The sequence below is a fragment of the Psychromonas sp. Urea-02u-13 genome (assembly GCF_002835995.1).
Lineage (GTDB): Bacteria > Pseudomonadota > Gammaproteobacteria > Enterobacterales > Psychromonadaceae > Psychromonas.
In genome coordinates, this window is record NZ_PJBZ01000041.1 from 1 (window position 1) to 115,343 (window position 115,343).

Genomic DNA, 115,343 nt, shown 5'->3' on the forward strand with positions numbered 1-115,343 from the left:
TCAGGTATTGCTAAAACAAACTTTAAATCAAAGGGAATACAACGGAAGTATTGAAACGTGCATTGTGTAATGACAGACGCTTTGGATTGTGATTTTTGAATTAGTGCTGAGAAATTAAGAGTAGAAAATACAAACATCAAAACCAGTGAAGTGCGAGTCAAAAAGGTTCGGGTGTCCAATCTTTTCTTTAAGGCGGTGAAAGATGCGAAAGCAACTGGACTTAGCCAAAGTAAAGCTTCTAAAGCAACTGGTTTATCAGTAGCAACGGTTAAACGTTATTGGAATAAAGAAATCGCATAGACAAAAAATAACTCGTAACAATTGCTCAAAGTAATTTAGGAATCTACAAAACCATGAGCAGGTTAGTTGAGCACTTTACTTGAAAAATAAAAGGTTTAGGTGCCCCAAAACCTTTTTGTTATTTAATCCTAAAATTACTTACTTGGTGATTACTTATATTGTTAATAATTTTCTATGCTTTTTAAGCATTAGTTCATTATCAGTAAACTTATTTTTATTCAGAGAGTTATATACCATTTCTAATTTTTGTTTTTCTATCTGGATTAAAATTGTCCACTCAGAATCTTCAGAAGATAATTCCATTATGCAACCTAACAAGTAATATGCATTTTTTAGAAAGACAAAATACTCAGAACTGTTACTAACTGTTTCTTCAGAGGCTTTATCTTGTTTGTAGTATTTTGGATGTTTTAGTAAAAGCGTTAAATATTCTTGGTAAAGACTTTCTACTTCACCTAGTCCATTATTATCAGCTTTTTTTTTATTATTTTTGTAATATTTTGACGCTGATGACGAATCAATAATCTTAAGTAGTTCCTGGCTCCAGCCTTGTTGCTTATAGCTACTGTAACTTCCAATTTGCCACATATGAATTCGTATTTGCCTACTAATTGCTTTTGACCAATCTTTATCTCCATCATTTATCATAATTACTTCTTCGAAATAAAAAAGCATATTAGAAATAAACCAACGATAGTGGCTATGCATTGCAGAGTCTGACTTTATTAACTCAGGATCTGGATGTGCAAAATGAGGATATTCAAGAGTTAGTTTTAAATATTGACTGTATGCAGTATGAGAAAAAGACCTGACATTATCCTTTTTAACTTCTCTTAGTTGATTGTTTGCAACATTTAACTGTTCCTTTGCCGATCTCAATTGTGATAAACCAAAAACCACTATGAATACAGTTAAAATAGCTATATTTATAGTTGCTAACCCAGAAAGGTCTGCCCAAACTTTGTCTCCTCCTGCTATTTTGTAACAAAAGTAACCGTTAATAACGAGCCATACGAAGCTAACAATATATTTAAGCATTTTTGTCAATCTCATTGTCCAGCTCCCACATTTCTTTAGTCGGTATTTGTACGGAAATCCAGTCTGTTAAAGTAGGTATTCCAACTTGGGGGTTCTTTTCCCAATTTTCCTTCCAATGCCTAATTCTGTCCTTGCAACTTTCGGTAATATGCTTGTGTTGTTCAATCATATGGATGAATTTTTTTATAGCCTCTTGAGTCTTTTTATTTTCAGGGTTTATGATTTCATTTGGCTTAAGTACAGCTTCTAATTTTTCGAAGGCTTCTAAAGTACCCTTGTAAGCCGTAGCTAACAAAATATTCTTACTGTATTTATCATCTTTGATGAGTTGAAAATCTTCTGTTCCCATTTTAGGGATTTCAATAATAGGTACATGTGCTACTAATTTCATCGGTACTGGTAATGATTGCGGTCTAGGTTTACCTAAACTCATCATTAATGGATCGATATCGACTACAAGCAATGCTTGCTCTTTATCTAATGTATCTTTTTTATTGCCGTAATATATACCTTTTGACCAACCACTATATGGTGTAATAAATGTTTGCTCATCTTTCTCAAGCCAGCTATCTAAACCTATGAAGCAACTACCTCCAGTAGAATGTCGGCCATAAACTGAATTACAAAATATAGTACTACAACCATTTGCTAACATAGCACTTTGACCAAAAATCCAATAATCTGCTTTACGTGAAGTCATAGCAGGAATAGCAATAATACTTCTTCTATAAGGCTGAAAGCCACGTCCAGTATCTTTATTAATACCAGATAAATTACCAGAAAGAGTTTCAATATCTTTCTGAACTTCAGCAAATGATTCTTGTGGATTATTTGAATTTAGAACACCAAACTTATTACATAAGTTCTTGAACTCAGAGGCAAGGTTCATATAGTTTATAGGATTAGTAAGTAAAAAAAGTTCTGCACAAATTAATTCTTGAAGATAATGTAGAGGTCTAACATGAGGTATTTTAAATAATTCTTCTATATCGTCGATACTAAAAGATGGTTTGATACCACTAATTAACTCTCTTATTTTATTTATTTCAGTTGAGAAAATTGTTTCTTTTTTTAACTGATCTAATTCATTTTCTAATTTAGACTCTAAACTTTCTATGGACCTTAATGCTTCTTTTTCAAAATTATTTATCGTGAACAATGGATTAATTGGGTACTGGTGTGGATATATTAATTCGTCAGCGGCGGCTGATGCATATTTTTTGGCTCTATTTAAACAGATAACGCCTTCATTGTATGGGATTAAAAGACTCATTATCGCCTGATACGGTTTAACCGATTCCGCATAATTTGAATTCGTAAGTTCTATTAATTTTTCATTTGAATAACCATTAGGTAAGCGATAAGTCCCCGCTAAGATGGATATATCTTTCTTTATTAATTGCTTTTTTAACCACTCTATCGTATCAGGCTGAACTGAATATTCAGGTAAAATCAATAAATCCACACCTAGTTTTTCACAGCTACTAATAGCTTTAGTTAAAACTGCTTGTCGCCTCATCTCTTCGTATTTATAGTTATCAACATCTGCAATTTGTGTCTTTGATGTTGGTAAGTCATAACCCTGTCCGAACTGACCTTTCAGTTCTAACTGAAGTAATGCTATTCGTACATGAGATGGGGATTTATTTACCTTTCTAGAACTCCATGCTTTAGTATTCATATTCTTTTGTATTTCTTCTAATTTCCTCCATATTTTTTCATCGAATGGTTTGTTCGAAAACTTTTTATTATTATTTTCAGAGTACTCCGAGGTAGTATCAATGACAACTTCCTCTGCAAAGCTATCACCAGCTTCTTCAGGTGCAGTGGAAACTTCCTCTGCAGAGCTATCACTAGCTTCTTCAGGTGCAGTGGAAACTTCCTCTGCAGAGCTAGCACCAGCTTCTTCAGGAACAATGACAACTTCCTCTGCAGAGCTATCACCAGCTTCTTCAGGAGCAATGACAACTTCCTCTGCAGAGCTATCACCAGCTTCTTCAGGAGCAATGACAACTTTCTCAGCAGAGCTATCACCAGCTTCTTCAGGAGCAATGACAACTTCCTCTGCAGAGCTATCACCAGCTTCTTCAGGAGCAATGACAACTTCCTCTGCGGAGCTATCACCAGCTTCTTCAGGAGCAATGACAACTTCCTCTGCAGAGCTATCACCAGCTTCTTCAGGAGCAATGACAACTTTCTCGGCAGAGCTATCACTAACTTGTATTAAAATTTGTCCGTAAAGGTTGCCACAACTAGAAATATATATAGGTTTATTATCGTGGTGAGTTTCTGTCCATGAACTCACTAATTCATTTTCTATATTGTTGTAATATGGTTTATTGTCATTTGCTGTCGATGCCGCAATATCAACCTGCCACTTTCTTATAAACCAATCATTTTGAAAATTACATTTTGAAGCCTCATAGCTAAATCGTTTATTTTTGGCTACTGTAATAATATTCTGAGAAACATAATCGAATGCATCATTGGAGGAAATATAATCTAGGATATTTAGTTGAGATATAATAGTTTCAATATTAATCGTAGGAAGTGTGTGCTCTATAGGCCAAACTTCATTCTCATCTGTTTCATATTTAAAAGAAAGCAAGTTAAGAAGCGCAGGCTCATCAAATAATTCTTTAAGGTACTCTGTTGGAGTGGAAACATTTTTGCCAGAAGAAATCAGTATATTCTTCTTAACTAAAGCTAAAATATACCAACCGAGGGGCGTGATTTCATTAAACGAATTTTGAGTAGCTTTATCCTTAAGTAGGCTTAAGTAATACTCACCTAAATCTTTAACACTATTTTCTTCGGTTTTTTGTCTAAGTATTAACGTTTCGACTTCAATAGTTAGCTCTGCTTCAAGCGGTAACTCAGATAGTTGTTCTATGATATCTATATTTTTATATTCATTTAATGTTCCTGAATTTAACGCTTCAGACTCAAAAACGATAGCTTTTAACCATGCTTCTATCAGGTTAAATTGGCAACCTAGTAAAACAATCGATTTAATTCTTTTTACATTTTTATCTTCCAAATTTATACTTGTGCTTGAAAAGGTACTTAAAAACACTTGGTACAAAGATAGCCAAAAATGACAGCTACTCCGTAAAGTTTTACCACCTGCATTTATATCTTCGGTATTAACTTTATTTAAATGAGAAAACCATTCTAACGGTATACGATTCAAGGTCGCCTTAATAGCATTCCCATACAGCTGAAATAAACCACCACCAATCGTAGAAGAAACTTTATTGTCTAAACGTAAACGCATTAATTGCGTCTCCATCTCAGAAATAAAAGCATATGAATATTCGTCTAATTTATTATTGCCCTCCGGAAATTTTTCTAATAAATTTAACGTTCTTTCTATTGTTAACGGTAACTGTTTTGTAAAATTCGAAAAAACAGGTTTTGAAAAATAAATAGAGCCATTTAGTTTATTAAGCGAATTTTTAAGCAATCTTGTTTGTGGTGTTTCAAATACATTATCAGCGTCTTCATTTACACTGGCATATTGATCTAATTCTCTTGTGAATCCCAAAATGTCAGTTAGAGCGGTACCTGCTTGCCAGTATTGACTATTATGATTTGGAATCTGTAATGGCCTTAATCCCATTCCACCATTACGGATAAAAGCTTGTGGGTATGAATGATTCATATTCGATGGCGAGATAATACAAACTGGATTATCTACAAAGTCTCCAACTTTAGAGGGTAACACCTTCATCGCTAAGTTGGACCAAGTCGGAACTCTAGACCCTCCTTCATTACATTGTAAAATTGATCTATAGGTATTTGCGGTCCATTTTAAAATATTCGTATCGATAATTTCTAGCATGTTGGGAGGTGACGATAGAATATTTTTAGCTGAATTCAATGATGAAGCATTGGCAGTCTGAATTAAAACCTGACCTTGATTTTCTGGTGACTTTTCCTTCCAATCAGTTCGAGTAGAGCTTAAATCTGAAGATACAAATATATCTGAATAACCTATTTCACCATCGGTACTTAACCGTATTAACCCTGAAATATCAGAACTTTGCTCTCTATCTACCGAACACCCATAAATTGTATTTTCATCAATTGTTGGCAACGGAGTTATTAATTTATAATCACAACTGCCAATGCTCGCATTAATTAACCCATTCCACCTTTTTGACAATACATCTATTAATTGAGAGTCAGATGTTAAATTACATATAAAATGTAATGCCCTGATTGCAAGATTATTATCTGGATCTTGCATGGCCTTCGTGTGTGAATCATCTAAAAAAAGATTAAAAAGTTTAATTGATTCTGAAAGATCATTTTCTACCAATGCTAATGCTTCTATCTCTCCTGATATTTGCTTTAATACATCATGTTTTATCGAAATATCAGAAGGCAAAGTACTAAACTTTAAATATATCGACTGTAGCAATATGCACAATGATCTTAATATATATTCCCTTGGCATTTCTAATTTTTGAATGTTTGTATTTTGCTCACAAATCAATTCTGTAATATGGGTTCTAATTAAACTTAACTTTAAATCATCATTATTTAACTGCGAATTCATATCAGAGATTGAGCGTTCAATTTTTTCACTTGATGATGTAGTAAAATTATATTGCCTTGCATGCCATAATAAATTTGTCCGTTTTTGCCAATAAGTTCTTGTTAACTCGATTTTACTCGATCCCCAACCACCACTGTTTATTAATCCTTGGTCAGACAATATGCCTATAAGATTGTGATCCTTAATTAGATTAATAATTTTTACTCTTACATCTAATTTAATTCTTAATTGATTTTCATCTAAATTGGCATCAGTCCAAGAATTTCGTTCTATAACCTGGTCTAAACCGTCTAAGGCAAGTAAAAGAGGATCTTCCCAAGGACATTCTATTGGGTTTAATTTTTGGTTTAAGTGAGATGTAACTTCATCCCACAAATTTTTATAATCAACAATTAACGTTGAAATTTCTATATTTGTACTTTTACTTTCTATAATTACCGCAAACCAAATCCATTTAGTTAATTTTTTGATATCAGAAAATCGTAATTGCTTTCCATGCGCTGCCAAATTTATTTTTAATTTTATCGTAGCAATATCATCGGTATACAGTTGCTTATTATTAAGTAAACCTAAGGCTTCGTACCTTTCAATTTTTTCTATAAATTCAATGTCTTCAATTTCTACTAATTCTATATTGCCATCGGGACCAGATGAAGCTAATGCTTTTCCTTGTGTCAAATATAATTCAAACTCTTCAGCAGACATAGGCATTGGCTGTTCTTTTGCTATCAACTCTAGCTCTAAATTATTAACAGCATCTTCAACTACTACTCTAAGTTGTGCCAACAATGTAGTATCTTCAGCCAGTAAAACCATATCATCAACATAACGTGCGTACCAGACAGGGCAATAGCCAGCAGAATCGTTGTGCTTTTCTAAAAATTCCCGCGCGACATGATCAACTTTGAAAAGGACTAAATTAGCTAGAAATGACGAAAGATCAGGCCCTTGTGGGATACCTTGAAAATAATCAGATTGTTGGACTTTACCCGTTTTAGGATCATATTTTTCGTAACCAAAACTCTGCTCTAATAACCAATTAATAATCTCAACTTTTTTATCCTCTGCTTTCACTTTAAATAAAGTCATAAAACTATCGTCTGTCACTTCATCAAAATTGGCAGGCAAACAGTCCCTTAATGCATTTTGCACAACATGTCGTTTCAATCTGTCGTAATAACGTTTTAAATCCAACCTCACCATATTAACTTGAGGCATTTTGCTTGCCGCATTGTTTATAGATTTAGTAAACTCTTTCCAGCAGTCGAAATATGGTCTAAACATTCCTGACGTTTGCGGTACATCACGGCCTTCGACTATTTCCATATCAATTTGATACGCAAAACTTAGTGTTGTCTCATAAGGTATATTTCCGCCTTCTCCAGTGGTTATGGTTATTTTACTTTTACTGTAATAGCGTGTTGCAGGTATATTTAAACTGAAATTATCTATATTGTCGTGTCGCTCAGTTAGCAACTCACTTAATATATATTGGTGAGACGTTAAATCCTCCAAACAATGCTGAGACATCTCTCGAAATTCCTCACCACCAATATCCCTTGAAACTCGAATTGTATTTAAAGGTTCAATTGGTTTTAAATCACCTTTAAATACATAAAATCGATCGATTAAAATCATTTCAAGGGCAGAGAAGCACATTTCAACACGTCGCCATTCGGCATCATTAGCAGGGAATGTTCCGGTACGTGCCATAGAAGATTTTGCAATTGAAAATGCTAATTGTAATCGTTGGCTTTGTTGATAAATAAAACTTTCATCAGAATATACATTTGGAGTGCTGTGAATATGACTAGCGCTCTGTAAAAATTTAAACCATTCACTTTGATCATATTCTTTTGCATAATTATCTAGAGAAAATTCGGCTTGTGTATGAGCAAATAACTTATTCCACTCTTTTGAAGCTCTTATTTTCAAAGAGTATGGAAGGTCTTTGTAATAATCGTTATTTTGAACTTCTTCTGTAGAAATACTTAGTTGGTTGGCAAGAAATAACGCAGGTAAAGGGTATTCTATCTTATCTATTTTTTCTTCAGCTTCTTTGCAAGTTAAGACTCCCTTCAAATATAAATCAGGATCAACTTTTTTACTATCTATTGAGTGAATAACCCTCATTTCGAAGTCACCCGGATTACTAATTTTGTAAAGTTTTTTGATGGCACTAGCTGTTGCTCTAACACCTGCACTATCATTATCGAAAAATAGATTAACCTCTAGCAATTTACCGGTACGGCTCAGTTGTAACGCTAAATCATAAATAGATTTACATTGATTTTCTGATAAGTTTGCACCAAGTATAGAAACGGCAGGTAAGCCCCATCTTTCAAGCCTAATAGCGTCAAATAACCCTTCACAGACATAGAGTTTTACTAGCTTCTCCTTGTCTTGGCGTATGTTTTTAAATGCAAATTCCGAACGATATAATAGGCTGGATTTGTTTAAATTTTTAGTAAATAGGTATTTTGGACCAAGATCTATATCTGTAAGCCTACCAGCAAAGCCTTTAAGCACGCCTTCACTGGTTCGAATAGGAAACAATAAGCGGTTATTTCTAAAGTGATCATAATACAAATTATCTAATAGCAAATTCTTTGTTTTATTTACTTCATTTATTATTTTAGAGCGTTTAATCAATCCTGCACTTTCGTATAAATCAAATACAGAAAGTTTATGGGTATCTACAGGATATTCTAAAGAGTTAAGGTGAGTAACAAGTGAATGTTGCCCAGCAATACATAAGTCTGCTTTCTTAACAAAATCTAGGTCATATTCTCTTTCTGATAAATATCGGTTAAATTGACTTTCATTTTGGGTACTCTTAAAGAATTCTAAAGCATATTCATAAGCATTCTTTGTGATTTTATCATATACCGTTATCGCCTTATTTTTACTTCTAGAACTACTTCGGGTAACTGTTACATTATACTCATTAGCAAGCCATTTATGTGCTTCGCTAAAGGTTATACCTTTATTTTCTTTGACAAGAGCAAAGATATCTCCATGGGCTCCACATGAAAAACAATGGTATTTAGAAACTCCGTCCGGATTGTTGTCGTATAGCTCCATTGAAGGCTTTGTATCTGGATGAAATTGACAAATAGCTTTGATGCTATTCCCACTTCCTTTAGTTTCAATGCCTAATTTTTCACATAAACTATCTAATGAGACTGTAGTTAAAAGGGTGTTGGTAGCGTCTTTAAAATTCATTTTTTATCTTCTTATTATGGTGAAGCTATACTGGGATATATATTTACTTTTATAGACAATATTGTTTATTTCATTCGGAATGAATCCACCACAATTCCATCAACAGTGGAAGTCCCAAAACTCATACAGTATATTCTTTTAAATCATTATATTTAAAGGAAATATCATATAAAGGAATTATCATACTCTACTTAGAGCCTGCAATAAATGTTCTTCCGCACCTTCAGTAAATGGCATGCCACTTGAAGTAAATATCGACATTTACAATGTAAAAGTAAATTTGAATCGGAGTACCCTTTCGCAAATAAAGATGACTGGCGATGTTGAAAGAAAACGAGTCAACAGTAAACCGTATTCTGATATTTTTTATGCTGATAGGCATATTACTCTTTATGCCACTTGCTCTACTGTTCGATTATAAGAATCACTTAAAATTGAAGCGAGAACTTAAGCAACAGGGTATTGAATATAAAATAAGGTATTTAAATGGTGAGTTTTATTCATGAAAGAATAAACCAACTGAATAGAGATCTCATTTTTTAAATTACTTTGTTGTTCAACAAAATGCAAAACCAATGGTTTTACACCTAATATAGCCTGAAATTAATGATTGTATCGGGCGGTGACTTTTTTTCAAAGTGGTACCAAAAGTGGTACCAAAAGTGGTACCAAAAGTGGTACCAAAAGTGGTACCAAAAGTGGTACCAGAACAAAACAAGAATAAAAATACCTCTAACTATCAACGACTTAAGAATAATTCAGTCATTCCCCCATCTCCACCACCTAAAAAAAGATCGTGACACTCATAAACTTAAATTGTTAGTTACTTGATTTAATTGCATTTAAAATAGCTATTCACTATTTTCACAGCGAATCTAAGTGGTGGCACAAACTCCCGTTTAAGTTTTCCTTGGCCAGTTAAGCACTTCAGCAACACCTGACATGGAGCGAATTATGCAACAGCATAGTGCAATGAGCGCGTTAAGCTCTGCGTACGCTTTGTCAGGTGTAAGATCAGAAGTGCTTAATTGGACAAGATGAGAAAACTTACGGGCAGTTTTCTTTTGGTTCTGTTTTCTTTGTCTGTATGAAAGAAGCTTACTACTTCACACTGCGAAACTGCGTTTCGGTTGTTCATTCGCTACTCGCCTACAGGCGAAACCTCTGATCATTAAGATTAAATTCTGCATCGATGAGCGCAAGCGACCTATAAACTAAAAAACTGCGAGATGTTAGTCAAAAAGGCTCGAGTGTCCTGCCTTTTTCAATATGAGATACTTGAGCCAAATTTACGCGTTGATTCCTTTAACGCTGGGGAAGATCGGGGACACCCATAAACTTAAATTTTTAGTTGCTTGATTTCATTGGCATTAAATAGCAAGATCGGGGACCCTCATAAACTTAAATTGTTAGTTACTTGATTTTATTGGCATTAAAAATAGCTATTCACTAGTTAGTCAAAAAGGTTTGGGTGTCCTCTCTTTTCTATGTCTCTTTTCTTTAGATTTATATTCGGATATATATGCAATATAATTTCATGTTACTAATGTATTTTATTTCATCCATATCCTTTGCTTCTCACGAAACTACAGATTGATTCAACAAAGCGTAAGTTGCCTAAAAAGCATTAAGCATTTTTTTCATCTATCGTAGCCATTTTGCAGGTTGTGGTTTAAGTTTCAATAGTTCTTTCAACTTAGGGTCAAGCGCATTGTAATGCGCTACCGTGATAGGGTAACGATCAATTAAAACTCCTTTATGCTTCACATGTTCACTAACATCATCACCATGTAAAATAGGATCATATTGATCGTAATGTTTATCAATATCTAAATACCCGTCACCTAAACATAACAGGCAATCACTAAGCCATTCATCACAAACAACACCACCGCAACCATGACAAGCAACACGAACCATTGATGATCTTTCAAAGTGAAATATAGGCATGTATTCAACCTTCTTACCAGTGGTAGCCAATACAGACCAATTACCATTTAAAATTTGTTCTTCTGAATACGCTTCCCAACATTGATCTTTATAACCTTTCAGGTCTTTATTAGGCTCTTCTATACCTTGTAGAACATCATTTAACGTTAATGCTTTGCCGCTACCATTACATAGAAAACAAAGCCCATTGTTAACGTGCTTATACTGCTTAAATGATTTACGACCACCATTACACCTACCACAAACACCACTATTTTTAAACTGCATCTTAAACACCACTCAATTTTTTATAGTTTTCTGTAAGCAGGTAGCATCTGTTTACTCACTTTATTTAAACTCATTTTTGGTGTGTTTTCTGGTAAACCCCAGTTGCACGAAATCTGTCTAGGGTGTTCTTTAATAGGTTTAGTTTGTTCAACTTCCTGAACTTTAACCACTCTATAACCTGCCCTCTGACAACCCAAAAAATACCATTTTCAATATGCCTATACTTTTGAATCTACTTTTTGTTTCTTATCAGCAGGTTTCTCGCCAGAGGTAGAACTATCAGAACGATATAAAGTCCAATAGTTAAACTTAATATTTCCAGACCAACACATAACAACCTCACAAAAACAATAAAATACCACGAACTTTATAATATCAAACTAAAATTGTATATATAAATGCCTGATAAAATACGAATGAAATCGAATGAAAATTCAATGACGACAACGAACAATAAACTGATTATCAAACAATGCAGACGACGGTTCGACTCCCCAATAGGAATATAGAACCCACATTTTGTACCACAGATTTTAGAATAAAATTTCGAGAGCCATATATTACAGATAGTTACGCTAGGTTGGTGGAGACGGTGAGAATCCCCCCATCTCCACCACCTATGAGGTTCTAAAGTATTAAGAACCGACTAAAGCCTGTCATATCAGCTACCACTGATGTTACAGGCTTTTTTTATACCTATAGTTTTTGTTCTAAATGCCATTTTGCTACACAACCTGCTACACGAGGTGTTACACAAATGGCCATCTCCACCAATCTAGCTCTACGCAATAATACTTACTATTTCCGCAAACGAATTCCCTCTGACCTAATTAATCTACTAAAAAAGAAAGAGTTCACTGTATCTTTAAAAACAAGTAAACTATCTACTGCGCTTGTAATGACAGATAAACTACTGACTAAAGTAGAGAATCAATTCAAAAGATTAAGGTCACATAAAATGAGTAAAGGCGGTGTTTACGTTTATGAAGGCACTGCAGTGCTTAATGAGGATAATGGGAAGACTGTGTCAATTCCTTCAATTCGCCAATCAGTAACAGCTTCTGACGGTACTAAAACAGAGTTCGTTATTGACCACAATGGAGATGTTGAGGCTGAACGAGAATCAATGTTGCAACTAATTCGTGCAAATATGAGTAAACCCCCTGCCCCAGTAATTAAACATACCTTAAAACACGTAGTTGATGAATACATTAAATCCAAGCAAGCAAGTGGCTCTCTTAATGAAAAAAGCCTTGAGTCATACATCAATAGTTTGAAACTGCTTATTGAATACTTTAGTGCTGATTTTGACCCAAGTGAAATAAAGCTTATTAAAGCAGAAGACTTCAGAAACATTCTAATGAAGTTACCGCCTAACCGTAATAAAGCAAAGGCACTAAAAGGCTTATCATTACAAGAGATGTCCGAATTAGGATTAGAACCACAATCAGCAACAACTGTTAAAGGTTGCGTTGAACGTTGTAGTACTTTTTTTGATTGGGCTGTAAAAGCTGACTTCGTGGATAAAAACTACTTCCACAAGATGAATATTCCGATGAAAAAGAAAAAAGAATCAGCAAGTCGAGAACGTTGGATCGATAAAGACCTCAAAACACTATTCAGCACTGATATATACACTAAACACGAAATGGAGCACAGCTATTACTACTGGTTACCATTGCTTGGTTTATACACTGGCGCACGAATTAATGAACTAGCTCAACTGCAAACTAGTGACGTTAAGAAAATTGATGATATTTTATGTATTTTTATATCTGCTGATGGTGATGGCCAAAAACTTAAAAATGCTAACTCAGAGCGTATTATTCCAGTACATCAGCACTTAATTGACCTTGGTTTTATTGATTATGTACAAAACCGTAGTAAGGAAATCCGTTTATTCGCAGGTTTACTTAACAATAAAGGTGAAGTACCTCGTGATGGTTTTAGCACTAAAGTTAGTAAATGGTTCAACAAATACATTAAGCGCTTCGGCATTAACAATGTTGTATTTCATAGTTTTAGACACACTGTTGCTGATGAATTTAAACAAAAACAAGTGCCTGAAACACAAGCAATGGGAATACTTGGTCATAAATCTCAATCAATTACTTATGCGAGATACGGTAAGGATTTGAATGTAAAAATTCAGAAAGAGACTATTGATTACTTGGACTTTATTGCAGTGTTGGAAAATGTTAAGAAGTGGGAATAAAGTGACAATGCATTATCGAGTATGTGAAATAAACTCCACATAAAAACCTTATTTTAATCAAGGGCTTGATTTTAAAACTAGCGCCCCCAACTCTTAATGTCTGATGTTTTAAGGAGTAATATATGACGATTCACAGTGACTTTAAATCTTTTTTAATAAACCTCCAAATAAAAGAGGCAGGCCAAATTAGCAGTCGATATGGCAGTATTACACGTCGATTAAACATGCATTTTCGTGATACTGAAAGCCGAACATCACATAGCTTACAAGTAGGTTCTTATGGTCGATATACTGGAATAGATGGAATATCTGATTTAGACATGCTTTATATAATGCCCTCTACTTCTTGGGATTTATATAAGAATGACCAATCCGGATTACTTGATGCTTGCAAAGAGCAAATTAGAAAGACTTACCCTTCTACCGAAATCAAGAAGGATCGTAATGTCGTTGTTGTACGTTTCGCTAAATTCCTAATTGAAGTCGTCCCAGTCTTTGAGCAAGTAGGAAAAAAGTATAAGTATCCTGATACGTACAAAGATGGTTCTTGGAAGATATGCGATCCTAATGCAGAAATGAAAGCATTTAAAGATAAAAACTCTGAAAGAAACAATAACTTAAGAGCCCTTGCTAGAATGGTTCGTGCATGGCGCAATAGAAACAATATAGAGATGAGTGGATTTTTAATTGATACTCTGTGTTATCGATTCATCACTGATAATGAAGGTTTTGATAAATCTAGCTACGGAAAATACGATATTTTGGTAAGAGACTTCTTTGAGTTTTTATCAAATGAACCTGTTCAGAGTTTTTACTTTGCTCCAGGTAGCAACTCAAAAGTTAAGGTTAAAAAGAATTTTCAAAGTAATGCAGAAACGGCAAAGGAAGCTTGTGATAACGCTATATCAACACGCCAAGAACAAAAAGAGAGTATGTGTACACTGCATTATAGAAGTGTGTTCGGAAACAAGTTCCCGAACGCCATAACAGTTACTAAAACAACTACAGAAGAATTTATTCAAGATAAGTACACTTTGAATTTAAAACATCGCATTTCATTAGATTGTGAAATAAAAAATGATAGCATGACAAGATTTTTATCTCGTCTTTTAAACGCTAAACAAAAAATATCACAAGAAAGACAATTGAAGTTTATAGCCAACAACATAGATATTATCGGAGAGTTTAAAGTTGAATGGAAAATCCTTAATCAAGGTAAATTTGCAGAAGATAATCATAAAACTCGAGGAGAAATATTGGATGATGATGGATCTAAAACCAGAAATGAAAGATCAAAATTTAATGGTGAACACTTAGTTGAGTGCTACGCGATACAAAATGATGTAGTTGTTGCTAGAGAAATAATAGAAGTACCTATCGCTTAATACGGACGATTGACATGACAGAACAAACACTTAAAAAACAAATAGCCAGAGAATATTACAATGTAATCTATGGGGCCAAATTACAGCTTTCTTCTTTAGATATTTGTGAAAAGCTACCAAGTGTTATTAGCTTTTTATCATTATCAGTAGGAATCCTTACGCTATCTTTTGAAGTATTTAATAACAAAGCACTTGCTTCATTTATATTAATAGCAGGTGTTATTGGATTAATGCTTAGACCAAGAGAATCACAAAAACCTTTATACCAAACTGCAGGTAGTGAGCTAACTGACATTAGTAAAAAGCTTGAGTTACTTCATTCGCGTGTAGATGAATCAGATCCAGAGTCAGAATCGAATGGGAGAGCTGAATTGGAAAGACTTCAACTCGAGCATAGTCAAGTACACCTCCCTCCTCCTATTTTATTATCTTCATGGTATGCGCATTACAAAGTATTCTCAGAACAAAATAACAAATGGTTTTGTAATGAACTAAATTTGATATGGAAAGATAAGGTTCCACTTACATTTAGGGCATCTATTTTATTATCCTTGATAATGGTACTTCTATATATCAACCCATACTGCATTATTAGTAGTACTTGGGATTGCATAAATGCACCTTGCTCAGAGACTTGTTGGAGCAAGAGTATTTGTGAAAATGATAAAGTTAACTTACCTGAAATCCAATAAGTTACTACTAAACGAGTTCCTTAACTCAAACGATAATAAGTAATCCATAAATTGTAAAATAAGCAAAACCGAGCACACTATGATAGCTGAATTTTGTTCCGCCTGAGTTATTATCTATTGGGATTTATGTACACCCAGAGCAACTTAAAAGTTATCAATCACTATCTTGATATGAACTGTATTTACTAAGTAAAGGTTATCTTTGCTTAGTTTCTACAACCCTTTGATTTTTTCAATAGACCGTTCTTTTTAAAAACAACTACCTTTAGCAATCTGAAGCTGTTGGATAGCTATCCCACTAGTCCCGCCCTATCTTTGTAGAATCACTTGTTCCAATGACGTTTAACAGTGAAATCCTAATACATTATGCAATTACTGTTTTAGTTGTTTGTCGATAGCATAACTTCACTGCATTTGTTGAACCTAAATAGTCCGTATACACATAAGGAGCAACCCAATGACTATTTCAGAAGTAATTAATATTTTAGAACTAAATCACGATACGCAAGACGTGGCATCACTATTCAATCGTGACTGCAAAATCGACGGCTATACGCGAGAAGATGTTGAGCAGTATGATAGTTTCTTAGAAGATTTCAGCTAGAGATAATAGAATATAGAAAAGGCCACTCAATTGAGTGGCCTTTTTGCTTACATTGCCTTTTTCACAGTTTGAACTGTACTAGCATTGCAACCGAGTTTCGTTGCTGTCTTACGGATGCTTAAGCCTTTATCTAACTCTACTTTAATTAGTGAGTGTAATTCACTGTTAGCTTTACGGCCTTTATAAACTCCTTTAGCCTTGGCTTTAGCGATTCCCTCAGCTTGACGTTCTTTTATCATACTACGCTCGAATTGAGCTACAGCACCGAGCATTGTGAGCATCAGTTCATTCATTGCAGTGTTGTTCTCACTACTAAACTCTAAGCTTTCTTTGTGGAATTTTACCGATATGTCATTTGCAATCCATTCTTTAACAAGTCCCTGTAAATCCATCAAGTCACGTGCGAGCCGATCAATTGAATGAACATGTACTGTATCGCCTTTACGTAAGTAACGACGCATCTCTTCAAGTTTAGGTCTGTTAGTTGTTCCTGCACTGCACTTATCTGTAAATGTCTCGTTAAATTCAATTCCAGTATCAGCTAATTGTCTATCTGTGTTCTGCTCAGTTGATGAAACTCGAATATAAGCTACTTGTGACATTATTAATTCCTGTATGCATTAAAGCGTATGGTTTTGCCTCTAGAGATTCGAATTATACGTATGGATTTTTTAAAAGTAAACCCTAAAACACACACTAATCTGTATGCCTTCACTGTACGACTATAGGTATACCCAAACCAATACAAACTGTGGAAATCCAAATTTTATGGAAACCTTGTGATTCTTTGTTAAAGCTTATGCTGATTTAGCAGTAGTAAAACAGTAATGAACTTACATTGTCGCTCACGCTAAAAGAACAGGTGTTTACTTTCACTAAAATCCACCAGCTACCCACTTTTTATCAAATCAATAAACCGAGCAATATAGTTACTCAGTTTATTGGTTCAGGACAAAATATATGAGTGAGTATTCAAGAAGCAACATAGTGCAGTGTGCAAATGAGCCATTTTGTTGTTGAATGCAGTGTTATTAATTTCAATTATTTTCACAAGTACCCTTGTATATCAAAATATCACGGTCATATTAAGGAACATACAATAGGTTATAAAAAAAGATGTTCTTTAATGACGAATTACGAAAGTTAGTAGTGTCTAATATTGATGATAAAACGTGGACTCAAAGCATAATGCTATCAGGAGAGCCTGGCAATGGAAAAACCCTGTTCGCAGAGGTGCTTAAAGAGCACCTCAATGTCCAAGACTGCAATTACCATCGCTATGCTAGCGGGTACGTGCTTCGCAATTTCTGACAAATACGATATTTGTGTTATTTACGATTTATATATCCAAGGGAAGATTAAAGAGAGAAAGATTAGATAATATTAAATACAGGCTTGAAAACCGAAAAAAAGCCAGTATCTATTAAGTACACAAGTGGTTATAAAAAAAGATTCACCCCATTAACTATAACCCGCTCAATAAACGAGCACACTTGGAGGCATAATTATGTCTGAATATGCAAAAATGATTAGCGTTGGTTCTTTGAATGTTGAGATTCAACTGAAAGAATTTTCTTAAGTGCCCTTGCATATCAAAATATCCCTCTCATTTACTATATATCACCAAGTGGTTATAAAAAAAGATTCACCCCATTAACTATAACCCGCTCAATAAACGAGCACACTTGGAGGCATAATTATGTCTGAATATGCAAAAATGATTAGCGTTGGTTCTTTGAATGTTAAGATTCAACTGAAAGAATTTTCTGAAACAAGCACACAGCTACAACAAGTATGTTGCACCTACAAAACTGACGATTGGCCTTTTGGCACTATGGGAAGTGTTGATGCTGTAGCTGATAAAGAAGTTGATATATTTCTATCTACACTTGATGTTAAAAACTTTGAATTAGTTTTTTCATTCCGCTTGGATAATATCAGATGCTTAGTGTACTCAAACGCAGACAGATATGAATCTGACTGGTCTGTTATGGGTGTCATGGGTCATGGTGCTATGCGTTCACGTAACATCAAACAATCCCTACTAGAAAAAGATTGGCTAACATCGCGTGTGGTTGATTTGATGGCGTGGTGGAATGGTGCTGAAATGTGTGCCGATGCACAACTGCTAGCAGAAACTGGATACACTATTGATCGTGTACTTGAAGAATTTGGTGGTGAAGTTCACACAGTCGAAGCGTGTACTGAGTGCGGAAAGTATATTATCCCTGATTCTTTTGGTGATGTAGATAAATGCGTATGTGTGGAGGCGAAATAATGCAGGGATCAATTGAAATTAAAGACCAGTACGGATCAGTGTTTATATACTTGCACAGCTCAGAACGCGATTTAGATGTAAGACTTAAAGACCCAATTAAGTTTGCTTTAAGTACGCGCAGAGCAAGGGATCACGCATATTTTGCTCGCATTATATTAAGTCGCTTAATGAATCAAGATAATGCCCTGTTAGATGATAACGGATACGGCTTAAGCGGAAGTTCGATGGCTAATGATGTGTTCACTATTGATTGCGATGCAGGGACAATATTCAGCTACGATGATGTGTATGATGTTGATTGTTCACTAGTGGATTTTCTAAAGCTTAAGCCGAAGTTTTAAGGAAATTACGGTACTTTAAGCAATTTAGGGTACTTACACTGCGTGCGCAGAAATGGCTGATTTTCAGCCATTTCTGCGCGTTTTTAGCTAAAATAAGCACTGAATCCTGCCAAAAATGAACTACGATTTTCTATTTTCAGGTGAATTCAGTTTTATTTTAAATCTCCTAATACGTCACTAATTTGATTGCTCTTTTGCTCACCAAAACGCGTAAGTTTGTACGCACCCCTTACTAATATATAGTAACGACCTCGTACAAACTTACGCGTTTTGGTGCGTCTCAAGCACAACAGGCTTAGTGGTTAGCAAATACGATCCACTAATAAAATGTTATAATATAAAGTAACGCAATATATTGTTTTACAACTAAATAAGGATGGAAGTTATTAAAATATAGGAACTCAGATATGAACCAGAAAGTAGTAATCAAAAAAGGCCGTAAGCCTCTTCACACAGACAAAATCCCACAAGTAATTGAACTCTTCAAGCAAGGCAAACCAATGCGCCACATTGCCAAAATTGTAGGCATATCAGCACCAACTGTTAGACGTTTACTTGATAACGCAGGCATTACAGAACCAAGTAAGGGCAAGTAATGAACTTAGATTTTAGCAAGCCGTTATATGACGCTCTTATCAATGAAGCAAACAAGCAAGATAAGCCTCTCAAACGCTTAATCACGGATGAATTAAGCAAATTAGTTAACTTAAAAACAGCAAGCACATCAGTCAAGGATGACACTTATGGAAACAACAAAAAACGGTAATGTATACATCTTAGACGCTATAGCAGGTCTAGGAAAAACAACAGCAGTAATCGCAAAAACAATTGAGCAAGCATACTCAGGCAAGCGAGTGTTAATAGTCCAAGAGACAATGGATTTGCTTAAACAGACAGAGAAAGATTTAAAAGCAAAAGCGCGTGATACAGGCTCATCAGGCATCTATATCAATTCTTATCACTCAGGTAATACAGATGCACCAATCAGCGATAAAGTTATTGCTAAAGTGAATAATGGAGAATACAAAAAACAAGTAATCCTAATTACTAAAGAGACATTCTTTGAATCTATGTCAAACGGCTTGAATGGAAGTGATTGTGTTTTGTATTTTGATGAATACTTTTCACCTTTCAATATGACTTCTTTAAGCGTTGAATGGGAATCTAAGAAAGCATTTGAGCACTTATATACAACCAAAGATACTGGTAAATATAAACGTATTAAAGCATCAGCCGAACTTCATAATCTACGTAAAACAAACCCAAATGATTATGCTTATAAAGCTTTTAAGAGCGCAGGAGTAATTAGGGCACTGAGCTCTGATTATATGGAATGCTATTTGCGTGATGGAAAGAAAACTAGTTCGCTATATACGCTTATTACACCTGATATTTTTAAGTCATTTATTGAAGTTACACTTATTGGCGCTAAGTATGAATATCACGAACTAAGCTACTTTTGGAAAGATGCGAACATACAGCTATCACCTCTAATGAAGCAACTCAGAGCAATAACACCTAAATTTAATTTAGCGATTGGATACTTCACTAATCAAAAGTATTCACTAAGTATGAAAACTAGCTCGTTTCAGCAATGCGTTGGTTCTGCTTTGAATTCATACTTTGCTAATGACAATTACATCCTGACTGAAACTAAATCCAATAGAAAATACGACTTGTTATGCGTAGACAAATATTCAGCAAATCCATTTAATAACAATAAAATTACAAAAGGAGCTATTGATATTGGCTGTAAAGTCGCAGGGATGAATTCATATAGCTCTTGCTCTAATGCTGTTTACTTGAACTCAATGACGATGCCTGATGAGTGGTATAAAGCATCAAAAGAAATAATGAACTTTGGCGCACAGGAATTATATGAATTAGAACTTCATGGACATATTTCTTATTATGCTTATCAATACATTTACAGAACGAGTATTAGAAATCCAGAGTATTCAGGAGCAGTTAACGCTGTTGTAGGATCTAGTAAGATTGCTGATGTGTTAATGAACATGATTGACTCAGATAACATTATTATTCAAGAAGTTCCGAATACTTTACCTAAAGAAATTAAAGAGCTAGAGCCATCATTCGCGGCAATGCGCCTTATTGATGAATCAGCCAAGGAAAGTAAAGTATTAGCTAAAAAAGCAATTAAGGACGAGTGTAAGGCACTTGCTAAAATAGCTAGAAATGAAATAAAGAAAGAAGACGGTCGTTTGAGATATAAGAAATCAGCAGGAAGTATTACTAATAGCGAGTTGATTGGCTTAGCTCAGCTAAACGCATACAAAGCAGATATTAAGGACGCGTTAAAAGCAAGTGACAAGCAATACCTAGTAGAAATCACTACTAAAATCCCTAACAAAAATAAAGACATACCCTATATAAAGCGTATAGACAAAAACTTGTTAGGAACAGGACTGGTTGATTCAACTGAAAGTGTTGCGTTACCGCCTGAAGTTACTCAAACAACTAAGTTAACAGAGAACGAACTTAAAATTAAAGTAATAATTCAATCAATGGATACTAGAAAATGATAAATAAAAAGTTGAATAAAATACAGACAAAACCATTACAGCTGAGGTAGTTTAAAACGCCTCAACTGATCATATAAATTGATTTTATAAGGGATAACTACTGGTAAAAACGAGAATTTACACTTCCAAGTTTTATTTTAACTTAATAAAACCCAGCTCATATAATAGAACAAGCGAATCACCATAAGATGTTAGTTCTACATTGTATTCTTGCTCAATCTCATTGAGACATGCATGGAATTCAAAAGCGCCTACTAGGGCATATTCCCCTAGCTCCTTAGCATTCACCTTATAACCAGATACGCACTTTTCCTTGTCTATACCAAGAATTACGAAATCATACCCAGATGATACTTTATCAGCTATACCAATATCATAACCTGTTATTGATAAGGCGATTACCACACCTAGTAATATCAAAATTTTTTGCATTTCACTTAACCTTTACTATTTTATCTGTTATTTGGTAACTTACTTAAAACTAAAAAGTATGTTACCAAAATGGAAAATTAGGATTTACACTACGAACTTTATTGAGTTACATAATTAAATCTAAACACTTCAAATTAGCATAACCTAGTGCGTAGTTACTCTCGTCCTTACTTGCTCCATAACCAACCGAATTAGTCTTATGTAGCTTCTTGGCTGTTATAAGCCTCATTACTTCTCTCGTTCTATAAGTTCTTTATATTCCAGTTCGATCTCGGCCTGCAGGATATCTGCTTTAATAGTGTTTAATTTACCACGGTATAACTTTGACCAATCATCCAAGCGAGTAGCCTCTTTGTATGTACATTCAACCTCTTGCGTTAGTTTTAAATCTCCGCATGGTTCCTTACCTTCAGGGTATCGTGTCGCTTTCACTTCATCCATCACCCCATCATATTGATTAACTTTATCCTTGTTAGATAACTCATAACTAACATGTGTCATAATAACGAGACTAGCAACACCAGCTGCATTTTTGATGCTTAGCTTGTGTATCTGCTTTGCTTTCCACAGATCCTCTTGCGTCGCTTGTGGCTCCTGAACCATGCAACCACTTAGTAATACGAATACCGACACAGCTAAAAGTAATTGATTCATTTTAGAGCCTCTAATTAAAGTGCTTAGTTATGGTGTAATTAATTATTGTATTTGTTGCCTTTTGTATTGACATAACAGCTCCCTTGTAAGCAATTACGTTACTTTCACTAAGATCGTATTCAACATCAACACTAAATGCACCTCGAGCCATTCCGTTAGAGTACTCGCGATAAGTAAATCGAATTTTATCACCAACCTTACCTGTATAAATTAGCTCTTGTTTGAAACTGTCAGGACTATAAATTGCTTTATCTGTAACAACAGGTTTGTACGAAGAACATGGACTAATTCCAAATATTCCAACAAAACAAACCTCACCTGTTTTACCATCAATGTAGATAGGGTACATATAAGGAGCGCCAAGCACTGGAGATTTAACTGTTACCCCTCCATCAGTTCTACTGTACATACCGTCTACGCCATTAATACCTGTTAAGAAATACTCACCAGCAACTATGTCAGCGCCATCACTTGTTGAAGTATCTGAATTCAGAGTGAATGATTTCTTAGTTGTAATCCTTCCTGATTCAAGCATCGATTCGCCTAGGCTAACTGAATTTTTAGTATTAACTTTTGGTGTTTTATGTTCAGTTACTTTTGCTGGAATTCTCTGCGTTGAACTACACGCAGTTAATGACATTACTACGATTGCTAGAATTAATTTTTTCATGCTTTTTCCCAAATAAGATTCAATGTACTTTTAAAAGGGATGATATATTAAAATGTGTTCCACATCACGTTATTATTTACTCGATATCTCTTCGAATCTCTTTATTGAATGTTGTCATGAAGGTATATGTAGTTTGCATTATACTTAATACGGACGGCGGTTCGACTCCTCAACCTGTTACACATTTTGTTACACGAAGTGCTACACAAATGCTATCATCTAGGTTCACAGGCATTAAGAAACAAAGGCTTATAGTGATAGAGGTGGAGATGCGCGTTTCCCCCCATCTCCACCACCTAAAAAAAGATCGTGACACTCATAAACTTAAATTGTTAGTCATTTGATTTCATTAGCATTAAAAATAGCTATTCACTATTTTTACAGCGAATCTAAGTGGCTGCATAAACTCCCGTTTAAGTTTTCCTTGGCCAGTTAAGCACTTCAGCAACACCTGACATGGAGCGAATTATGCGACAGCATAGTGCAATGAGCGCATTAAGCTCTGCGTACGCTTTGTCAGGTGTAAGCTCAAAAGTGCTTAATTGGACAAGATTAGAAAACTTACGGGCAGGTTTCTTTTGGTTCCGTTTTCTTTGTCTGTATGAAAGAAGCTTACTACTTCACACTGCGAAACTGCGTTTCGGTTGTTCATTCGCTACTCGCCTACAGGCGAAACCTCTGATAATTAAGGTTAAATTCAGCCTCAATGAGCGCCAGCGAACTAACAACTCCATAGCGACTTCAGCACTGAGATCCCGGCTAAAAGACTACCGGGATGACGGGGCTCTGCACTGAGATCCCGGCTTAAAAGACTACCGAGATAACGGGATTCTATCCAGAAAGGTCGGGGCTACACAAACACGAATTTAACTGATTTCCATCAGTCCCGTATTCCCCTTTCGCCTTAGGTAACAGAACCTAAAAGAGATAAGCGAACTTAACTATTTTAACTTGGAAAAGTAACTAAACAGGATTACCCTCTTTAGGGTAGAAAAACATGCCCTGAGTAATGCCAATCGGAAGATATAACGACCTGATTAATGATCAATTTTACAGGTTAAATGACCTGTAAGTTCGTGAATGGCATTACCCCCTAAAATTAAATATAGGATGCAACAATGCGCATAAGTTCAAATTTTGATGGTGGCAATATTAACGTCATCAACACTGACAATATCAATGATATTCAGTTAGCGATTCGTCCTGATGAAGGCGATGAATTTTTTCAATGGTTTAACTTTAAACTTGATGGCCATGTGGGTAATGTCTATACGCTGAATATCATCAATGCTGGCAGTTCTTCTTATCCTGAAGGGTGGGAAGATTATCAAGCCGTCGCAAGTTACGATCGCCAGCATTGGTTCAGACTACCAACAGAATATAAAGATGGCATCTTAAGCATTAATGTTGCTTTAGAATGCGACCAAATTCAAATTGCCTATTTCGCCCCTTATAGTTATGAGCGCCATCAAGACTTGCTCGCTAGTGTGCAACAACATTCACTAGTCACACTTGAGCACCTCGGCTTAACATTAGATAACCGAGACATTACACTGGTTCAAATTGGCGATGGCGATCCTCAAAAAGAAAATGTTTGGATCACTGCGCGTCAGCATCCAGGTGAAACCATGGCGGAATGGTTAGTTGATGGTTTATTACATAATCTATTAGACAGTGATTGCCCAAGCGCGAAGTCTTTATTAGACAAGGCCAATTTTTATATCGTGCCAAATATGAATCCTGATGGCAGTGTACGTGGTCATCTTCGCACTAATGCGGCCGGTGTAAATTTAAATCGTGAATGGCAAACGCCAACATTAGAGAAAAGCCCAGAAGTGTATTATGTCGTTGAAAAAATGAAACAAACTGGCGTTGATTTTTATTACGATGTGCACGGCGATGAAGCATTACCCTACGTATTTTTCGCCGGTTGTGAAGGTATTCCAAGTTATACCGACGCGCTTGCTGCAAAACAGAAAAAATTCATTGATGCATTAATGTTAGTGAGCCCTGATTTTCAAGATACCTTTGGTTACCCTAAAGATGCACCGAAACAGGCCAACCTTAGCATCGCTAACAATTGGGTGGCTGAAACCTTCCACTGTTTATCCAATACAGTAGAAATGCCTTTTAAAGACAATGCTCAATTACCTGATGCCCACATGGGATGGTCACCTGAACGTTGTATTTATTTTGGTGAAGCCTCGTTAATTGCGATGAATGCGGTGATTGAATTAAAGAACCCATAACCAAGTAGATAGAAAGTAGTGGCTGAAGTGGCTAAGTAACATTAGCCACTTATTTTGATAAAATACAAAGCGTAAATAAAGATGACTAAATGATAATTTCCGAGCACCCTTCCAAACTGAGCTTGCCACAGATTAACCCCGGCGTAGAGACAGTACTCGAATACCTCATTATTAAGTTTCCCTATATTGATGCACAAATTTGGCATCAGCGAATGACAGATGGCAAAGTGCACCGCCACGACGGCACACTGATCACGGCTAATTCTCCTTTTAAAGCACAACAACGGATTTACTATTATCGAGAAGTCGAAAGTGAGCCCATTATCCCCTTTCAAGAAACGATATTATTTCAGGATGAGCATATTCTGGTCGCTTATAAACCGCACTTTTTAGCCGTTGTGCCAGCGGGGATTTATGTCAATGAATGTTTACAAAACCGCTTACGACGTCGAACGGGCATTAACACCTTACAAGCCGTGCACCGTTTGGACAGAGTGACCGCCGGTTTGGTTATTTTTTCTGTTAACCCTGCAACACGTCATTGTTATCATGCGTTATTTGAAACACGAAAAATCCGTAAAACCTACCAAGCGATTGCTAATATTGGTGGCAATGTTGATGACAGTATTAATGACAATGTTAATGATGATAATAGAAGCTTAATAGGTCAGGAATGGCAGGTTAAAAATCGTATCGTACAATCCCAACCTCGGTTTTGCATGCAGATAATCGAGGGCGAGGCCAACAGCCATTCTGTGATTCGCTGTTTACAACAAACGGCTGATAAAGCGTTATTTGAATTAAACCCTATTACGGGTAAAACACATCAATTACGTGTTCATATGCAATCACTGGGTTGGCCAATACTCAATGACAAATACTACCCAATATTGCAGCCCCTCTGTGCTGATAACTATTCTGCCCCTTTACAGTTACTCGCAAAAGAGCTGCAATTTATCGACCCTGTGACTTTGCAAGCAAGGCATTTTAAGTATGACGGTAACTTGCGCTTGCATGAGGCATAACAAACAACACCAGATTGAGTATTGTTTGAATAAGTTCAAAGGTAATCAACCACGAAGGTGCGAAGTAAAAGAAGAAAGAAGGTCTTTTTTTAATACCCTCTGTGTAACGCTGTAGCTTTGTGCTCGTCTTGCTTTGCTTATCGTCACTACTCAGTCTTAAACTAAATGACTTACAAATTTCATTTTAAACACAACGGTAAACGCGTTTAATTTTAGAATACATCCGCTGGTATTTTCATTCAAAAAAGCATCGTTTCCCTCCTCTTAATAGATGCGTTTTATGCATGTAGTTTATGATTATTTTTCACTATCCACATGGCGCATTGAGGTTTACACTCTATGCATATTCAATTTCCCCTTAGCATTCTCGGAGTCAACGTATGTTTAAAGCACTTATTCTTAATCAACAAGACAAAAATACAACGGCAGAAATTCAACAAATCAATGAATCGCAACTTCCAGAAAACGAAGTCCTCATTGATGTAGATTACTCCTCTTTAAATTATAAAGACGGCTTAGCAATCACCGGTAAAGGTCGTATTGTTCGTGAGTTTCCTATGGTCCCAGGGATTGATTTAGCGGGTCGTGTTATTGAATCAAAAGATGCACGTTACCAAGCTGGCGATAATGTTGTATTAACAGGCTGGGGAGTGGGTGAATCTCACTGGGGCGGCATGGCAGAAAAAGCGAGTTTAAAAGCCGATTGGTTAGTGCCTCAACCCGCGGGAATGAGCAGCAAACAAGCAATGATGATTGGTACTGCTGGATTAACTGCGATGTTGTGCGTTCAGGCATTAGTTGATGCAGGCGTAACACCTGAAAGTGGTGAGATTCTAGTGACCGGTGCCAGTGGCGGTGTAGGTTCAACAGCTGTGACGTTATTAGCACAACTCGGTTATCAAGTGGTTGCTGTAACAGGTCGCGTTGATCAAAATAGTGAATTATTAACACAACTGGGTGCGAGCCGCATTATTGCCCGTGAAGAATTACAAGAGCCAGCACGCGCGTTAGAAAAACAGTTATGGGCAGGCGCAATTGATACCGTAGGCAGTAAGATATTAGCCAAAGTCTTAGCGCAAATGGATTATAACGGCGCAGTGGCAGCCTGTGGTTTAGCCGGTGGTTTTGATTTACCAACCACTGTGATGCCGTTTATTTTACGCGGTGTGAAATTATTAGGCATCGATTCTGTTTCATGTGCTTATGATAAACGTGTTCAAGCTTGGAATCGTTTAGTTGAAATTTTACCGGTCTCTTTTTATGATCAAGCTTGCCGTGAAATCACCTTAGAGCAAACACCTGAATATGCAGATGCCATTACTAATGGTCAAGTAACAGGTCGTATCGTTATCAAGCTGTAAAGCTAGAACGCAAGAAGCTAGTAGCTAGTAGCTAGTAGCTCGAAAGAAGCCCTTAAATCCTATAACAATATAAGATTTAAGGCGCCTCAACACACGTGCGTCTTCTCTCTCTTATTTGCGTAACGCTTGCGCTAACCACTCTTTAAATTGTGTTTTAGGCAGTGCGCCATTGAGTGTATCCACCACTTTACCCTGTTTAAATACCATCAATGTTGGAATACTGCGGATATTATACTGCGCGCCTAATTGTTGCTGCGCCTCTGTATCTACTTTCACAAAACGAGCACCATTCTGCTCTGTTGCGACTTCTGAAAATACCGGTGCGAAATTAGTACAAGGACCACACCAGGGCGCCCAAAAATCGATAACTACAGGTTTATCCCCTTTAATTAAGGCACCTAAATTTACAGCAGTACCTTCAATAGGTGCCCCCTGTAATAAATCCATTTTACAGCGTCCGCAATTCGGTGTTGCGTCAATGCGCTCAGTAGGTAAACGGTTCATTGATTGGCAATGTGGGCAACGGGTTGTGATCATAGTCATTATTAATATCTCGTCAGTAATTTTTATTAGGTTGTATTGGTCTGTACCATCGTTTCTGTAGCGTTTCTGTAGCGTCACTTCTGCGCTAGTTTTTTAATGTCGTCTTGATATTGGCATCTAAGCTAACTGCCACTTGCTGATTAATATAAAACGCCAATTGGCGAATGCCCTGCTCACGTTCAATCTCAGTTTGTTCACTAAAATTAAGGCGCATACAACTTCGATATTTACCCGTAGCAGAAAAAATGGGCCCAGCAGCAATGCTCACCGCCCCCGCTTTACATTGCGAGGCGAGTTTTACCGTGTCGTATTGTTTGTTTAATTCGACCCATAATATGTAACCTCCCTGCGGAAAACTAATACGTGTATCCTGCGGGAAATAACGTTTAATACAGGCAATTAAATGATCCCGACCTTGCTTATATAACAAACGCACACGGCGTGTATGTTTATTATAACCACCTGATTTAATGAAATCGGCAATCGCCATTTGAGGCAAAGTAGGACACATTGAACTGCTGACATATTTAATATGCGTTACTTTATCACGATAACGACCCGGCGCAATCCAACCCACACGAATACCCGGCGCCACTGTTTTAGAGAAAGAGCTACACAGTAAGACACGGCCGTCTTCATCAAAAGATTTAATGGTTCTGGGGCGTGGAGATTGATAACTAATGTCGCCGTAGATATCGTCTTCAATAATGCTAATATCGTAGCTTTGTGCCAATTGATAAAGGCGCTTTTTAGCCTCTTCTGGCATGGTATAACCCATCGGATTATTACAGGTTGGGGTCACTAAAATCGCTTTAATCGGCCATTGCTCAAGCGCTAATTCTAAGGCTTCTAAACTCAAACCACTTTCTGCATTAGTGGGTATTTCTATCGCTTTTAAGTTAGCGGCTTTAATGGCCTGCATCGCACCATAAAAACTCGGTGATTCAACTGCGACAATATCACCGGGCTCAGTGACCGCGCGTAAACACACCGACAATGCCTCTTGGCAACCCGAGGTGATCACTAAGTCATCCGGGTGTAATGCACAGCCCGATGTAGCCGCTAATTTAACAATTTGTTCACGCAATGCAAGTACGCCATTGATATCACCATAGGGCAAACTCAACTCAACATGATGACGCATCAATTCAGTCATTTTTTTAAGCAACGGTTTTAAGCTGACTTCGCTCATGTTGGGCATCGCATGTTGCAGCTGTATGGTGTCCACCCCTTGCTTGGTTAATAACACCTCTAGCACTTCTTGCCATTGTGAAACATCAATAGGCCGTTGCGCGGGCCGAGAGGTTTCTGGTTTAGCAGGAATGGGTGTACTGACAGAGACAAAATAACCCGACTTAGGGCGCGCTTCTATGAGGCTCTCCATTTCTAATTGGTGATAAGCCTGTTGGATGGTTGAAATACTCACGCTGTATTGCGCCGTTAATTGACGAATAGAGGGTAATTTATCACCCACCACAAACAAACCAGCATGGATGTTCTCACGCAGATCGTTAGCCACCTTATCGTATAAATTCATGTTTTTATCACCTAAATTAAACTCAACGATTCTACATTACGTAAAAAAGAGATAAATTTACCATACAGATCTCTCTAAATAGCACAATACAGCGCTATTTTTGTGTATCTGTATCTAAACATTAATTAAATTTGAATCTGTATTGAAAAATAGAATTATTTAAAATGATTATTCAATGAGCTATTACAGGGGAGTTACCATGAATAATTTAAACCAGCAGCCAGTATTAAACAGACTCAAAAGACTAAGCAGACAATATCAAACACGTAAGCAACTACGAAACTTACCCAGCTATCTATTAAATGATATTGCGCTAACAACAGAAAGCAGTCGCACAGAGCTAAAGAAAAATCGCCTTGTGGTATTGTTATTCAATGCGTTAAAAGGAGATTAATATGGAAATTTCATTGTTATTGGCTATTTCGTTGTTTGCCTTTGTTATGTCAGTAACACCTGGCCCGAATAATATTATGTTACTGGCGTCCGGTGCACAGTTTGGTTATCAAAAAACCTTACCGCATATCTTTGGCATTATCTTAGGCATCGCCGCGTTACTGGCCTCTGTGCTATTAGGTTTGGGCTTGATGTTTGAGCGCTATCCACAACTTTATGATGTGTTAAAAGTAGTTGGCTCGCTTTATCTATTTTGGCTAGCTTGGAAAATAGCCAGCGCCTCAACCGATGACAATGCACTGGCCAGCAAAGCACAAAACAGTCGCCCGATGACGGTAATAGGCGCTGCACTCTTTCAATTTGTGAATCCTAAAGCCTGGGCAATGGTGATCGGCAGTATCAGCAGTTTTACCTTAGCCGGCGATCGTTATATCGAATCGGGTTTGTGGATCATGCTTTGTTTTGCATTAATGGGTTTTGTCGCGATCAGTTTGTGGGCTTATCTAGGCGTTGCCATTAAACGCCTATTAACCACCCCAAAACGCAGAAAATCCTTTAACTATACGATGGGTGCAATGACAGTCGCGACGCTGTTTTTCATCTTAAACTAAATGCTATTAGCGCTGAACAAACGGGCTTTCTCTTACATGGAAGAAGCCCTTTATTAGAATAAAGGCATCTGCTCTGAGACCAGTGTTTCAAAGTCAGTATCAACCGCTAAAAAAGGCAAAATGGCATCGGCAATCGGTTTTAATTGTTTATCAATATAATGCTGATAGTCGATGCTTGAATCACGGTATTCTACGGGTTCAGGGCCGTTATGGGTCATAAAATAGGCGATGCGTCCTCGGCGTTGATAACGCAGTGGACGCCCTAATTTTCTATTTTGTGCATCAGCAAGGCGTGCGGCACGTACCTGCGGCGGGACATTTTTAACATAAGCATCAAGGGGACGACGTAAGCGTTTATGATAAATAAGTTGTGCATCTAACTGGCCTGCTTTGAGTTTACTCACCGTATCAAGCATAAACTCGGTGACACTTTGTTGTGAGAAGACTTTTTCAAATAACGTTTCCTGAAACTCTCGCGCCAGTTCAGTCCAATCACTGCGCACACTCTCCAAACCTTTGAAGATAATTTCACTGCCCTGCTCTGTGGTTTTTAGGCCCGCATAACGTTTTTTAGAGCCTGAATCAGAGCCACGTAACGTGGGCATAAAAAAGCGACTAAAACAGGTTTCATATTCAATTTCTAACAGTGATGGCAGGTCAAATTCATCGGCGATTTTCTGCTGCCAATGATCGTTAATAGCCTGAGCGAGCATTTTTCCTTTTTCATCTGCCGTTGTTAATGAATCACAGCCTTTTAACCACACAAAGGTTGAGTCCGTATCACCGTAAATAACATCAAACCCTAACCCTTCAATAAAAGCGCCTGTTTCTATCATAATTTGATGTCCGCGCAGGGTAATAGAGCTGGCTAAACGTGTATCATGGAAACGGCAACCTGCAGAGCCTAATACCCCGTACATACTGTTCATGATGATTTTGATGGCGTGTGAAAAGGGTTTGTTATTCACTTTTTTGGCTTGCTCACGGGCAGCCGTTAAGCGGTCTAATATTTTAGGTAAATGGTGTTTTTCTCGGCTAAAACGCGCGCCTCTAAAACCTGCAATGGTTTCTTCTTCTGGCGCTTTCAGGCCTTCAATCATGCCTAAAGGATCGATTTTAAAGGTGCGAATAATTGAGGGGTACAGTGATTTAAAATCAAGCACTAAGACCCAATCATACAAGCCGGGTTTGGAGTCCATCACAAAACCACCGGGCGAATGCTGCGCCTCGATGTCACCGATATTCGGTGCGATATAACCACTGCGGTGTAATAAAGGCAGGTATAAGTTAGTAAAGGCGGCCACCGATGCCCCCCGTCTGTCGAGTGCGAGCCCTGTTAGCTCCGCACGTTGAATGGCATATTCAACTAAATGCGCATGTGCAAAAATTTTATCCACCAGCAGGCAATCTTGAAGATTGTACGCCGCTAATTTGATGGGAGTGTTTTCATATTGATGCTTTATTTCAAGGCCTTTATCAACAAACACGCTGTTCTCTTCGGTGATTAACTTGCCTTCAGAGAATAGCGCTTGGCTGACAAACTCCAAACTAAAGCTTTCAAAGTGCCAACTACTGTTTCTCAGTTGCTCAATGCCATCTAAGACCACACGACCATTTAACATCAGCGTGCCTTGATCGTCGGACTCTTGATGAGAAAACCAGTGTAGCGGGCTATTATCACGGCCAAGACATAACTTAAAATGATGCAATTTAGCGCGTTCGGCTAATAAACGCATATCGAAGTTCACCACCGCCCAACCAATAATGACATCGGGATCGTAGGCTCTAAACCAATTTTGTAGTGCGATTAAGAGGCTTAATTCATCGGCAACCCAAATAATATTGAGCGTTTCGCAAGGTTGCGCTTCACCGATCATAATCACACAGTTTTCACTGGCATCTTCAACACTCAAACCCACACTGTAGAGCGCTTGTTCAGGACTACATTCAATGTCTAGCGAGACCGTGCGTAACTGACCACTATTTTTACCCGCGCTGAGTTTAGGATTTTGACAACCCCAGTGCTCACCCTGTTTATAAATATCGCCACTGACCTTAACGCTTCCATAAATAAAACGTTCCATTAAATAACGATCACTGACCTTAATATCCGCTTCGTAAATCGCTAAAGCATGATCAGAAAGAGGCTGTTGTAACAGTCTTGAATGGGCCGTCGATAAACTATAAATAGCCACGACATTTTGTTGACTGAAGTTACTTAATGCGAGCGGGCGCACTTCTGCAGCACTGAGTGACTTATTTGCCCAAAGCGCTAAAGCACGGGTTAAATCTTCTTGTTTGATTAAAAAAACAGCACGTAATCCAGTCAGGACCACTTGGCAGGCACCCATTTCACTTTTAATCCACAGAGAAAGCTCGATGCCAGTGGCTGTATCACGTTGTTTACGTGATAATATTAGACCTTCAAATTGCGTTAATTTTTCCATAAAGACTCAAATATTAGAGAGAGCTCAAGTTTAACACAGCCCGTGTAAACACAAAGGTGTGAACTAGTCTATATTAGACTAATAGAGCTAACTGTCTCATTAATCTACATTATTTACACTGAGGATCATTATGATCAACTATCAAACACTTCCCGAAATGATCCAACATGTAGTCAATACCTACACAAATTCTAGTGCGCTAAATTATAAATACCACGGTCAATGGAAATCACTTTCAAGTGAGAAATTCTCTGAAACAATTCGTCGATTAGCCCTTGGTTTACGCTCACTCGGTGTTGACGAATATGACGGTTTTGCCATTATTTCACCCCCTTCTCCACAGTGGGTCATGATTGATCTTGCTATCATGTTGAACCGCGCTATTTCGGTGCCAATGTTTGCTAATGTCTCAAGCAAGCACTTTGCATTTCAGAAAAAAGATAGCAATATTAAGTATATTTTCATTAGTGACAGTAACCTGCTTGATGACAATATTTGCGCAGAGTTAAAAAGTTTTCGTAAGGTGATTTCACTCGAAAATAATTACAACGCAAAAAACGGATTAAGCTTCCAAAAATTACTTGAATTAGGTGATGAATTATCTAATCAACAGCCACAACTCTTTGCCTTAATGCGCAACGCGGTTAAACCCGAAGATGTTGCCACTATTATTTATACCAGTGGTTCAACGGGCGAGCCTAAAGGTGTTGAAATCAGCCACCAGAACCTTATTTCACAAATCAAAGCTACTCATGAGCGTTTTCCGCTAGACCCACAAAAAGATAAAATACTCACTTGTTTACCGTTAGCCCACGTTTTTGAACGTATGGTTGGTTATTATTATATTTCCACGGGGACGCCACTCTATTTTGCCGATGATATTAAAAAAGTAGGTGATTTATTACGTGAGATAAAACCCACGGTGATCACCTTAGTGCCTCGTTTGTTAGAAAAAGTGTACGCTAAAATGAACAGCCGTATCGAGGACCAAAGTGGTTTAAAACGTAAACTCATGAGCAGTGCTTTTGAGCGTGCCATTGATAAAATACCCGCTAAAAATAGTTTATCGGATAAGATTTTTGACAAGCTGATTTATAGTAAATTACGTGCCGCATTGGGTGGTAACTTAACAATGCTAATTGTCGGTGGCTCAGCGCTCAGTGAAAGCATGGAACACTTCTTTAAAAACATCGGTTTTAATGTTTACCAAGGTTACGGTTTAACAGAAAGTTCGCCGGTACTTGCGGTGAATTTCCCGGGTAATGTACGTTATCGCACCGTGGGGAAAATATACCCCGGTGTAGAAGTTAAAATTGCCAGTGATAATGAAATATTAGCCAAAGGCCCTAATGTGATGGTCGGTTATCATAATAACGAGCAAGCGACCAATGAGGTTATCGACAGTGACGGCTGGTTACATACCGGCGATTTAGGATCACTCGATGCTGATGGTTACCTGACGATTACCGGGCGTAAAAAAGAGTTGTTTAAAACCTCTAATGGTAAATATGTCAGTCCGGTGCCTATCGAGCAGCGCTTATGTAAATCTCCGTTAATTGATATGGCCGCCATTATTGGTGAGAATCACCGTTTTGTATCGTGCTTGCTGTTTCCTGATTATGAAAACTTAGATGCGATTCGTGAACACCGTGGTTATGGGGACATGAGTAACAGTGACTTTTTAAATTCCAGTGAAGTTAAACATGAGATTAAAGAAGCCGTTCAAGCCGTTAATGATCAACTGAGCGCCTGGGAAAAAATCCAAAAATACAAGTTTGTTAAGCACCCTATTACCATTGAAACAGGCGAGTTAACACCCACAATGAAATTACGTCGCCATGTAATAGAAGCCAAGTTCAAAGATATCATTGATGATTTTTACGCTTAATGATTCATCACTTTCACCTTGTAGGTGATAAACCCGGCGAGTTAATCTCAAAGTAGTTATCTCGCCCTATTATTGAAAAGTACTACCATTTTTACCCTTAGCCGTTCGATTAATGTTGTCACCGTATATTTGTTGTAAATCGGGAGAGAAGCATGAAAGAAAGATTAGCGATTGTAGAAGGAATACGTAGCCCATTTTGCAAAGCAGGTAGCGAGATGGCTTCCATTGCCCCCGATGACTTAGGGGCTGTGATTGTAAAAGAGTTACTGGCCAAAACAGACATCGATGTGCGCTTGATTGATGAACTCATCATGGGTAATGTCGGCCAGCCTTCTAATGCCTGTAATATTGCCCGTGTGGTTGCCTTAAAAGCCGGCTTGCCTGAAGACCTTATCGCGTATACCGTGCATCGCAATTGCGCTTCCGGTATGCAATCTATTACCACGGGGTTTGAGAAATTACTCGCAGGTAGCGGTGAAATTGTTATTGCAGGTGGCACAGAAAGCATGAGCCAATACCCGCTCAAGTTTGGCAGTAAAATGACCAAGCTGTTTGGCGATTTAATGAAAGCCAAAACAACCCCACAAAAACTCTCCACACTTGCCCAATTTAGACCCGCTTACCTCAAACCTATTATCTCGATTGTGGAAGGATTAACCGATCCTATTTGCGGATTAAACATGGGGCAAACAGCAGAAGTATTAGCGCGTGAGTTTAGTATTAGCCGTGCAGAGCAAGATAGCTACGCATTAAATTCACACTTAAAAGCCGCCAGTGCGCAGCAAAGTGGATTTTTTGAAGATGAAATTCATCCTATTTTATTACCCCCTCATTACAATAATGTGCAAACAACCGATAACTCAATACGTCCCGACCAAAGCCTTGAGAAACTGGCCAAACTCAGACCCTTTTTTGACCGTAGCGCGGGCACCATTACAGTGGCAAACGCTTGCCCGATAACCGATGGTGCAGGTGCTGTATTGGTCATGTTAGAAAGCAAGGCCAAAGCGTTAGGTTATAAACCATTAGGTTACCTAAGAGATTACGCCTATGCAGGATTAGGTCCTGATCGCATGGGATTAGGCCCCGTTTATGCCACCAGCAAGTTGCTCGACAAATCAGGTCTGTCGATGAGTGACTTTGACTTAATTGAGCTTAATGAAGCCTTTGCAGCCCAAGTTATTGCAAACGAGCGCGCCTTTGCATCGGATCTGTTTTCACAAACCTACCTTAATAAAGACAAAGCCATTGGCGCAATTGATAGCGACAAACTAAATGTACATGGGGGCGCCATCGCATTAGGTCATCCCGTTGGCGCCACGGGCACTCGATTAGTGATCACTATGCTCAAAGCACTGCGCGCGAAAAAACAAAACTGTGGATTAGTCACGCTGTGTATTGGTGGCGGGCAAGGTGCTGCATTGGCCCTAGAAGTAGAGTAGAAGTAAGTGCACAGGCCGTTGCTATTTAAGCCCATTTCATCGTTGAAAAATACGCATTTAAAAGACTAAACTGCGCTTTTTCGCCTCGAACTGAGCATAAATAGCTTAGCCCTGAACACTTACAATATAAATTATTATGAGAAATGATCAGGAGTAAGCGTCATGAACTTCAAGTTATCTACAAATACTGAAACAGGTGTTGCCACCCTACTGTTTGATTTTGAAAATGAAAAAATCAACAAGCTCGATGGCAAAACGCTCCTTGAACTTAAAGAGCACCTTACTGCACTTGCCTCTGATAAAAGCATGAAACTGTTAGTCTTTGAAAGCGCCAAAAAAGGCATCTTTATCGCTGGCGCCGATATTAATGAAATAAAAGATATCCGTGGCAAAGAGGAAGCTTACGAAAAGGCACGTTTTGGACAGCAGGTATTACACCAAATCGCGTTATTACCTTTCCCAAGTTTAGCGGTCATTAATGGCGCTTGTGTCGGCGGAGGTTGTGAACTCGCCCTTGCCTGTGACTATCGTATTATTAGCGATGATAAAAAATCGGTGATTGGATTACCTGAGGTGAGCTTAGGTATTATTCCTGGGTTTGGTGGCTGTGTACGTTTACCCAAACTGATCGGTTTACAAGCAGCCTTGCAGTTAATTTTAGCGGCCAAAGTGATAGCGGCTAAAAAAGCATTACGTCTAAAACTCGTTGATGCTATTTATAATCACACGCTTGATCGCGCTTTCATCGATGACTTTATTAACAGCCTGTTAACCGAACCGTTATTTGTCAAAAAAATCATTCAGAAACGTAATAAACCCTTCGCGCAAAAATTATTAGAAGATAATGTATTTGGACAAAAACTCATTTTCAAAAAAGCCCATCAAAACCTGCTCGCCAAAACCAAGGGGCACTACCCTGCTCCCTTTAAAGCATTACAAGTCATTGAAAGCATAACCGATATGTCCATAGACGACGCCTTAGAAGAAGAGTTACGAGGATTTTCAGAGGTCGCTATCACCGATATCAGTAAAAACTTGATCCAACTGTTTTTCACCAGTGAAGCCCTGAAAAAAGAGACAGGTATAAACGATAATAGTATTACCCCACAAGTCATGAATAAAACGGCAGTATTAGGCGCAGGCGTGATGGGCGGTGGTATCGCGTGGTTATTTTCTAATAAAGATATTAACGTACGCCTTAAGGATATTGAATGGGGAGCGGTCGCTAAAGGTTATCAAACGGCCAATCTGTATTATCAGCAGATGAAGAAGTTTCGTAAAATCAAACCGAATCAAATTCGCTACAAAATGAACCATATTGCGGGCTGTGTTAATTACAATGGTTTCCAGCAGATTGACCTTGTTGTAGAAGCGGTTGTTGAAAATATTAAAGTAAAAAAAATGGTGTTAGCAGAAGTAGAAGCGCAACTACCAGAGCATGCTATTTTAGCTTCAAACACTTCAAGCCTTTCTATTACGGAGATGGCAGAAGGCTTGAAGCGTCCTGAAAATATGATTGGTATGCATTTCTTTAATCCCGTTAATCGTATGCCCTTAGTTGAAATTATCCCCGGCGAAAAAACCAGCCAACAAACCATTGCTAACACAGTAAAACTCGCTAAACAACTTGGTAAAACCCCGATTGTAGTGGGTAACTGTGCAGGTTTCTTAGTGAACCGCATTCTGATTCCGATGCTTAACGAAGCGGCCCTAATTTTACAAGAAGGCGGTAATGTACTGGCTATTGATAAAAGCATCGAAGCGTTTGGACTGCCAATGGGGCCGTTTGTACTAGCTGATGAAGTGGGTATCGATATTGGTTTTCATGTCGCCACTATTTTAGAAGAAGCCTATGGACCACGCATGAAAGTAGCGGGTATTTTCCACCCTATTTTTAATGAAGAAAAACTATTAGGTAAAAAATCGGGCACCGGTTTTTATCAACATATCAAAAAGTCAGCACCCCGCTATAACAAGAACATCGACACACTTTTAACTTTTTATCGTTCAGAAAATAATATCAGCCCACAGCAGTTTAATCATGAACAGATAGTTGATCGCTGTATTTTAGTGATGGTCAATGAAGCGGTGCGCTGTTTAGAAGAAGGCATTATTACTAATCCTGCTTACTTAGATATGGCAATGTTAATGGGTACGGGTTTCCCTGCCTTTCATGGCGGACTATTAAAATATGCCGATAACCGAGGGTTAAAAAATGTCTGTGACACACTAACAAAATTAAGCGCGCTTTACGGTGAACGTTTTAGCCCTGCGCAGTTGTTAATAGATAAAGCGAACAATCAGCAAACATTTTATGAGGGAGATGCACAATGAATAAACAAACAGATAACGTTAAAGAGCAGCCTGAAGAGCAGTCTGTTATTGATACCTCTAAAATGAATGCGGATAAAGCAGCTGCTATGCAACTTGCAGAAGCGGCCCGTGATAATAACCTACAACAAAATAGTTTTGCCGGTCAGCTATTTATGGGCAATTGCCAAACCGATCTCATTTTTCCTTTTCCAACACAGAGTCCTGAAGAGCAAAAAATAGGTGATGATCTTGTTAAAGAGGTCTGTGAATTTTTGATTAATCACCTTGATGGTGAAGAAGTGGACGCAACACAAATCATTCCCGATGAGGTTATAAAAGGATTGACTGACATGGGCCTGTTTGCCATGAAAGTACCTAAAGAATATAACGGATTAGGACTCTCTCAGGTTAATTATAATCGCATCATGATGGCGGTTTCCGCGCATTGTGGCGCGACTGCGGTTTTATTAAGTGCGCATCAATCGATTGGTGTGCCACAGCCGTTAAAAATGTTTGGTACAAAAGCGCAGAAAGAAAAATACTTACCGCAATTTCGCGAAGGCAAGATATCCGCTTTTGCGTTAACCGAGCCTGAAGTCGGTTCAGACCCTGCCAAAATGGAAACCACCGCAACCTTAACCGAGGATGGAAAACACTATTTAATCAACGGTATCAAACTCTGGTGTACCAATGGATTAATTGCCGATGTATTAGTGGTGATGGCACAAACCGCCCCTAAAATCTTAAAAAGTGGTAAACAAGTCAAACAGATCACCGCCTTTATTGTAGAAAAAGAGATGGGTGGTATGGAGGTATTACATCGCTGTGACTTTATGGGTATTCGTGGCATTCAAAATGGGTTAATGAAATTTACTAATGTAAAAGTGCCCGTTGAAAATATCATTCTCGGTGAAGGGAAAGGCTTGAAATTGGCCCTCGCAACCCTTAATACCGGTCGTTTAACACTGCCAGCGGCCTCTGCCGGCATGGGAAAATACTGTTTAGCGGTTGCCCGCGATTGGGGTAATGAACGTGTGCAATGGGGTATGCCCATTGGTAAACACGAAGCGGGTGCCAAAAAAATCGCCTTTATCGCCTCAAGCACTTTTGCCATGGAAGCCGTTACCTATTTAACCTCACATATGGCGGATGATCCTAAATTGGACCTGCGCATTGAAGCGGCCATGGCAAAACTGTTCTGCTCTGAACTCGCCTGGGAAGTGGTTGATACCACCATGCAATTACGTGGCGGTCGTGGTTACGAAAAAGCCTCTTCATTAAAAGCCCGTGGCGAGAAACCCTACCCGATTGAGCGTCTGATGCGTGATTGCCGCATTAACCGTATTATTGAAGGCACCACGGATATCATGAAGCTATTTTTAGCGCGTGAAGCGATGGATCCCCATTTAAAAGTAGCAGCCGATTTACTTAAGAAAAATGTGCCTGTCGGTCAAAAAATTCAAGCTGGCGTAAAATTAGCAGCCTTTTACAGTAGTTGGTATCCAACACAATGGGTGAATAGCTCATTATGGAGTTCACACCCAGAGCTTGGAAAACTCGCTAAGCATATCTCTTATGTTGAAAGTAGCGCGCATAAATTAGCGCGTACGATTTTCCATTACATCGGTTTATATCAAGATAGATTAGAGCGTAAGCAACATATTTTAGGTTTACTGATGGAGATTGGCACTGAGCTATTTGCCATATCGGCCACCTGCTCCTTTGCAAAATCCAAACTTGATAAACAACCTGACGACTTAACACCTCAGTATCTTGCGGATGTATTTTGCTTAAACAGCAAACGAAAAATAGATAGATTGTTTGACGAATTAACCAATAATGATGATAACAAAGAGAATAAACTCGCCAGAAGTGTCTTAAATGGCGAAATGAAATGGTTAGAAGAAGGCGTGCCTTGGGTTGATTATTAACCGTAGCGAGGGTTGAAATTTAATCACTAATATTAGCCTAACAAGCTGATAACTTGGTTCGATTTCCGCTACTCGAACCAAGTTTCACATCTACTAAATCAACCTATAATGGTTGATTTTTTGTTTCTGGCTCCCATAAAAATTCATTTTGGCCAATTTTTAGTACGCACTGCTTTTCCATTTTTCTCGTTAAGGCAGACAGACACAATACAAATTACCCACTACAGCGTGTAAAACTTGGTTTACCTGCTATACAGTGTAATAATTTATTTACTTGTTATAGCGTGTAAGGTAAATATGAAAATCTCCACAACAAAACAACTTAGTGCATATTTAAAGGATGTTCGTTTAGATAATGAATTATCGCAAACGGATGTCGCTAAAAAAGTTGGAGTACGCCAAGATACTGTTTCAAATTTTGAGTTGAGAGCAGGAACAACCAAGATGGATACTTTTTTTAAACTGCTTTCTGCGCTTGAATTAGATTTTGAAATCACACCTCGTAATAGCAAAACTGGCGATGATGAGTCGGGCTGGAAAGAGGAGTGGTAATGGCTACCTTAGATGTCTACCTCACTCAGTGACATTAAAACGAGTACTGAACAAATAATTATAGATGTTCAAGCTCGCTTACCAGTAAATTTTAGGCAAAAAAAACCACGTTACTTTTTATATCAAGTAACGTGGTTTTTTATTAACTTTTCAGTTATTCATCCAGTAGGATTAAACAGGCATTTTAGCCAATTTAGCGCAGACTAGATCACCAAATTCAGCCGTGCTTACTAAGTTCGCTTCGCCCGCTTTAGAAAGGTCAGATGTTGAATAACCATCTTCAAATACACCTTGCATAGCAGCCCAAAGATTTTTAGCTTCTTTTTCCATACCAAAGCTCATTTCAAGCATTAGCGCAACAGAGCCAATCATTGAGTATGGGTTTGCAATACCTTTACCCGCGATGTCTGGCGCAGAACCATGTGATGGTTCGTAGTAAGATTTTTCAGGACCTTTACAAGCAGAAGGCATAAGGCCTAAAGAACCTAAGATACCGCCGCCTTGGTCGCTTAAGATATCACCAAACATGTTTTCCATAACCATTACATCAAACATCGTTGGTTTTAAACATAGGTAAGTCGCTGCAGCATCAACTAATATATTGATAACTTCAACTTCAGGGAAATTAACTTTCTCTTCTTCTACGATTTCATTCCATAAAACGCTTGATTTTAATACGTTTGATTTATGGATGTTGTGCATTACTTTTTTACGTTTCATTGAAACTTCAAAACCAACACGTACGATTTGACGGATTTGATCTTCATCGTATTCAAGTACTTCACGTACAAAACGACGACCTTGTGCATCAACGCCTGTTTCTTTCTCGCCGAAGTACAAACCACCCACTAATTCACGAATAAGCATAATGTCGATACCTTCACCAACAACAGATGCTTTAAGTGGTGAAAAGTGTGCAAGACCTTTTGGCAGGTAAACAGGACGGAAGTTAGCGTAAGTATTGTAACGACGACGAAGTGGTAATAATGCGCCACGTTCAGGTTGCTCATCAACAGGGATTTTTTTAGAATCTTCGTGGTTAAGGCCAATCGTACCTTTAAGAATTGCATCCGCTTTATCACAAGCAGCTTTAGTTTCATCAGGGAATGCTTTACCCGTTTCAAAGTAAGCAACAGCACCAAACAATACGTCGTTTAGTTCAAAGTTTACATCAGCGTTACGCTGTTCAACTAATTTTAATACTTTTACTGCTTCAACCATTACTTCTGGACCGATACCGTCACCAGCAAGTAATGCGATGTTATATGTTGTCATTTTAATTCCCTGAATGATAAATGTAGATTGTTTGAAATTCTTGCATGCATCATAAGGAAAAGTGCCCCTAGTTTCAAACTTCGCGACACTTTTTTACTCTTTAGGTGATTATTTATGCAGTTTTGTTGAATACTAATAGTGATAAGCAATATCCAAAAGTGACGCATTTTTGTTTCAGCTAAAAAACAACAAGTGCATTATCTCATCCTGTTTAACGCCGATTAATAGCAAGTGCATTAAAGCAGTGATCTTATATTGCATAAGAAAAACGCGTTTTAACCGGCAAGGTTGATCACAGATTAATTAGGTTGCTATAAGTAATAGGTAAAACTCGATGACGGCGATAACAAAAAACACCGACGACAGTGCTTGCCAAAACTTGAGCGGATGCCTTTCCATAAACGACAGCTTGGGCAACGACACAGCGCTATTGCACGTCACTCTATCAAGTTCAGTGATAAATTCACTCATCGAGCTATAACGCTTATCGATATTAGGGTGTGTCGCACTACTCAGCACCACATCTAAATGTTTGGGCAGTCCAATTCTAAAGCGTTGAATATCACGATATAACCAATCTGAATTGGCCACTTTATGTAACGATTGCAGATTATTCTCTTGATAGGGTAAACCGCCAGAAAGTAACTCATAGGTGATCACGGCAATCGAAAAAAGATCCGATAACACACTGGTTTCGCCCTTATAAAGGTACTCGGGTGCAATATAATCCGCAGCCCCTAGTGGCACCTCTTCTACTGTTTTTGATATCTCGTCTAACCCTTTGATTTTAACGGTTCCAAAATCGATAAGAGTAATGTGATTATGCTGAGAGATAAGTATGTTTTCCGGTTTTAAATCTCGATGCACCATCGCTGAACGTTGTAAAACACGCACCGCATTAACCACTTTTTTAACAATAACCACCACCTCTTCAAAGGCAGGTTGCGGGTTTTCATACATCCATTGACGTAATGTGATGCCCTCAATATATTCACAAATATGATAAAGAAAGGGGGATTTTTCAATGCGCGCTTGAATGGCCATAATATTAGGGTGTTTTAATCGTTGCCCTACCCACTGCTCTTTGTAAAATCCATCAAGGTAAGTTTGGTCGTGCGCATAATTCAAAGAGGGCATTTTTAATACCACTTGTTTATGGGTACTTTTTCCCGTGGCTAAATAGACATGGCTACGTGTCCCTTCGTGCAATACTTTATCGACTTTAAAGCCGTCAATTTCATTGCCTTGTTGCATCGCTGGCGGGATCACCAACTTACTTAGGTTTTTAAATACCTCATTAAGACCGGGGTTAGGTAATGGCCCCACTGTCAGCAATAAACAACTCAAATTATCGATGCTACCGTGATTAAGCGCATCATTACAAATGGCTTTAGAGAGCGCTTCTAACGTCTTTGCAGTAACCTCAATATCTTGATGACAACGAAGGTGTTCAATGATCATTTTACTCGTTAGTACATCGTGTAAACCATCGCTGGACAATAAAAAAACATCTCCTTGCTGCAGAGACAGGCTACGATAATCAATATCGATATGCCAATCCATGCCTAGCGCACGTGTTAAAACACGGCTATCACCACCAGCAGAGCGGCAATGGTCTTGCGTGAGTTGCGTTAAACTACCTGCTCGGAAGCGGTAAATACGACTATCTCCTACATGAAAAATATGCGCCGTTGTTGACTTAAAAATAACGCTACTAAAAGTCGTGATCAAACCGTTATGGCGAGCATCTGCTTGACTGTGATGATACAACCAAGCATTTAATGCGTTTAATACCTTGCCGGCCGATTTCTTTACATCCCAGCTTTGCTCCGTACTGTAATAGTCACTGATAAATTGTGTCACACTGGTCTGACTAGCTTGTTGCCCATTATTGCTGCAGCTAACACCATCTGCAAGACAGGCAACAACCCCTTTAAATTGTTTCTCTGAATATGAGCTTGGGTCTTTAACCGCAAAGGCATCTTGGTTAACATCACGTTTCCCTGCTGTTGAATATCCGCCAATACAAATGTCCAGCTTTGTGGTCATTATTTTACTCATATCAAATTTCCCAATTTATACTTGTATTAATGACTGCCAACATCAATTAATGTGACACTACCATCTTCATTTATTTCGGCTATTTTTCCTTTTGGCTCAGTCATAAAGAGCAAGGTTACTAAACCAGCAAATGCGGTAACAGCGATCACATAAAAGAAGGTTTGGTAATCAACAAACGACAAGATAGTCAGGTAGACAACCGCTCCAACATTACCGTAAGCCCCTGTCATGCCCGCGATTTGTCCTGTCATACGACGCTTTATTAACGGTACCGTTGCGAAGACAGCGCCTTCACCGGCTTGTACAAAGAAAGAACATAACATCGCAGCAGCAACGGCTAGCCATAACGTCCATTGCCCTGTGATTTGTGCCATTAATAAATAACCTAAGGCTAAACCTGCAGTCAAAATAATCAAGGTTGATTTACGACCAAAGCGATCGGAAAGCCAACCACCACCAGGACGTGAAACTAAGTTCATAAAGGCGTAAGCAGATGCCACCATACCGGCAACCACCGGCGTTAATTCGAAGGTTTCTAAGAAGAATAATGGCAACATCGAAACAACCGCTAATTCAGATCCAAAGGTCGCAAAATAAAGCACATTTAACACCGCCACTTGTTTGAATTTATAACGATGAATCTCTTCGACAGGTGTCGTAAAAATGTGTTTATTCACTTTCCACACCTGAGTCCATTCATAGACATAAAGTAAAACTAACAGGGTATAGATAACATAACAGGCTCCCGTTGAGAGCATATCGATATTCGTCGGTGATAACTTCCAGGTTAACAGTGCTAATGCCGCATACATGGGTATTTTCATCAACAATAAAAGAAAGAAATCGCCCTTAGAAGTGACTTCCATGGCGGTTAAATTAGCCGGTTTGAAATACGTGGCGCCCTTAGGGGTATCACGAATGTTGTGATAAAAAACAAAGGAAAAAGCTAAGCTTAATAACCCAGTGACCACCATGGCATAACGCCAGCCTTCATCGCCACCAAATAACAACGCCACCGTAGGTAATGTAAACGCGGCAGCCGCACTACCAAAGTTACCCCATCCACCATAAATACCCTCTGCGGTGCCTAGCTCGTTATGCGGGAACCACTCTGAAACAAGGCGAATACCAATCACAAAACCTGCACCAATAAAACCTAATGCAAAACGTGAAATCGCAGCTTCTAAAAACGTCTCAGAAAATGCGAAGGTAAAACAAGGGATAGCACAGAGAAAAAGCAAGGCTGAATAAACGATGCGTGGCCCATATTTATCGGTTAGCGAACCGACAATAACTCGCGCTGGAATCGTGATGGCGACATTAAGAATCAATAACGTTTTAATTTGCTCAGTGGTTAACCCTAGTGTTTCTTTTACCGATTGTAATAAAGGGGCAAAGTTAAACCACACGGCAAAGGTAATAAAAAAGGCCATCCAGCTTAGGTGTAATGTTTTCATCTTTCCTTGAAAAGAAAAAATGTTAAATGAGCTTTTACTCATAGTAAATTCCTGTTTTAAACTTTATTTGGGTAACGGTCCTATTAATGAAATAGAGCCTTAATAATTTAGAGAGCGTTAATAACTTAGAGAGCGTTAAAGGCGCTTATTAACTCGCCTCTTTAAGCTGTACTTGATTACTTTCAATCCGCACATTAAAGGTTTTTAACCTATGCTCTGAAGAATCTAAACACTCTCCCGTACTCAAATTAAAACGCTGCTTATATAAAGGAGAGGCCACATAGGTAATATCTTCTGTTGATCCAATTAAGCCTCGAGACAGTACATTTGCTTCACCGAATGGGTCAAAATTAGCGACGGCATAAACATTATCAGTTTGCTTACACAAAAAAATAGCCACTTGTTGTTTGTTAAAAAGTGCGCAGACCCCCGCATTAGGCGTTAAGTCGCTCAAAGTACAGATATCAGTCCATGTTGTATTATTTAAGTTATTTTCCATCATTTTTCTCCTTTTAGACTAATTCTGTGATGTGAATTTTGTTATCATTTTTAGTGGTAGGGAAACGCTGTTCTCTCTCAACTTTAAATTCAAGACCCGCATCAGCTTCATGACTATTGATGTAATGTTTGAAACGCTTTAGTTTTTCAGGATCTTCAATGGTTGTTTTCCATTCACACTGGTAGTTTTCAATGTTACTTTCCATTTCCGCTTCTAACTCAGCATTAATGTTTAGAGAATCATTGATGATGACATCTCTTAGGTATTCAATCCCACCTTCTAAATTCTCCAACCATACAGAGGTACGTTGTAGACGATCAGCAGTACGAATATAAAACATGTAAATACGGTCTACATAAGTGCGTAATTGTTCATCGGTTAGATCAGATGCAAACAAATCACCATGGCGAGGACGCATACCGCCATTACCACCAAAAAACAGATTCCAACCGTTGTCTGTTGCAATCAAACCAAAGTCTTTGCCTTGCGCTTCAGCACATTCACGCGTACAACCAGACACACCAAACTTAACTTTGTGTGGAGAGCGTAATCCTTTGTAACGATTTTCTAGATCAATCGCAAAACCGATACTATTTTTAACGCCGTAACGGCACCAAGTGCTACCAACACAAGCCTTAACTGTACGTAATGACTTACCGTATGCATGCCCTGTTTCAAAACCGGCATCAACTAACCTCTTCCAAATAGCAGGGAGTTCATTTAACTGCGCACCAAATAGATCGACACGTGCTCCACCGGTAATTTTTGTATAAAGGTCGAACTCTTTAGCAACTTGCCCGATAACGATTAAACCATCTGGTGTAATTTCACCACCCGGAATACGTGGAACAACAGAGTAAGTCCCATCTTTTTGCATATTACCTAGGTAGTTATCATTAGTGTCTTGTAAACCAACATGTTCGTCTTCTAGTACATAATCATTCCAGTAAGAAGCTAATATATTAGCAACGGCAGGTTTACATATTTCACACCCGAGTCCAGAGCCACATTCAGTTAATAATACAGAAAATGTTTTAATTTTTTTAACGCGGATAATATCGGCTAGTTGTTGACGAGAATAAGCAAAATGCTCACAGATATCATTTTTAACTTCAAAACCCAGAGAAGCTAACTCACTATCCAATACTTGTTTTGCTAAAGGAGCACAACCACCACACCCAGTCGCCGCTTTGGTTGAGCTTTTGAGATCTCCCATATTGCAGCAGCCAGCTGCAACCGCTTGTTTAATATCCCCTTTACTGACATCGAAACATGAACAAATAGCAGCAGTATCAGGTAGCGCATCAACACCTAAACCAGTAGATTGCTCATCATCTGAGCTTGGTAAAATAAGTGCACTAGGGTTATCCGGTAACACCATGTCGTTTAACTTTAATTGCAATAACGTGCCGTAAGCATCCACGTCACCCACTAAGACTGCGCCCACCAGCTTCTTGCCATCTTGCGAAACAATCAAACGTTTATAAACTTGCTCAATTTCATCATGATAAGTATATGACTGCGCACCTTCAGTTTTTCCATGTACCTCACCAATACTGGCAACATCAATCCCTAATAACTTCAATTTAGTACTCATATCGGCACCAGTAAACGCAAGATCAGTGTTGCCGTTAATATGTGCAGCCACCACTTTTGCCATCTGATAACTCGGTGCCACTAAACCAAAAATAAAGTTCTCCCATAACGCACATTCACCAATCGCATACACATTGTCAGCACTGGTTTGGCAGTGATTATTGATAACAATGCCACCACGCTCACCAATATCGATACCCGATAAACGGGCTAATTCATCCTGTGGGCGAATGCCGGCGGAAAAGATAATCGTATCCGTTTCTAAAAAACTGCCATCTGCAAAGTTCATACGATAACGACAAAATTCCCCAGCAATAATTTCAGTGGTGGCTTTTCCGGTATGCACTTTTACGCCAATCTCTTCAATTTTACGGCGTAATAATGCACCACCCCCTTCGTCTAACTGCACCGCCATTAAACGTGGTGCAAACTCTACAATATGTGTTTCTAAACCTAAGTTGACTAATGCATTACCCGCCTCAAGGCCGAGTAAACCGCCACCAATAACAACACCCACTTTGCTTGTTTTGCCCGATTCAGTGATCGCTTCTAAATCATCAATAGTACGATAGACATGGCAATGTGCTTGGTCATTACCCGGGATAGGCGGCACAAAAGGAAAGGAGCCCGTGGCTAAGACTAATTTGTCGTAACTTTCGATACGGCCACTTGCTGTGATGATGTGTTTGTTGGCAAAGTCGAGCTCAACCACTTTGTCATTGAGTACAAATTTAATGCCATTTTCGTGGTAATAATTATCATCCGTTAACGATAAATCATCCGCTGTTTTTCCCGAAAAGAAGTAACTTAATTGCACACGATCATAAGCAAGGCGTGATTCCTCTGAAAAGGTGATCACCTCATAATTACTCAGCCCATCGTTACCTTTTTTGTCTTGAATAAGGTTATCAATAAACTTGTGCCCGACCATACCGTTGCCAACCACAACAATGCGTTGTTTGCTCATAATGCTATTTCCTTTCTCAATGATATTACTTACTGTTTAATTTGATTTATTCAGTAGCGATTCATTTAGGGTTATAGCAATGCAGATGCCACTTTCAAAAGGCCTCGTTAAAAAGGATTTATAACCCCATAAAATTCAACAACTTAAATCGCGATAAAATTTAAGTGTCGTTAAATAGCGGGTATTCCACGGGTTGATTTGTTATAAAAATGTAACAATTTAGTGCGTCACGCACCAAAAGAGAGCGCTTTCTTTACTTTTTAACTTACCGCTAATGGGCCATCGACCATAAAGGGATTGCCGAGAAGCAAGCTGTTACCTATTGATTTTGTTGGCAATAGTTAAATTTAATTATTTTATATTAAATTGTTGCCCTAGTTGGTGTGGTCTTTGCTCTATCTGTTTATTAATCAATACAAGCAAATGACCATTAAGAGAGTGCATATGACAATAAAAAAAAGCTTATGGACAAAAACAACCTGTGCATATTGTGGTGTTGGTTGTGGCATTGAAGCCAAAGTAAATAGACAAGGCACACTCGATATACAAGGCGATAAAGGCCATCCTGCCAATTATGGCCAGTTATGCTCTAAAGGTTACGCGCTTGGAGAAACGGTCGGCCATCAAGGACGATTATTAACCCCAAGCATTGATGGTGTTGACAGTGATTGGGCAAGCGCACTTGAATATGTGGCCTCGCAATTTTCTGAAACCATTAAAAAACACGGACCCGATTCAGTTGCGTTTTATGTCTCTGGACAGTTATTGACTGAAGATTATTATGTCGCAAACAAATTAATGAAAGGTTTTATCGGTAGCGCGAATATCGATACAAACTCACGATTATGCATGTCCTCGGCGGTTGCTGGGCATAAACGTGCTTTTGGCAGTGATACGGTGCCAATTTGTTATGAAGATATTGAAATGGCTGATTTGGTGGTCATTACCGGCTCTAATTTGGCCTGGTGTCATCCGGTTTTATTTCAACGTTTAAAAGCGGCTAAAAAGCAACGCCCTGAGTTATTCATTGTGGTCATTGATCCAAGAAAAACCGATACCTGCTCCATTGCAGATTTACATTTAGCCATTCAACCAGACACAGATGTCGCTCTTTTTAATGGCCTATTGCGCTATTTAGCCAAGCATAAAAAAATAGATACGGATTATATAGAAAAATACACAGAAGGGTTTGAGGAAGCGTTAACCAGTGCAATCAACGACAGTACAGATCAACAGCAATTATTAAACACATTAATGATTAACGACGTTGATTTAAATACGTTTTACCAGAAATTTTCTAATACCGATAAAACCCTGAGCATCTACTCACAAGGTGTTAATCAGTCTACACAGGGAACCGATAAAGTAAACAGCATTATCAACTGTCATATCGCCACGGGTCGCATCGGTAAGCCGGGTATGGGCCCCTTTTCAGTGACCGGGCAACCCAATGCGATGGGCGGTCGAGAAGTGGGTGGACTTGCTAATACGCTAGCTGCACATATGGAGTTTGGCGATAACCAGGCTCAGCAACTAATCAGTGATTTTTGGAAAACAGACACCTTAGCAAGCCGCCCTGGTCTTAAAGCCATCGACCTATTTGAGGCGATGGGTGAAGGTAAGATTAAAGCCATATGGATAATGGCGACCAACCCTGTCGTGAGTTTACCCGATAGCACAAGCATTATTGCGGCACTTAAAAAATGTCCCTTAGTGGTTGTTTCAGATTGCATCAAAGACACCGCCACCACACAGTTGGCGAATGTATTATTACCCGCACAAGGTTGGAGTGAAAAGTCAGGCACAGTGACCAATTCAGAACGACGTATATCTCGTCAGCGCAGAATTTTAGCCAGCCCAGGCGAAGCTAAAGCGGATTGGTGGATAATTTGTGAAGTTGCCAAACGAATGGGATTTACACAGGCCTTTAACTATTTTCACGAAGGGGAAATCTTTTCTGAGTATGCAAAAATGACCACACTGGGTAACCAAGATGGATTAACACAATTAGATGCGCAGGGTTACAGTCAGTTAACACCGCAACAATGGCCCGTCACCACGTTACAGACTGCGATTATCCAACAACGCATGTTTACCGATAATCGTTTTTTTAGCGCCAATAACAAAGCACAATTTATTGCTGTTGCTGTACAAAAATCCGTACTGGCGCCTTGTGAAGAGTATCCCTTACAAATGAACAGTGGGCGCATTCGTGATCACTGGCACACTATGACAAGAACAGGCCTTTCAAGTCGATTAAGCGCCCATATTAGTGAGCCTTTTGTCTCCATTAATCATGATGATGCACAGCATAAAAACGTACAAGATGGCGATTTAGCCAGCGTAAGCAGTGCGCAAGGTGCCATTTTAGTACGTGTCTCGATATCAAAAAAGATACCTAAAGGACAAGTGTTTATTCCTATTCATTGGAATCAACAAACAGCCAGTAACGCCAGTGTCTGCACGTTAATTACTAACAGTAATGTCGACCCAATCTCTGGGCAACCGGCGTTTAAGTCCAGCGCCGTTAATATTAAAAAATGGCATTACCAGAGTGAAGCCATTTTTTTAAGTCGTCAGCAACTTGATATCAGTGAATTAGGCTTAAGTCAGTTTGATTACTGGGTTAAACAGAAAGTTGAAAATGGCTATTTGTATCGACTTGCAGACGCGATGTCACCTGAACGCTTGAATGAGCGATTAAAACAATTAATTAACCGATATTCACTGGTGAATCAACAGGCGCATAAAACCCTTGATTATGCTAATCAGCAAAAGACACTGTACCGCTATGCTCGCCTTCATCAGGAGCAAATTTTGGGTGCTTATATTGTGGCGACACAATTACAAAATAATGCCTTTGATTGGATAGAAAACCTGTTTGCACACCCTGTTGATCTGAGCACAGAACGCTCACTGCTATCAGGATGTGCACAAGGTCAATTAGTCTCAGGCAAGATTATTTGTGCGTGTAAACAAGTTGGGCTAAACACCCTTAACAATGCCATTAACAGTGCTATTAACAACTGCATTGCAACACCAGGTAAATCTTCACTTGAACAACTCTGTCAAACCACAGGGGCAGGCACAGGTTGTGGCAGCTGTCTGCCAGAAATCACTGAACTATTAAATGAGCAAACTGTTTAGTTAGCCTTTCGAAGGCTAATTTAGCAATAATGAACAATACCAATTCCATTAATTTATGGATCTAATATTACATAGGAAAAAGGAGCTAGTTCAAGGCGGAAGTTGCCGTAAATGGTTGTTCCCTTTACAAAACTTACAACGCGGAAATAGCTTCTTTTAACCAGTAAGATTGATCAGTTAGTTAGTGGTATTGGTATAATCTATAGGGATATAAAATGAAAGAACAAACCATTAAACAAATCATGACAACAAGCCCAGTCACGGTGCAATACCAAACACCCTTAAAGGAGATTATCAATATACTCGCGAAGGTGAAGCAAGCCCATTTACCGGTGGTTAATGAAGCCAATAAGTTAATTGGTTTAGTCTCACAAATAGACTGCCACAAAGCGTTGTTTAGCAGTGTTTATCATGGTGAGCAAACTGTAAAAGTGAACGACATTATGCTTAGTTTATATACCCATGCTACTTCAAGATGCAAAGTCAGCAAGGGAAATTGTGCTGATATACTAGGCATAAAATTGAAGCCTAGTCATTCTAAGTCGAAATTTTATAACGACGTAGATTGGTACAAGTTACCTTGCCCTACGGGGCGCAAGCTCGAAAACCAGCCCAGCGTTACAACAATCGAAAAGTGAATAACAATTACCTCATGTTGTGCCTTGCTCTGGTTATCGAGCTTGTGCCTGACAAAGCATCTTGAGGTAGCATGGGTATAGATCACCCTCGCGCCCGATGATAATGTGACAGAGGTATTTCTAAAAACTCGCGAGGAAACGGCAAACGTATTTCCTGTATTAGAAAAGGGTATTTTAGTCGGTATGGTTAATCGCGTGGATTTATTATCGCTACTCAATATATTAACCTGCCACAATGCACGCCGGATTAAATAGTGCGACAGTGAAACGGTGTCCATAACGTAATACAAGACAGAAAATGTAAGACAAAAAAATGCACTGCTAATAGCAGTGCATTTTAATTAAGCGCCATGATGTCACTAATACCTTTAGCCTACACCGGGTTATCGATATCAATATAAGTGACATCAAACTCTAATTCGTCGCTTAACCATTGCCCTAATGCTTGTACGCCGTAGCGCTCGGTTGCATGATGCCCAGCTGCAAAATAGTGAATACCCATTTCACGTGCGATATGTGTTGTACGCTCTGATATTTCGCCACTGATAAAGGCATCGATGCCCTGCTCTGCTGCAATAGTAATGTAATCTTGTCCGCCACCGGTGCACCATGCGATGGTTTTTATCTCTTTTTTACCGCCATCAATATGCATTGGCGCGCGATCTAATACTTGCTCAATACGTGTGCTTAGTTCATCTGGCGTGATCGCCTCTTCAAATTTACCCACACGGCCTACGCTGCGTTTATCCCAAGGTTCAAGGGGGCGTCTATCGGTGATTTGTAATAATTTAGCCAGCTGTGCGTTGTTGCCTAATTCAGGGTGAACATCCAGTGGCAAGTGATAAGCATATAAGTTGATACCATTTTCAATCAGCGCTTTAATACGCTTGTATTTCATGCCGATAATTTCTTGCTTTTCGCCTTTCCAGAAAAAACCGTGATGCACTAAAATAGCATCCGCTTGTTGCTCAATCGCGGCATCAATTAACGCTTGGTTAGCGGTTACACCTGTGATTATTTTTTTAACTTCTTCACGCCCTTCAATTTGTAAACCATTAGGGCAGTAATCTTTGAATTGATGAATTTCTAAGAATTGGTCAAGTTTATTGGCAAGTTTTCTGTTTTTCATGGTTAGCTCATAATAAGAAAATGAATAATTATGAGCTATTGTAGCGGAACGCTTTACAGCAGGTAACTATTTGGAATAATAAATGAGAATTGGCTCCCCTCTCCTAAGTTACTTTCGATGTTTAGCTCGCTGTCATAATGACTTAATGCGTGTTTCACAATCGACAACCCTAACCCTGAGCCTCCGGTATCACGTGAACGAGATTCATCAACACGATAAAAACGTTCAGTCAGATGTAAAATGTGCTCTGGTGCAATACCATCACCGTTATCCATCACACAAAAATATGCCCCGGTTTCACAAGCGCGCCAAATCACTTTAATCGCACCATTTTTAGGCGTGTAATTTACTGCGTTATAAACAAGGTTTGCCATCGCACTGCGTAATTGCATCTCGTCGCCAAGCAGTTGTAATTTATCTTCCACTGCAAAGTTGAGTTGTAATTTTTTATCTTTAGACAGCGTGTGTGCTTCATTTTCAATTTGTTTCAACATCGCTGGCACATTAACTTCGTCATCAAAATCGATGCTAGCAGCACCTTCTATTTTTGACAGCGTCATTAATTGCTCGACTAACGAACACATACGCGATGTTTGTTGATCTAATACAGTAATGGCTTTTTCTTGGCGTGATCCGGCTTCACTTTGCATACCGAGTATCTCAATATAGCCTTGTAATACCGTTAATGGCGTACGTAACTCATGGGAAACATTGGCTACAAACTGGCGTCGTTGCTCGTCTAATTGGCGGTAAGTGGTCACATCACGAACAATCAAAATACGCTGATGTTTGGCGTAAGGCATCACGCGGAACTCAAGCATTTTTTCTGCGTTAATGGGTGACGTAAGATCTAACGGTTGGTCATAATCACTGCTTTTAAGATGTTCAACAAAAAGAGGATTACGTATCAGGTTGGTAATATTGTCACCAGAATCTTCTGGCCACTTAAAGCCAAGTTGGAACTGAGCTAAACGGTTGCACCAGATTATCTCGCCACTTTTATGGAACACCACCACGGCATCGGGTAAGGCTTCTGAGCCCTCACGAAATCGGCTGATCACAGAGGCTAAATTATTACGCCTTTTACGATGACGTTGTTGCATATTATGAATACCAATAAAGGCATGTTCCCACTCAGATTTCCCATGGGGTAAAACGGTACTGTGGCTATTCCATAACCAATTATTTAGGATTTTCAGATAATAATAATGCCAAATAATGTGCACAAAAAAAGACACTAATAATAATTCTTGTAAACAATCAAATAGCGCGCCCACAATAATAACCGGCAGGTATACAAATACCAGCCCCCACATCAATGCCTTCCATGAATAGATTTTCAATTTTTAGTCTTCTATGGTTATTGCTTGGTCGAGAAACGGTAACCTGAGCCACGTACTGTTTGCACAAGATAATCATGATCTTTTAATGCTTTGCGTAAACGTCTGATATGCACATCAACCGTGCGATCTTCAACGTAAACGTTAGTACCCCAGACATTATTAAGTAATTGCTCACGGCTATAAACACGTTCAGGATGAGTCATAAAGAAGTGTAATAATTTAAACTCTGTTGGCCCCATGTCTAATGGCGAGTCATCGAGTGTGGCACGATGTGAAATGGGGTCTAACTTCAGTTTTCCAACTTCTAATGTATCATCAAGTGACGTTGGATTAACGCGGCGTAATACCGATTTAAGGCGCGCCATTAACTCTTTAGGTGAAAAAGGTTTAGTCACATAATCATCGGCGCCATTTTCAAGGCCACGGACTTTATCTTCTTCTTCGCCACGAGCCGTCAACATCACCACAGGAATTTGGCGTAACATTTCATCGACTTTAAGATATTTAAGTAGCTTGATACCGCTGCCACCTGGGAACATCCAATCTAATAGAATAAGGTCAGGGTAAGGTTCACCAAGTTGCTCTAATGCGACTTGATAACTATCAGCTTCTATACACTCGTAGCCATGTTGTTCAAGAACAAAACATAACATATCACGGATTGCGACTTCATCTTCGACTACTAATATACGACTTGCCATAGTACTTACCTGTCTATCTAAATTTAAAGTGGCGCTATTATTACCTCGCATTATGACACTTATATGACAAAAGCTCATAAACTGTCATAAATACCAACCACATTTAATTTGTGATCAGCCTTACTTGTTAAAACGAGCACTATCTACGTTATGAATTTTATTCAAAACGTCCTATTCTTCACCACGTTGTGGCCAGCTAAAGCTGTTCAAAATCATTCCATACGATTTTGTGAAAGGAGAATAACTACTTCCTACAACTCATGCCTTGATAGCACTCATTTTTCCTACGCAATACAAGATCACATATTTAATGCACTTGGTATAACAACGAGTAAACATCAACAATTGCTCAGTTCGGCTATCTTAGCGTATCTATTCACGAAAAAGTGCGACTTTACAAAATTAATCGGTGCGCTTTTACATTTTAAACGAGCAATAAAATGTGTTGTTCTGAGCATTTATTAAAAAATGGTAAACTCTTTTTCAAATTTCATTTACACTCTTCCCTCTGATTTTTATTTTAAGGTGTTTCCCATGTTTTTCAAAAACCTACAAGTTTATCGTTTTACCCGTCCACTAGAGCAAGATGAAAAAGCGTTAGAGCGAAACTTAGAAGAGTTTAAATTTAAACCTTGCGGAAGCCAAGATGTCTCAAAATTAGGCTGGATATTCCCAATGGGAAAAATCGGCGCAATGTACACCCATACAGCCAATAAACAAATTCTTATCTGCCTTAAAAAAGAAGAAAAAATGGTACCGGCAGGTGTGATTAAAGATCAGCTAAATGAACGTGTTGAAGCGATTGAAGCTGAGCAAGGTCGCGCATTAAAGAAAAAAGAAAAAGACTCTTTAAAAGAAGAGATCATGATGCAGTTATTGCCACGTGCCTTTAGCCGTACTTCACAAACGTATGCGTGGATAGACCCTGAATCAGATATGCTTTATGTTGATGCTTCAAGCGCGCGTAAAGCCGAAGAGCTAATCTCGTTATTACGTAAAACATTAGGTAGTTTACCGGTTGTGCCAATTCAACTTAAAAACCAAGCTGATGTTGTGATGACTGACTGGTTAGTAGAAGGTAATATTCCAACAAATTTCAAATTAGAAGATGAAGCTGAATTGTGCTCTGCATTAGAAGGCGGCGGTATTATTCGTTGTAAGCAACAAGACCTGCTTTCAGATGAAATAAAAAATCATCTTTCATCGGATAAATTTGTGACTAAACTTGCGCTGAACTGGGCTGATAGCATCTCGTTTATCATTGGTGAAGAGTTTATGCTGAAACGCATTAAATTCTCTGATGTATTACAAGAGCAAAATGAAGACATTGAAAAAGATGACTTTGCAGCCCGTTTCGATGCAGATTTTGCGTTAATGACAGGTGAAATCAAACTGCTTGTTCCAGCTGTGATTGAGGCTTTTGGTGGTCAACAGACACTATAAGCAAACACACACAACGTCGTACAAAATGACGCAAAAGAGGCTTTCACTCAATAGCCTCTCTAAAAAACAAACCTTAGAAAAACCGCTTAAAAAAAGCGGTTTTTCTGTTATTATTCTCGCTTAATTTTCCCATCAATTAAATGAGATTTATTAACATGAGTGTATCAATATTTGGTAGTGCTAAATCCCCCAGTGCAACAAAAGCCCTTTTACTCGGTTCGGGGGAGTTAGGTAAAGAAGTCGCGATTGAACTACAACGCTTTGGCATTGAAGTGGTAGCGGCAGACAGTTATGAAAATGCCCCAGCAATGCAAGTTGCCCATTCATCTCACGTAGTATCAATGCTTGATGGCGATAAGCTAGAGCAGATTATCCGCGCAGAAAAACCTGATTTTATCATTCCTGAAGTCGAAGCGATTGCCACTGATACCCTTGTTAAGCTAGAAAAAGAAGGCTTTAATATTATCCCTTCTGCACGTGCCACTAAGCTCACCATGGACAGAGAAGGCATTCGTCGCCTTGTCGCAGAAACACTTAGCGTTAAAACCTCTCCTTATTTCTTTACTGATATAAAAGAACAATATCTACAAGCCGTCAAAGAAGTCGGTATTCCCTGCGTCGTTAAACCGGTCATGAGTAGCTCAGGTAAAGGACAAACCGTGATTAAATCTGATACAGATTTAGATGCTGCCTGGGACTATTCACAAGAAGGCGGTCGTACTGGCGCCGGTCGCGTTATTGTAGAAGGATTTGTACCCTTTGATTATGAAATCACGCTACTGACGATCAGTGCGATTGATGGCGTACATTTTTGCGCGCCTATTGGTCATCGCCAAGAAAATGGAGATTACCGTGAGTCATGGCAGCCACAAGTAATGTCTGATATTGCACTTCAACAAGCACAAGACATTGCAAAAAAAGTGGTCACTGAATTAGGCGGTTATGGCCTGTTTGGTATGGAGTTCTTTATTAAAGGTGATGAGGTTTACTTTAATGAAGTTTCACCACGTCCACACGACACCGGTTTAGTAACTTTACTTTCCCAGGATGCGTCAGAGTTTGCATTGCACGTTCGTGCCATTTTGGGCTTCCCTATTGGCACTATCACGCAATATGGCCCAACGGCATCGAGTGTTATTTTAGGTAATGGTAAATCAGAAGATATTCAATACAGTAATATCGCCCAAGCATTAGGTCTGGTTAATGGCGCACAAATTCGTCTTTTTGCAAAACCCGATATTAATGGCTCACGCCGCTTAGGTGTTGCGATTGCCCGTGGCGATGATACCAACAGCGCCGTTATTAATGCCAAACTGGTTTCTGATGCCGTCAATATTAAGTATTAGTACTGGATAACAGGCAATAAAATAGATTCGTAATTACTCAGCACCCGGCTAAAACGTGTGCTTTTCATACGAAAATAGACAGTAACTGTTCAGGGCTAAGCTATTTATGCTTAGTTCAAGGCGAAAAAGCGCAGTTTAGTCGTTTAAATACTTCGTACATCCTGTACTACGCCCTTCGGGCCAACCTACGGATGTTCAAATTTATTCCCGATAAATTTGTGAGCATTTTTAAACACGGTTATCGTCAGATAACTGAAACTTTACCTTGAACAGACCTTAAATAGCGACGGCCTGAGTAGTTACATAGATTCAATTGTAAAAAAGGTAACTTCGGTTACCTTTTTTTATGCCTACAAAACCCCTTTATGCTCATAAAAACAGCACCTTCTCTATAAAACTGTAAATAAAGCTTGAAATATAGACAAAATAATGTACTGTTGTTTTATACAGTGTTTATTCATACAGTATTTGTAAGGTGGTTTTATGTTATCTCGCTATCAGCAACAGGCAAACAACAATTCATTCAATGTTAGACATATTGATTCACATATCAGCAAGTCGCAAAACAGATTAACCTTGAGTTATGATCTGAATAACTATCACCCGCTTCTGCAGCACTTACAAACCTCAGAGGATCCAAGGTGGATCCTATTTATTGCGCCACCAGGAAAACCTAACTTTCAGTTTTTACAGCAAGCAGGTATTAATAAAAGCCGTATTATTACGCTTAACCAAAAGCAGCTAAATGATCCGGATCAGCTTTTTAAAGACGCACTCGCGAGTAATAATTACGCGGCCGTTATTCGTTGGGTAGCGAAGTGTAATAAACCACTAATGAATGAGATAAATCAATTAACAGCCGATTCTAATACCCACTGTTTTGTTTATTGCGCACAATAAACGGTATAATAAGTGCTTATTAAATACTTTCTAGGAAGCACCTATGTACCCATACTGCGATAAAACAAAAAATATCATCAATATGATTGGAAGTGGCGATGCAGCTTACGTACCAAAAGCAATCACCTGCGCGATTAAAGCCTTAGATGCGATAGCAGCCAATGAGCAACTAGATAACACCACACGTGAAGATGCCGCCTTTGCAGCGGCTAACTTAGTATTAAGTGATTATAACGACAACGATTAATCGAGACTTATGTTGTTAGAGAAGATCTGTAGAGAAGGTTATTAGAGAAAGCTGTTGTGACGATTGTAGCGAAGGTTGTAAGTGACTATCGTTAGAGACAGCTGTCATCGAAGGTTGTAAGTGACTATCGTTAGAAACGGCTGTTAGTGAAGGAAACAGCAGGCTAAAGGCAGGCAAAAAAAAAGTAAGAAAACACTGTGTGTTTGCTTACTTTTTCTCGTTTCAGGCATAAGCCAAAGTGAAACGAATTAATTAACGGTTTTTAACGCTTGCTCTTGTAACTCTTTTTGAATTGAAGCCAGCTCCATTAACGCATATTTATATTCAATAAACTCATGGATATTAGTGGTTGTGGTGAGTTTAAAGTAATAAATCGCCTTGTCTAAATTACCCGATAGTTTATGAAAATGACCCAGGTAAAAATACGCTTCACAAAGACGCTGCGCGATCTCTTTGTTTGTTTCTACGCCATTACCAATAGTTTCAAAAAAGGCTTTCTCTGAGGTACGTCCCGCAATCACATCAATCAATGACCAGACATAACGATTGTCACTGCCTGTTGATTGCTCTTCTTGTAATGTAATCAGTGCTTTCTCAGGGTCAATCTTACTGTCGATAATGTAACGCCATAATGTACGGTAAGGGTCGCTTTTATCCATTTCGTAAAAAGTATTAATATCACGTGATGCCAGTGGGTAACGCTTCACTTGATAAAGCCCTACTGCACGGTGTAAATAACTGTATTGCATTTTACCATTGAGCTCGATAGCTGCATCAAAGGCATCAAAAGCTTCGTCATATGACTGACCTAATAACAGGTAAATCCCAAGAGAATTGTAAGCATCTGGAAATGCGGGATCAGCATTGATAGATTGTGTGAAATCGTAACGACTGTGAGCACTTAACCCCATGCGGTCATAAATAATGCCACGTTCATAAAAGAGCAATGCTTTCTGTTTTGAATCCCCTTTATGTTCTGCAATAAGCTGATTAAGGCGTAATAATTTAACTTCATCTTGATAATCAATCTGTACTGCTGTTGCAACCGGTAATACGACCATCGGGTTGGTTTTTTCTTTATGGCGGGTATTATTTTGAGGCACTGATTCACAGGCAGTTAAAACAGCAATAAGAGGCAATAAAGTGAGTGCTGATAGTTTCAATTTCATGAATAAAGCCTTATGGATAAGAGTTTTAAGAGTGAACTATAATAATAACAAAGTAAAGGTAGATAATGATTTGAGGACAAAAAGTCGTGAATAGAAGTAGGTTTAATGGTACTTAGACAGGTTTAATGGCGCTTAGAAAGCTTTATTACAGACAAGTCCCCGCTCTGCATAATTTCACATCTTCTTGCAAATACTTTTTAGCGATACTTATTTTTTGTTTTTGCAATTTATCTTCAAGAATAGTTAGGGGCTCTCCTGCTGTTATTGTAAAGGGAGTAACTGCCCAAATAACCGCCATCATATAAATACTATTTTCACCGCGCATTATTTTGTAATAACCCAATTCACCTTGTTTAGTATCACGTCTATATGAACAAGCATATTGCCCATAAAAAACCTTTTCAGGTACCCATGATGGTGAACTTGGTTGGTAAATAATGGCGTTTGCACAAATGCTTTCAATGATGTCTTCAACCGAAACAGCAAAACGCTGTACGCTCATCGATTGTGGCAAATTAGTCAATTTTTGTTTATTAATGTGTGTCAGCTTATCGGCTTCATCCGGTTTGATCGGCTCATATTCAATTTCAAAAAAACGTTCTAATTTGAGATCCTTTGTTTTCTGCCAACCATTCGCCCAACCAGGATACGTCGGTGCAAAAAAACGTTCTTCTTGAACAAGCTCATCGGCAATGGATTCATCGCCTAGTTCTAAGTCAATTAATAAGTTATTACAAGGTGTTGTAGAGTAGTGAATAGTTCCTTCGTCGTCGCACTTATAGACCTCAGCATAAAGAGGCGCAGTGAATATAAATAGAAAAATATAAATGAACGGTTTATAGAACATAAAAATTAAAGGAACCTTTTATTTTATAATAAGTTATTTTAGCTTACTTCTTATTTTGAAAAACGGTGAAAGAAAATAGCCTTATTTATAAATCAAGTTTATGAATGTCATCTTGAGAGAAACGTTTTTGTAAAACTGATTTTTTTTCCATGTACATCTCTCCACCTTTTGCAATACTAAAATGATCTGGATTATCATTATGCAAACTTTGGTATGCCATAATTATCTGTAACGTATCCGCTTTTTGTTTTTCATCAAGTGGGTTACCATCTAGCCATCGACCTGTCTCAACTGATTGTTTTAACTTACTATATAGTGATGGCGATAGCTTTTTAGCATACTCAGTAATATTTGACACTGTAAATTCCCATTAATTACAAAAATTATCTATGCTAAGTATATTGATTTAACGGAATATTTCTACTGATGATTATTAAGACAGCGATGAAACTCTCACTTGTGTGCTCTGCACTGCTATTAACAGCGTGTAAACCTTGGGTGAGTGACAATATTGGTAGTATTTGTAAAGACTCACCTGAGCTTTGCGAAGACCTACACAAAATTGGAGATTGTCGTTTTAAGCGTACTACTGTCATTCGTGCACGCTATTACGACAAAATTGATCCCACTGAAATAAACAAACGAGACTTACTCACAGAGCTCGATGAATATGAATCATGTTTAGAACTCACTTTGTTTATGCAATATACACGTAATAAAAATCGTAAAAAATTACGTTTAGAGAATTACCTTAAAGCGCAGGAACTCATTCAAATAAATCTCAAAGAAAGCAAAGGCACTAAAGATCCCATGCTCGCTTATTATCTTTGGACACATCATCAAGACATGCAGGCTCGGAGAGTATTTTTAACCTTCGCAACCAAAGAGGATATCCGCGATCCTAAAATATTGTTTAAACTCGCAACGATTTATTCCAAAGACAATGCGCAAACATCACTCAATCTATTTTATAAAGCCTTGCGTTATACGACCTCATTAAAGCAAACGTCTCCCGCGACCTTTACCATGATCATGACGATTTTTTACCAGAAAAAATTATTTGAAGAAGCTTATGTCTGGGCGTTAATCGCTAAAAAAGAAGATGAAAATGATGAGTACCCTATTAATTTAGAATTAATATTACAAAAGGGGAAAAGCCACGGTGATAGGTTAATTTTGAATGAAGTACAACTGAGGGAAAGAGCGCAGCAATATTATCTACAGTTAAGTGAGGGTAAGTTTCAAATAGAAGCGCCTATTTTACCCTAGTAAAAAAGGCTATGTCTGAGTAAACTGTTGTAAACCTGCCATACTTTATTTATGTGTTAATTACTATCAAGGTGATACTCATGAATGAACAACAATTTACTCCTTTTTTACAACAGCTTAAGTTGTTAAATCCCAGCCAAAAACAACGTCTTCACCATAATCTAGAAGCTCTCGAAACCTCAGCTGAAGAAGTATTAACAGTCAAAGCGACTTTACGCGAGTGTCCTCATTGCCAATCTGAAAAATTAAAGCCTTGGGGTTCAAGCCATGGTTTGCCTCGTTATCGATGTGTAAAGTGCCTCAAAACGTGCAACCCACTAACAAAATCACCGCTCGCAAGACTACGTAAACGAGATAAATGGTTACTCTATGCTCAGGCTTTAATTGATGGTTTAAGTATTAGAAAGGCCGCTAAATTATGTGGTGTAAATAAGAATACCGCTTTTCAGTGGCGTCATCGATTTCTAGCCTTGGCAAATACTCATCAAGCAATACATGAAGAGGGAATTGTTGAAGCCGATGAAACGTTCTTCCTTGAGTCATTCAAAGGCCAACGAAATTTACCTAGAGAAGCAAGGAAGCGTGGCGGAGTTGGAAAAACGAGAGGAACGAGTGACGATCAAATTCCAGTATTAGTTGTGCGAGATAGACATAAATCTACAGCGACAATTATCTTAGATAGAATTGATGCGATACACATAGAAGCTGCTTTATCACCACTAGTAGAGAGTGATGCCATCCTGTGTACGGATGGTGCAGCCGTTTATTCTGCGTTTTGTAAAAAGACGGGAATAGAACACGAAGTGATCAAGAGTAAAGGTCCAAGAGCTAGGGGAGCTTTCCATATTCAAAACGTTAACGCATTTGATAGTCGGTTAAAAGGATGGATGAAGCGATTTAATGGAGTGGCCACAAAATATCTCGGTAACTATCTTGGCTGGCGTCGAATGTTAGAGCGGTATCAAGGAGGGATAACACCAGATATTTGCTTGTTTGAAGCTGTCGGGCGAACGCCGCAACAGCTAATTCAGACATAGCCATAAAAAGGCTTTATGCATATTGCCATAAAGCCTTTATCGTGTTGTTCTAAATAGGTCAGCTATTTATTAGTTTAAATGACGTGTGCATTTCAATAACATGATTGAATGCGCACCAAGTTGAACATCCTTTTTAATATGCTTTTCTTGAGTAGTTAACGCCCCTGTTGTACAGGCACTATCAACTTTCACTTTCCAAACTAGACCTTTTTCAAGCGCAGGTAATTGACAGGTTATCTGATAACTCGATGCATTTAAGATTAAGTACCAGTGCTCCCCACTTGAAACTGCTTCATGTAATTCAACTGCAATCGCTTGTGAGTTAGTGGCATGCCAATCAACATCTTCCATCAAATAACCATCAGGATGATACCATTTCACTAAATCAGAATTCTCACATCGATCTAAGCAATCATCGCGCAGCGCTAAACTGCCAAACAAACGAGAGTCTTGACGTAATTTAATCATGGCTGAGGTAAACGCTAAAAGCTGTTTATTCACCTCAGTAAGATTCCAGTCAAGCCAAGTCAGTTTGTTATCTTGACAATAAGCGTTGTTATTACCCGATTGGTGATTACCCATCTCATCGCCAGAAAGAAAATGCGGGGTGCCCTGCGACAATAATAACGTAGTGATAATATTACGTTTTTGTTGCTGACGTAATGCGTTAATACGCTTACTCTCGGTTGCACCCTCAACACCATAATTAGCAGAAAGATTATTACCGTGACCATCACGGTTATTTTCTTCATTCGCCAAGTTATGGCGCTCGGCATAAGAAACCAGATCATCTAAGGTAAAACCATCGTGGTAACAAATGTAATTAACACTGGTTGAATTAGCACGGTAACGTTTAGCAAACACGTCTCGAGAACCCAACAAACGGGTTGCTACTTCTGCAACATGGCCTGTGTCTCCACGCCAAAATGAGCGCATGGTATCGCGATAACGATCATTACATTCAAGCCAATCACTAGGGAATCCGCCTAAACGATATCCACCAGGACCAATGTCCCAAGGTTCAGCAATCAAGGTGGCTTGGCTTAAAACAGGATCTTGCAATACCGCTTTAAAGAAAGCACTTTGCTCATTAAAACCTTCGCTTTCACGTGCTAAAGTCACCGCTAAATCAAAACGGAAACCATCGACCTGCATCTCAGTTAACCAATAACGCATGGAGTCTAATGCCAGCTTTAATGTCCAAGGGGCATTTAGATTGACGGTATTACCACAGCCAGAATGGTTACTGTGTTGCTGGTAATTCAACGCGCCATTATCTTGATGTTTTTCAAAAGTATAATAGTTACGGTTATCAAACCCTTTCAGGCTCAATATTGACCCATCTAACCCAGACTCCGCAGTATGGTTATACACCACATCAAGAATCACTTCGATTCCCGCTGCATGTAACTCTTTAACCATGGTTTTAAATTCTTTTACTGCATCAAATTGCGCATAACGGCAATCGGGCGCAAAAAAGTTTATTGGGTTGTAACCCCAATAGTTAGTCAAACCCAGAGTTTTAAGTCTTGGCTCACTCATAAAACTAAAAATAGGCATAATTTGTAAACTAGTAATGCCTAATTTTTTGTAATGCTTAATACTAATGGGATCCGACAAGCCAAGGTAAGTACCACGTTTTGAGACGGCTATTTTGTCATTAAGCTGACTAAAGCCTTTAACATGTACTTCGTAGAGAATACGATCGTTATCCGTTAACAGTGGCTTTTTAGTCGCCCCCCAGTCAAAGCTATCATCGACAACAACAGACTTAACAATATGATGCCCTGCGCTGCTATTCTCAGCATCGCTAAAACTATGTTGAACACGGTTTAGTGCTTTAGCATAGGGATCAATCAATAAGTTGTTTTCATCAAACACATTGCCATTAAGTGCATTTTTTTCACCAAAAACGCGGTAACCATAACGTTGACCGGCTTCGACTTTATTGACAAAAATACTCCATAGATGCCCTTGTTTTACATCAAGTGCATAACGGGCAATCTCATTTTCACATTTATCAAATAAACACAGTTCAACACGGTAAGCGCCTAAACTGTAAACCGAGAAATGACAGCCCGATTTCTGAGGGTCAAGCACAGCACCGAGGGGCAAAAAATGCCCGTTCGATACTGAAAAAGGATGAGCATGTGTATCTAATTCAAGTTGATTATCAGACACTCAACTACCCTTTCTTTTGCAAATAAACAGTAGATAGTGGCGGAAGATCAACAGTGAAAGAGTAATCTTTACCCTGCCACTCTTGCTCCGTTGCTACAAATACCCCCATCGTATCACCCATTGGGAAGTTACTACCCCAATAATAATGACTATCAGTATTCAAAATCACTTCATATTCGCCAAGCTCGCTGACTGGAATACGGTAACCTTCACGCGGAATTGGCGTAAAGTTTGAGATACAAATAATGTGTTTATCTTGGTCTTTATTGTGACGGATAAAAGAGAAAACACTGTTTTCGCCATCACTGTGATCTAACCATTCAAAACCTTCAGTGCTGTAATCAAGTTCGTAAAATGCACCGTTCGCTTTGTAAAGATGGTTAAGATCTTTAATTAGTTGTTGTTGTCCGGCATGTTTATCAAACTCCAGTAAATCCCAATCTAGGCTACAGTCATGGTTCCACTCGCGTGACTGCGCTATTTCAGCTCCCATGAAGTTTAATTTTTTACCCGGATGTGCGTACATAAAACCAGAGTATGCACGTAAATTTGCAGATGCTTGCCACTCATCACCGGGCATTTTATCAATCATGCTCTTCTTACCGTGAACCACTTCATCGTGAGAAATAGGTAATACAAAGTGCTCATTGTAGTGATATACCATCGAAAATGTCATTTCGTGGTGGTGGTGTTTACGGTACATTGGGTCTTGTTGTACGTAACTCAAGGTATCGTGCATCCAACCCATGTTCCATTTGAAACCAAAGCCTAAGCCACCTTCAAAAGTCGGTTTAGAAACGCCAGTAAAAGCCGTTGATTCTTCCGCAATGGTCATCGCATGAGGGTATTGTCCATAAACCTCTTCGTTAAACCATTTTAATAAACTGATTGATTCATAGTTATGGTTACCACCATCAACATTCGGTACCCATTCACCCTCTTCGCGTGAATAATCCCAATAAAGCATCGATGCCACGGCATCAACACGCAAGCCATCAACATGGAATTTATCAAGCCAAATTAGCGCACTCGCGACTAAGAACTGACGTACATTGTCACGACCAAAATCGTAGATGTATGAGTTCCAATCTGGATGCCAACCACGGCGAGGATCTTCATATTCGTATAATGGTGTACCATCAAAACGTGCTAAACCATGCGGGTCAGCCGGGAAATGTGCAGGCACCCAATCAACGATAATACCAATGCCCGCTTGGTGAGCAATATCGATAAAGTATTTAAGGTCGTCAGCATCACCAAAACGGCTTGTTGCTGCAAATAAACCGACCGGCTGATAACCCCAAGAACCATCAAACGGGAACTCTGAAATGGGCATGACTTCAAGATGGGTGTAACCCATTTCAACCAAGTAAGGGATTAAATCCGCCGCTAATTCACGGTAGCTAAGCATACGCTCAACACCTTGATCGTTTTTGCGTTTCCATGAGCCTAAATGCACTTCATAGATACTCATAGCAGTAAAACGTTTATCGCCAGATTGAGAAGCACGCCATTCGCTGTCGTTCCATTGGTACTTATCATGGTCTACAACAATCGATGAATGTGATGGGTATTGCTCAGCTTGGAAACCAACCGGATCCGCTTTATGCGGTAAACGATTACCCAGTCCATCTTTAAGTTCAAATTTATAAGCGCAACCCGCTTCTAAACCCGGTACAAATAAAACCCAATGACCACACCAGCTGCGTTGCATTGGTTGGCGTTGACCATCCCAATGATTAAGCTCAGTGATCAAACTAACACTGGATGCATTCGGTGCGTAAACAATGAAACGTACACCGCTAACATTCAAATCATGACAAGTAACCGTTTTAAGCTGTGCCCCTAATGTTTTATATACATTTTGTGGCGCATCTTTTAACGTTGATAAACCGTCAAAGGCAATATCATGGAACTGGTACGGGTCAATGAATCTATTTTGTGCATCTTGATAATGCGCATTTAATTCATAGGTAAATTTTTCATCTAGTGTCGGCAATGCAAGTTCAAACAAACCCGCATCATCCACTTTAAGTAATTCAGCTTTTGCTTTTTTAGCGCCCAATTCAAATAGTTCTACTTTTTGCGCATCCGGTAACCAAACACGTAAAATGTAGCCACCTGAAGTCGCTGGTAATAATCCTAAACGTTCAAAAGGGTTATCTAACTTAGCTTCTTTTAATAGATTAATCAGCGAACTGTGCTCAACATGTAATGATTCCTGTTTTTTGACCACTTCTGTAGGTGCTTTTTTAGCGCTACCTTTAGTTGCCACTTTTTTAGGCGCCGCTTTCTTCACGGCTGTTTTTTTAACGGGCGCTTTAGTGGGCGCTTTTTTAGTTACTGCTTTAGCTGCTTTTTTACTCATAGTATTGATTGCCTAATAATTATTAATTATTTAACTGCTTCATTACGTGCCGTTGTTAGATTGTCTAACAACGTTTTAATCTGTTCATTATCAAATATTTGTTCAATGTTATGGCTAAGCTTACGTTGCCAATTTCGATATTCATCGCTAGTACCAGGTACGTTCACAGGTACTTCCATCTCTAAGAAATCTTCTAGCTGTAAGCTCAATAACGCAGAAGTGCCCTTTGCAAGATGTGTTTGCAGTGCAAAATTCAGCGTTTGGTCCATACCTGTTTGTGTAGCATCACGGTTATATGCTACAGGAAGGCTATCGTGGCCATGTAAACTATTGAGAATTTGTTGTTTACAATAAACGCGATTTTCCATCAGCACAGCTAATGCTTCAGCATCAGGATATAAACCCAGTTCTTTACCCAGATATAAGTCATCACAATGCCAGTACCCTTTAATGGTTGGCATATCGTGTGTTGATAGTGCTGCCATCGCTTGATTTTTATAATGCGCAGGTGAGATATAACCACCGTCATCCGCTTGCTCAAAAAAGAACACTTTATAAGAATAAACCCCTGCTTCTTCAAGCAATACATCAATGCCTTCTGGCACAGTGCCTAAGTCTTCACCTATTACTAAACACTGGTTACGTTGACTTTCTAACGCTAATAAATTTAGCAAGTCTTGTACTGGATAATAGATATAAGCGCCGGCTTCTGCCGTTGCATTATCTGGCACCCACCAAAGGCGTAACAAGGCCATTACATGGTCAATACGTAATGCACCACAGTGGCTCATGTTCGATTGTAATAACTCAATAAAAGGCTGGTAAGCGCTTTTATAAAGCTGGTCCGGTGACATTGGTGGTAATCCCCAACTTTGACCAAGCGGGCCTAAAATATCAGGTGGCGCGCCAACACTAATCTCTTCACAATAGACTGAGTGGTTTGCCCAAATTTCAGAACTACCTTTACCCACACCTACCGCAAGATCGCGATAAATACCTAATGTCATGCCTAACGACTTAGCTAATTGATCCGCTTCTTCAAGCTGTAATTCAGTCACCCACTGGCAATAACACCAAAACAAGACTTCTTGTTTATTATCTTCAATCCAGGTTTGAGAAGCTTCACTTTGATATGCGTGGAATGCTTCAGGCCATACAGGCCAACCCCATAAGCTTTCATCTTCTGCTAAGAATTTGAATTGTAATGCGTCGTAAGCCGCTTGCTGTAATAAGGCATCACCTTTTAACGCAACGTATTCATTGAATGCGCTAAGGCGTTTTTCAGTGTTTTTATCGCCCTTATTTAAGGTACTGAATAAGGTACGTAATATAGCGAGCTTTAATTCTGTTACGCCTTGGTAATCCACCCATTGCGAGTCACGCAGTGAACTTAATTTGTCGTTAAACTCAGGGCTATTAACCGTGCTTTGTAACGCCTGATCAGACTTAAATTCTGCGACATTGGTTAAATCGGTATAAAGTACATTGAGCCATTTTCTAGAAGATGGGCTGTACGGACTGGCATTATTTGGCTGTGCAGGAAAAAGTGCATGAATCGGGTTTAAACCAATAAAGTCACCGCCATGGTCAGCGGTTTTTTGCAGTAGCACTTTAAGATCACTAAAGTCACCAATACCCCAGTTATTTTCACTTTTAATACAATACAGTTGTACGCTAGATCCCCATATTTTTTTGCCTTCTTGCATCGCTTTAGGCGTGAAACAGGCACTAGGGGTAATAATGAATGACATACTTGTCAGCGCTTCTTCATTACCTTTTTCGAACACTTCAAGTAGATGGTAACCCTGTGGCAGGTCAACTTTTAATGCCACTTGGTAACATTGAAACTCTATTTCCGAGATTTCATTCACCGCAACGAGATCAAAATCCGTCGCAACAATGTTTTGTTTAATTTGTTTTTTGTCTTCAGTGGTGATTTGGTAGATTAATGCATCGGTAACAAAATCAATCGGTAAACAGATGTCAATGATATAACTATCTGCTTGTTGGGCAACGGTCACCGGAGGTAACAAAGATAACCAGTGTAATCTCTCTTGTTCATGATAATGATTTTGTAATTGTGTTTCATCACTCGTATCGTGCCCCATCTTATTAATGAGGTTCTTTATGTTTTCTTCTGAAACAACAGCCGGTTTTCCCCAAGCATCGACGAAATTTGGATCAATTGCTTTTAATTCCATAAACATATCTAAACTAGAACGGATCATATAACACCTTTATATTTATTCTTAATATGCTATTTAAATAGCACAAGATTAACAATTGATTTATTACAGAACATTTATATCATATTTTGATGTCGTGTAAATTAATTATCAATACAAAATGTAATAATGCGTTAAGTTGCTTAAAAATCGAGTTATTTAATGATGTATAACAACAATTCGTAAGACAGACTTGAAGCATCTGGCATTATTGCTTTCATAAAGAGAAACTTCATAATAGAGTAATTAAATATTCGATTTAAGCTCCTGTTATAATTCATTACGTTACCCTTCATTACAAAGGCAAATTTATGATCTCACACCTTTCTTTAACGACTACTAAGTCACTTTCAGCTTCGGTCAGTCTGCAAACAGATGCGAATGGCTTCGAATTTTTAATCATTGAGCATCAAAAATTAAGTGCGGCTTTTGCTTTACATGGCGGTCACCTTGTTCACTTCCAACTTGCCGATCAAGCGCCTATTATTTGGTTAAGTAAAACAGCCATTTTTAATGATAAAAAAGCAATACGTGGTGGCGTCCCTGTTTGTTGGCCATGGTTTGGTGCTGCAGATCCCGCATTAGGTGAAAACTTACCCGCACATGGTTTTGCACGCACTAGTAAGTGGGCCTTAGGGGATATTTCAGAGTCTACAGAGGGTGTTGTAGTAGAATTGAAATTACACAGCAGCGAAGCAACATTAGCGCTGTGGCCTTTCCAATTTGAGTTGACATTAAAAGCGACCTTAAGTGATACATTGAAACTCGAACTCATCACCGAGAACAAAAGTGCAACATCACTAACCTACCGCAGTGCATTACATACCTACCTGAATATTAGCGCGCCGGAAAATGTCAGCGTATCAGGCCTTAATGAGTATTTTTATAATTCATTAAAAGGTAAAGTATTGGAAACGGGCGATACAACACTCTTAATAGACCAAGCTATCGATGCCATTTATAACAAAGCCAATGGTCAAATTTTGCTTGAAGATAGAAAATTGCAACGCACGCTGAGCATAACAAATACAGGTAATGACTCAGAAGTACTTTGGACACCTTGGGTAGAAGGCGCTCAAGCCTTTGCAGATATGCCAGATAATGGATACCAAACCATGTTATGTATTGAGTCAACGATTACCGGTGAGCATGGCCAACAAGTAGCGGCAGGTGAAAAACATACCTTAAGTACATACATAAAATAACCATTTCGTTGTTTTATTACATTCTTCACCTCAAGGGATAACGTCACGTTATCCCTTTTTAGTTAATCAACTTGGTTATTTTATTCAAGATATCGTTGTTATTTTGATCTATTTGCAACGGTTACTAATCACTTACGGCAAGAAATCCTCAAAAAAGTGACAATTAGCAGTAAAAATGGGGTTTTACTTTCTTTTCTGTGAAATTGCACTTAATATGGCTGCGTAATTTAATTACAGGGTCATTCGTTTAATAAAACAACAGAATGACAAAATTTGTTTGTAAATTGGTAATTTTATTAGTTAATTGTAGTTTTCAGAGCAAATTACTTGACCAACATCAAGTCCACGCTCTTTTTCATATCTATAATGAAGACAAGTTTTAAAATCAAACCATCCAAAAGGATCTAAAAATGACAATTAAAATCGGTATCAACGGCTTTGGTCGTATCGGACGTTTCGTATTTCGTGCGGCTTGTGAACGTGCAGACGTAGAAGTTGTTGCAATCAATGACTTAATCGACGTTGAATACATGGCTTACATGCTTAAATATGACTCAACACATGGCCGTTTCAACGGTACTGTTGAAGTTAAAGACGGTAACCTAGTTGTAAACGGTACTACTGTACGTGTTACTGCTGAACGTAACCCTGCTGACCTTAAATGGGATGAAGCTGGCGTTGACGTAGTTGCTGAAGCAACTGGTCTTTTCCTTACTGACGAAACAGCTCGTAAGCACATCACTGCTGGCGCTAAAAAAGTTGTTTTAACTGGTCCTTCTGGTGACGTTCCAATGTTCGTTAACGGCGTAAACTTTAACGAATACGCTGGTCAAGATATCGTTTCTAACGCTTCTTGTACTACTAACTGTCTAGCACCTATTGCTAAAGTTCTTAACGACAAGTGGGGCATTGAATCTGGTCTTATGACTACTGTTCATGCAACTACTGCAACTCAAAAAACTGTTGACGGTCCTTCTGCTAAAGATTGGCGTGGTGGTCGTGGTGCTTCTCAAAACATCATCCCATCTTCAACTGGTGCTGCTAAAGCAGTAGGTAAAGTAATTCCTGCTCTTAACGGTCTTCTAACTGGTATGGCTTTCCGCGTACCAACTGCTAACGTTTCTGTTGTTGACTTAACTGTTAACCTTAAAACTGCTGCTACATACGAAGAAATTTGTGTTGAAATGAAACGTGCTTCTGAAAATGAATACGCTGGCGTTTTAGGTTACACAGACGAAGCTGTTGTATCTCAAGACTTTATCGGTGAAGTTCAAACTTCAGTATTCGATTCTGCAGCTGGCCTTGCGCTAACTGACAAATTCGTTAAAGTTGTATCTTGGTACGACAACGAAATCGGTTACTCAAACAAAGTTCTTGACCTAGTTACTCTTATTTCTAAATAAGTTTAATTAAGACATCTTTGTTAAAGCCTATACTTCGGTATAGGCTTTTTTTTGTCTAAATTTTAAGATAACAAATTCTTCCAATTGAATTCCGTATCTTAGTACGATAACGAAATCGGTTACTCAAACAAAGTTCTTGACCTAGTTTCTCTTATTTCTAAATAAGTTTAATTAAGACATCTTTGTTAAAGCCCGCATTTATGCGGGTTTTTTTTTGTCTAAAATTTGGCTACATTTCGCAAAAACGAAATCTAGCGTTGTAACACAAGCAAACAAAGTTCTTGACCTAGTTTCTCTTATTTCACCTATTCATAAATAAACAAGAGTTTAATTAAGACACCTTTGTTAAAGCCCGCATTTATGCGGGCTTTTTTTTGTCTAAATTTTAAGATAACAAATTCTTCCAATTGAATTCCGTATCTTAGTACGACAACGAAATCTAGCATTGTGATACTAGCAAACAAAGTTCTTGACCTAGTTACTCTTATTTCACCTATTCATAAATAAACAAGAGTTTAATTAAGACACCTTTGTTAAAGCCTGCATTTATGCGGGCTTTTTTGTGCCTGAAATTCGTCAAGCAACGAAACCTAGCGTTGTAACACAGGCAAACAAAGTACTTAACCTAGTTTTTCTTATTTCTAAATAAGTAGTAATTAAGTAAGCTTTTTGTGTCTGAAGTTCGGGATAAAAAATTCGCATAATTAAATCCTGCATTAGCTAGAACAAAGAAATTATGTTCTTAGACAATGAGGCTATATTTACATGCCTGTAACAAATTCCCTTGCTGAGGACTCTGAATGAGCTTGGTATCTATCAACCGCTACCATTTGTGTTTTTTTTATACAAAATCATTGAACAGACTTTGTGAACAAAGTCACAACCTGTTATGGTAGCGCTTTTAGCGATTACCCAATTAGGAATTCAATTTTGAGCCAACTACCTTTCTCTTCACTCCCACTACACAGTGACCTTCTTAGCAATCTTGAATCCCTAGATTATAACGAAATGACTGATATCCAAGCACAAAGCTTACCTGTTATTTTAGATGGTAAAGATATCATCGCTCAAGGTAAAACAGGCTCAGGTAAAACAGCCGCTTTTGGTTTAGGTCTATTAAACAAGTTAGATGTAAAACGTTTTCGCATTCAAACACTTATTTTATGTCCTACACGTGAACTTGCTGACCAAGTCGGTAAAGAAATCCGTCGTCTTGCACGTGGTATTCACAACATTAAAGTATTAACACTTTGCGGTGGCATGCCTTTTGGCCCGCAAATCGGATCACTGGAGCACGGCGCACATATTATCGTTGGCACACCAGGTCGTATTGAAGATCACCTTAGTAAAGGCACGTTAAACTTAGACAACGTCGATACATTAGTGCTTGATGAAGCGGATAGAATGCTTGATATGGGTTTCCAAGATTCGATTGATAACATCATCGAACAAGCGCCAAAAGAACGCCAAACGTTACTTTTCAGTGCAACTTTCCCTGATCAAATTGCAAATATTGCAAAACGTATTTTAAAAGATCCTGTAACAGTAAAAGTTGAATCAACACACGATAACGATGCTATCAGCCAATACTTTTATAAAGTATCAAATCATGAAGATCGTATGTATGCATTACGTTTATTACTTTTACAATACCAGCCAGAATCGGCAGTGGTATTTTGTAATACTAAACGTGAAGTACAAGAAGTGAATGATGAATTAGTTAACCGTGGTTTCAGCGCGATTGCACTACATGGTGACTTAGAGCAAAAAGACCGTGATCAAGCACTGATTCGTTTTTCGAACAAAAGTGCCTCTATTATGGTGGCAACCGATGTTGCTGCACGTGGACTTGATATCGATAACTTAAGTGCTGTATTTAACTTTGATATTGCCCATGATCAAGAAGTACATGTTCACCGCATCGGTCGTACCGGTCGTGCAGGGAAAAAAGGACTGGCCTTCTCTTTCTACAGTAATAAAGACGCAGGTCGTATTATTGCACTAGAAGATTATTTACAACGTAACATCTCTGAAGATGCTTTACCTTCAGAGAGCGTTTTAGACTACACACCAACACAATCGTCAATGATCACAATTCGTATTGAAGGCGGTAAAAAGCAAAAACTTCGTCCAGGCGATATCGTTGGTGCATTAACAGCAGACAACGCGCTGACCTTTGAACAGATTGGTAAAATCCAACTTTCTGCTAATTGGTCTTACATCGCAGTACAACGTGAATGCATTAAAGTTGCCTTCAACAAGTTAAGTGAAGGTAAACTTAAAGGTCGTAAGTTCCGTGTAATGGTTGTACGTGGATAGTCTCAAAAACAAAAAACATCAATAACACATCATCAAGACAATGCGCGAGTTTAATGCTTTAATAAGCTTAAACTCGCGCTTTAACACCACTTCTTTTAATACCCTATATTAAAAGAAACGCCTTAAACCAACCAACATAAGCACTTACAGTAAGCCTAAGTAACATTCAAACAACAATTTGTAACATAGCGTAACAATGCCTTCTTTCCTTGTAAGCAAATGTAACTTCCTCTTTTATGTGATCGTTTCATCATGTTTTTTATCTATTCACCGCTATACTCCCGTTATCAACTAGATAATTTAATAAAACTAAAACCGGAGTGTTGTATGAATATATTTGGAAATTTACAAAAAGTAGGGAAGTCATTAATGCTTCCTGTATCTGTATTACCTATCGCAGGTATTTTACTAGGTGTAGGTGCTGCAAAATTTAGTGTATTACCAGACGTAGTTTCACAACTAATGGAACAAGCCGGTGGTGCTGTTTTTGGTAACATGGCGTTACTATTTGCAATTGGTGTTGCACTTGGTTTTACTAAGAATGATGGTGTAGCAGGTCTTGCTGCTGCTGTTGGTTATTACATCATGATGCAAACGGTTGAAACTTTAGCACCTGGCGCAAACACAGGTGTTCTAGGTGGTATCATCGCCGGTGGTATTGCGGCTGCCATGTTTAACCGCTTCTACAACATCACGTTACCTGAATACTTAGGTTTCTTCGCGGGTAAACGTGCTGTACCAATCATGACAGGCTTAACCGCTATCATTATGGGTGCAATCCTTGCTGTTATCTGGCCTCCAATCGGAACAACTATCGCATCGTTCTCACATTGGGCTGCAAACCAAAACCCAACAGTTGCCTTTGGTATTTACGGTGTCGTTGAGCGTGCATTAATCCCATTTGGTTTACACCATATCTGGAATGTACCTTTCTTCTTTGAAGCGGGTACATGTACGAACCTTGCTGGTGAAGAATTAAACGGTATCTTAACGTGTTACTTATCTGCTGATGATGCATCACGTGCAGCGGGTAATGGTTTTGGTCAACTAGCCGGTGGTTACATGTTCAAAATGTTTGGTCTACCTGCTGCTGCAATCGCAATTGCACATTCAGCTAAACCAGAAAACCGCGCTAAAGTAATGGGTATCATGGCATCAGCTGCGTTAACTTCATTCTTAACGGGTATTACTGAACCAATCGAATTTGCATTCTTATTCGTAGCGCCTGTGTTATACGCAATCCACGCTTTACTTGCTGGTTCTGCATTCGTAGTAACTAACATGTTAGGTATGGTTCACGGTACTTCTTTCTCACATGGTTTAATCGACTTCTTGGTTCTGTCTGCAAACGCTGAAAAAATGGTTTACTTCATCGTTATCGGCCTTATCTACGCAGTTGTTTACTACACGTTATTCCGTGTTGTGATTAAAGCACTAGACCTTAAAACACCAGGTCGTGAAGATGACGAAGCTGAAGAAACAGTGGTACTTAATAACGAAGAAATGTCAGCAGCATTAGTTGCCGCATTTGGTGGTAAAGCTAATATTGAAAACTTAGATGCATGTATCACTCGTCTACGTATCAGCGTTAACGACATCGAAAAAGTAAACCAAGCAGAGCTAAAACGCATTGGTGCAGCAGGTGTTGTAGTATCAGGTAACGGTATCCAAGCAATCTTTGGTACTAAGTCTGATAACTTAAAAACAGATATGGAAGCTTACTTAGCTAAGTAACGCTTAATGTAACAAAGCAGTACAGATTAAACGGCAAGCCCTGCTTGCCAACAATTTCAAAGTAGAAATAGTCATAACCAACTCTCCTTCGGTTAACTATTTCTACTTTTTTTTGCTTTAAATTCCCTGATTAACCATTAATGTAAAAAACTTCATTTACATCACACAACCCACAACGTAGAAATCATTCTTAAACAGCTAAACCCACTCTGCTTGTTAGTCCCATTGGTAGTATTGTCCTCTGTTCGTCTTGCTTATCTTTCATAGACCCATCTTGCATAAATTCATTTCTCCAATAGCACCCTTTCTTCTATTTGAATCTAAGCAATCCGTTTGGTTTATTAATACATTAGCTAAGTGATTGCAATTCAGTAACCTTGTATACAATTAACAGATAAGGGTGATTTACGATTAAAAACAGTCCCAATTAAGCATTCAATTACAAGTGAATGTACTCAGTGGCGTTTATAAGAATATTATGAATAGGTATTGGTGTATGGGGAAACAGCTCACTCAGGTGATAACAGGATGTTGCTATCGATAGATTAACTTAGCGAACCATTCGCACAGGGTTCGTATACTCGACTTACTGATACCGATTGGGAAATATGAGTAAGTCGAGTGCTACAGGTAGGTAGGTAAGTAGGTAGGTAAATTTATTTATTAACCGCTCGAATCGCCAATGACAGTTGTTTAACAACATGCTCTGCAGTGGCTTTATCGTTATGAAAGTAATTACTGATGATTTTACTCATTTCCGTTTGCAAGTAGCTACTTGTTGCCATATTTTGTGAAAATGAAGGCACTAGCTCATTGCTATTAAAATCGGCATAGGATTTTTGTGAACAACTATCAAAACTTTGCATATCCATATTGATACGCACTGGAATAGAGCCTTTTTGAATGCTAAAGGCGCGCTGAAAATCACTAGAAATCAGCGTTTCAACAAATTTTCGCTTATTGTTATCTTGAATTTTGTTGTTATGTTTTTTAAAAAAAACAAAACTATCAATATTATAACTAAACAACCCTTCACTTTGTGGCACATCAACACAAAGGTAATCTTCCATGACCACTTTACCTGATGCCTGCCACATACCTTTTGCCCAATCGCCCATAAATTGCATGGCCGCTTTTTTATCACTGAGCAGTTGGCTTGCGTCTACCCAGTCTTTGCCCTGCATATCTTGACTGGTATAACGATAAAGCTGTTTAAATTGTGTAAATGCAGTGATCATATCTTGTGAAACTAACACCGACTCATCGAATTGCACAAAGGCTTGTTTGTATTTCTCAGCCCCTAATAACGATAATGCCACAGACTCAAATAACAGGCTATCTTCCCACGTGGTGCCGCCGTGCGCGATAGGAATGTACCCCGCTTTTTTGATTGTTTCAGCGACGGTAATAAATTCATTCCACGTTGTGGGCGCGGTTAATTGTAATTCTTCAAATATCGCTTTATTCAGCCATAACCAGTTAACACGGTGAATGTTAAGTGGTAATGCCATGTAATGACCTTCATAACTAATTGTTTCTTTTACAATATTTGGCAGATGCTTATCCCATAACTCTACGGGTAAAATATTATCGACCTCATTTAACATGCCCATTTTTGCCCATTCAGCGATATCAGGACCTTTAATTTGCGCAGCTTCTGGTGAATTGCCTGACAAGGCTCTCATCTGTAAAACGCGCAGCGCGCTTTCGCCCCCCCCACCGACAATAGCAAAGTCTTGCCAATCAACATTCTGTTGTAACAAGGCTTCTTTTAACACCGCTTGTGCTTGAATTTCTCCCGGTGAAGTCCACCAATGTAAGACTTCAAGTGAACTAGCGGCGATGTTAGTAGAAAATAATAAAGGCACTAATAACCACGAGGTAGTGACTATTTTTTTAAACGTTTTAATTTTTGGACTCATTTTTATAACAGGCTTTTATAGATACGAGGCAGGCTAATAATCACTTCTAACCCCCCTTCTTTACGATTGAACAAATATAGATCGCCATTATGTGCATGAATGATATTACGTGCAATACCAAGCCCTAAACCGTGGCCTTCTTTGTCATTGTGCAAACGTTTATAAGGCTGAAATATAGTGTCCATCTCACTTTCTGGAATACCCGGGCCGTCGTCTTGAATGATAATTTGTAACTCTTCAGCGCTGTCCATGACTTCAATATTGACGCGACCACCGTACTTGACCCCATTTAAAATCAAGTTCGATAAACAACGTTTCAATGCCAATGGTTTACCGCGAAAAGCATATAACCTGACGTCACTTATCTTGATTTTATCGGTTTGGTTTTCACTAATTTGCTCAAGCAATTTATTGATATCCACCGCTTGTATGTTTTCATGAATATCCGTTTCTTTGACACTTTGTAACGCGCCTTTAACGAGCATTTCTAAGTCATCAAGGTCTTGGTTAAAACTGTCTGTTTGTTTTTCATCATCCAACAATTCTGCACGTAAACGTAACCGTGTGATCGGGGTTTTTAAATCATGCGAGATTGAACGAAATAGCAACTCTCTATCTTGAATATAACGCTGTAATTTTTGTTGCATGCGATTAAAAGCACGCGTAGCGGCCACAATCTCTAGTGCACCTTCTTCCTGCAATGGCACTTGATCAAGGTCGATACTCATTTCAGACACAGCATTGGCTAAATTTTGTAGCGGTTTTGTTTGCCAATGAAAAAGCAGGTAAATAAACAATAACAGCAAGAAAGTGGTGAAGATAAGTGTCAGTACTTGTTGGGCAGAAATAATGGGATTATCAGAGAGTAAATAAGGAGGCGGTAAAATAGCGGCTAGGTATAACCATTCATTTTGTGCAATCTCAATCTGTAGCACTAATATCGGCGGTTTAGCCGTAGGAATGATCAGAGAATAAGCGCCCCATGAAGGCGGCAGATCCTTTAATAAAATGTCATTCTTTAATACGTGTAAGTCATCGGGTGCAGAGAACTCAATTTCTAAGTGTTGATCCTCAGTCAGTGAGTTAGATAATACCTTCGCGACGGTGTCAATCACTTGATCTTTGAGTTTACTATCTGCAATCGCATTAATATCAATTTTCTCGCTGTTCAGCGAGACAAAAAATCGACTCCCGCCCATACCGCGTAACTGCTCTAAAACAAGGTGACGATATTGCAGGGGTAAGTCTTTAAAAAAGGAGATGGTGCTTAATGCGCCTTCCGCAAGATGCTGTGCATTAAGAATCACTGATTTTTTTTCATTTTCAGTGAATTGATTTACCCAAAAAAAGCTACTTATCGCTTGTGCTGCGACGACGGATAAGATGGTCAGCAACAACATACGCGAAATAAGCGAACGAAAAAGTAGTTTAAAGTAGATCATTAATCTTCCGAGCGAATAGGCGCGATAAATAAATATCCCTTACCACGGACTGTTTTGATAATATTAGGCGCTTTTGCATCGTCCCCTAAATAATTACGTAAACGGCTGAGGTGCACATCAATCCCACGCTCATTAGCAAAGGCATCACGACCATGTAACGATTGGCAAATTTGATCACGCGAAATTGGCTTATCACCACTCTCTAAAAACAACATCAATAATTGAAAATCAGCACCGGTGAGCGGAAATACAGTGTTATTAGTGTCTAATAAAACATGTTGTTGTGTATCGAGTTTCCAATGAGCAAAACACAAATAACGTGATTTTTCCTTTTCTTTTATTTCTTGTTCGTCTTGGGCGACAAACAGTGTGCGTCGTAATAGAGCCTTAATGCGCGCTAGCAGTTCACGTGGGCTAAAAGGCTTAGCAATATAATCGTCAGCGCCTATTTCAAGACCCAACACCCTATCCATCTCATCGGAGTTTGCAGTCAACATAATAATAGGCACATTAGACGTTTGTCTGATGCGTTGGCATAATGTAAAACCATCATCTCCGGGTAACATCACATCTAAAATAATAAGATCTGGCTGATGACAGTCTAATTTTCTATCCATCTCAATACCATCTTCTGCGGTGATCACATCGAAGCTATTTTTAGTCAGGTATTGTGCTAATAATTCTCGAATGTCTTGATCATCATCAACGACTAATACTTGTTTTACATTACTCACAGCTACACCTTTTTATTATTGACTATTTAGGAGAAGAATAGCGAAACTATCGCTATTTGGGTAGAAATAAAAGCCGCAAATATCGACTCGGTAACAAGCGTTTAATTAATCTGCACAATATAAATTAAAGCCTTATATAACAACAGCTTGATAAAAATGTTGAACTTTTGCTAATTTTTACACTTGCCAGCAGTAAAAACGATGCTAAAATGCGCGCGTTTTAGTACTCAATTCAACCCATTTAGCTAACAAAATAGGAGCACAATATGATATTTCAATTAATAAACAAATTCCGTGTTCCTAAACCGTTATGTAGATCAATATTTAGTGCTATTCGCACTGAACCTTGAGCCCACAGCAACTTCCTAGTTAGACCTTTGAGCTTGTAAATCACCCGCTCACTCCACTATTTTAGTTCCATTTTATGGCAGCCCTTTAACTATTTAAGGATTCCGTTATGCAAAACGTTCTTAATCTTGCACCCGACACTGTATTGACTAATTATCAAGAAATTCCAGTGATTACTACACCCTATGATTTAGTACCTGATGAAGTATTACTCAGTCAGGAACATTATGAGTCAGAGGTGCGTTCGTATCCACGACGTATTCCCATCGCAATCAAAACAACGCGTGGCGTGATAGTAGAAGATACTAAAGGGCAAACTTACGTTGATTGTTTAGCTGGCGCCGGTGCTTTACCGCTAGGTTACAACCACAGCGAGATTAATCAGGTGATGATCACTCAACTTAATGAGGGTGTGCCTTACCAAACGTTAGATCTTACTACGCCAACAAAAGATGCCTTTATTAAAGCAGTGATGCAATTCTTACCGGCAAACTTTGCAAAAACAGCACGTATTCAATTTTGTGGCCCTTCGGGCGCAGATGCTGTTGAAGCCTCTATCAAGCTGGCAAAATTAGTGACTAAACGTAATACCATGGCCTCGTTCCACGGTGCTTATCACGGTATGACCAATGGTGCGTTAGCATTAACAGGTAGCTTAAGTGCTAAAGAACGCCGTACAGGTCTGATGTCTGACGTGCATTTCTTCCCTTTCCCTTATAGTTACCGATGCTCATTTGGTCTGGGTGGCGAAGAAGGTGCAGCACAAAGCATTCGTTACATCGAATCGGTATTATGTGATGATGAAAGTGGCATTACTAAACCCGCAGCGATTATTGTTGAACCTATTCAAGGTGAAGGTGGGGTTATTCCTGCACCTGTAAAATGGCTACAAGAATTACGTCGCATCACAACAGAACACGGAATCTTACTGATATTTGATGAAATCCAATGTGGTATTGGCCGTTCTGGTGATAACTTTGGTTTTGAAGCTGCAGGTATTGAACCTGATATTCTTGTGCTTTCAAAAGCCGTGGGTGGCGGTATGCCAATGTCATTGATTCTTTACCATGAGAAATTTGATTGCTGGAATGCGGGCGAGCACACAGGTACTTTCCGCGGTAATCAATTAGCGATGGCAAGTGGCGCAAAAACCTTAGAAATTATCAAACGTGATAATTTAACTGAGAATGCACGTTTACGTGGTGAGCAATTACGTCACGGTTTCGCTGAGTTACAGAAGCAATTCCCTCAGATTGGTGATATCCGTGGCCGTGGTTTGATGAATGCGATTGAAATCATTACACCTGAAGTAACTAATTCATTGGGTCAAGCAGAAGCGGATCCTGAGCTAGCAGCTAAAATTCAGCGTGCCGCATTAGAGCAGGGCTTAATCATCGAAAAAGGTGGCCGTAAAGGTGCGGTACTGCGCTTTTTACCACCACTTATTATCAGTGAAACACAGATTGATTTTGTTATTGCGACGCTTGCAACTGCTTTTACCCACGCGTTGGGTAACTAATCATGAGTCATGCACAATATTTTATGCATTTGGGCTGTAATAATCGTCCTTTTGAATATGCCGCTGATTTGACGCAAAAAAGTATTAACGCGTTATTTCAGCAGGCCACTAAGCCTTATTCGGGTCTTGCGCCTGAAGCGCTTAAAGCACAACTTGAAGCTGTAGATTTATCTAAAACAGAACCTCTGATTGATGTCATTTCGACGGTTAATCACTTAGTCGCTAAGAATTCTATATTGGTGCAGCATGCGCATACCCTAGCGCACTTGCATACTCCACCGTTGATTGCATCGGTGGTGGCAGAGCACTTTATTGCAGCCCTTAATCAATCAATGGACTCGTGGGATCAAGCCCCTGCTGCGACCTATGTTGAACAGATAATGGTTGATTGGTTATGTAAAACTTATCAGCTTGGTGAGCAGTCAGACGGTGTTTTCACCAGTGGCGGCACACAAAGTAACTTAATGGGTTTATTACTGGCACGTGATTGGTTTGCGCATAAACATTCAGGTCACAATATCCAGCAAGATGGTCTGCCAGAATACGGTCACAAATTACGTATTCTGTGTTCTGATAAAAGCCATTTTACAGTGCAAAAATCTGCGGCCTTAATGGGTCTTGGAGAGCGCTCAGTGGTTACTGTCAAAACCAACGTGCAAGGCCAAATAGATTGTCATGAATTACAACTAACGATTGATGCCTTAAAAGCGCAAGATCTGTTACCTATCGCAATTGTTGCGACAGCCGGTACAACAGACCATGGTGCAATTGATGACTTACAACAAGTCGTTGAAATAGCAAAAAACAGTGGTTGTTGGTCGCATATTGATGGCGCTTATGGCGGCGCGTTAATGCTCAGTAAAAAGCATAAGGCACGCCTACAAGGTATTGAATCTGCAGACAGTGTGAGCGTTGATTTTCATAAATTGTTCTATCAAACGATCAGTTGTGGCGCATTGCTTATCAAAAATAAAGCCAATTTTAATACCCTTTTACATCACGCGGATTACCTTAACCGTGAAGGTGACGAGTTGCCTAACTTAGTGGACAAAAGCATTGCGACCACTAAACGCTTCGATGCCTTAAAAATGTTCATGACATTAAAAGCAGTGGGTGCAGAAACGCTGGGGACTATGTATGACGACTTGCTTGCATTAACTGAACAAGTCGCTGATTTAGTGAAACAAAACAGTAAATTTGAACTGTGCTGTGAACCGCTATTATCAACGGTATTATTTCGTTTGAGTGAACAAGGAACCTTGACTGATAATGAATTTAATCAGCTTCACCAAACATTACGTTTACAGTTACTGACATCAGGCGATGCAGTGATTGCAGAGACCAAAGTGGATGGCAAACTGTTCTTAAAATTCACCTTGCTTAATCCTTGTTTAACGATTGAAGACTTTGATTCACTGTTTAATAAAATTGAATCAACGGCAACACAACTTATAACTCAAGTTAAAAACAAATCTCAGGAAGAAAAATAACATGTCTGTATTACAAATTGGCGCCGGTGGCGTTGGCTGGGTTATTGCCCATAAATGTGCTCAAAACAACGATGTTTTTGGTGATATTACAATTGCTTCACGTACTGTTTCTAAATGTGAAAAAATCATTACCTCTATCAAAGGGCGTAATAACCTAAAAGATACCAACAAAAAACTATCAGCAGTAAAAGTTGATGCCGACAGCGTTGAAGCATTGGTTGCACTTATCAATGAAGTAAAACCTGATCTGTTAATTAATGCTGGTCCTCCTTGGGTAAATGTAGCGATCATGGAAGCGTGTGTACAAACTAAAACCGCTTACCTTGATACATCAGTAGCAACTGATTTATGCAGCGAAGGCCAACAAGTACCTGAAGCTTATGATCCACAATGGGCCTTTGCAGATCGTTTCGTCGATGCAGGCATTACCGGTATTTTAGGTGCTGGTTTTGATCCCGGTGTAGTCAGTGTTTTTGCAACTTATGCACACAAACACTTGTTTGATGAAATCGATAGCATCGATGTAATGGATGTTAACGCGGGCGATCACGGCCAAAAGTTTGCAACAAACTTTGACCCAGAAACAAACATGTTAGAGATTCAAGGTGACTCGTTCTACTTTGAAGATAAAAAATGGCATCAAGTACCGTGCCATAGCCGCATGATGGAATTTGATTTCCCGGTAGTAGGCAAACAAAAAGTTTACTCAATGGCACACGATGAAGTACGTTCTATGGCGGAATACTTACCAGCAAAACGTATCGAATTCTGGATGGGGTTCTCTGATAGTTACCTTAACTACTTCAATGTTATGCGTGATATCGGCCTATTAAGTCCAAATCCAATTACTACAGTTGATGGCATTACCGTTGAACCGCTTAAAGTATTAAAAGCGATTCTTCCAGATCCAACATCACTGGCTTCTGGTTACACAGGTAAAACCTGTATCGGTACTTGGGTGCGTGGTCAAAAAGATGGCGTACAAAAAAGTGTCTTTATCTACAATATTTGCGACCATAAAGAAGCGTATATTGAAGTTGAACATCAAGCTATCTCTTACACAACAGGCGTTCCTGCCATCACAGCGGCACTTTTATACTTCCAAGGTAAATGGAGCAATAAAGGGTTGTACAATGTTGAACAGTTAAACCCTGATCACTTCCTTGAATTGATGCCTCGCATCGGTTTAACATGGCAAGTACAAGAGTTAGACGCTTAGCACTAAGCTAGAAAGCAGATAACCAATTCAAGGGGCATATTGCCCCTTTTTTATATCTTAAAGTTGCAAGGCCGAGTAAAAAATGAATACCGATAACCTACAAACCCCCTACTTCCTAATTGATGAAACAAAACTGATTGAGAACCTTGAGAAAGCAAAACTGCTCAAGGAGCTTTCTGGTGCAAAGTTGGTATTAGCACTTAAATGTTTCTCTACCTTTGGCACCTTCGAAACCATTAAACCGTACCTTGATGGCACCACAAGCTCTGGCCCTTACGAAGTAAAATTAGGTTATGAAGAGTTTGGCGGGGAAACACACGCTTACAGCGTAGGTTATTCAAAAGCAGATATTGAAGCGGTTAAAGGGATGTCTGATAAAATCATCTTCAATTCATTATCTCAACTTGATACCCATTTTGATGCTTGTCATCCACATGCTTCACTGGGTTTACGCATTAATCCAGAGCGCAGTATGGCAGGACAAGATCTTGCTAATCCAACACGTCCTTATTCACGATTAGGTGTGAAACAGGATTTATTGGATAAGTCGGTATTAGATAAAGTGGAAGGTTTTATGTTTCACATGAATTGTGAAAATAAAGATGTTGATGCTTTTATCGCTATTTTAGAGCATATCTCAACGACTTTTTCAGAGTATTTAACAACGCTAAAATGGCTTAGTTTAGGCGGGGGTATCTTTTTTACTTATCCTGATTATCCAATTGAGAAATTAGCAGCTGCATTAAAAGCATTCAGCGAGAAACATGATATTCAACTTTACTTAGAGCCCGGTGAAGCAATCATTACCCGCACCGCAGATTTAGTAGTCAGTGTGATCGATATTGTTGAAAATGACAAAAAAACAGCCATTGTAGACAGCGCAACGGAAGCACATCGTTTAGATACCTTAATTTACGATGAGCCAGCTTCAATACGTGAAGCCTCAGCATCAGGTAAATTCCCTTATGTGATTGGCTCTTGCTCATGTTTAGCGGGAGATCAATTCTGTGAAACACAATTTGAAGCACCACTTGAAATTGGCCAGAAGTTACATCTGATGGACAGCGCCGGATATACCATGGTAAAGCTAAATTGGTTTAATGGTTTGAAGATGCCAAGTATTTATTATCAACGTGTATCAGGTGATATTGAGTTACTCAATGAATTTGCTTACCAAGATTTTAAAGCAACACTAGGCAAAAGAACTTAAGAAATTTTGCAAACAGTAACGGCAGTATTCCTGCCGTAATATACCAATCTGATTAAGTATGTGATGTAAATTTTGCGCACTAAAAATGGCTTTGCTCAAGGCAAAAGTTGATGCAAATGGTTGTTCCCTTTGCGAAACGTTTAACGAAGAGATAAGTTATTTTAACAAGTAAAATAGATCAGATATTTATTCCGATTGGTATTAGTCCTCATCAGAGAAAGACTTCACCACAAAGCAATTACACCCTTGGTATTTTGCCTCATAAAGCGCCGCGTCAGCCTCTCTCAGTATGTCATTAATTGAAAGGGTATAATCAACAACATCGCTTGGTTTTATAACCACTGCGCCAAAACTAAGCGTAATATGCTTGGCGGTGACTGAACTCGGGTGTGGTAGAGCGAAGTCTTGCATCACTTTTATAATGTGATTTAATTTTTTATATAAATCTTCATTACTCATCTCGCCAAATAATAGCGTGAATTCTTCTCCTCCATAACGGGCACAAACATCACTGTTTCGTTGGCATTGTTGGTTTAACACCCTAGCCACTTCGACTAAAGCAATATCCCCCTCTAAATGCCCTAGTGAATCGTTATAAAGTTTAAAGTAATCAATGTCAGCCATCACAACAACAAAGCCAATTTCATTACGAATACATAACTTTTGATGTACTTCCAGAGCGTTCATTAATCCACGGCGATTCAATACTCTTGTTAATGGGTCGGTATTTTCCTGTTTTGATAACTCGTCTTTTTGTTGTTGCACGATTAACATCAGATCATTAACATTTTGAGAGACCGTCGCCAGTTCCCTCACTTCATACAGACTATCTAATGGGCAGTACCTTCGTGTGCTATCGCGCTCTTTTATATCAGCAGCTAATTTCTTTACGGGTTTAATAATAGTAATTGATACAAGGCGGTACACGAGATAAATCAATAAACTAATGAGTACGATAAAGATGAAGCTTTGCTCATTAATTAAGCTCGGTACTTCGCCAACACTATGTTCCAATCTTAAGACTGTAACAACGCTACCAGCGACATCGCGTAAAAGCATATCGCTATACGGCTTCACTTTTATATTGTTAGATTTTTCATTCCAATTACGTAACGTAGAAAGCATTTTTTCTGTTGGAATGGGCTGATAAGTAATGTTCGTTAGCGTGTTCTTAGATAAACCTTCAACAAATTCTTTTTCTAATAATTGCACCATGATTAAAAAACCACGATTTTCCCCCTCAATATCGGAATCTCTAATTTGAGTCGTGCTAAACATCGCCGGGCCATGTTGTGTATTAATAAATCCAGATTTTTTAGGCGCGCCATGTTCGGTGGTCGGTGTTGGCAGTAGCGTTAAATTATTAGCATTCTTTTCAAAGTCATAAAATGAAAAGGTTATATCTGCTATTTGAGAGCGATGATAACCTTTGGCTAACAGAGGTTTTAAATGTTCGTCTAAATAAAAAACACCATCAATCTTCAAACTGATGAAGGTGTTTTCATGATATTTTCTTCGATATAACTTGGATCGTTTGAGCGCATAAAATCATAACTTGATGTCCATACTGCATAATCAAAATTGATCCTTGCTAGAATTTCAAGTTTATCTGAGATATTAAAAGTAAGAATATCAAGCTCTCTTTCTGATAATTTAGCAATGCTTTGTTCTAATTTTGGTAACTCAATATAATAGCGATAGCTGAATACCGATGTGGTAAACAAAATAAACAGAAAAGTCAGTAAACGTAACTGTAATTGATTAAATGTAATTACTTTTGTCATCAAGTTGCCTTGTGGAAGTACTCGCTAGTCACTTGAATTATCGAGAGTATTGCCAAAAGAGTAGACCAAAACAGGCGTTAATGTTGATTCAAGGTAGGTCAGCTAGGAAATGTAAGGCGTTGATCACTTAATAAAGCGTGAGCGAATAATTAAAAGGAATACACAACTAAAATTATCCTCATAATGATCATTATCACTATTTAAAAAAACGTTCTCACGCTACAATTTCTATTACTTGTTCAATAAGACAGAGAGCCATCGATGCAAGACAGAACGTTAGATATTAATCCACAATGGTTACAACGTCTCACCGAAGAGCCAGATAAAAAACGACTGCTTGATAAACGATCTCCTTTTCAGCGAGATAAAGCGCGCGTATTACATTCAGCCGCTTTTCGACGCCTGCAGTCTAAAACACAAATTCATAATAATGGCCTCAGTGATTTTTATCGTACCCGTTTAACACACTCGCTTGAGGTCGCTCAAATAGGCTCGGGTATTGTTGCGCATCTTTCATTAACACAGCCTGAATTTAAAACGCTACTGCCAAGTAATAACCTTATTGAAGCCATCTGTTTAAGTCATGATATTGGCCACCCGCCTTTTGGTCACGGTGGTGAAACCGCGCTTAATTATATGATGATTAAAAACGGCGGTTTTGAAGGCAACGGGCAAACATTCCGAATTTTAACCCAACTTGAACCCTACACAGAATTTAACGGCATGAACTTAACACGCCGTAGTTTATTAGGTTTATTAAAGTATCCCGTGTGTCTCAGTGAGCTTAGTGGCCCTTACCCTGAAGATACCAGTCGTAACTTTCGTCAATTAAAGACAGAAGAATGGATGCCCGGCAAAGGGATTTATGACCATGATCGCGCCTACCTTGATTCCGTACTAACCCCATTGTGTGCTGCTGATATCGCACTTTTTCAGACATTACGCGAGCAAACTGCAACGGATAAAAGCCATAAAAAATCGCGCTATAAATCCTTTGACTGCTCTATTATGGAGATTGCCGATGATATTGCTTATGGCGTACATGATTTAGAAGATGCTATTGCAATGGGTATAGTGAGCAAAACGCTTTGGCAAGAAAAAGTAGCCACACAATTATCTGAAGTTGAAAATTTCTGCTTGGGCGAGCAATTAACAGAGCTCACTAACAACCTATTTTCACCACAACACTTTAAACGTAAAGATGCCATTGGCGCCTTAGTAAATGCACTGATCACTTCTATTAAGATTGATATTGCTGAAGATGCTTTTGTTGATCCGTTACTCGCTTATAACGCATATTTAGCGCCAGCGATGTTTACGGTATTAGAAATATTAAAAAGCTTTGTTTTAAACTATGTGATTAAAAGCCCTGACTTACAAATATTAGAATATCGTGGCCAGCAAATTGTGATGGAGCTCTTTGAAGCCTTTAACGCGGGACCATTACGCTTTTTACCCGTGCAAGTTAAAGAAGTTTATAAACAACAAACGGATAGTTCACGCCAAAAACGCGTGATTGCAGATTATATCTCTAGCCTCACCGATAATCATGCTTTGCGTTTACACGCGAGTTTATTCAGCAGTAATCAAACCAGTCCGATGATTGGCGAGCATGCCTTTTGATGGGGGCTTATTAAGAAGGTAATAAAAAGAAAGAAGGTAGTAAAAAAAGTGATATACAAATTTGTATATCACTTGATGAGAAACTGAATATTTATCGCATTCGTATTCACTTCTCAGCTATCCAAAGGTCAGTGCCAGTTGGGTTATAAACCTTTGGGTCTAACATTGCAGCTGGCTAACGAGACAGGATACTCTCTATCAATACAAATGCTTTGTGCGTAGTCTGCAATCTCTTGCTCTGAAATGGTTGGCGTAATATTGAAATTTCGATCCCCCCTTTTCCACTGACTAAGATAACCTAAACGCTGTAGCTGATGAATAATTTCGTCTGCTACATTTAACGCAGAAGAAGCTTTTACAATCTCACAACGCGCGTAATGTTGCCCAACAAATGACACTCCCGCGGCACGTAAGTCTGCATTATCTCCGGGAATTTGTTGTGCACCAAAAAGAGGCTTAGAGCTAACTGTTGCGACACTTGAAAACTCAGGAATAAAACGACTCAGATGATCAATCGCGCTCTGACTACGTGAGGTTATTTCCTCAACCGGCCAGCCTTTATCTATTTTATCGGTAAATTTATTAGGCAGTTTTGGCTGCGCACTGTTATCCGCACTTTCGACCAAACCATTATCAAATAAAGTGATCGATTCAGTCATGCCATGTAGTTGAAAGTAACCATCGGGATAAGGTGTAAACTGTGCCATTCCTTCTGGCGTACCACGATCGCCAAAAAAGATAAGCTCAGGCCAAATAGTTGAGCATCCCGGCCACTGCGTTACATAAGCGGCTTTAAATTCAACTAAGCGCTGTCGACCAAAACCTAACATATCATCCACTAAACCACTTCTAAAACCAGCAGCATTGATTAAAAAATCAAAGTTTTCGCTACAATTTTTTCCATCACGTTGATAGTCAACTTGCCAACTGTCCGTTAATGATTGAACAGCATCAACTTTACTATTAGTAAATAAAGCACAGTTAGGCATTTTTTGTAGCGCCAGTTCAGCACTGGCAGCTAAACGAAATAGATTAACGCCGTACTCTTGCACCATAATGATAGGAAACTTCAGCTGCGTTAAGTCAACATGATGGGCGACGGGAATCATCCATTCAATCAATGAGCTTGGCTTTTCTACAATTTCTCTGCTTTTTAACGCTTCGACTTGCGCCAACGTAAATAACTCAAAATATTGCTCTGGCGCGCCTAATACCTGATTGTTTGCATCTAACTCGATTAAACGTTGGTATTCAGCTTGTAGCGTTTTTAAACGAGGGATTAAATCTTGCGGCGTGCCTTTATCGTTTTGTGGAACAGCAACCACCGTAGGACGGTAATCAATAGCGTAAGGGTACAAACGCAACAGATCAATCGATTCACGTAATAGTGTTAAGCACTCAGCGACAGGAATCTCACGATAAAGATTACCACCGGCATGCAAATGACAAATTGGAGGACCATTCACTAAGGTTGGCCCTTTTTCAATCAGCGTCACATCTAAGCCTAGTTCGCCTAGGCAGAGAGCAGCCGTTGCCCCCGCAATACCACCACCAATGATAGCAATGCGTGCATTTTTTTGATTTGATTGAATCTCAGCGTTCATAGATGATTAATCCACTAAGTCATACTGGTTAGTAACGGCAAAAGTAGCAACGATATCTGCAAAGTCAGAAAACACAACATCCGGCTTGTGCTCACCAATATCTTCTCCGTAGTTATAACCATAAGTCAGACCAATACTTTGCATATGGGCTGCATTAGCGGCTAATATGTCATTTTTTGAATCCCCTACCATGACACATTGATCAACCGTCACACCGAGTTTTTCACACACGTGTAATAACGGTAATGGTGAAGGTTTACGTTCAGGAAGACTATCGCCACCCAAGCATAATTCAAATAGACCCGTCAGCTCTAAACCAACAAGAATAGGATCGATAAAATCAAAAGGTTTGTTAGTCACAATAATTAAACGGTAACCCTGCGCTTTAAGAATTTTTAATGTAGAGCGTACGTTTTTGTACAATACCGTATCAACACAAAGATTTTTTGCGTAGAAAGTCAGGAATATGTCTAACGCTTTTTCAAAGAGCTCAGGATCGATGTTTTCATCGTAATCCGCTTTCCCACAAAGTCCACGTTTTACAATGACTTGTGCGCCATTACCGACCCATGAACGGATTAAATCATCACTAAAGGTATCGCGACCTAAGGTGGTTAACATATGGTTAATCGCTAAAGCTAAATCGGGTGCGCTATCGATGAGTGTGCCATCAAGATCAAATAAGATGACCTGCTTATTATTGAATTTCAAATGAGTAACCTTTAGCTGTAATTTATACCCGTCACCATTCAAGTTGCAAAGTTCAGCAAGTGATGAGGTGAACAGATTTTAGGCAGGAAGTTGAAGGTCTAACTAGTTCAATCAATACTTCCTAACAACGAAGGTGTTTGCCTCATCGCTTGCCCTACGGGTCGCTAGCTCGGAAACCAATTCTGCGTTGCAACATTTGATAAGGGCTAGCCATTAAAGAATGAAAGTATTTTATTTCATTCTACCGATAGAGAATTAACGTAGTTAATTGCTCGAAAGGTCATCATGTTGCGTCTTGCCTTGGTACCCGAGCTAGCGACTGAATAAAGCACCTTGATTGGTAACGGGTATATGTATATGTATAACGAGGTATCTATCTTACCTAAATAACTAGCCTTTTTCTACAAAACAAAGTGTCCATAACTCATTGATATAAATAAATATTTTTAAATATAAATCACACTTTTTTTGTAAGGATTGTAGAGATTCTGTTTGAGGTGGGGTAAGTGCTGAATAATAGTGGCTTATCAGCGTTTCAGAATGGCTTTTACTGAAGCCGTTAATGCAATTACAAAAGGCGAGATCATAAGCTGGGCAGGCGATAACCGCATATTCCCAATCAAGAATATAATAGCGACTTCCCTTTCCCTGTAAGACATTATTCAGCGACAAATCACCATGGCATAATGTGTTATTTTCACTGCTTTTATCAAGTTGATCAGCCAGTGCAAGCATCGCTTGAAAACGCTGTCCATCAATAGCCATATCTAGCTGTTTTTTGAGTCTGTTTAACTCAAAAGCGAGTCGTTGTTTTGGGGCATGTAATGCGGGCAGTTGATGTATGCGCATCAGCTGCTGAGCTAATATTTCAAATCGGTTTTCACTGTTAGCCGGTAACAATTCAGCGCGGATATATTGCTGTAATTTATAGCTGGCATTATGCGCTAATACCGTCGGTGTTAACGCATGTTCACTGGCGAGCTTCTGGACTAAAAGCTCAGCCTGGCGATCTTCGTCACTGCGCGCATCACGATTCAAGCGTTTAAAAACAAACTGTTTATGCGCATCGTTAGTAATTAAAAAAACGTCGTTGGTGAGTGCATGCGTAAATTGCTCTACAGCAATAACATCACCAACACATTGATTATTGAGCCAGACTAATTCGCTATTAGATAACAATTGTTGTGCCTCTTGTTGACACTGATGTTACTTCGACCCAGTGTAATATCCCCAAATCGCTCATCCCTAATTGATTATAAAGGATGATTTATAATCAATTACTTATAACGGATTACTTATAACGGATTACTTATGACCTATTACTTCGCTATCCAGGGAGTAATACGTGCAACGGCAAAGGGAAATTCTTTACTTAAGTCTGTAGTGCTTAATATTTTATTACCCACTAGCACATCACCGTTACTCGCCAATTGGTAACCATTAGGTAGCACAACATCAGCGCTTAAAGGCGTGACTAATTTAAAACGTAAACCAGAAAATTCTGGCAAGAAATATTTACCGACCATGCCTGCATTTTTGCGTAAAACGCCTTCAAGCTCAATGCTAATATTCACCAATTTTTCAAAAGGTAGCGCGCTTAATTCAGACTCTTTAGCCATTAACGTTACCTGTAAGGCGCAGGCCTCATTATTGACTGTTTGTACTTCAATCATTGCGCCGTCTTTACGGTGTTGATCTGAATAGAAAGGCATTAATTTACCCTGCTTTTCAAATTCTACTGGCTCTCTTTTATCATCAACAACAATTTCAGCTTGTTTAATAAAGCATTGCTTGCCCGTTGATGGCTCAACCAAATAGAAGCTGGTTGCTACATATTGATAGTCGAGCTTGTACATGGTTTTCATATAACCAAAAAATAGTGAATAATTGAGTTTTAGTGGAGAAGCCATAACATTTTGACTGATCAAAACAGATAAAACTAAGATTAAAATACGCATATTAGGCCTCAAACTCTGAACTGTTTTTAGTGTGACTACTTTTATTGTTGCCACTATCATTTGTATCATCACCTGAATCATTATCATCATCGTCAGAATCGTCATCGTCTGAATCATCATTTTCATCTTTAGGTGTCTCTGTAGCAACAACACCCACACCACACATTTGACGATAAACGATACCCATGACATTAAAATAGAACGGGATAAACAAAAACAACCCTAAGCCAGAGGGTAATAAGGCAATAAAACCGAGTAAACCTAAGAGCATAAACAGGAATGTAAATTGACGAAGATTTTTATTAATCAATTTAAAAGACAGTTTAATCGATAACTGTGGGGCAATTTTCTTTTCTGCAATTAAAGGATAAACCATGCAAAAAGCCATATTCAGATAAAGCATCACAATAATAGACAGCTGCAGGCCAATATCACCAAACAGTTGGCTCAGTAAAACACTCAAGGCATAAACAATAATATTGATAATGACACTAGCCAGCGCAAGTTTTAAGATGATATTGAAATAACTAAACAAGTCACTTGAACGACTTTTTATCCCGACTGAATGGTTAATGCCCATCATCTGCAGGCCGGTCACTAAAGGCGTCACAATAAAAGAGCTAAAAATGAAGTTAATAATGGTTTGATTCGCATCACTTAAACCAGAAAGCGCTTCATAACTCATTGTATAAATGAGTGTAACAATCGCAATAGTGATGATACAGGCAACGATTAAAGGCAGAAAATTAGTGCGGGTAATAGCAAAAGCATCTTTAAAGAGTTGTTTGAAATCGAGTGTATAACCTTCAGTTAATGATTTTTTAAGATCACCACCGAGTACAAAATGAGTTTTGTTCATAACAAGCAAAAGGCCTTAATAAGAAAAGACCTTTATTGTAACGACTTTTAATGTTTATGCTAATGATTTAGTTGGCAATAAAGCGCTCACTAGACGTGGAACAATCTCTGTTGCTTTGCCCAGTTGAATTTTATCAAAATGACTTTGTATTTCACTGCCTTCAAGGTTTACCTCAATAGAATAAGCGCCAACACTTTTTGCTTCTTCAACAAACCCTGCTGCAGGATAAACCGTGCCCGAAGTACCAATGGCAATAAACAAGTCTGCTTGAGAAAGGTGGTGATAAATAATATCTAAACCGAGCGGCATTTCGCCAAACCAAACAATATGAGGGCGTAAATTTGAAGGATACTGGCAACAGTGACAAAGATCATTGATATCCATGTCATTCATCCAGGTAATGACTTGATTGGTATTAGGACAACGTGCTTTTAATAATTCGCCATGCATGTGAATGACGTTTTTTGAACCCGCTTGCTCATGCAGATCATCGATATTTTGTGTGACTAATAAAAATTCACCATTGAACTCTTTTTCAAGCTCAGCTAATGCGTAATGAGCAGCATTAGGTTCAATATCTTCTGAACAAAAATCACTGCGTCGTTTATTATAAAAATCGTGCACTAAAGTAGGATCTTTTTTATAGCCCGCTAACGTAGCAACATCTTCTAGTCTGTACTTTTCCCATAAGCCATTTTTATCTCTAAAGGTATTGATACCGGACTCCGCAGAAACACCTGCGCCTGTTAGTACAACGATTCTTTTATATTGATTTAAAGACAAAGGTGTCTCCTTACGGAAATGTTAAAAGATCTTATAAAACAACACTAATTGTACGGAAATAAGGAAAAAAAGATGCGTGGCAGTTCATAAAAAAAAGGCAAAAAAAAAGCCGCAATGCGACTTTTTTAACAATTTATAAATTTAACAAAAAGATCACCCTTTTTGTGGGGTATTTGGTAAATTTTCTTCCACCAACTCTTTCAGCTTTTGCCCCGCTCTGAACGTTACAACGCGTCTTGCTGCGATAGGAATGTCTTCACCCGTCTTGGGGTTACGCCCAGGGCGCTCACTTTTATCCTTCAGTTCAAAACCACCAAAACCCGAGATTTTAACAGGATCTCCACTGGCTAATGTTGCTTTAACTTCTTCAAAAAAAGACTCAACAAACTCTTTTGCATCGCGTTTGCTAAGACCTACCTCTTGTGATAAATGTGCAGCTATTTCAGCTTTAGTCAGTGCCATAAAATTATTCTCTCAAAGATGCATTAAACTCCGTAGAAACTGCTTCAACAATAGCATTTACACTATCTGCAATTTCCTGCTCTTCCAAAGTGCGCGTCGTATCTTGTAATATCAAACCTATTGCTAAGCTCTTGCTACCTTCGATAACGCCTTGCCCTTCATATACGTCAAATAAGTTTAAGCCAACTAATTGAGTTCCGCCAATTTTTTCTATAAATTTTAATACCTTACCTGCGTCAACGCTTTTTTCTACTACAAAAGCTAAGTCACGATGGTTCGCTGGGAACTTAGAAATATCGCCAGCTTGCGGTAATTGACGCGTACTGATCGCGTCTAATTGTACTTCGAATACAATTGGCGTGCCTTTAATTGCAAAGGGTTTAACATGGTTTGGATGCAATGCACCGATGAAACCAATGTTTTGACCATTACGGTAGATACCCGCTGATTGTCCTGGGTGTAGTGCAGTGTGTGTTTCAGGTTTAAACTCGAAACTAACACCATCAACACACAAATCTAATACACTTTCTAAATCTGCTTTAAGGTCGAAGAAATCAACATTACGCGATTCAATATCCCAGTGTTGCTCATTTAAATGGCCAATAATAACGCCAGATAACATCGCTTGTTGATTAATGCCGTTTTCAGACGCTTCATCTTTAACAAAACGTAATCCCGTTTCAAACAAACGAATACGTGCTTGCTGACGTTTTTGGTTTTTAGAAACACACTCTAATAAACCTGTCCACAAACTCACACGCATAGCTGACATATCTTTAGAGATAGGATGCGGTAAAATAAGCGCATCAGCTTCAGGGTGTAGTTTCAGCTGTTTGTCAGGGTCCACAAAGCTATAAGTAATGGCTTCGTTAAATTCACGGTTCACTAATACATCGCGTACTTTTGACAACTTAAGCGCAGCTTCGTTATGCAAAGGCATGGTTAACGCAGCTTGTGGTGCGATGTTAGGGATATTGTTATAACCGTAAACACGTGCCACTTCTTCGATTAAGTCTTCTTCAATTTCCATGTCGAAACGGTACGTCGGTGCAACAACAGTCCAGCTGTTGTCTGCAACAGTCACTTCACAGCCTAACAATGTTAGAATTTCAGTCACACGTGCATCTTCAACAACATGACCAATTAAACGGTCTAATTTAGTACGTTTTAATGTGATTGTTGCTTGAATCGGTAAGTTTGCTTCACTAAGTGCTTCAGTGATTGGGCCAACTTGACCGCCACAAATATCAACAAGCAACTGCGTTGCACGTTCCATTGCTTTTGCTTGTAATACAGGGTCAACACCACGCTCATAACGATGAGAAGCATCAGTATGTAAACCGTAGCTACGTGCACGACCTGCAATTGCAAGTGGCGCAAAAAATGCACTTTCTAGGAATATGTCAGTCGTTTCTGCTTGTACACCAGAATCTTGACCGCCAAAGATACCGGCCATTGCTAATGCTTTAGATTGATCAGCGATAACAAGCGTATCTGCGTTCAATTTAACTTCTTTACCATCAAGTAAGGTTAATTTTTCATCTTGTTCAGCAAGACGTACTTCAATCGCACCGTCTAATTTTGCAAGATCAAAAGCGTGCATTGGGTGGCCAAATTCAAGCAATACGTATTGTGTAATATCAACAACCGCATCAACACTGCGCACGCCACAACGGCGTAGCTTTTCAACCATCCAAAGTGGTGTTGCTACATCTTGGTTAATGCCTTTAATAACACGGCCAAGGTAACGAGGACAGGCTTCAACAGCTTGTAAGTTAATTGCAACTTGATCATCAATTGATACAGCCACGTTTTCCCACGTTGGCTCTGTAGCTGAAATAGCGTTTAATACGCCCACTTCACGAGCAAGACCTGCAATGCCTAAGCAATCAGCACGGTTAGCCGTTAAATCAACATCAATCGTTACATCGTCAAGTTGTAAGTATTCACGTACACATTGACCAATTGGCGCGTCTAATGGTAATTCAAGAATACCTTCTGCGCTTTCTGCCATGCCAAGTTCTGATTCACTACACAACATACCAAATGATGGCTGGCCACGTAGTTTTGCTTCTTTAATTTTAAAGTCGCCAGGTAATACTGCGCCTACAACAGCAACCGCTACTTTCAAACCTAAACGACAGTTTTTAGCGCCACAAACGATATCAACTAATTCATCTTCGCCGATGTTAATTTTTGTTACTTGTAGTTTATCTGCATCAGGATGTTGGCCACACTCAACCACTTCACCAACTAATACTTTTGTAAACTCACCCGCTACTGCTTCAACGTCGTCTACTTCTAGACCGGCCATTGTAATTTGGTGTTGTAATGCTTCTGAACTGATTTCTGGGTTAACCCATTCGCGTAACCAAGCTTCACTAAATTTCATTATTTTTAAACCTTATTTGAATTGCTTGAGGAAACGAAGATCGTTTTCAAAGAAAGAACGTAAATCATTTACGCCATAACGCAGCATTGTTAAACGCTCGATACCAATACCGAAAGCAAAACCTGAATATTTCTCTGGATCAACACCCATTGCTTTTAATACTGTTGGGTGAACCATGCCACAGCCAAGAATCTCTAACCAACCGTTTTTGCCTTTAACGTCCACTTCAGCAGAAGGTTCTGTGAATGGGAAATAAGATGGGCGGAAACGGACTTCTAAATCTTCTTCAAAGAAGTTATGCAAGAAATCGTTCAGAATACCTTTAAGTTGCGCAAAACTGACGTTTTCAGCAATCATCAAGCCTTCAACTTGGTGAAACATTGGTGTGTGCGTTTGATCGTAATCGTTACGGTAAACACGGCCCGGGGAGATAATACGTACTGGAGGCTCTTGATTTTCCATGGTACGGATTTGTACACCTGATGTTTGTGTACGTAATACTAAATCTGGGTTGAAGTAGAAAGTATCGTGATCAGCACGCGCAGGATGATGTGGCGGAATGTTTAACGCATCAAAGTTATGGTAACCATCTTCAATTTCAGGACCATCTTTCACTTCAAAACCAAGCTCACTAAAGAACTCAACAATGCGCTCAGTAGTGCGTGTAACAGGATGAATGTTACCTAATGATGCGCCACGACCAGGTAGCGTTACATCGATAGTTTCTTCAGCCAATTTAGCATTAAGCACAGCAGCTTCAAAAGCTTGCTTACGCGCTACTAATACTGCTTGAATAGCTTGCTTTGCTTTGTTGATCATTTGACCCGCAGCAGGTTTCTCAGCAGGAGGTAGTTTACCTAGTCCTTTCATCTGCTCAGTCATCAATCCTTTTTTACCTAAATACTGTAAACGGATCTCTTCTAGCTCGTTACCATCAACGGCGTTTTCTATCTGTTGTTGCGCATTAGCAACGATTTCATCAAGGTGCAGCATTAGTTTCATCTCGAAATTACGTAAAAAATAGGACGCAATTTTACGCAAATCAGAGAGATAAGGCTAGTACTGTTGTGGTGGAATAGCGGAAAAGCGTCAAAAAGAGGCGTTTATTTCGCCTCTTCACCCAAAGGCGCGGCTATGTGGCGATTGATTATGTTGCAGATTATTGGTTTCTGGCATTTTAATGCACTAGCGTGTTCAGTTATTAACGTGAATTTGGTATCAACTACACGGCTTGCCATTGTTGTTCAATTAACAGCGTTTCACCTTGATAAATTCGTCCAATGAAAACATCACCCGCTAATACAACACCTACACCTTTAGGTGTACCGGTCATTAAAATATCGCCATCTAAAAAACTCATAAACGTACTGACTTCTTGAAGTATCTCAGCAGGTTTGTGAATCATTAAATCGTAATTAGCATGTTGAATCAGTTTATTATTGATCAAAAGTTGCATTGATAGTGTTTCTACAGCATCAGAAAAAGGAACAAAATCACTAAATACAGCCGATTTATCAAAGGCTTTAGCACGTTCCCATGGCAACCCTTTACTTTTCAGCTTTGCTTGCACACCACGTTTAGTGAGATCTAAACCTATGCCAACAGCAGTGATTTGATTGTTTTCAATAACCAATGAGATTTCCGCTTCATAATGTATGGTTTCGTTATTATCACTGACTAGTTGGCTATCAATCGCAGAGTTAGGTTTAACAAAAATAACCGCCTGATCAGGCATTTCATTATTAAGTTCTTTAATATGTTCGACATAATTTCGACCAATACAAACGATTTTAGACGGATAACTTTTTTTTCCAGCGATATTAATTGAATTCATGCAGGTCTCGTTTCTGTTTAATTTAATTTAATAAATAGCAACAAACTCTAGGGCAATAACAAACCCGCTGTCAGTCGCTTGAACACAGCTCACATCGGCATCTGCATTTAGCGCAGGAAAATGCGCATCTTGATCATCAAAACGCACAGCGATTTCATCGTGTAATTTTAAATGCTTCTCAGGCAGGTAAATCGACATGCCTTCAGTGTTTACATCTTTGCAATCCACTGTTTGATCATGTCCATTATGGGTAATCTTCACTTGAGAGGTAAAACGAAGACGTTCAAAAGTACGCCTTTCTTGCTGATTTAATAACACAAATACTCCTGCTAACAATGGCTCTAATAGCAAGTTATCGGCAGAAGTATTTAAAAATGAAGCAGATTTACAAAATAGGTAAAACGCGGTTTCGCCCTAATCTTTTCGCTTCGTAAAGAAACTCATCCGCACGGGTAATAAAGTTGTGTAACGAATCTCCCTGTTGGAACTCAACGACCCCTAAAGAGATAGTGACATTATTTATTTTTTCACCGGTGCGTTTATCTTTCAAGGTGAGTTTTTCGATGACTTTACGTATGCTTTCAGCAAAATGACGTGCGATACGTAATTTGCTTTTAGGGATTAAAATAGCAAATTCTTCACCACCAAATCGATAAGCACTGGCGCCATTACGCATACTATCGTTTAATTTTCGCCCTACCGCTTTTAATACCTGATCCCCCAATAAATGGCCCCATTGATCATTAAAGTTTTTAAAGTGATCAATATCCGCTAAAACCAAACATAAACCTTGGTTGTTTTTTTCCAAATAAGCGGAAAGTTCGGTATCAAAGGCATGGCGGTTGAGTAGGCCTGTGAGTGAATCATATAACGCCAGTTTTTGGCTTTTTTCTAGCTGTGCTTTTAATGACGCGATTTCGCCTTTTGCATTTTCTAAGCTTTTGCTAAAAAAAGCCGTTGAACGATGCATGTTTTTTGAATCACCCTGAAGTTTTTTGACTAAGCCAATCACCTCTTCTACCGATAATCCTTCCTGCTCAACACTATTAATGTCATCAAACGTTTTTTCAAATGCTTTCTGAAAAGTATTAGTATCTTTATGGGTATCAATTAAGGATTTATCTAATTGAATAAGCATTTTATCGATGCTGGTTCTTAATTCCAAGGTTTCAGAGTCAGTTTTGCTTGCCACAAAATCACGATAAAGTGACTCCGCTTGAATAGGCGGACAAATATCATTATTTGCCATTAAATCATTCAGTTGTTCGTTTAATTCAGGTAATTCATCGGACACGTAAGTATACCAGAGGGCATAATTAACGGGTGTGGTAGGTACTTTATATTTCATCATCAACGGCAAGGCTTTCTTGAGATTTGCCGCTGATTTCATTAATAAACTGCTGTTCATTTCACTCCCTACAAACTTTATCGTCTAACACTAAGCTATTAGCATAGCGTGAATAAAATAGCTTTGTGCATTTTTTTGAATATTCATTGATCTTTGCACCGATAGCCCCATTTACAAGCTCAGCTAAAGTGCGTAATCTGCGCGTTCAAAGAAAAGTCCCTGCTTATCTACAAAATTTATTCACTAAGGTATTCCAGTGCTCGCTAAAAAAACACATAACCTACAAACAATATTAACTTTTATTGTGCCTTCATTAATTGGCTTATTGCTATTTATGATGCCCATTAGCTTTCAAGGTAATATTACGATACCGATCGCAATCATTGCTAAAACACTGCAAAGTTTACTCGGCGATACCCTACCCCTTATTGTTACTTGTATTGTCTTATTTACGGCGGTCATTACTTCGCTGCATAAACTGTTTAAGTTTAATATCATCAAAAACAATGAATTCTTTAATGATTTGATCGATGTTTCACCCGTGTGGTTTGTTATTCGTTTGTTAGGCGCTATTTTTATCAGCTTGACTTACTTGGCTATCGGGCCTGAAATGATTTACTCGGGCAATACCGGTGCGTTAGTGCTTAACGATCTTTTACCGGTGCTATTTTGTGTCTTTACCTTTGCCGGTTTATTACTGCCTTTATTACTTAATTTTGGCCTACTAGAATTATTTGGTACTTTATTAACCAAAGTGATGCGTCCTATTTTCAACTTACCAGGACGAAGCGCGATTGATTGTATGGCTTCATGGTTGGGTGATGGTAGTGTCGGTATTTTGATGACCAGCAAACAATACGAAGCTAAGTTTTACACGCAACGTGAAGCAGCTGTTATTGGTACCACCTTCTCTGCAGTTTCAATCACTTTCTCGTTAGTGGTTATTTCACAGGTTCAACTTGAACACCTCTTTTTACCTTTCTACCTAGCAGTTTGTTTAGCCGGTGTGGTTGCAGCGATTATCGTGCCTAAATTACCCCCTTTATGCTGGAAAAAAGACAATTACATTGATGGCACAGAACGCCTGACTAACAATGAATTAACACCCGCAGGTCACAATATTTTTTCTTGGGGACTTGAACAAGCGTTGGTAAAAGCATCCGATAGCACAGGTTTTAAAAACACCTTTAAAGATGGCATAAAAAATGTCATCGATATGGTATTTGGCGTATTACCCGTGGTGATGGCAATGGGTACAATTGCATTAATCATTGCAGAGTACACTCCTGTATTCGCTTACCTCGGTTACCCGTTTATTCCGTTATTAGAATTATTACAAATTCCAGAAGCGGCTGCAGCGTCACAAACTATCGTAGTTGGTTTTGCAGATATGTTTATCCCGTCTATTCTTGCTGCCTCTATTGAATCAGACATGACTCGTTTTATTATTGCAGCTATGTCAGTAACACAGCTTATTTACATGAGTGAAGTGGGCGCCTTATTATTAGGCAGTAAAATACCCGTTAATGTGGTTGAACTGTTTGTTATCTTTATTTTACGAACGTTAGTGACCTTGCCTGTTATTGCAGGTGTCGCACATCTTATTTTTTAAGGAATAAAACATGGATATCGCTATATATCTACACGCGATGACGGCACTGTTTGTTATTATTGACCCGATTGGCGCAGCCTTGATATTTAACTCTTTAGTGGGTAATGGAGATAAAAAATATCGTTATATAATGGCGACTAAAGCGATTATTATTAGTGGTTTAACGCTAATATTGTTTGGTAATTATGGGGAAGCGCTATTTTCGCATTTGGGCATTAATATCAACTCATTGCGCATTTCAGGGGGACTATTACTGTTCTTCACTGCATTTCAAATGATTACCTCTGACATGAGCTTTAGTAGTAAAGGAGAGCAGACTGATATTTCTGTTTTTCCGATGTCTATCCCGCTATTAGCAGGACCGGGCACACTGACACTGGCACTTCTGTTGTTCTCTCAGACAACAGAAACAGCCGGTATCATGGCCGTTTCTGCCGCTATTATTAGTACGCTATTATTAACCTTTGTTTTAATGTTGGTATCCAAACACCTTAAAAAAGTGATTGGGAAAACCGGTGATGAAATTTTGAAACGCTTTCTAGGCGTAATATTAGCAGCACTTGCTATTCAATTTATTTACGATGGTATTCGCAACCTAATGGCATAAACGCTATAAGCTATTAGCATAAAAAGTAACGTTAACCTGCTAATCGTTAACGTTACTTTTGAATTTTCTCTCTCGTTCCCACGCTCTGCGTGGTAATGCATAACCACCACAAGTAACTCGCACAAATAACTACCACAATTTACAAATATCAATCAGCCCGCCTTCATTTTCATCATTACGGGCACTGGAATAACGCCAATAAGTCGCTTGATCAACATATCCACGCTTAACCGGATTTTGATGAATATAATCTATCTTTTGTCGCATCATCTCCTCAGATTGGATAATTTCAGGATGTACCCCCTCCTGCCAAAATTGATAAGCGCAATCACCTTTTATGCGCTTTTTTATAAAAAGCTAACTGATCTAAAATCGTTTTTACATGATGTGTTGTTAAACATGCAATTAACTGTTTCGCGGTACATACCCATGTTACTTCAAGATGCTTTGTCAGGCACAAGCTCGATAACCAGAGCAAGGCACAACATGAGGTAACCTATCGAACGTTAACTACGTGAACCTTCTAACGGTAGGATTAAAAAAAAGACTTTAATCCATTATTGTTATTCACTTTTCAATTGTTGTAACGCAGGGCTGCCATGGTTGAATAATAAGCGAGCTTGCGCCCCGTAGGGCAAGGTAACTTGCGCCAATCTACGTCGTTATAAAATTTCGACTTAGAATGACTAGGCTTCAATTTTATGCCTAGTATATCAGCACCATTTTCCTTGCTGACTTTGCATATTGAAGTAGCATGGGTATCTAATTTTAATCGTGCTAAGTCTTTTCCTAATTGATCACTTTGAGCAACAAGATGGAGATGATTTTCAAGAATAACGTAAGCATGGACGTTTAATCCCTCTGCCATGAGAAAGCGTAACGAATTTAAAATAATATCAACCGTCTGTGGACGTGTAAAAACAGGTATCCAATGCAATACCGTTAATGTGAAAAAATGAGGTGCATCTTGTTGTATTATTTTATATCGGCTTCTTCTATAAAGGACGGGCTCCGCTTTTCCCCAAAATCATGTAGCGAACGACACTCATGGGGATAGAAAAGCTTGCCACCTAGTGACAAACACTAAGCTTTAAGGGAAAATGTAATAAATGAAACAGAGGCAGCGTAAATGGTCAATCAGCTAACAGAAAATAGCGAATTGTTACTTAACAATATCAGGCAACTATTAATTCAAGGTCGCAAGCAGGTTGCACAGGTGGTGAACAGCGCCATGGTGCAAACCTATTGGGAAATTGGTCGTGTAATTGTTGAAGATGAACAACAGGGGAAAACACGCGCAGAATATGGAAAATCGCTATTAAAAAACTTATCAAACTCATTAACGCAAGAGTTTGGTAAAGGCTTCGATAGTTCAAATCTACGTAATATGCGTCTGTTTTATCTGGCCTTTCCAATTCGTGACGCAGTGCGTCACACTTTGTCGTGGACCCATTATCGCACCCTTATCCGCATTGAAACTGAACAGAGTCGCCAATGGTACATGAACGAGGCGATCGAGCAAGCATGGTCTGTCCGTGCATTAGAGCGCCAAATTGGCACGCTTTATTACGAGCGATTACTGGCCACGCAAGCCAAGAAAGGCGATATTAGTACGGTATTGAATGAGGCCGAGCAGAAAACCAGTGAGCTTGCCCTGTCTGCCAAAGATTACCTACGTGACCCCTATATTTTTGATTTCTTGGGGCTATCCAGTGATGGTTTACAAGAGAGTAAGTTAGAGCAAGCCTTGATTGATAACTTGCAAAAATTCTTACTTGAACTGGGTAAAGGGTTTGCCTTTGTCGACCGCCAACAACGCATCAGCACCGATGATGGCGACTATTACATCGACTTGGTCTTCTACAACTTTCACCTTAAATGTTTCCTGCTCATTGATCTTAAAATGCATAAACTCAGCCACCAAGATGTCGGGCAAATGGATATGTATGTACGCATGTACGAAGAAAAAAAACGCAGAGCCGATGACAACCCCACTATCGGCTTAATTTTGTGCACTGAAAATAATCACACAGTGGCTAAATACTCCGTGCTCAATGACAGTGCACAATTGTTTGCCTCAAAATACATGACCGAGTTACCTAGCGAAGAAGAGTTAAGCCTGCAACTAGAAAAAGAGCGTCAGCACCTATTAGCATTGGCAGCGGAAAAAGCAGGAGATCAATCATGTTAGTCTTTAACTGCACCAAAGCAGCCGCTGATTTTTTTACCGTGACACGTAAAGGCGAGAAAATTTCTTGCCTTGAGCCAGCCCCCCATAAAACCATTGCCGAATCAGTCGCTACGCCTGTATTTCCTAATGATGTCGAAGCGCAAGAAAACGGCAGTTTTCAATGGCAATGGGTGGTGCATTGCGTTTCCATTAAGCGTAAAAAATACTTAATGGTGATGGATGTACACAGTCGATTCTGCATTACTTTGCTCGCAGGTAAAAAAGGCGACCAATATGCATTCCTTAATGCCTTTGAGTCTATTTTAAAATCGACCTTTCATTGCCTTGCTCATGAAAATGGCATCGATGAAGCTGAAATCGAAATCTGTCTTGATAGCTATGACAGCAAAGTGAATACCTGCGCCTTTCATGCGCGAAGTGATCGTAGCGTGCAAGGGCATCTCAACGATGTGCATTGGCATCTTGAACGTCACTGTTATGAAGATGGCATGTTACTTGACGAGTTAGACTTGTTGAACTTTAACCTTTTTACCGGTCAAATCCCGCGTAACGCCAAAAACCGCAAAGCGCTCTTTTTCCCTTATCGAGAATTTATGCGTTTTTGGCAGGCACAAATACAAGGTGACAATAGCGCAGTGCATAACTCCGTGCATGTCATTGAAAATGAAAAGTTAAGCAATATTGTTGTATTGAGCGACTATCGAAAATGAATGAGAGTCTAAGATGCCCGCATATTCAAACATTAACAGTGCTAAACCAACCATTTAAATTTAATAAACGAGAAGTTCCCCTTACTCCGCGTGGGAACTCAGGCTGACTATGTTGATCTCTAGCACTACTTTGACTTTGATTATGCAATCTCTCGTTCCTACGTTCTGCGTGGTAATGCATAACTACCACAAGTAACTAGCACAAATAATTACCACAATTTACAAATATCTCTCGTTCCCACGCTCTGCGTGGTAATGCATAACCACCACAAGTAACTAGCACAAATAACTACCACAATTTACAAATATCAATCAGCCCGACTTCATTTTCATAATTACGGGCACTGGAATAACGCCAATGAGTCGCTTGATCAACATATCCACGCTTAACCGGATTTTGATGAATATAATCTATCTTTTGTCGCATCATATCGTCAGATAGGATCATTTCAGGATGTACACCCTCCTGCCAGAATTGATAAGCGCAATCACCTTTATGCGCTTTTTTATAAAAAGCCAACTGATCTAAAATCGTTTTTACATGATGTGTTGTTAAATATGCAATTAACTGTTTCGCGGTATACGATTTTAATCGTGCTAAGTCTTTTCCTAATTGATCACTTTGAACAACAAGATGGAGATGATTTTCAAGAATAACGTAAGCATGAACGTTTAATCCCTCTGCCATGAGAAAACGTAACGAATTTAAAATAATATCAACCGTCTGTGGACGTGTAAAAACAGGTATCCAATGCAATACGGTTAATGTGACAAAATGAGGAGCATCTTGTTGTATTATTTTATATCGGCTTCTTCCCATGGTGACTCCTTATGCATTACCACGCAGAGCGTGGGAACGAGTTGACGAGTTAAATAGAGATTACGCTTAGTCCCCATGCTCCGCGTGGGGATTCAGACTGACTGAGTTGATTTCTAGCACTACTTTGCTTATGCATTACCACGCGGAGCGTGGGAACGAGTTATCCGCCTAGTCCCCATGCTCCGCGTGGGGATTCAGACTGACTGAGTTGATTTCTAGCACTACTTTGCTTATGCATTACCACGCGGAGCGTGGGAACGAGTTATCCCGCCTAGTCCCCATGCTCCGCGTGGGGATTCAGACTGACTGAGTTGATTTCTAGCACTACTTTGGTTATGCATTACCACGCGGAGCGTGGGAACGAGTTATCCCGCCTAGTCCCCATGCTCCGCGTGGGGATTCAGACTGACTGAGTTGATTTCTAGCACTACTTTGCTTATGTATTACCACGCGGAGCGTGGGAACGATTTAAACACGCTAGTTGTTAACGTTATTTTTGAATTTGATAGGCCAATTTTCGACTCATAAAACGAGGTAATAGTTTCACCGCAATGACCGCGACTTTATTCATCAACCCCGGTATCACGATTGCTTTTCCTCTGTTTTTTAACGCATGCTTTACCACCACATCTTTATCCATCACACGTAATTTAAAAACCAATGAATCAGACATACCAGCCACATCTGCAAACTCTGTTTTAGTAGCACCAGGGCATAACGCACTCACCGCGACTTGTCCTTTTAATTCTTCATGTAATGCCTCAGAAAAAGAAAGCACAAAGGCCTTACTGGCATAATATAAGGCTAGATGAGGCCCAGCTTGAAAGGCAGCAGTGGAAGCAACATTAATAATAAAACTGTATTTTTCTCTTTTTAAATGAGTGATTAAAGTATGTGTTAACAGGGTTAGTGCAATTATATTCACCTGAAGCATCTGCTGTTGACGAACAATAGGCAATTCAGAAAACGCCCCTCGTGCGCCAAACCCTGCATTATTAATCAGACCGACTAAGCGTATATTTTGTGCTTCGATGAAAGTTTGAATAGTCTCTACTGCTGTGCTTTCATTGAGATCTTCGCTGAGTACTAACACAGTTAACTGAGGGTACTTTTCAGTTAACTTTTTTGCTAATAACGCTAATTTTTCTGAGCGTCTGGCCACCAGCAATAAATTATAATCCTGTGCGGCTAACTGCCATGCAAATTCTTCACCTAGCCCTGAACTCGCGCCAGTAATTAATACCGTATTTTTCATAGTGGTTTCTCTATTGAGGCTCAATTTTATGTTCTATTTGATATTCTATTCTAGTAGGTTTAATTGCACCGATTGATGCTCATCCAACCTAGGGGCCAGCCCCACTGAAATCCCTAATAAACGAATCGGCTTATCGGACGACTTATGCAAAAGGTGATGTAATAAGGTACTAAACAATGATAAAGACAATTCACTAGACTGTCGCTCTGCGTTTTTAATATTAAAATCAGAAAACTTTATTTTAACGCCAATTTTAGTGATCATCTTTTCATCTAATACTTTGTCTAAACGCCGAGTTAATTCCTCAAATAACGGCACTAAGCGTTCGCTGCATTGCTCTTCACCTAAGATGTCATAACTAAACGTATGCTCTACTGCGAGGGATTTACGCTCTCGGTAAGGCTCTATCGCTCGGCTATCGATACCACGACTGTAATTTAATAGTGCACCGCCTAATTTACCAAATTCACTGAGTAGTTTTTCAGCGGAGTATTGCTGTACATCAGCACAGGTCACTAAGCCCTTTTCAGCTAAGTTTTTCTGCGCAACTTTACCCACGCCGGGAATTTTTTTAAGGGGAAGTGTTTTAATGAAAATAGGAATTTGATCTGGGGTTATCACGCAGATGCCATTGGGTTTGTTTTCATCGGAGGCTATTTTAGCTAAAAACTTTACCGAGGCGACACCCGCAGAGGCGGTTAAATTTAACTCTTCAAAAATAGCCCGACGAATATCTTCAGCGATATAAGTCGCCGAGCCTTGGCATAATTTACAATCGGTTACATCTAAAAAGGCTTCATCTAATGACAATGGCTCAACCAAATCAGTATAACGATAATAGATCGCTTTAATCTGTTTTGAGACGTCAATATACACTTGCATGCGACCGGGGATAATCAGCAATTCAGGACAAAGCTGTTTTGCTTTGTAACTTGGCATTGCAGAATGCACACCAAAACTACGCGCGAGATAATTACAGGTAGACAATACACTACGCCGATCCACTTTACCGCCGATAGCTAACGGGATATCTCGATATTCAGGATTATCACGCATCTCAACCGCGGCGTAAAAGCAGTCCATATCAATATGGATGATCTTACGTTGTGGAAAAGTATTTGTTGCAGACATAATAAAACCTGTTTATAAAGACAGTGTTATTGTCGGTTATTTATGAAAAATTGCAATCATTAAATATCTATCTCTGCTAAGTTCATACAATGTGTGACGAAGATTATGCAATCGCGTACAATAGCGATTCTTTCACCAAACTGAGAAATAAAATGGACAATAAACAACAATTAAACACATTTTTAACTACTGTAAAACCCACTCAAACATTTTGGGCATTACAAGACAAAAAAAGTGAAGATTGGGTTGTGCTCGACTCATTACAGTTTGAAGAAACCGACGTCATGCCGTTATGGTCTAGCGAAGCACTTGCTCAAGCACATTGCATCGAAGAATGGGCAGAGTATGTTCCTACTGCTATAACACTGGCTGATTGGTTTGAATTTTGGGTTGATGATCTTCTTGAAGATAATGTCGTTATTGGCATTAACTGGGGTGATGAATCTGGCGATGCAGAAGTTGACCTTGCAGAGCTTACTCAATCATTAACTGAAATTGAAGCACTTTAACGGTGTGAAACAAGACTGAGGCACATATTAAGGTGCTCAGTTAAAAAGCAAAACTGAGAAAAGTCATCATTATCAAATTTCTCAGTTTTCTTAAATATTTGCCCGCTGATCAAACCCACCATTTTGCCATCAATCTTAACCGGCACAAAACAGATTATCCCCTGCGCAATTAACTTGGTTAATTCCGGCGTCATATAATTAACCCATTTATGATGACTGCAATCATTAACGTAAATCGCATTATCCATATCAATCACGTGGCTCACTAAATTACTACTGCCTTTGATAGTAATCGCGCTATGAAACGTCTCAGTATGCCCCACCTCATTATATGACGTACGCGCTTCAATTTGACTCGCATTTGCGGGAATCATCCAAAAAGTACAACGATTAAAACCTAAAATAATGGCACTTTGTTGCAAAGTGAAGGTTAAAAACTCATTAACATTTTGACTGCTTTTACATAATTTAGACAGCTGTTTTAATGTCGCTAATAACGCTTTTTCTTTGCTTACCTCTGCCATAAATGAATTGTTAGTAGCGTGGTTAAAATCATCCCCTTTAGGTAATACTTTTATATGATGCTCAAGCACTGACGCGCCATAAGAGCTCAGTAACTCAATGGCTAATTCACGGGTTTGATTGATTCTTTCTTTTAAGAAATGCACTTCAATTTTCATAATCACACTAATGCGCTTTAAGATATTATCAAATTCAATTTTATTATCCGGAGGGCAAGAGATAGCGCCACTTAATTGGTTCGCTAAACTGATGGTTTGCATTTCGATAGTGCGGCTATCGGGTTGATCCAACGCTTTTATCAGTAAATCCCCTAAATTCCATGTTTTTGCAAGACCAATGCTTAAACCTGAGAACTTAATACCCAAAGATTGCTCGCACTTTTTATTGAATTTTTTAGGCACTAGATTGACATCTTTAATGAGTGTATTGGCAATGTCACTGGGGGTACTCCAAAATGATGTTTCACCAATATGATATAACATAGCGGCTAAATAGACCTCTTCCTGCGTATCATCACTATGATCAGGTACCATCATCTTAGCTAATAGGCCGGCATAAAAGGCATTCGCCATTAACATGGTTAAACGATGATGTATCTCAGGCGCCAGGTTTTTACTGTCTAATAACCCTTCTAGGATTTTGGAGGTAAGGCAAATATTTTTAACCGCGCGAATACCCAACACAATAGCAGCACGCGATACGGTGGTGACTTTAGAAACAGCGGCATGTTGTGAGTTATTTGAGACTCTTAATAAACAAGAAGAAAGCCCTTGGTCGTGTAAAATCGCTTTACTGAGATAAGGAATAGAAGAGGTATCGTCATTTGAATATTTATCCAACATGGCCGCCACTGAAGTAATAGCAGGTAGCTCTTTTTGCGCGAGTATCCGAACCCACTGTTGTTCGCTCCTTTTTATCTTATCAACCATTTTGACCTCTGCTTAATTGCCCATTAAAGCGTAATACCAGACTGTTGTATTCGTCAAACAACGAAAAATCAAACTTTGATATTTTGCTTAATGACCCTAGTGTCGTTAGAATATTGCCACTTTTACTTTTATAAGAATTAACATGTCAGAAAATAGCGTGAGCATCGGCCTAAGCAACCCTAAAAGCCCCACTAATGTAGGCGCAGTCATGCGTGCTGCCGGCTGCTATGGGGTGGATAATGTTATTTATACCGGGACACGTTATGATCGCGCAGTAAAACTGAATACCGATACCAAGCAAGCGCTGAGTAAAATACCTTTAAAGCAGCAAGCACACTTACTGGACGATAAGGCGCATGATGTCAAAGTCATTTGTGTCGATTTAGTTGAGGGTGCGATTCCCCTGCCTAATTTTCAGCACCCAGAGAAAGCGATTTATCTCTTTGGCCCTGAAGATGGGACTTTAAGTCAGCAGTTAATCAATCAAGCGGACGCCGTTGTTTATATTCCTACAACGGGTTGCATGAACTTAGCAGCCACAGTGAATGTATTACTTTATGATCGATTAGCTAAATCGGATAAATTTGTTACCGATAATGATTTAATCAAACAGAGTCGTGATAATAATAATCGTGTCAAAGTAAAAAATAACGCATCAAGTTAGCACCTGACACACTTTTTTGAAGCGCCATGAAAGTGAGTACTCTCAATCAATAACCCGAAGTTTAATAAACTCAGCAAGTAAAGATGATAACAACCCTACTCTCTGAGCATAATCAGAACCTTACCCGTCGGTTGCCTTTCATCTTTTTGTACTTGCTTAGCAATACTTCCTTTACCTAAACTTCCGATGTCATTAAGTAAAATCAAAGCAGCTAAGCCCCCCTTTTAAGCCCTTCAATCTCCTTTTCTTACTGCGATGCTATAGTGATAACTTATTAATAATCATAAGAAATCAGAGTCAGGACAAATTATTTTAATGACACAACACAATTATATTGCGATTAGCTGCGTTTATTTTTAAAATAGAACAGCGTTATACTGCCCAATAGGTATAATAAGAAAACGAAAGATAAGAACATAAAAATAAAATGATAATAAAGAAGGTATAACCAATGTCGAATGTACTTGAATTAGTAAAAAATACACGCCGTAAAAACAAATTAAAACGTGAAATTCTTGATAACGATAAAAAAGTTCGTGATAACCGTAAACGTGTAGACCTACTGAGCAACTTAGTAGATTACATCACGCCAAACATGGATCAAAATGACATTAAAGACATCATTAAAAACATGTTATGTGATTATGAAGATCGTGTTGACGACCATATCATTAAAGGTGCAGAGCTTTCTAAAGAGCGCCGTGACGTAAATAAAAAAATCAATTCTTTTGCACCGGTTGTTGCAAAGAAATAATTTAATAACATCATGTTATTAATATAAAAAGGAGGATTTATCCTCCTTTTTGCTATCTATAATTTAGTAAAATAAAGAGCGACCTAATCTAATGGCCCCAGCCAAAGCCAACTATCAACTGCAACAAGATGACATTCATCTTTGGATCATCGATCCACAAAAAATAATGGCAACCCCAGAATTATTTTCGCTACTTTCAACCTCTGAGCAACAAAAAGTACAACGCTATCGCCTGGATAAAGCGAAACATACCGCGCTTATTACGCGCTCGTTTATTCGTTTATTACTCTCGCAATATGACAACTTAGCACCACAACAGTGGCAATTTAGCATTGGCGAATTAGGCAAACCAGAAGTAACGAATGCAACGATCCCTCTGCGCTTCAATTTAAGCCATAACAATGAACTGATTATTTGTGCATTGTGTTTAACCAAAGACAT

The 115,343-nt window shown here is 38.9% G+C and carries 91 protein-coding genes and 1 pseudogene (1 of these 92 running past the window's edge); 45 read left to right on the forward strand and 47 right to left on the reverse strand.

Annotated elements, in window-relative coordinates; translation table 11 throughout:
* Window positions 1-453 precede the first annotated feature (453 nt).
* The 3 genes from CXF74_RS03765 to CXF74_RS03785 form a co-directional block, all read right to left on the reverse strand.
* Window positions 454-1,353: a hypothetical protein gene (locus CXF74_RS03765; RefSeq protein WP_101081070.1), complete on the reverse strand. Its 900-nt coding sequence runs from the start codon at window positions 1,351-1,353 to the stop codon at window positions 454-456.
* Window positions 1,331-9,127: a CHC2 zinc finger domain-containing protein gene (locus CXF74_RS03770; RefSeq protein ID WP_101081071.1), complete on the reverse strand. Its 7,797-nt coding sequence runs from the start codon at window positions 9,125-9,127 to the stop codon at window positions 1,331-1,333. The genes CXF74_RS03765 and CXF74_RS03770 overlap by 23 nt, the downstream gene beginning before the upstream one ends.
* A gap of 1,644 nt (window positions 9,128-10,771) precedes the next feature.
* Window positions 10,772-11,344 (reverse strand): hypothetical protein, encoded by a 573-nt coding sequence (locus CXF74_RS03785; RefSeq protein WP_101081074.1) that lies wholly within the window; start codon window positions 11,342-11,344, stop codon window positions 10,772-10,774.
* Window positions 11,345-12,101: 757 nt separating this feature from the next.
* On the opposite strand from CXF74_RS03785, the gene CXF74_RS03790 reads away from it, so the two are divergent.
* The 4 genes from CXF74_RS03790 to CXF74_RS21895 all read left to right on the forward strand — a co-directional run bounded on the left by CXF74_RS03790 (window position 12,102) and on the right by CXF74_RS21895 (window position 16,240).
* Window positions 12,102-13,559: a site-specific integrase gene (locus tag CXF74_RS03790; RefSeq protein ID WP_101081075.1), complete on the forward strand. Its 1,458-nt coding sequence runs from the start codon at window positions 12,102-12,104 to the stop codon at window positions 13,557-13,559.
* 122 nt (window positions 13,560-13,681) lie between these two features.
* Window positions 13,682-14,944, forward strand: a complete 1,263-nt coding sequence (locus CXF74_RS03795; RefSeq protein ID WP_101081076.1) for an SMODS domain-containing nucleotidyltransferase — start codon at window positions 13,682-13,684, stop codon at window positions 14,942-14,944.
* Window positions 14,945-14,958: 14 nt separating this feature from the next.
* A complete protein-coding gene (locus CXF74_RS03800) occupies window positions 14,959-15,636 on the forward strand; it encodes an SLATT domain-containing protein (RefSeq protein WP_101081077.1) in 678 nt (225 codons plus the stop codon).
* A gap of 457 nt (window positions 15,637-16,093) precedes the next feature.
* Entirely contained in the window at window positions 16,094-16,240 is a 147-nt protein-coding gene (locus CXF74_RS21895; RefSeq protein WP_157822324.1) for a hypothetical protein, read from the forward strand.
* Window positions 16,241-16,287: 47 nt separating this feature from the next.
* On the opposite strand, the gene CXF74_RS03805 is transcribed toward CXF74_RS21895, so the two are convergent.
* A complete protein-coding gene (locus CXF74_RS03805) occupies window positions 16,288-16,842 on the reverse strand; it encodes a recombinase family protein (protein WP_101081078.1) in 555 nt (184 codons plus the stop codon).
* 1,097 nt (window positions 16,843-17,939) lie between these two features.
* Here CXF74_RS03805 and CXF74_RS03815 point away from each other — a divergent pair.
* The 5 genes from CXF74_RS03815 (at window position 17,940) to CXF74_RS03830 (ending at window position 21,402) form a co-directional block, all read left to right on the forward strand.
* Window positions 17,940-18,518, forward strand: a complete 579-nt coding sequence (locus CXF74_RS03815) for a hypothetical protein (protein ID WP_101081080.1) — start codon at window positions 17,940-17,942, stop codon at window positions 18,516-18,518.
* Entirely contained in the window at window positions 18,518-18,859 is a 342-nt protein-coding gene (locus CXF74_RS03820; RefSeq protein ID WP_101081081.1) for a hypothetical protein, read from the forward strand. Before CXF74_RS03815 ends, CXF74_RS03820 begins: the two co-directional genes overlap by 1 nt.
* Window positions 18,860-19,266: 407 nt before the next feature.
* Complete coding sequence (locus tag CXF74_RS03825; protein ID WP_101081082.1) at window positions 19,267-19,455, forward strand: helix-turn-helix domain-containing protein; 189 nt, start codon at window positions 19,267-19,269, stop codon at window positions 19,453-19,455.
* Window positions 19,455-19,625, forward strand: a complete 171-nt coding sequence (locus CXF74_RS21900; RefSeq protein ID WP_157822325.1) for a hypothetical protein — start codon at window positions 19,455-19,457, stop codon at window positions 19,623-19,625. Before CXF74_RS03825 ends, CXF74_RS21900 begins: the two co-directional genes overlap by 1 nt.
* A complete protein-coding gene (locus CXF74_RS03830; protein WP_101081083.1) occupies window positions 19,603-21,402 on the forward strand; it encodes a DEAD/DEAH box helicase family protein in 1,800 nt (599 codons plus the stop codon). Before CXF74_RS21900 ends, CXF74_RS03830 begins: the two co-directional genes overlap by 23 nt.
* A 132-nt stretch (window positions 21,403-21,534) precedes the next feature.
* Here the strand turns inward: CXF74_RS03830 and CXF74_RS03835 are convergent, their stop codons facing one another.
* The 3 genes from CXF74_RS03835 to CXF74_RS03845 all read right to left on the reverse strand — a co-directional run bounded on the left by CXF74_RS03835 (window position 21,535) and on the right by CXF74_RS03845 (window position 23,158).
* Window positions 21,535-21,834 (reverse strand): hypothetical protein, encoded by a 300-nt coding sequence (locus CXF74_RS03835; protein WP_101081084.1) that lies wholly within the window; start codon window positions 21,832-21,834, stop codon window positions 21,535-21,537.
* A 228-nt stretch (window positions 21,835-22,062) separates the two neighbouring features.
* Window positions 22,063-22,488, reverse strand: coding sequence for a hypothetical protein (locus CXF74_RS03840; RefSeq protein ID WP_101081085.1), 426 nt, complete (start codon window positions 22,486-22,488; stop codon window positions 22,063-22,065).
* Between the two features lie 10 nt (window positions 22,489-22,498).
* A complete protein-coding gene (locus CXF74_RS03845; RefSeq protein WP_101081086.1) occupies window positions 22,499-23,158 on the reverse strand; it encodes a hypothetical protein in 660 nt (219 codons plus the stop codon).
* Between the two features lie 1,118 nt (window positions 23,159-24,276).
* Here CXF74_RS03845 and CXF74_RS03855 point away from each other — a divergent pair.
* From CXF74_RS03855 to acuI, 3 genes are all read left to right on the forward strand, one after another.
* Window positions 24,277-25,407, forward strand: a complete 1,131-nt coding sequence (locus CXF74_RS03855; protein ID WP_101081088.1) for a M14 family metallopeptidase — start codon at window positions 24,277-24,279, stop codon at window positions 25,405-25,407.
* A gap of 89 nt (window positions 25,408-25,496) precedes the next feature.
* Window positions 25,497-26,432 (forward strand): pseudouridine synthase, encoded by a 936-nt coding sequence (locus CXF74_RS03860; protein WP_101081089.1) that lies wholly within the window; start codon window positions 25,497-25,499, stop codon window positions 26,430-26,432.
* Between the two features lie 380 nt (window positions 26,433-26,812).
* Complete coding sequence (acuI, locus tag CXF74_RS03865; RefSeq protein WP_101081090.1) at window positions 26,813-27,793, forward strand: acrylyl-CoA reductase (NADPH); 981 nt, start codon at window positions 26,813-26,815, stop codon at window positions 27,791-27,793.
* 111 nt (window positions 27,794-27,904) lie between these two features.
* Here the strand turns inward: acuI and trxC are convergent, their stop codons facing one another.
* Together trxC and CXF74_RS03875 are read right to left on the reverse strand one after the other, a co-directional pair.
* Window positions 27,905-28,336 (reverse strand): thioredoxin TrxC, encoded by a 432-nt coding sequence (gene trxC / locus CXF74_RS03870; RefSeq protein WP_101081091.1) that lies wholly within the window; start codon window positions 28,334-28,336, stop codon window positions 27,905-27,907.
* Between the two features lie 85 nt (window positions 28,337-28,421).
* Complete coding sequence (locus CXF74_RS03875) at window positions 28,422-29,873, reverse strand: aminotransferase-like domain-containing protein (protein ID WP_101081092.1); 1,452 nt, start codon at window positions 29,871-29,873, stop codon at window positions 28,422-28,424.
* A gap of 199 nt (window positions 29,874-30,072) precedes the next feature.
* Here CXF74_RS03875 and CXF74_RS03880 point away from each other — a divergent pair, with 199 nt between their 5' ends.
* Both CXF74_RS03880 and CXF74_RS03885 read left to right on the forward strand, forming a co-directional pair.
* Window positions 30,073-30,267 carry a hypothetical protein gene (locus CXF74_RS03880; protein WP_198552768.1) on the forward strand — a complete coding sequence of 65 codons (195 nt, stop codon included), beginning with the start codon at window positions 30,073-30,075 and terminating at the stop codon, window positions 30,265-30,267.
* 1 nt (window position 30,268) lies between these two features.
* On the forward strand, window positions 30,269-30,877 hold the full coding sequence (locus CXF74_RS03885) for a LysE family translocator (RefSeq protein ID WP_101081094.1): 609 nt from the start codon (window positions 30,269-30,271) through the stop codon (window positions 30,875-30,877).
* A 53-nt stretch (window positions 30,878-30,930) separates the two neighbouring features.
* Here CXF74_RS03885 and CXF74_RS03890 read toward each other — a convergent pair whose 3' ends face one another.
* A complete protein-coding gene (locus tag CXF74_RS03890) occupies window positions 30,931-33,324 on the reverse strand; it encodes a DNA polymerase II (RefSeq protein WP_101081095.1) in 2,394 nt (797 codons plus the stop codon).
* 130 nt (window positions 33,325-33,454) lie between these two features.
* Between CXF74_RS03890 and CXF74_RS03895 the strand changes: the two genes are divergently transcribed.
* From CXF74_RS03895 to CXF74_RS03915, 5 genes are all read left to right on the forward strand, one after another.
* On the forward strand, window positions 33,455-35,212 hold the full coding sequence (locus CXF74_RS03895) for an AMP-dependent synthetase/ligase (RefSeq protein ID WP_101081096.1): 1,758 nt from the start codon (window positions 33,455-33,457) through the stop codon (window positions 35,210-35,212).
* A gap of 152 nt (window positions 35,213-35,364) precedes the next feature.
* Entirely contained in the window at window positions 35,365-36,654 is a 1,290-nt protein-coding gene (locus tag CXF74_RS03900; protein ID WP_101081097.1) for a thiolase family protein, read from the forward strand.
* A gap of 162 nt (window positions 36,655-36,816) precedes the next feature.
* A complete protein-coding gene (locus CXF74_RS03905; protein ID WP_101081098.1) occupies window positions 36,817-38,988 on the forward strand; it encodes a 3-hydroxyacyl-CoA dehydrogenase NAD-binding domain-containing protein in 2,172 nt (723 codons plus the stop codon).
* Window positions 38,985-40,898 (forward strand): acyl-CoA dehydrogenase family protein, encoded by a 1,914-nt coding sequence (locus CXF74_RS03910; protein WP_101081099.1) that lies wholly within the window; start codon window positions 38,985-38,987, stop codon window positions 40,896-40,898. The genes CXF74_RS03905 and CXF74_RS03910 overlap by 4 nt, the downstream gene beginning before the upstream one ends.
* 297 nt (window positions 40,899-41,195) lie before the next feature.
* On the forward strand, window positions 41,196-41,450 hold the full coding sequence (locus CXF74_RS03915) for a helix-turn-helix domain-containing protein (RefSeq protein ID WP_101081100.1): 255 nt from the start codon (window positions 41,196-41,198) through the stop codon (window positions 41,448-41,450).
* A 171-nt stretch (window positions 41,451-41,621) separates the two neighbouring features.
* On the opposite strand, the gene leuB is transcribed toward CXF74_RS03915, so the two are convergent.
* The 5 genes from leuB to nirB form a co-directional block, all read right to left on the reverse strand.
* On the reverse strand, window positions 41,622-42,725 hold the full coding sequence (gene leuB / locus CXF74_RS03920) for a 3-isopropylmalate dehydrogenase (protein ID WP_101081101.1): 1,104 nt from the start codon (window positions 42,723-42,725) through the stop codon (window positions 41,622-41,624).
* Between the two features lie 303 nt (window positions 42,726-43,028).
* On the reverse strand, window positions 43,029-44,786 hold the full coding sequence (locus tag CXF74_RS03925) for a bifunctional protein-serine/threonine kinase/phosphatase (RefSeq protein WP_101081102.1): 1,758 nt from the start codon (window positions 44,784-44,786) through the stop codon (window positions 43,029-43,031).
* A 26-nt stretch (window positions 44,787-44,812) separates the two neighbouring features.
* Window positions 44,813-46,285: a NarK family nitrate/nitrite MFS transporter gene (locus CXF74_RS03930; RefSeq protein WP_101081103.1), complete on the reverse strand. Its 1,473-nt coding sequence runs from the start codon at window positions 46,283-46,285 to the stop codon at window positions 44,813-44,815.
* A gap of 106 nt (window positions 46,286-46,391) precedes the next feature.
* The gene (nirD, locus tag CXF74_RS03935; RefSeq protein WP_232772432.1) at window positions 46,392-46,745 is read right to left on the reverse strand and encodes a nitrite reductase small subunit NirD; all 354 of its coding nucleotides are present in this window, start codon (window positions 46,743-46,745) and stop codon (window positions 46,392-46,394) included.
* A gap of 10 nt (window positions 46,746-46,755) precedes the next feature.
* A complete protein-coding gene (nirB, locus tag CXF74_RS03940) occupies window positions 46,756-49,305 on the reverse strand; it encodes a nitrite reductase large subunit NirB (RefSeq protein WP_101081105.1) in 2,550 nt (849 codons plus the stop codon).
* Window positions 49,306-49,749: 444 nt separating this feature from the next.
* On the opposite strand from nirB, the gene CXF74_RS03945 reads away from it, so the two are divergent.
* The 3 genes from CXF74_RS03945 (at window position 49,750) to CXF74_RS23070 (ending at window position 53,345) form a co-directional block, all read left to right on the forward strand.
* Window positions 49,750-52,452, forward strand: a complete 2,703-nt coding sequence (locus CXF74_RS03945; protein WP_101081106.1) for a nitrate reductase — start codon at window positions 49,750-49,752, stop codon at window positions 52,450-52,452.
* Window positions 52,453-52,667: 215 nt separating this feature from the next.
* Window positions 52,668-53,090, forward strand: coding sequence for a CBS domain-containing protein (locus CXF74_RS03950; protein ID WP_101081107.1), 423 nt, complete (start codon window positions 52,668-52,670; stop codon window positions 53,088-53,090).
* 81 nt (window positions 53,091-53,171) lie between these two features.
* A complete protein-coding gene (locus tag CXF74_RS23070) occupies window positions 53,172-53,345 on the forward strand; it encodes a CBS domain-containing protein (protein ID WP_442965911.1) in 174 nt (57 codons plus the stop codon).
* A 118-nt stretch (window positions 53,346-53,463) separates the two neighbouring features.
* On the opposite strand, the gene CXF74_RS03955 is transcribed toward CXF74_RS23070, so the two are convergent.
* Genes CXF74_RS03955 through phoB form a run of 3 tightly spaced genes read right to left on the reverse strand, consistent with a single transcriptional unit; the run spans window position 53,464 to window position 56,263 of the window.
* Complete coding sequence (locus tag CXF74_RS03955; RefSeq protein ID WP_101081108.1) at window positions 53,464-54,219, reverse strand: Nif3-like dinuclear metal center hexameric protein; 756 nt, start codon at window positions 54,217-54,219, stop codon at window positions 53,464-53,466.
* Window positions 54,220-54,272: 53 nt separating this feature from the next.
* Window positions 54,273-55,562: a phosphate regulon sensor histidine kinase PhoR gene (gene phoR / locus CXF74_RS03960; RefSeq protein ID WP_101081109.1), complete on the reverse strand. Its 1,290-nt coding sequence runs from the start codon at window positions 55,560-55,562 to the stop codon at window positions 54,273-54,275.
* 17 nt (window positions 55,563-55,579) lie between these two features.
* Window positions 55,580-56,263 (reverse strand): phosphate regulon transcriptional regulator PhoB, encoded by a 684-nt coding sequence (gene phoB, locus CXF74_RS03965; protein ID WP_101081188.1) that lies wholly within the window; start codon window positions 56,261-56,263, stop codon window positions 55,580-55,582.
* Window positions 56,264-56,797: 534 nt separating this feature from the next.
* On the opposite strand from phoB, the gene rdgC reads away from it, so the two are divergent.
* The 4 genes from rdgC (at window position 56,798) to CXF74_RS03985 (ending at window position 60,199) form a co-directional block, all read left to right on the forward strand.
* Window positions 56,798-57,706 carry a recombination-associated protein RdgC gene (gene rdgC / locus CXF74_RS03970; protein ID WP_101081110.1) on the forward strand — a complete coding sequence of 303 codons (909 nt, stop codon included), beginning with the start codon at window positions 56,798-56,800 and terminating at the stop codon, window positions 57,704-57,706.
* Window positions 57,707-57,861: 155 nt separating this feature from the next.
* Complete coding sequence (purT, locus tag CXF74_RS03975; protein ID WP_198552769.1) at window positions 57,862-59,052, forward strand: formate-dependent phosphoribosylglycinamide formyltransferase; 1,191 nt, start codon at window positions 57,862-57,864, stop codon at window positions 59,050-59,052.
* 483 nt (window positions 59,053-59,535) lie between these two features.
* Window positions 59,536-59,952 carry a SulA-like leucine-rich domain-containing protein gene (locus CXF74_RS03980; RefSeq protein ID WP_101081111.1) on the forward strand — a complete coding sequence of 139 codons (417 nt, stop codon included), beginning with the start codon at window positions 59,536-59,538 and terminating at the stop codon, window positions 59,950-59,952.
* A gap of 43 nt (window positions 59,953-59,995) precedes the next feature.
* Complete coding sequence (locus CXF74_RS03985; RefSeq protein WP_101081112.1) at window positions 59,996-60,199, forward strand: YaeP family protein; 204 nt, start codon at window positions 59,996-59,998, stop codon at window positions 60,197-60,199.
* 248 nt (window positions 60,200-60,447) lie between these two features.
* On the opposite strand, the gene nlpI is transcribed toward CXF74_RS03985, so the two are convergent.
* From nlpI to CXF74_RS04000, 3 genes are all read right to left on the reverse strand, one after another.
* Window positions 60,448-61,368 carry a lipoprotein NlpI gene (gene nlpI, locus CXF74_RS03990; protein ID WP_101081113.1) on the reverse strand — a complete coding sequence of 307 codons (921 nt, stop codon included), beginning with the start codon at window positions 61,366-61,368 and terminating at the stop codon, window positions 60,448-60,450.
* Between the two features lie 145 nt (window positions 61,369-61,513).
* The gene (locus tag CXF74_RS03995; RefSeq protein WP_101081114.1) at window positions 61,514-62,215 is read right to left on the reverse strand and encodes a DUF4124 domain-containing protein; all 702 of its coding nucleotides are present in this window, start codon (window positions 62,213-62,215) and stop codon (window positions 61,514-61,516) included.
* A gap of 85 nt (window positions 62,216-62,300) precedes the next feature.
* Window positions 62,301-62,573, reverse strand: coding sequence for a YeaC family protein (locus tag CXF74_RS04000; RefSeq protein ID WP_101081115.1), 273 nt, complete (start codon window positions 62,571-62,573; stop codon window positions 62,301-62,303).
* 68 nt (window positions 62,574-62,641) lie between these two features.
* On the opposite strand from CXF74_RS04000, the gene CXF74_RS04005 reads away from it, so the two are divergent.
* Window positions 62,642-63,484, forward strand: coding sequence for a DUF2989 domain-containing protein (locus CXF74_RS04005; protein ID WP_101081116.1), 843 nt, complete (start codon window positions 62,642-62,644; stop codon window positions 63,482-63,484).
* A gap of 80 nt (window positions 63,485-63,564) precedes the next feature.
* Window positions 63,565-64,521 (forward strand): IS1595 family transposase, encoded by a 957-nt coding sequence (locus tag CXF74_RS04010; protein ID WP_101081117.1) that lies wholly within the window; start codon window positions 63,565-63,567, stop codon window positions 64,519-64,521.
* A gap of 69 nt (window positions 64,522-64,590) precedes the next feature.
* On the opposite strand, the gene glgX is transcribed toward CXF74_RS04010, so the two are convergent.
* Genes glgX through malQ form a run of 3 tightly spaced genes read right to left on the reverse strand, consistent with a single transcriptional unit; the run spans window position 64,591 to window position 71,298 of the window.
* Window positions 64,591-66,702, reverse strand: a complete 2,112-nt coding sequence (gene glgX, locus CXF74_RS04015; RefSeq protein WP_101081118.1) for a glycogen debranching protein GlgX — start codon at window positions 66,700-66,702, stop codon at window positions 64,591-64,593.
* A 4-nt stretch (window positions 66,703-66,706) separates the two neighbouring features.
* Window positions 66,707-69,070 carry a 1,4-alpha-glucan branching protein GlgB gene (glgB, locus tag CXF74_RS04020; protein WP_101081119.1) on the reverse strand — a complete coding sequence of 788 codons (2,364 nt, stop codon included), beginning with the start codon at window positions 69,068-69,070 and terminating at the stop codon, window positions 66,707-66,709.
* 26 nt (window positions 69,071-69,096) lie between these two features.
* Window positions 69,097-71,298 carry a 4-alpha-glucanotransferase gene (gene malQ / locus CXF74_RS04025; protein ID WP_101081120.1) on the reverse strand — a complete coding sequence of 734 codons (2,202 nt, stop codon included), beginning with the start codon at window positions 71,296-71,298 and terminating at the stop codon, window positions 69,097-69,099.
* A 308-nt stretch (window positions 71,299-71,606) separates the two neighbouring features.
* On the opposite strand from malQ, the gene CXF74_RS04030 reads away from it, so the two are divergent.
* The 4 genes from CXF74_RS04030 (at window position 71,607) to ptsG (ending at window position 77,956) form a co-directional block, all read left to right on the forward strand.
* Window positions 71,607-72,500, forward strand: coding sequence for a D-hexose-6-phosphate mutarotase (locus CXF74_RS04030; RefSeq protein ID WP_101081121.1), 894 nt, complete (start codon window positions 71,607-71,609; stop codon window positions 72,498-72,500).
* Window positions 72,501-72,910: 410 nt separating this feature from the next.
* Window positions 72,911-73,903 carry a type I glyceraldehyde-3-phosphate dehydrogenase gene (gene gap / locus CXF74_RS04035; RefSeq protein WP_101081122.1) on the forward strand — a complete coding sequence of 331 codons (993 nt, stop codon included), beginning with the start codon at window positions 72,911-72,913 and terminating at the stop codon, window positions 73,901-73,903.
* A 930-nt stretch (window positions 73,904-74,833) separates the two neighbouring features.
* Window positions 74,834-76,222, forward strand: a complete 1,389-nt coding sequence (dbpA, locus tag CXF74_RS04040; RefSeq protein WP_101081123.1) for an ATP-dependent RNA helicase DbpA — start codon at window positions 74,834-74,836, stop codon at window positions 76,220-76,222.
* A gap of 327 nt (window positions 76,223-76,549) precedes the next feature.
* Entirely contained in the window at window positions 76,550-77,956 is a 1,407-nt protein-coding gene (ptsG, locus tag CXF74_RS04045; protein WP_101081124.1) for a PTS glucose transporter subunit IIBC, read from the forward strand.
* Between the two features lie 656 nt (window positions 77,957-78,612).
* Here the strand turns inward: ptsG and CXF74_RS04050 are convergent.
* The 3 genes from CXF74_RS04050 to CXF74_RS04060 are packed head-to-tail and all read right to left on the reverse strand — an operon-like array spanning window position 78,613 to window position 82,054.
* On the reverse strand, window positions 78,613-79,878 hold the full coding sequence (locus CXF74_RS04050; RefSeq protein WP_101081125.1) for an ABC transporter substrate-binding protein: 1,266 nt from the start codon (window positions 79,876-79,878) through the stop codon (window positions 78,613-78,615).
* Window positions 79,879-79,880: 2 nt separating this feature from the next.
* Window positions 79,881-81,320: an ATP-binding protein gene (locus tag CXF74_RS04055; protein ID WP_101081126.1), complete on the reverse strand. Its 1,440-nt coding sequence runs from the start codon at window positions 81,318-81,320 to the stop codon at window positions 79,881-79,883.
* Complete coding sequence (locus tag CXF74_RS04060; RefSeq protein ID WP_101081127.1) at window positions 81,320-82,054, reverse strand: response regulator; 735 nt, start codon at window positions 82,052-82,054, stop codon at window positions 81,320-81,322. Before CXF74_RS04060 ends, CXF74_RS04055 begins: the two co-directional genes overlap by 1 nt.
* Before the next feature lie 457 nt (window positions 82,055-82,511).
* Between CXF74_RS04060 and CXF74_RS22120 the strand changes: the two genes are divergently transcribed.
* The 4 genes from CXF74_RS22120 to nspC all read left to right on the forward strand — a co-directional run bounded on the left by CXF74_RS22120 (window position 82,512) and on the right by nspC (window position 87,840).
* A complete protein-coding gene (locus CXF74_RS22120) occupies window positions 82,512-83,921 on the forward strand; it encodes a diaminobutyrate--2-oxoglutarate transaminase family protein (RefSeq protein ID WP_198552770.1) in 1,410 nt (469 codons plus the stop codon).
* Between the two features lie 2 nt (window positions 83,922-83,923).
* Window positions 83,924-85,411: a pyridoxal phosphate-dependent decarboxylase family protein gene (locus CXF74_RS22125; protein WP_198552771.1), complete on the forward strand. Its 1,488-nt coding sequence runs from the start codon at window positions 83,924-83,926 to the stop codon at window positions 85,409-85,411.
* Between the two features lies 1 nt (window position 85,412).
* Window positions 85,413-86,630: a carboxynorspermidine synthase gene (locus CXF74_RS04070; protein ID WP_101081128.1), complete on the forward strand. Its 1,218-nt coding sequence runs from the start codon at window positions 85,413-85,415 to the stop codon at window positions 86,628-86,630.
* Between the two features lie 82 nt (window positions 86,631-86,712).
* Entirely contained in the window at window positions 86,713-87,840 is a 1,128-nt protein-coding gene (nspC, locus tag CXF74_RS04075) for a carboxynorspermidine decarboxylase (RefSeq protein ID WP_101081129.1), read from the forward strand.
* Window positions 87,841-88,041: 201 nt separating this feature from the next.
* Here nspC and CXF74_RS04080 read toward each other — a convergent pair whose 3' ends face one another.
* Window positions 88,042-89,055 (reverse strand): GGDEF domain-containing protein, encoded by a 1,014-nt coding sequence (locus tag CXF74_RS04080; RefSeq protein ID WP_442965912.1) that lies wholly within the window; start codon window positions 89,053-89,055, stop codon window positions 88,042-88,044.
* Window positions 89,047-89,624, reverse strand: a pseudogene (locus CXF74_RS23075) (CHASE4 domain-containing protein); the annotation flags it as partial. The gene CXF74_RS04080 and the pseudogene CXF74_RS23075, both read right to left, overlap by 9 nt.
* Window positions 89,625-89,885: 261 nt before the next feature.
* On the opposite strand from CXF74_RS23075, the gene CXF74_RS04090 reads away from it, so the two are divergent.
* Window positions 89,886-91,247 carry an anti-phage deoxyguanosine triphosphatase gene (locus tag CXF74_RS04090; protein ID WP_101081132.1) on the forward strand — a complete coding sequence of 454 codons (1,362 nt, stop codon included), beginning with the start codon at window positions 89,886-89,888 and terminating at the stop codon, window positions 91,245-91,247.
* Window positions 91,248-91,390: 143 nt separating this feature from the next.
* Here the strand turns inward: CXF74_RS04090 and CXF74_RS04095 are convergent, their stop codons facing one another.
* The 12 genes from CXF74_RS04095 to CXF74_RS04150 form a co-directional block, all read right to left on the reverse strand.
* Complete coding sequence (locus CXF74_RS04095) at window positions 91,391-92,851, reverse strand: FAD-dependent oxidoreductase (RefSeq protein ID WP_101081133.1); 1,461 nt, start codon at window positions 92,849-92,851, stop codon at window positions 91,391-91,393.
* Window positions 92,852-92,857: 6 nt separating this feature from the next.
* Window positions 92,858-93,562 (reverse strand): phosphoglycolate phosphatase, encoded by a 705-nt coding sequence (locus CXF74_RS04100; protein ID WP_101081134.1) that lies wholly within the window; start codon window positions 93,560-93,562, stop codon window positions 92,858-92,860.
* Window positions 93,563-93,952: 390 nt separating this feature from the next.
* Window positions 93,953-94,741: a phosphotransferase gene (locus CXF74_RS04105; RefSeq protein ID WP_101081135.1), complete on the reverse strand. Its 789-nt coding sequence runs from the start codon at window positions 94,739-94,741 to the stop codon at window positions 93,953-93,955.
* Window positions 94,742-94,881: 140 nt separating this feature from the next.
* Window positions 94,882-95,520 (reverse strand): DUF2987 domain-containing protein, encoded by a 639-nt coding sequence (locus tag CXF74_RS04110; protein ID WP_232772433.1) that lies wholly within the window; start codon window positions 95,518-95,520, stop codon window positions 94,882-94,884.
* A gap of 1 nt (window position 95,521) precedes the next feature.
* Window positions 95,522-96,379 carry a hypothetical protein gene (locus tag CXF74_RS04115; protein ID WP_198552772.1) on the reverse strand — a complete coding sequence of 286 codons (858 nt, stop codon included), beginning with the start codon at window positions 96,377-96,379 and terminating at the stop codon, window positions 95,522-95,524.
* A 54-nt stretch (window positions 96,380-96,433) separates the two neighbouring features.
* Window positions 96,434-97,162, reverse strand: coding sequence for a Sir2 family NAD+-dependent deacetylase (gene cobB, locus CXF74_RS04120; protein WP_101081136.1), 729 nt, complete (start codon window positions 97,160-97,162; stop codon window positions 96,434-96,436).
* A 153-nt stretch (window positions 97,163-97,315) separates the two neighbouring features.
* The gene (locus CXF74_RS04125) at window positions 97,316-97,624 is read right to left on the reverse strand and encodes an integration host factor subunit alpha (protein ID WP_101081137.1); all 309 of its coding nucleotides are present in this window, start codon (window positions 97,622-97,624) and stop codon (window positions 97,316-97,318) included.
* Window positions 97,625-97,628: 4 nt separating this feature from the next.
* Window positions 97,629-100,016 carry a phenylalanine--tRNA ligase subunit beta gene (gene pheT, locus CXF74_RS04130; protein ID WP_101081138.1) on the reverse strand — a complete coding sequence of 796 codons (2,388 nt, stop codon included), beginning with the start codon at window positions 100,014-100,016 and terminating at the stop codon, window positions 97,629-97,631.
* 12 nt (window positions 100,017-100,028) lie between these two features.
* Window positions 100,029-101,009, reverse strand: coding sequence for a phenylalanine--tRNA ligase subunit alpha (gene pheS / locus CXF74_RS04135; protein ID WP_101081139.1), 981 nt, complete (start codon window positions 101,007-101,009; stop codon window positions 100,029-100,031).
* 229 nt (window positions 101,010-101,238) lie between these two features.
* On the reverse strand, window positions 101,239-101,850 hold the full coding sequence (locus CXF74_RS04140) for a fumarylacetoacetate hydrolase family protein (RefSeq protein WP_101081140.1): 612 nt from the start codon (window positions 101,848-101,850) through the stop codon (window positions 101,239-101,241).
* A gap of 27 nt (window positions 101,851-101,877) precedes the next feature.
* Window positions 101,878-102,168 (reverse strand): PilZ domain-containing protein, encoded by a 291-nt coding sequence (locus CXF74_RS04145; protein WP_157822326.1) that lies wholly within the window; start codon window positions 102,166-102,168, stop codon window positions 101,878-101,880.
* Between the two features lie 67 nt (window positions 102,169-102,235).
* Window positions 102,236-103,258, reverse strand: a complete 1,023-nt coding sequence (locus tag CXF74_RS04150; protein WP_101081142.1) for a GGDEF domain-containing protein — start codon at window positions 103,256-103,258, stop codon at window positions 102,236-102,238.
* A gap of 196 nt (window positions 103,259-103,454) precedes the next feature.
* Between CXF74_RS04150 and CXF74_RS04155 the strand changes: the two genes are divergently transcribed.
* Window positions 103,455-104,810 (forward strand): YjiH family protein, encoded by a 1,356-nt coding sequence (locus CXF74_RS04155; RefSeq protein ID WP_101081143.1) that lies wholly within the window; start codon window positions 103,455-103,457, stop codon window positions 104,808-104,810.
* 10 nt (window positions 104,811-104,820) lie between these two features.
* Entirely contained in the window at window positions 104,821-105,417 is a 597-nt protein-coding gene (locus CXF74_RS04160) for a MarC family protein (protein ID WP_101081144.1), read from the forward strand.
* 129 nt (window positions 105,418-105,546) lie between these two features.
* Here the strand turns inward: CXF74_RS04160 and CXF74_RS22130 are convergent, their stop codons facing one another.
* Window positions 105,547-105,687, reverse strand: a complete 141-nt coding sequence (locus CXF74_RS22130; RefSeq protein ID WP_232772434.1) for a hypothetical protein — start codon at window positions 105,685-105,687, stop codon at window positions 105,547-105,549.
* Window positions 105,688-105,991: 304 nt separating this feature from the next.
* Window positions 105,992-106,354 (reverse strand): hypothetical protein, encoded by a 363-nt coding sequence (locus tag CXF74_RS22135; RefSeq protein ID WP_198552774.1) that lies wholly within the window; start codon window positions 106,352-106,354, stop codon window positions 105,992-105,994.
* Between the two features lie 192 nt (window positions 106,355-106,546).
* On the opposite strand from CXF74_RS22135, the gene CXF74_RS04175 reads away from it, so the two are divergent.
* Both CXF74_RS04175 and CXF74_RS04180 read left to right on the forward strand, forming a co-directional pair.
* A complete protein-coding gene (locus CXF74_RS04175) occupies window positions 106,547-107,608 on the forward strand; it encodes a PDDEXK nuclease domain-containing protein (RefSeq protein WP_101081145.1) in 1,062 nt (353 codons plus the stop codon).
* Window positions 107,602-108,318, forward strand: a complete 717-nt coding sequence (locus CXF74_RS04180; RefSeq protein ID WP_198552775.1) for a DUF6933 domain-containing protein — start codon at window positions 107,602-107,604, stop codon at window positions 108,316-108,318. The genes CXF74_RS04175 and CXF74_RS04180 overlap by 7 nt, the downstream gene beginning before the upstream one ends.
* Before the next feature lie 289 nt (window positions 108,319-108,607).
* Here CXF74_RS04180 and CXF74_RS04185 read toward each other — a convergent pair whose 3' ends face one another.
* The 3 genes from CXF74_RS04185 to dinB form a co-directional block, all read right to left on the reverse strand.
* Window positions 108,608-109,138, reverse strand: coding sequence for an REP-associated tyrosine transposase (locus tag CXF74_RS04185; RefSeq protein ID WP_101081146.1), 531 nt, complete (start codon window positions 109,136-109,138; stop codon window positions 108,608-108,610).
* Between the two features lie 490 nt (window positions 109,139-109,628).
* Entirely contained in the window at window positions 109,629-110,393 is a 765-nt protein-coding gene (locus CXF74_RS04190) for an SDR family NAD(P)-dependent oxidoreductase (protein WP_101081147.1), read from the reverse strand.
* Window positions 110,394-110,438: 45 nt separating this feature from the next.
* Window positions 110,439-111,524 (reverse strand): DNA polymerase IV, encoded by a 1,086-nt coding sequence (gene dinB / locus CXF74_RS04195; protein ID WP_101081148.1) that lies wholly within the window; start codon window positions 111,522-111,524, stop codon window positions 110,439-110,441.
* Between the two features lie 152 nt (window positions 111,525-111,676).
* Between dinB and CXF74_RS04200 the strand changes: the two genes are divergently transcribed.
* Entirely contained in the window at window positions 111,677-112,033 is a 357-nt protein-coding gene (locus CXF74_RS04200; protein ID WP_101081191.1) for a DUF2750 domain-containing protein, read from the forward strand.
* On the opposite strand, the gene CXF74_RS04205 is transcribed toward CXF74_RS04200, so the two are convergent.
* Window positions 112,030-113,484 (reverse strand): HDOD domain-containing protein, encoded by a 1,455-nt coding sequence (locus CXF74_RS04205; RefSeq protein WP_101081149.1) that lies wholly within the window; start codon window positions 113,482-113,484, stop codon window positions 112,030-112,032. The genes CXF74_RS04200 and CXF74_RS04205 overlap by 4 nt on opposite strands.
* Before the next feature lie 142 nt (window positions 113,485-113,626).
* Here CXF74_RS04205 and CXF74_RS04210 point away from each other — a divergent pair, with 142 nt between their 5' ends.
* From CXF74_RS04210 to CXF74_RS04220, 3 genes are all read left to right on the forward strand, one after another.
* Window positions 113,627-114,148 (forward strand): RNA methyltransferase, encoded by a 522-nt coding sequence (locus CXF74_RS04210; protein WP_101081150.1) that lies wholly within the window; start codon window positions 113,627-113,629, stop codon window positions 114,146-114,148.
* Window positions 114,149-114,599: 451 nt separating this feature from the next.
* Entirely contained in the window at window positions 114,600-114,902 is a 303-nt protein-coding gene (locus CXF74_RS04215) for a DUF496 family protein (protein WP_101081151.1), read from the forward strand.
* A 91-nt stretch (window positions 114,903-114,993) separates the two neighbouring features.
* Window positions 114,994-115,343: the start of a 4'-phosphopantetheinyl transferase family protein gene (locus CXF74_RS04220; RefSeq protein WP_101081152.1), read on the forward strand. It continues 412 nt past the right edge of the window; only the first 350 of its 762 coding nucleotides appear in the window; its start codon is at window positions 114,994-114,996; the stop codon falls past the right edge of the window.

What these genes read in the sequence shown, in the direction of transcription:
- CXF74_RS03765 (WP_101081070.1), bottom strand. Translation starts at nt 1,353, where the DNA reads ATGAGATTGACAAAAATGCTTAAATATATTGTTAGCTTCGTATGGCTC.
- CXF74_RS03770 (WP_101081071.1), bottom strand. Translation starts at nt 9,127, where the DNA reads ATGAATTTTAAAGACGCTACCAACACCCTTTTAACTACAGTCTCATTA.
- CXF74_RS03785 (WP_101081074.1), bottom strand. Translation starts at nt 11,344, where the DNA reads ATGCAGTTTAAAAATAGTGGTGTTTGTGGTAGGTGTAATGGTGGTCGT.
- CXF74_RS03790 (WP_101081075.1), top strand. Translation starts at nt 12,102, where the DNA reads ATGGCCATCTCCACCAATCTAGCTCTACGCAATAATACTTACTATTTC.
- CXF74_RS03795 (WP_101081076.1), top strand. Translation starts at nt 13,682, where the DNA reads ATGACGATTCACAGTGACTTTAAATCTTTTTTAATAAACCTCCAAATA.
- CXF74_RS03800 (WP_101081077.1), top strand. Translation starts at nt 14,959, where the DNA reads ATGACAGAACAAACACTTAAAAAACAAATAGCCAGAGAATATTACAAT.
- CXF74_RS21895 (WP_157822324.1), top strand. Translation starts at nt 16,094, where the DNA reads ATGACTATTTCAGAAGTAATTAATATTTTAGAACTAAATCACGATACG.
- CXF74_RS03805 (WP_101081078.1), bottom strand. Translation starts at nt 16,842, where the DNA reads ATGTCACAAGTAGCTTATATTCGAGTTTCATCAACTGAGCAGAACACA.
- CXF74_RS03815 (WP_101081080.1), top strand. Translation starts at nt 17,940, where the DNA reads ATGTCTGAATATGCAAAAATGATTAGCGTTGGTTCTTTGAATGTTAAG.
- CXF74_RS03820 (WP_101081081.1), top strand. Translation starts at nt 18,518, where the DNA reads ATGCAGGGATCAATTGAAATTAAAGACCAGTACGGATCAGTGTTTATA.
- CXF74_RS03825 (WP_101081082.1), top strand. Translation starts at nt 19,267, where the DNA reads ATGAACCAGAAAGTAGTAATCAAAAAAGGCCGTAAGCCTCTTCACACA.
- CXF74_RS21900 (WP_157822325.1), top strand. Translation starts at nt 19,455, where the DNA reads ATGAACTTAGATTTTAGCAAGCCGTTATATGACGCTCTTATCAATGAA.
- CXF74_RS03830 (WP_101081083.1), top strand. Translation starts at nt 19,603, where the DNA reads ATGGAAACAACAAAAAACGGTAATGTATACATCTTAGACGCTATAGCA.
- CXF74_RS03835 (WP_101081084.1), bottom strand. Translation starts at nt 21,834, where the DNA reads ATGCAAAAAATTTTGATATTACTAGGTGTGGTAATCGCCTTATCAATA.
- CXF74_RS03840 (WP_101081085.1), bottom strand. Translation starts at nt 22,488, where the DNA reads ATGAATCAATTACTTTTAGCTGTGTCGGTATTCGTATTACTAAGTGGT.
- CXF74_RS03845 (WP_101081086.1), bottom strand. Translation starts at nt 23,158, where the DNA reads ATGAAAAAATTAATTCTAGCAATCGTAGTAATGTCATTAACTGCGTGT.
- CXF74_RS03855 (WP_101081088.1), top strand. Translation starts at nt 24,277, where the DNA reads ATGCGCATAAGTTCAAATTTTGATGGTGGCAATATTAACGTCATCAAC.
- CXF74_RS03860 (WP_101081089.1), top strand. Translation starts at nt 25,497, where the DNA reads ATGATAATTTCCGAGCACCCTTCCAAACTGAGCTTGCCACAGATTAAC.
- acuI (WP_101081090.1), top strand. Translation starts at nt 26,813, where the DNA reads ATGTTTAAAGCACTTATTCTTAATCAACAAGACAAAAATACAACGGCA.
- trxC (WP_101081091.1), bottom strand. Translation starts at nt 28,336, where the DNA reads ATGACTATGATCACAACCCGTTGCCCACATTGCCAATCAATGAACCGT.
- CXF74_RS03875 (WP_101081092.1), bottom strand. Translation starts at nt 29,873, where the DNA reads ATGAATTTATACGATAAGGTGGCTAACGATCTGCGTGAGAACATCCAT.
- CXF74_RS03880 (WP_198552768.1), top strand. Translation starts at nt 30,073, where the DNA reads ATGAATAATTTAAACCAGCAGCCAGTATTAAACAGACTCAAAAGACTA.
- CXF74_RS03885 (WP_101081094.1), top strand. Translation starts at nt 30,269, where the DNA reads ATGGAAATTTCATTGTTATTGGCTATTTCGTTGTTTGCCTTTGTTATG.
- CXF74_RS03890 (WP_101081095.1), bottom strand. Translation starts at nt 33,324, where the DNA reads ATGGAAAAATTAACGCAATTTGAAGGTCTAATATTATCACGTAAACAA.
- CXF74_RS03895 (WP_101081096.1), top strand. Translation starts at nt 33,455, where the DNA reads ATGATCAACTATCAAACACTTCCCGAAATGATCCAACATGTAGTCAAT.
- CXF74_RS03900 (WP_101081097.1), top strand. Translation starts at nt 35,365, where the DNA reads ATGAAAGAAAGATTAGCGATTGTAGAAGGAATACGTAGCCCATTTTGC.
- CXF74_RS03905 (WP_101081098.1), top strand. Translation starts at nt 36,817, where the DNA reads ATGAACTTCAAGTTATCTACAAATACTGAAACAGGTGTTGCCACCCTA.
- CXF74_RS03910 (WP_101081099.1), top strand. Translation starts at nt 38,985, where the DNA reads ATGAATAAACAAACAGATAACGTTAAAGAGCAGCCTGAAGAGCAGTCT.
- CXF74_RS03915 (WP_101081100.1), top strand. Translation starts at nt 41,196, where the DNA reads ATGAAAATCTCCACAACAAAACAACTTAGTGCATATTTAAAGGATGTT.
- leuB (WP_101081101.1), bottom strand. Translation starts at nt 42,725, where the DNA reads ATGACAACATATAACATCGCATTACTTGCTGGTGACGGTATCGGTCCA.
- CXF74_RS03925 (WP_101081102.1), bottom strand. Translation starts at nt 44,786, where the DNA reads ATGAGTAAAATAATGACCACAAAGCTGGACATTTGTATTGGCGGATAT.
- CXF74_RS03930 (WP_101081103.1), bottom strand. Translation starts at nt 46,285, where the DNA reads ATGAGTAAAAGCTCATTTAACATTTTTTCTTTTCAAGGAAAGATGAAA.
- nirD (WP_232772432.1), bottom strand. Translation starts at nt 46,745, where the DNA reads ATGATGGAAAATAACTTAAATAATACAACATGGACTGATATCTGTACT.
- nirB (WP_101081105.1), bottom strand. Translation starts at nt 49,305, where the DNA reads ATGAGCAAACAACGCATTGTTGTGGTTGGCAACGGTATGGTCGGGCAC.
- CXF74_RS03945 (WP_101081106.1), top strand. Translation starts at nt 49,750, where the DNA reads ATGACAATAAAAAAAAGCTTATGGACAAAAACAACCTGTGCATATTGT.
- CXF74_RS03950 (WP_101081107.1), top strand. Translation starts at nt 52,668, where the DNA reads ATGAAAGAACAAACCATTAAACAAATCATGACAACAAGCCCAGTCACG.
- CXF74_RS03955 (WP_101081108.1), bottom strand. Translation starts at nt 54,219, where the DNA reads ATGAAAAACAGAAAACTTGCCAATAAACTTGACCAATTCTTAGAAATT.
- phoB (WP_101081188.1), bottom strand. Translation starts at nt 56,263, where the DNA reads ATGGCAAGTCGTATATTAGTAGTCGAAGATGAAGTCGCAATCCGTGAT.
- rdgC (WP_101081110.1), top strand. Translation starts at nt 56,798, where the DNA reads ATGTTTTTCAAAAACCTACAAGTTTATCGTTTTACCCGTCCACTAGAG.
- purT (WP_198552769.1), top strand. Translation starts at nt 57,862, where the DNA reads ATGAGTGTATCAATATTTGGTAGTGCTAAATCCCCCAGTGCAACAAAA.
- CXF74_RS03980 (WP_101081111.1), top strand. Translation starts at nt 59,536, where the DNA reads ATGTTATCTCGCTATCAGCAACAGGCAAACAACAATTCATTCAATGTT.
- CXF74_RS03985 (WP_101081112.1), top strand. Translation starts at nt 59,996, where the DNA reads ATGTACCCATACTGCGATAAAACAAAAAATATCATCAATATGATTGGA.
- nlpI (WP_101081113.1), bottom strand. Translation starts at nt 61,368, where the DNA reads ATGAAATTGAAACTATCAGCACTCACTTTATTGCCTCTTATTGCTGTT.
- CXF74_RS03995 (WP_101081114.1), bottom strand. Translation starts at nt 62,215, where the DNA reads ATGTTCTATAAACCGTTCATTTATATTTTTCTATTTATATTCACTGCG.
- CXF74_RS04005 (WP_101081116.1), top strand. Translation starts at nt 62,642, where the DNA reads ATGATTATTAAGACAGCGATGAAACTCTCACTTGTGTGCTCTGCACTG.
- CXF74_RS04010 (WP_101081117.1), top strand. Translation starts at nt 63,565, where the DNA reads ATGAATGAACAACAATTTACTCCTTTTTTACAACAGCTTAAGTTGTTA.
- glgB (WP_101081119.1), bottom strand. Translation starts at nt 69,070, where the DNA reads ATGAGTAAAAAAGCAGCTAAAGCAGTAACTAAAAAAGCGCCCACTAAA.
- malQ (WP_101081120.1), bottom strand. Translation starts at nt 71,298, where the DNA reads ATGATCCGTTCTAGTTTAGATATGTTTATGGAATTAAAAGCAATTGAT.
- CXF74_RS04030 (WP_101081121.1), top strand. Translation starts at nt 71,607, where the DNA reads ATGATCTCACACCTTTCTTTAACGACTACTAAGTCACTTTCAGCTTCG.
- gap (WP_101081122.1), top strand. Translation starts at nt 72,911, where the DNA reads ATGACAATTAAAATCGGTATCAACGGCTTTGGTCGTATCGGACGTTTC.
- ptsG (WP_101081124.1), top strand. Translation starts at nt 76,550, where the DNA reads ATGAATATATTTGGAAATTTACAAAAAGTAGGGAAGTCATTAATGCTT.
- CXF74_RS04050 (WP_101081125.1), bottom strand. Translation starts at nt 79,878, where the DNA reads ATGAGTCCAAAAATTAAAACGTTTAAAAAAATAGTCACTACCTCGTGG.
- CXF74_RS04055 (WP_101081126.1), bottom strand. Translation starts at nt 81,320, where the DNA reads ATGATCTACTTTAAACTACTTTTTCGTTCGCTTATTTCGCGTATGTTG.
- CXF74_RS22120 (WP_198552770.1), top strand. Translation starts at nt 82,512, where the DNA reads ATGCAAAACGTTCTTAATCTTGCACCCGACACTGTATTGACTAATTAT.
- CXF74_RS22125 (WP_198552771.1), top strand. Translation starts at nt 83,924, where the DNA reads ATGAGTCATGCACAATATTTTATGCATTTGGGCTGTAATAATCGTCCT.
- CXF74_RS04070 (WP_101081128.1), top strand. Translation starts at nt 85,413, where the DNA reads ATGTCTGTATTACAAATTGGCGCCGGTGGCGTTGGCTGGGTTATTGCC.
- nspC (WP_101081129.1), top strand. Translation starts at nt 86,713, where the DNA reads ATGAATACCGATAACCTACAAACCCCCTACTTCCTAATTGATGAAACA.
- CXF74_RS04080 (WP_442965912.1), bottom strand. Translation starts at nt 89,055, where the DNA reads ATGGTGCAATTATTAGAAAAAGAATTTGTTGAAGGTTTATCTAAGAAC.
- CXF74_RS04090 (WP_101081132.1), top strand. Translation starts at nt 89,886, where the DNA reads ATGCAAGACAGAACGTTAGATATTAATCCACAATGGTTACAACGTCTC.
- CXF74_RS04095 (WP_101081133.1), bottom strand. Translation starts at nt 92,851, where the DNA reads ATGAACGCTGAGATTCAATCAAATCAAAAAAATGCACGCATTGCTATC.
- CXF74_RS04110 (WP_232772433.1), bottom strand. Translation starts at nt 95,520, where the DNA reads ATGCGTATTTTAATCTTAGTTTTATCTGTTTTGATCAGTCAAAATGTT.
- CXF74_RS04115 (WP_198552772.1), bottom strand. Translation starts at nt 96,379, where the DNA reads ATGAACAAAACTCATTTTGTACTCGGTGGTGATCTTAAAAAATCATTA.
- CXF74_RS04125 (WP_101081137.1), bottom strand. Translation starts at nt 97,624, where the DNA reads ATGGCACTGACTAAAGCTGAAATAGCTGCACATTTATCACAAGAGGTA.
- pheT (WP_101081138.1), bottom strand. Translation starts at nt 100,016, where the DNA reads ATGAAATTTAGTGAAGCTTGGTTACGCGAATGGGTTAACCCAGAAATC.
- pheS (WP_101081139.1), bottom strand. Translation starts at nt 101,009, where the DNA reads ATGCTGCACCTTGATGAAATCGTTGCTAATGCGCAACAACAGATAGAA.
- CXF74_RS04140 (WP_101081140.1), bottom strand. Translation starts at nt 101,850, where the DNA reads ATGAATTCAATTAATATCGCTGGAAAAAAAAGTTATCCGTCTAAAATC.
- CXF74_RS04150 (WP_101081142.1), bottom strand. Translation starts at nt 103,258, where the DNA reads ATGAACAGCAGTTTATTAATGAAATCAGCGGCAAATCTCAAGAAAGCC.
- CXF74_RS04160 (WP_101081144.1), top strand. Translation starts at nt 104,821, where the DNA reads ATGGATATCGCTATATATCTACACGCGATGACGGCACTGTTTGTTATT.
- CXF74_RS22130 (WP_232772434.1), bottom strand. Translation starts at nt 105,687, where the DNA reads ATGATGCGACAAAAGATAGATTATATTCATCAAAATCCGGTTAAGCGT.
- CXF74_RS04175 (WP_101081145.1), top strand. Translation starts at nt 106,547, where the DNA reads ATGGTCAATCAGCTAACAGAAAATAGCGAATTGTTACTTAACAATATC.
- CXF74_RS04180 (WP_198552775.1), top strand. Translation starts at nt 107,602, where the DNA reads ATGTTAGTCTTTAACTGCACCAAAGCAGCCGCTGATTTTTTTACCGTG.
- CXF74_RS04185 (WP_101081146.1), bottom strand. Translation starts at nt 109,138, where the DNA reads ATGGGAAGAAGCCGATATAAAATAATACAACAAGATGCTCCTCATTTT.
- CXF74_RS04190 (WP_101081147.1), bottom strand. Translation starts at nt 110,393, where the DNA reads ATGAAAAATACGGTATTAATTACTGGCGCGAGTTCAGGGCTAGGTGAA.
- dinB (WP_101081148.1), bottom strand. Translation starts at nt 111,524, where the DNA reads ATGTCTGCAACAAATACTTTTCCACAACGTAAGATCATCCATATTGAT.
- CXF74_RS04200 (WP_101081191.1), top strand. Translation starts at nt 111,677, where the DNA reads ATGGACAATAAACAACAATTAAACACATTTTTAACTACTGTAAAACCC.
- CXF74_RS04205 (WP_101081149.1), bottom strand. Translation starts at nt 113,484, where the DNA reads ATGGTTGATAAGATAAAAAGGAGCGAACAACAGTGGGTTCGGATACTC.
- CXF74_RS04210 (WP_101081150.1), top strand. Translation starts at nt 113,627, where the DNA reads ATGTCAGAAAATAGCGTGAGCATCGGCCTAAGCAACCCTAAAAGCCCC.
- CXF74_RS04215 (WP_101081151.1), top strand. Translation starts at nt 114,600, where the DNA reads ATGTCGAATGTACTTGAATTAGTAAAAAATACACGCCGTAAAAACAAA.